At 37.2% G+C, this 115,343-nt stretch carries 84 protein-coding genes, 6 tRNA genes and 1 pseudogene (1 of these 91 cut by a window edge); 29 read left to right on the forward strand and 62 right to left on the reverse strand.

Annotation, left to right across the window (positions count from 1 at the left end; translation table 11 throughout):
- Window positions 1–195: 195 nt before the first annotated feature.
- The 14 genes from xylA to xylB form a co-directional block, all read right to left on the reverse strand.
- The gene (gene xylA, locus MT390_RS03900; protein ID WP_166371251.1) at window positions 196–1,515 is read right to left on the reverse strand and encodes a xylose isomerase; all 1,320 of its coding nucleotides are present in this window, start codon (window positions 1,513–1,515) and stop codon (window positions 196–198) included.
- 596 nt (window positions 1,516–2,111) lie between these two features.
- Window positions 2,112–4,346: an endo-1,4-beta-xylanase gene (locus MT390_RS03905; RefSeq protein WP_499439710.1), complete on the reverse strand. Its 2,235-nt coding sequence runs from the start codon at window positions 4,344–4,346 to the stop codon at window positions 2,112–2,114.
- Window positions 4,347–5,051: 705 nt separating this feature from the next.
- Complete coding sequence (locus tag MT390_RS03910; RefSeq protein ID WP_166371246.1) at window positions 5,052–6,302, reverse strand: carbohydrate porin; 1,251 nt, start codon at window positions 6,300–6,302, stop codon at window positions 5,052–5,054.
- A 395-nt stretch (window positions 6,303–6,697) separates the two neighbouring features.
- Window positions 6,698–7,531, reverse strand: coding sequence for a carbohydrate ABC transporter permease (locus MT390_RS03915; RefSeq protein WP_166371244.1), 834 nt, complete (start codon window positions 7,529–7,531; stop codon window positions 6,698–6,700).
- Window positions 7,528–8,526 carry a carbohydrate ABC transporter permease gene (locus tag MT390_RS03920; RefSeq protein ID WP_166371242.1) on the reverse strand — a complete coding sequence of 333 codons (999 nt, stop codon included), beginning with the start codon at window positions 8,524–8,526 and terminating at the stop codon, window positions 7,528–7,530. Before MT390_RS03920 ends, MT390_RS03915 begins: the two co-directional genes overlap by 4 nt.
- 83 nt (window positions 8,527–8,609) lie before the next feature.
- The gene (locus MT390_RS03925) at window positions 8,610–9,866 is read right to left on the reverse strand and encodes an ABC transporter substrate-binding protein (protein WP_499439711.1); all 1,257 of its coding nucleotides are present in this window, start codon (window positions 9,864–9,866) and stop codon (window positions 8,610–8,612) included.
- Between the two features lie 9 nt (window positions 9,867–9,875).
- Window positions 9,876–10,922, reverse strand: coding sequence for an ABC transporter ATP-binding protein (locus MT390_RS03930; protein WP_166371238.1), 1,047 nt, complete (start codon window positions 10,920–10,922; stop codon window positions 9,876–9,878).
- A 511-nt stretch (window positions 10,923–11,433) separates the two neighbouring features.
- Entirely contained in the window at window positions 11,434–13,800 is a 2,367-nt protein-coding gene (locus tag MT390_RS03935; RefSeq protein WP_499439712.1) for a glycoside hydrolase family 3 N-terminal domain-containing protein, read from the reverse strand.
- A 170-nt stretch (window positions 13,801–13,970) separates the two neighbouring features.
- Window positions 13,971–15,068, reverse strand: coding sequence for a helix-turn-helix domain-containing protein (locus tag MT390_RS03940; protein ID WP_166371234.1), 1,098 nt, complete (start codon window positions 15,066–15,068; stop codon window positions 13,971–13,973).
- A gap of 198 nt (window positions 15,069–15,266) precedes the next feature.
- Window positions 15,267–16,355: an ABC transporter ATP-binding protein gene (locus MT390_RS03945; protein WP_166371232.1), complete on the reverse strand. Its 1,089-nt coding sequence runs from the start codon at window positions 16,353–16,355 to the stop codon at window positions 15,267–15,269.
- A gap of 213 nt (window positions 16,356–16,568) precedes the next feature.
- A complete protein-coding gene (locus MT390_RS03950) occupies window positions 16,569–17,960 on the reverse strand; it encodes a glycoside-pentoside-hexuronide (GPH):cation symporter (RefSeq protein ID WP_166371230.1) in 1,392 nt (463 codons plus the stop codon).
- Between the two features lie 485 nt (window positions 17,961–18,445).
- Window positions 18,446–20,440: a transketolase gene (tkt, locus tag MT390_RS03955; RefSeq protein WP_166371228.1), complete on the reverse strand. Its 1,995-nt coding sequence runs from the start codon at window positions 20,438–20,440 to the stop codon at window positions 18,446–18,448.
- Window positions 20,441–20,508: 68 nt separating this feature from the next.
- A complete protein-coding gene (tal, locus tag MT390_RS03960; RefSeq protein ID WP_166371226.1) occupies window positions 20,509–21,462 on the reverse strand; it encodes a transaldolase in 954 nt (317 codons plus the stop codon).
- Between the two features lie 77 nt (window positions 21,463–21,539).
- The gene (gene xylB / locus MT390_RS03965; protein WP_499439715.1) at window positions 21,540–22,991 is read right to left on the reverse strand and encodes a xylulokinase; all 1,452 of its coding nucleotides are present in this window, start codon (window positions 22,989–22,991) and stop codon (window positions 21,540–21,542) included.
- 557 nt (window positions 22,992–23,548) lie between these two features.
- Here xylB and MT390_RS03970 point away from each other — a divergent pair.
- Window positions 23,549–24,760, forward strand: coding sequence for a DNA-binding transcriptional regulator (locus tag MT390_RS03970; protein WP_166371222.1), 1,212 nt, complete (start codon window positions 23,549–23,551; stop codon window positions 24,758–24,760).
- Between the two features lie 105 nt (window positions 24,761–24,865).
- Here MT390_RS03970 and pyk read toward each other — a convergent pair whose 3' ends face one another.
- The 6 genes from pyk to MT390_RS04000 form a co-directional block, all read right to left on the reverse strand.
- Window positions 24,866–26,296, reverse strand: a complete 1,431-nt coding sequence (gene pyk / locus MT390_RS03975; RefSeq protein WP_499439716.1) for a pyruvate kinase — start codon at window positions 26,294–26,296, stop codon at window positions 24,866–24,868.
- Between the two features lie 335 nt (window positions 26,297–26,631).
- On the reverse strand, window positions 26,632–27,654 hold the full coding sequence (locus tag MT390_RS03980) for an aldose epimerase family protein (protein WP_499439717.1): 1,023 nt from the start codon (window positions 27,652–27,654) through the stop codon (window positions 26,632–26,634).
- Between the two features lie 77 nt (window positions 27,655–27,731).
- Window positions 27,732–29,222, reverse strand: a complete 1,491-nt coding sequence (locus tag MT390_RS03985) for an L-fucose/L-arabinose isomerase family protein (RefSeq protein ID WP_499439719.1) — start codon at window positions 29,220–29,222, stop codon at window positions 27,732–27,734.
- A 392-nt stretch (window positions 29,223–29,614) separates the two neighbouring features.
- Window positions 29,615–30,679 carry a glycoside hydrolase family 43 protein gene (locus MT390_RS03990; protein WP_499439720.1) on the reverse strand — a complete coding sequence of 355 codons (1,065 nt, stop codon included), beginning with the start codon at window positions 30,677–30,679 and terminating at the stop codon, window positions 29,615–29,617.
- A gap of 340 nt (window positions 30,680–31,019) precedes the next feature.
- Entirely contained in the window at window positions 31,020–32,630 is a 1,611-nt protein-coding gene (locus tag MT390_RS03995; RefSeq protein WP_499439721.1) for a glycoside hydrolase family 43 protein, read from the reverse strand.
- A gap of 350 nt (window positions 32,631–32,980) precedes the next feature.
- A complete protein-coding gene (locus tag MT390_RS04000) occupies window positions 32,981–33,160 on the reverse strand; it encodes a hypothetical protein (RefSeq protein WP_166371209.1) in 180 nt (59 codons plus the stop codon).
- Between the two features lie 634 nt (window positions 33,161–33,794).
- Between MT390_RS04000 and MT390_RS04005 the strand changes: the two genes are divergently transcribed.
- The 3 genes from MT390_RS04005 (at window position 33,795) to MT390_RS04015 (ending at window position 39,068) form a co-directional block, all read left to right on the forward strand.
- Complete coding sequence (locus MT390_RS04005; protein ID WP_499439723.1) at window positions 33,795–35,924, forward strand: endo-1,4-beta-xylanase; 2,130 nt, start codon at window positions 33,795–33,797, stop codon at window positions 35,922–35,924.
- Between the two features lie 585 nt (window positions 35,925–36,509).
- Complete coding sequence (locus MT390_RS04010) at window positions 36,510–37,859, forward strand: MATE family efflux transporter (protein WP_166371205.1); 1,350 nt, start codon at window positions 36,510–36,512, stop codon at window positions 37,857–37,859.
- A 312-nt stretch (window positions 37,860–38,171) separates the two neighbouring features.
- A complete protein-coding gene (locus MT390_RS04015) occupies window positions 38,172–39,068 on the forward strand; it encodes an SMP-30/gluconolactonase/LRE family protein (RefSeq protein WP_499439725.1) in 897 nt (298 codons plus the stop codon).
- 785 nt (window positions 39,069–39,853) lie between these two features.
- Here the strand turns inward: MT390_RS04015 and MT390_RS04020 are convergent.
- The 5 genes from MT390_RS04020 to MT390_RS04040 form a co-directional block, all read right to left on the reverse strand.
- A complete protein-coding gene (locus tag MT390_RS04020; RefSeq protein ID WP_166371201.1) occupies window positions 39,854–40,714 on the reverse strand; it encodes an NAD(P)-dependent oxidoreductase in 861 nt (286 codons plus the stop codon).
- 72 nt (window positions 40,715–40,786) lie between these two features.
- Window positions 40,787–42,400, reverse strand: a complete 1,614-nt coding sequence (locus MT390_RS04025) for a glycoside hydrolase family 43 protein (protein ID WP_499439726.1) — start codon at window positions 42,398–42,400, stop codon at window positions 40,787–40,789.
- Window positions 42,401–42,550: 150 nt separating this feature from the next.
- Window positions 42,551–43,213 (reverse strand): hypothetical protein, encoded by a 663-nt coding sequence (locus MT390_RS04030; RefSeq protein ID WP_499439728.1) that lies wholly within the window; start codon window positions 43,211–43,213, stop codon window positions 42,551–42,553.
- A gap of 370 nt (window positions 43,214–43,583) precedes the next feature.
- Window positions 43,584–44,015: an FKBP-type peptidyl-prolyl cis-trans isomerase gene (locus MT390_RS04035; RefSeq protein WP_182689716.1), complete on the reverse strand. Its 432-nt coding sequence runs from the start codon at window positions 44,013–44,015 to the stop codon at window positions 43,584–43,586.
- Between the two features lie 785 nt (window positions 44,016–44,800).
- Complete coding sequence (locus MT390_RS04040; RefSeq protein ID WP_166371193.1) at window positions 44,801–45,712, reverse strand: LysR family transcriptional regulator; 912 nt, start codon at window positions 45,710–45,712, stop codon at window positions 44,801–44,803.
- A 171-nt stretch (window positions 45,713–45,883) separates the two neighbouring features.
- On the opposite strand from MT390_RS04040, the gene MT390_RS04045 reads away from it, so the two are divergent.
- The 3 genes from MT390_RS04045 to MT390_RS04055 all read left to right on the forward strand — a co-directional run bounded on the left by MT390_RS04045 (window position 45,884) and on the right by MT390_RS04055 (window position 48,708).
- The gene (locus MT390_RS04045; protein ID WP_499439731.1) at window positions 45,884–46,864 is read left to right on the forward strand and encodes a Gfo/Idh/MocA family protein; all 981 of its coding nucleotides are present in this window, start codon (window positions 45,884–45,886) and stop codon (window positions 46,862–46,864) included.
- A 90-nt stretch (window positions 46,865–46,954) separates the two neighbouring features.
- The gene (locus MT390_RS04050) at window positions 46,955–47,935 is read left to right on the forward strand and encodes an aldo/keto reductase (RefSeq protein ID WP_499439733.1); all 981 of its coding nucleotides are present in this window, start codon (window positions 46,955–46,957) and stop codon (window positions 47,933–47,935) included.
- A gap of 245 nt (window positions 47,936–48,180) precedes the next feature.
- Window positions 48,181–48,708, forward strand: a complete 528-nt coding sequence (locus MT390_RS04055; protein ID WP_499439734.1) for a glucose PTS transporter subunit EIIB — start codon at window positions 48,181–48,183, stop codon at window positions 48,706–48,708.
- Between the two features lie 720 nt (window positions 48,709–49,428).
- On the opposite strand, the pseudogene tnpA reads toward MT390_RS04055, so the two are convergent.
- From tnpA to MT390_RS04085, 6 genes and pseudogenes are all read right to left on the reverse strand, one after another.
- Window positions 49,429–49,857 (reverse strand): annotated as a pseudogene (gene tnpA / locus MT390_RS04060) (IS200/IS605 family transposase).
- A gap of 413 nt (window positions 49,858–50,270) precedes the next feature.
- Window positions 50,271–50,347 (reverse strand) — tRNA-Pro (locus MT390_RS04065).
- A 157-nt stretch (window positions 50,348–50,504) separates the two neighbouring features.
- Window positions 50,505–50,589: transfer RNA gene (locus tag MT390_RS04070), tRNA-Leu, on the reverse strand.
- Between the two features lie 37 nt (window positions 50,590–50,626).
- Window positions 50,627–50,702 (reverse strand) — tRNA-His (locus MT390_RS04075).
- A gap of 19 nt (window positions 50,703–50,721) precedes the next feature.
- A tRNA-Arg gene (locus tag MT390_RS04080) sits at window positions 50,722–50,798 on the reverse strand.
- A gap of 48 nt (window positions 50,799–50,846) precedes the next feature.
- Window positions 50,847–50,923: transfer RNA gene (locus MT390_RS04085), tRNA-Pro, on the reverse strand.
- Window positions 50,924–51,531: 608 nt separating this feature from the next.
- Here MT390_RS04085 and MT390_RS04090 point away from each other — a divergent pair.
- Entirely contained in the window at window positions 51,532–52,542 is a 1,011-nt protein-coding gene (locus MT390_RS04090; protein WP_499439735.1) for a DUF3014 domain-containing protein, read from the forward strand.
- Window positions 52,543–52,761: 219 nt separating this feature from the next.
- Here the strand turns inward: MT390_RS04090 and MT390_RS04095 are convergent, their stop codons facing one another.
- The 4 genes from MT390_RS04095 to MT390_RS04110 all read right to left on the reverse strand — a co-directional run bounded on the left by MT390_RS04095 (window position 52,762) and on the right by MT390_RS04110 (window position 58,557).
- The gene (locus MT390_RS04095; protein ID WP_499439736.1) at window positions 52,762–54,534 is read right to left on the reverse strand and encodes a sugar phosphorylase; all 1,773 of its coding nucleotides are present in this window, start codon (window positions 54,532–54,534) and stop codon (window positions 52,762–52,764) included.
- 103 nt (window positions 54,535–54,637) lie between these two features.
- The gene (locus MT390_RS04100) at window positions 54,638–55,861 is read right to left on the reverse strand and encodes a glycosyltransferase family protein (RefSeq protein ID WP_499439737.1); all 1,224 of its coding nucleotides are present in this window, start codon (window positions 55,859–55,861) and stop codon (window positions 54,638–54,640) included.
- A 16-nt stretch (window positions 55,862–55,877) separates the two neighbouring features.
- On the reverse strand, window positions 55,878–56,864 hold the full coding sequence (locus tag MT390_RS04105; RefSeq protein ID WP_499439739.1) for an HAD-IIB family hydrolase: 987 nt from the start codon (window positions 56,862–56,864) through the stop codon (window positions 55,878–55,880).
- A 436-nt stretch (window positions 56,865–57,300) separates the two neighbouring features.
- Window positions 57,301–58,557, reverse strand: coding sequence for an OmpA family protein (locus tag MT390_RS04110; RefSeq protein WP_499439740.1), 1,257 nt, complete (start codon window positions 58,555–58,557; stop codon window positions 57,301–57,303).
- A 414-nt stretch (window positions 58,558–58,971) separates the two neighbouring features.
- On the opposite strand from MT390_RS04110, the gene pdsR reads away from it, so the two are divergent.
- The 4 genes from pdsR to pyrC all read left to right on the forward strand — a co-directional run bounded on the left by pdsR (window position 58,972) and on the right by pyrC (window position 64,209).
- Window positions 58,972–59,709, forward strand: a complete 738-nt coding sequence (pdsR, locus tag MT390_RS04115; protein ID WP_499439742.1) for a proteobacterial dedicated sortase system response regulator — start codon at window positions 58,972–58,974, stop codon at window positions 59,707–59,709.
- Window positions 59,700–61,928, forward strand: coding sequence for a proteobacterial dedicated sortase system histidine kinase (gene pdsS, locus MT390_RS04120; RefSeq protein WP_499439743.1), 2,229 nt, complete (start codon window positions 59,700–59,702; stop codon window positions 61,926–61,928). Before pdsR ends, pdsS begins: the two co-directional genes overlap by 10 nt.
- Before the next feature lie 56 nt (window positions 61,929–61,984).
- Complete coding sequence (locus MT390_RS04125; protein ID WP_499439744.1) at window positions 61,985–62,938, forward strand: coproporphyrinogen III oxidase; 954 nt, start codon at window positions 61,985–61,987, stop codon at window positions 62,936–62,938.
- A gap of 239 nt (window positions 62,939–63,177) precedes the next feature.
- Window positions 63,178–64,209: a dihydroorotase gene (gene pyrC / locus MT390_RS04130; protein WP_499439746.1), complete on the forward strand. Its 1,032-nt coding sequence runs from the start codon at window positions 63,178–63,180 to the stop codon at window positions 64,207–64,209.
- A gap of 238 nt (window positions 64,210–64,447) precedes the next feature.
- Here the strand turns inward: pyrC and MT390_RS04135 are convergent, their stop codons facing one another.
- From MT390_RS04135 to MT390_RS04155, 5 genes are all read right to left on the reverse strand, one after another.
- Complete coding sequence (locus MT390_RS04135; protein ID WP_499439747.1) at window positions 64,448–65,467, reverse strand: HlyD family secretion protein; 1,020 nt, start codon at window positions 65,465–65,467, stop codon at window positions 64,448–64,450.
- Complete coding sequence (locus tag MT390_RS04140; RefSeq protein ID WP_499439748.1) at window positions 65,467–65,973, reverse strand: DUF3302 domain-containing protein; 507 nt, start codon at window positions 65,971–65,973, stop codon at window positions 65,467–65,469. Before MT390_RS04140 ends, MT390_RS04135 begins: the two co-directional genes overlap by 1 nt.
- Before the next feature lie 144 nt (window positions 65,974–66,117).
- Window positions 66,118–66,717, reverse strand: coding sequence for a PhnA domain-containing protein (locus tag MT390_RS04145; RefSeq protein ID WP_166372936.1), 600 nt, complete (start codon window positions 66,715–66,717; stop codon window positions 66,118–66,120).
- 109 nt (window positions 66,718–66,826) lie between these two features.
- Window positions 66,827–67,324, reverse strand: coding sequence for a glycoside hydrolase family 18 protein (locus tag MT390_RS04150; protein WP_499439749.1), 498 nt, complete (start codon window positions 67,322–67,324; stop codon window positions 66,827–66,829).
- Between the two features lie 42 nt (window positions 67,325–67,366).
- The gene (locus MT390_RS04155) at window positions 67,367–67,924 is read right to left on the reverse strand and encodes a glycosyl hydrolase family 18 protein (protein ID WP_499439751.1); all 558 of its coding nucleotides are present in this window, start codon (window positions 67,922–67,924) and stop codon (window positions 67,367–67,369) included.
- Window positions 67,925–68,042: 118 nt separating this feature from the next.
- On the opposite strand from MT390_RS04155, the gene MT390_RS04160 reads away from it, so the two are divergent.
- On the forward strand, window positions 68,043–69,191 hold the full coding sequence (locus MT390_RS04160; RefSeq protein ID WP_166372938.1) for a methyltransferase: 1,149 nt from the start codon (window positions 68,043–68,045) through the stop codon (window positions 69,189–69,191).
- A 120-nt stretch (window positions 69,192–69,311) separates the two neighbouring features.
- On the opposite strand, the gene MT390_RS04165 is transcribed toward MT390_RS04160, so the two are convergent.
- From MT390_RS04165 to sdhC, 10 genes are all read right to left on the reverse strand, one after another.
- Window positions 69,312–69,794 carry a hypothetical protein gene (locus MT390_RS04165; RefSeq protein WP_499439753.1) on the reverse strand — a complete coding sequence of 161 codons (483 nt, stop codon included), beginning with the start codon at window positions 69,792–69,794 and terminating at the stop codon, window positions 69,312–69,314.
- 395 nt (window positions 69,795–70,189) lie between these two features.
- The gene (locus MT390_RS04170; RefSeq protein ID WP_166372940.1) at window positions 70,190–70,693 is read right to left on the reverse strand and encodes a PEP-CTERM sorting domain-containing protein; all 504 of its coding nucleotides are present in this window, start codon (window positions 70,691–70,693) and stop codon (window positions 70,190–70,192) included.
- A 1,262-nt stretch (window positions 70,694–71,955) separates the two neighbouring features.
- Entirely contained in the window at window positions 71,956–72,828 is an 873-nt protein-coding gene (sucD, locus tag MT390_RS04175) for a succinate--CoA ligase subunit alpha (RefSeq protein ID WP_166372941.1), read from the reverse strand.
- Window positions 72,828–73,994, reverse strand: coding sequence for an ADP-forming succinate--CoA ligase subunit beta (gene sucC, locus MT390_RS04180; RefSeq protein WP_499439755.1), 1,167 nt, complete (start codon window positions 73,992–73,994; stop codon window positions 72,828–72,830). The genes sucD and sucC overlap by 1 nt, the downstream gene beginning before the upstream one ends.
- Window positions 73,995–74,109: 115 nt before the next feature.
- The gene (gene odhB, locus MT390_RS04185) at window positions 74,110–75,279 is read right to left on the reverse strand and encodes a 2-oxoglutarate dehydrogenase complex dihydrolipoyllysine-residue succinyltransferase (RefSeq protein ID WP_166372966.1); all 1,170 of its coding nucleotides are present in this window, start codon (window positions 75,277–75,279) and stop codon (window positions 74,110–74,112) included.
- A 47-nt stretch (window positions 75,280–75,326) separates the two neighbouring features.
- Window positions 75,327–78,137: a 2-oxoglutarate dehydrogenase E1 component gene (sucA, locus tag MT390_RS04190; protein WP_166372943.1), complete on the reverse strand. Its 2,811-nt coding sequence runs from the start codon at window positions 78,135–78,137 to the stop codon at window positions 75,327–75,329.
- A gap of 51 nt (window positions 78,138–78,188) precedes the next feature.
- On the reverse strand, window positions 78,189–78,902 hold the full coding sequence (locus MT390_RS04195; protein WP_166372944.1) for a succinate dehydrogenase iron-sulfur subunit: 714 nt from the start codon (window positions 78,900–78,902) through the stop codon (window positions 78,189–78,191).
- 14 nt (window positions 78,903–78,916) lie between these two features.
- Window positions 78,917–80,683 carry a succinate dehydrogenase flavoprotein subunit gene (gene sdhA, locus MT390_RS04200; RefSeq protein WP_166372945.1) on the reverse strand — a complete coding sequence of 589 codons (1,767 nt, stop codon included), beginning with the start codon at window positions 80,681–80,683 and terminating at the stop codon, window positions 78,917–78,919.
- Window positions 80,684–81,028, reverse strand: a complete 345-nt coding sequence (gene sdhD, locus MT390_RS04205) for a succinate dehydrogenase, hydrophobic membrane anchor protein (RefSeq protein ID WP_166372946.1) — start codon at window positions 81,026–81,028, stop codon at window positions 80,684–80,686. It lies immediately after the preceding gene.
- Window positions 81,022–81,396 carry a succinate dehydrogenase, cytochrome b556 subunit gene (gene sdhC / locus MT390_RS04210; RefSeq protein WP_499439758.1) on the reverse strand — a complete coding sequence of 125 codons (375 nt, stop codon included), beginning with the start codon at window positions 81,394–81,396 and terminating at the stop codon, window positions 81,022–81,024. Before sdhC ends, sdhD begins: the two co-directional genes overlap by 7 nt.
- Before the next feature lie 398 nt (window positions 81,397–81,794).
- Here sdhC and gltA point away from each other — a divergent pair, with 398 nt between their 5' ends.
- Window positions 81,795–83,072 carry a citrate synthase gene (gltA, locus tag MT390_RS04215; RefSeq protein ID WP_166372947.1) on the forward strand — a complete coding sequence of 426 codons (1,278 nt, stop codon included), beginning with the start codon at window positions 81,795–81,797 and terminating at the stop codon, window positions 83,070–83,072.
- Between the two features lie 139 nt (window positions 83,073–83,211).
- On the opposite strand, the gene MT390_RS04220 is transcribed toward gltA, so the two are convergent.
- On the reverse strand, window positions 83,212–83,814 hold the full coding sequence (locus tag MT390_RS04220) for a hypothetical protein (protein ID WP_166372948.1): 603 nt from the start codon (window positions 83,812–83,814) through the stop codon (window positions 83,212–83,214).
- A gap of 327 nt (window positions 83,815–84,141) precedes the next feature.
- Here MT390_RS04220 and aat point away from each other — a divergent pair, with 327 nt between their 5' ends.
- The gene (gene aat, locus MT390_RS04225) at window positions 84,142–84,852 is read left to right on the forward strand and encodes a leucyl/phenylalanyl-tRNA--protein transferase (RefSeq protein ID WP_166372949.1); all 711 of its coding nucleotides are present in this window, start codon (window positions 84,142–84,144) and stop codon (window positions 84,850–84,852) included.
- A 281-nt stretch (window positions 84,853–85,133) separates the two neighbouring features.
- On the opposite strand, the gene MT390_RS04230 is transcribed toward aat, so the two are convergent.
- Complete coding sequence (locus MT390_RS04230) at window positions 85,134–85,538, reverse strand: CBS domain-containing protein (RefSeq protein WP_166372950.1); 405 nt, start codon at window positions 85,536–85,538, stop codon at window positions 85,134–85,136.
- Between the two features lie 138 nt (window positions 85,539–85,676).
- Between MT390_RS04230 and MT390_RS04235 the strand changes: the two genes are divergently transcribed.
- Together MT390_RS04235 and MT390_RS04240 are read left to right on the forward strand one after the other, a co-directional pair.
- Window positions 85,677–86,222, forward strand: coding sequence for a DUF2058 domain-containing protein (locus tag MT390_RS04235; protein ID WP_499439759.1), 546 nt, complete (start codon window positions 85,677–85,679; stop codon window positions 86,220–86,222).
- A 98-nt stretch (window positions 86,223–86,320) separates the two neighbouring features.
- Window positions 86,321–88,651: a PilZ domain-containing protein gene (locus MT390_RS04240; RefSeq protein WP_499439760.1), complete on the forward strand. Its 2,331-nt coding sequence runs from the start codon at window positions 86,321–86,323 to the stop codon at window positions 88,649–88,651.
- Between the two features lie 213 nt (window positions 88,652–88,864).
- On the opposite strand, the gene serB is transcribed toward MT390_RS04240, so the two are convergent.
- On the reverse strand, window positions 88,865–89,890 hold the full coding sequence (serB, locus tag MT390_RS04245; protein WP_166372968.1) for a phosphoserine phosphatase SerB: 1,026 nt from the start codon (window positions 89,888–89,890) through the stop codon (window positions 88,865–88,867).
- 109 nt (window positions 89,891–89,999) lie between these two features.
- Here serB and MT390_RS04250 point away from each other — a divergent pair, with 109 nt between their 5' ends.
- The 4 genes from MT390_RS04250 (at window position 90,000) to MT390_RS04265 (ending at window position 93,471) form a co-directional block, all read left to right on the forward strand.
- The gene (locus tag MT390_RS04250; protein ID WP_499439762.1) at window positions 90,000–90,629 is read left to right on the forward strand and encodes an AhpA/YtjB family protein; all 630 of its coding nucleotides are present in this window, start codon (window positions 90,000–90,002) and stop codon (window positions 90,627–90,629) included.
- Between the two features lie 138 nt (window positions 90,630–90,767).
- A tRNA-Val gene (locus MT390_RS04255) sits at window positions 90,768–90,843 on the forward strand.
- 195 nt (window positions 90,844–91,038) lie between these two features.
- Window positions 91,039–92,301, forward strand: a complete 1,263-nt coding sequence (locus MT390_RS04260) for an integrase domain-containing protein (RefSeq protein ID WP_499439763.1) — start codon at window positions 91,039–91,041, stop codon at window positions 92,299–92,301.
- A 210-nt stretch (window positions 92,302–92,511) separates the two neighbouring features.
- Complete coding sequence (locus MT390_RS04265) at window positions 92,512–93,471, forward strand: DUF1232 domain-containing protein (protein WP_499439765.1); 960 nt, start codon at window positions 92,512–92,514, stop codon at window positions 93,469–93,471.
- 526 nt (window positions 93,472–93,997) lie between these two features.
- Here MT390_RS04265 and MT390_RS04270 read toward each other — a convergent pair.
- The 5 genes from MT390_RS04270 to MT390_RS04290 all read right to left on the reverse strand — a co-directional run bounded on the left by MT390_RS04270 (window position 93,998) and on the right by MT390_RS04290 (window position 104,347).
- On the reverse strand, window positions 93,998–96,739 hold the full coding sequence (locus tag MT390_RS04270; RefSeq protein ID WP_499439767.1) for a phospholipase D-like domain-containing anti-phage protein: 2,742 nt from the start codon (window positions 96,737–96,739) through the stop codon (window positions 93,998–94,000).
- 43 nt (window positions 96,740–96,782) lie between these two features.
- Window positions 96,783–99,809, reverse strand: a complete 3,027-nt coding sequence (locus tag MT390_RS04275; RefSeq protein WP_499439768.1) for an anti-phage-associated DUF1156 domain-containing protein — start codon at window positions 99,807–99,809, stop codon at window positions 96,783–96,785.
- A 96-nt stretch (window positions 99,810–99,905) separates the two neighbouring features.
- Window positions 99,906–100,988 (reverse strand): anti-phage-associated DUF3780 domain-containing protein, encoded by a 1,083-nt coding sequence (locus MT390_RS04280; RefSeq protein ID WP_499439769.1) that lies wholly within the window; start codon window positions 100,986–100,988, stop codon window positions 99,906–99,908.
- Window positions 100,989–101,027: 39 nt separating this feature from the next.
- The gene (locus tag MT390_RS04285) at window positions 101,028–104,153 is read right to left on the reverse strand and encodes an anti-phage-associated DUF499 domain-containing protein (protein WP_499439774.1); all 3,126 of its coding nucleotides are present in this window, start codon (window positions 104,151–104,153) and stop codon (window positions 101,028–101,030) included.
- A 2-nt stretch (window positions 104,154–104,155) separates the two neighbouring features.
- Window positions 104,156–104,347 (reverse strand): type II toxin-antitoxin system antitoxin, encoded by a 192-nt coding sequence (locus MT390_RS04290; RefSeq protein WP_499439775.1) that lies wholly within the window; start codon window positions 104,345–104,347, stop codon window positions 104,156–104,158.
- Between the two features lie 233 nt (window positions 104,348–104,580).
- Between MT390_RS04290 and MT390_RS04295 the strand changes: the two genes are divergently transcribed.
- Window positions 104,581–105,141, forward strand: coding sequence for a tyrosine-type recombinase/integrase (locus tag MT390_RS04295; protein WP_499439776.1), 561 nt, complete (start codon window positions 104,581–104,583; stop codon window positions 105,139–105,141).
- Window positions 105,142–105,364: 223 nt separating this feature from the next.
- Here the strand turns inward: MT390_RS04295 and MT390_RS04300 are convergent, their stop codons facing one another.
- Window positions 105,365–105,568 (reverse strand): AlpA family phage regulatory protein, encoded by a 204-nt coding sequence (locus tag MT390_RS04300; protein WP_499439778.1) that lies wholly within the window; start codon window positions 105,566–105,568, stop codon window positions 105,365–105,367.
- Window positions 105,569–105,790: 222 nt separating this feature from the next.
- On the opposite strand from MT390_RS04300, the gene radC reads away from it, so the two are divergent.
- Window positions 105,791–106,264: a RadC family protein gene (radC, locus tag MT390_RS04305; protein WP_499439779.1), complete on the forward strand. Its 474-nt coding sequence runs from the start codon at window positions 105,791–105,793 to the stop codon at window positions 106,262–106,264.
- Between the two features lie 407 nt (window positions 106,265–106,671).
- Window positions 106,672–107,571 (forward strand): LPD25 domain-containing protein, encoded by a 900-nt coding sequence (locus MT390_RS04310; RefSeq protein ID WP_499439780.1) that lies wholly within the window; start codon window positions 106,672–106,674, stop codon window positions 107,569–107,571.
- Between the two features lie 78 nt (window positions 107,572–107,649).
- Here the strand turns inward: MT390_RS04310 and MT390_RS04315 are convergent, their stop codons facing one another.
- Window positions 107,650–108,354: an inovirus Gp2 family protein gene (locus MT390_RS04315; RefSeq protein ID WP_499439781.1), complete on the reverse strand. Its 705-nt coding sequence runs from the start codon at window positions 108,352–108,354 to the stop codon at window positions 107,650–107,652.
- 392 nt (window positions 108,355–108,746) lie between these two features.
- Window positions 108,747–108,977: an ATP-binding protein gene (locus MT390_RS04320; RefSeq protein ID WP_499439783.1), complete on the reverse strand. Its 231-nt coding sequence runs from the start codon at window positions 108,975–108,977 to the stop codon at window positions 108,747–108,749.
- A 389-nt stretch (window positions 108,978–109,366) separates the two neighbouring features.
- Between MT390_RS04320 and MT390_RS04325 the strand changes: the two genes are divergently transcribed.
- From MT390_RS04325 to MT390_RS04345, 5 genes are all read left to right on the forward strand, one after another.
- Window positions 109,367–110,293, forward strand: coding sequence for a hypothetical protein (locus tag MT390_RS04325; RefSeq protein ID WP_499439785.1), 927 nt, complete (start codon window positions 109,367–109,369; stop codon window positions 110,291–110,293).
- Window positions 110,294–111,222: 929 nt separating this feature from the next.
- On the forward strand, window positions 111,223–112,239 hold the full coding sequence (gene fepB / locus MT390_RS04330) for a Fe2+-enterobactin ABC transporter substrate-binding protein (RefSeq protein ID WP_499439786.1): 1,017 nt from the start codon (window positions 111,223–111,225) through the stop codon (window positions 112,237–112,239).
- A complete protein-coding gene (locus MT390_RS04335) occupies window positions 112,232–113,272 on the forward strand; it encodes a Fe(3+)-siderophore ABC transporter permease (RefSeq protein WP_499439788.1) in 1,041 nt (346 codons plus the stop codon). The genes fepB and MT390_RS04335 overlap by 8 nt, the downstream gene beginning before the upstream one ends.
- Window positions 113,269–114,303, forward strand: a complete 1,035-nt coding sequence (locus MT390_RS04340) for a FecCD family ABC transporter permease (RefSeq protein WP_499439790.1) — start codon at window positions 113,269–113,271, stop codon at window positions 114,301–114,303. Before MT390_RS04335 ends, MT390_RS04340 begins: the two co-directional genes overlap by 4 nt.
- Window positions 114,303–115,154: an ABC transporter ATP-binding protein gene (locus MT390_RS04345; RefSeq protein WP_499439791.1), complete on the forward strand. Its 852-nt coding sequence runs from the start codon at window positions 114,303–114,305 to the stop codon at window positions 115,152–115,154. The genes MT390_RS04340 and MT390_RS04345 overlap by 1 nt, the downstream gene beginning before the upstream one ends.
- Here MT390_RS04345 and fes read toward each other — a convergent pair.
- Window positions 115,151–115,343 carry the end of an enterochelin esterase gene (fes, locus tag MT390_RS04350; RefSeq protein ID WP_499439793.1) on the reverse strand. 1,124 nt of this gene lie beyond the right edge of the window, so the window shows 193 of its 1,317 coding nt (coding positions 1,125–1,317); its start codon lies off the right edge, out of view; the stop codon is at window positions 115,151–115,153. The two genes, MT390_RS04345 and fes, sit on opposite strands and share 4 nt — an antisense overlap.

Raw genomic sequence — 115,343 nt, forward strand, 5'->3', positions numbered from 1 at the left:
GAACTTAAATATCATGTACGGTGTAGCGCGTGATGTTATTTAAAGGGGACACAATAAGCTGAAAGTACTAGTTTGCTCAGATGCTACGTTATGCACTTATTATTTTAATCTAAGCAATAAAAAACTGATAATTGGAAGATATTACAATCAATCCAACTATCGGTTTTATATTAGTTATGTTTAATGAATATCAAATTACTTAAAAATAAAGCTATTAACAACATTTTCTAAGTATTCTTGACGTCCAGAAGCAGGTACTGGCTGAATATTATTTTCTAGTGCTTGTTTAGCTAGTGATTCAAGAGAAATTTCACCACTTAAAATATTCTTGCCAAGTTTACTATTCCAACCAGCATAACGATCAGAAATATTTTTACCAAGCACATCATTTTCAATCATAGCTGCTGCACGCTCTAGCGACTTAGCCATCACATCCATACCACCGATGTGTCCGTGGAAAAGGTCTGCACCATCGATTGAAGGACGACGAACACGAGAGTCAAAATTAAAACCGCCCGTTGTAAAACCACCCGCTTTAAGAATTTCATACATAACTAATGTATTTTCTTCAACGCTATTTGGGAATTGGTCTGTATCCCATCCCAGTTGTGGGTCACCTCGGTTAGCATCAACTGAACCAAATAAACCTAATGAAGTTGCAGTCGCAATCTCATGTTGGAAACTATGTCCAGCTAACGTTGCATGGTTGGCTTCGATATTCACTTTTATTTCATTTTCTAAACCGTACTGTTTCAAGAATCCATAAACAGTTGCAGTATCGTAATCATATTGGTGCTTGGTAGGTTCTTGAGGTTTTGGCTCTATTAAAATAGCCCCTTTAAAGCCAATTTTGTGTTTATGTTCAACAACCATTTGCATCATACGTCCAAGTTGCTCTCGTTCTTGGCGCAGATCAGTATTAAGTAGTGTTTCATAACCTTCACGACCTCCCCATAATACATAGTTATCGCCACCTAAACGTTTTGTTGCTCCCATGGCATTAAAAATTTGAGTTGCAGCATAAGAAAACACTTCTGGATTAGGGTTAGTTGCGGCACCATTCATATAACGAGGGTTAGAAAATGCATTTGCAGTCCCCCAAAGAAGCTTAAGCCCTGTTTCAGCCTGTTTCGCTTCAAGTACATCAACCATTTCAGCAAAGTTATTTTGATATTCTTTGATTGAATTACCTTCTGGTGCGACATCAGTATCGTGGAAGCAATAATAAGGCACATTCAATTTTTTAAAAAATTCAAATGCAGCATCCGCTTTCATTTTTGCCATGTCCATCGCATTTCCTGGTTTTTGCCAAGGACGGTCGAATGTACCTCCACCAAAGACATCAGATCCCTGCCAACAAAAGTTATGCCAATAACAGGCTGCAAAACGAAGATGATCTTTCATTGATTTACCTAAAATCATGCGATCTGCATCGTAATGATGAAATGCTAAAGGGTTTGTTGATTCAGTGCCTTCAAATTTAATCGGCGCTACATCTTTAAAAAATTCAGTCATAATTAATATCCAATAGTTGTTGGTAAAAGTTTATTTATCAGCCGGCTTACATCATTTTCTTTTTTGACAAAGTATTCAATTACGAAATTTAACAGTGCTATTAATGGATTTAATTAATCCTCTCTAGTTATCATTTTTTAAATTTATATTTAATGTTTTTTCTCATATTTTTACTGAATTGACTCTAAAAGAACAAAAATCAAACCGAATAAAGTTCATTCAAATTTTGATAGTGTAAGAAACTATGCAATACAACGATGGGAAGTTAAATCGAGATACTCAAAACAAATACTCCACTTCATTAACATATAAATTAAGAAATAGTTTTACGCGGTGAAATAGAAGAAGTATAGAAGTAGAAGTACTTTTCACTTAATGGCATTCATACTTTAGTACTGAGGACCTCTGGTATCACTGAATTAGGCAAAAATATTCTTACCTAAGCAATTTCAATGTATAAATTCGATGAGAAAATTATTGTAAAAATCAATAAATATTGTGACTTCATTGTAGGCAACGATGAAGCTTGCGTTTGTAAAATACAATGAACTAACAAAGTAAAAGGTAGCCCTAGAACTACCCTCTTATTATAAAAATTATTCAGCTATTAGCTTAGTTAATTCCTCACCTAAGTAAGAAATATTACTACCCGCTACAGGGTAAAGTTGATACTTTCTCTGTTTACCATCATCATTATCAGCCAGTGCAATATTCCAAGATATGCTTTCTCCAGATTTAATAGAAGAGTCTAATTCGATTGCAAAGAATAATTGTGTGCCTTCTTTATTCCAATGTGCTTCATAACGACCAGAATACCCGGCTTGTTCAAAGTCTTGCCCAACGACACTACGGAACTGATTCATCGGTTTATCTCCCTGCTGAACAAAGACCTCAATATTATCATTTTCATAAGGTGCTTCCCTAGAGGTAACGGTTACATCATCAACTCGATTGACAACGCCGTACAACCAATTATCGTGATAGCCAACCTTCCAGTTTCCTGAGATGTCATCCCCATTTTTGACTGTCATATCATTCTGATTAAGCTGATTAAATGCAAATGGATATTGGTAGCCACCAGTCGTCATTTCTTCAGCAGACTTAATAGCCGTCGGTAATTTGATCGCTTTGAAGGCTGGAGGTATAGAAACAGGCTCTGAAGAAACAACGGCATTTTGACCATTCATAAAGAGTTCACCAAACTCCTCACCTTGCCAACCGATATTATTACCCGTTAAAGGATAAAGTTGCGTGTCACGGCCGGCACCGTCGTTATCAGCCAAAGCAATATTAAAACCAAACGTTTCACCAACTAAGTCTTGGTAATCGTTAAACTCAACGGTGAAATCAAAAGTACTCCCGTCTTTGTTCCACTTACCTGTCGCTTTACCTGGAAAGTCAATAGGTTCAAAATCTTGACCTACAATCGATCTAAATTGCCAAAATTTATCCCCAAGACGAACAAATATTTCAACATTATCGTTTTCATGTGCTTGAGCATTGTTGGTCACCGTTACGTCATCTTTACGTATCACCTGTCCAATCAATTTGTTCTTATGATAGGCGACACCCCATTTACCATCTATTGAGGTGCGTTGTTCTGGCGACAAAGTTTGATTTTTTTGATTTAACTGGTTAAAAGCAAATGGATAATACACAACTTTAGCTGAATCAAATTTGTCTGATGTTAACTCTTTCGCATTGAATGGTTGTATAAACCGTTTAGCGTTACTTAAATCAGTAACCGGTTTATAAGTAGAAGCGCCCTTTACGGCATCAGTTAATACACGTTGTACAGCCTTGTAAGCAGGCTTTTGTTGGTAGTTTTTATCAAACATTAATGCTCTACCATAACCTTCAAACCAACCAGGTATCCAAGAATATTTATCACTTAGCCCCCAAGTAGTAAACAAATCGACTTCAGGATAGTACGCTGCTAATTTTGCTAATGATTCATAACGCTTAGCTTGATTATCTAAGCCTGCAGCTCCATCTTGATCCCGAACTCTCACATCAACTTCTGTAAAATGGATTCTTAAACCCAAATCATCTAGTCGTTCTATATTACGCGCAACCGATGAGTCACTTACCGGGTTTTCAGCTGTTAAATGTAATTGAGTGCCCACACCTTGCACTGGCACTCCTTTTTCAATTAATGTTTTAATGTAGCGGTAAACAGCATTAGATTTTGACGTCATTCCCTCTGTCGAGTAATCGTTATAAAACAGAACAGCATCAGGATCAGCTTCATGCGCCCAGCGGAATGCTAATTCGATATACTCTTCACCTATTGTGCGGTACCAAATTGTATCTCTGAAACCACCATTATCATCAAATGCTTCATTAACGACATCCCAATAAGTGACTTTACCACGGTAATGTGAGACAACTGTTTTTATATGATTTTCAAGAATAGCCATCAACTCAGCTTTAGACCAATTACCATCTTCCAACCACGATGGATTCTGAATATGCCAAACAAGTGCGTGACCTTTTACAACCATATTATTTTCAAGCGCAAAAGCTACCAGTTCATCGCCCTTGCTGAAATCAAACCGATCTTTTTCTGGATGTACGTACTGGAACTTCATTTCATTTTCTGGCGTTATCTGTGAAAATTCACTAATAAGTTTAGCTCTAAACTGTGGGTCCTTTAAATGTCCGGTTTCAACTGCAGCACCAATGCCCAAATTAATTTGAGATGCTAAATATTTTAATGGCATTCCCGCATTTTCTGGACTAATTTCTTGGTTTGATAACTTTGCATTTTGACCATTAGTACAGCCAAGTAATGTAACCGCGAGCAACGTTGGTATTAGTACCTTTTTCATTATTATTCCTTCTTCTCATGAGTAGTGATATAGACAAAGTAGTGTTTACTTCAGTACAAATTATTCTGTTAAGTACACTTATCGATACAATGGGAAATGACAGACGTCAGCAATTTGTGTTGCTAACTACCCTCTTTCACTTTCCTTACCTTGATTAGTAACTGACTATGAAGGAATGCATTATTTTCATCTTTACTATATTTAATAAACTAGGTTATGAATTTAGCCTCATAACGAATAAATGTGATTAATCGCAAATAAAACAGCACCATATTAATAATCTATAACGCTGATTTTTATAGGAAAATAAATTTTTAATAAAAAATTTAAGGTTATTTAATATAAGAAGCAGCTAAATAGAAGAATAAATAATCTAAATAACTATCAATTATTGAAGTTACATTGAAATGTTTATATGAGATGAATAGTCAAAGAGGTAAATGAAATTGATAATATGTCGATTGTTTACACTGTAGTCATCGATATACAGATGCTCTGAATAAAGTGACAAAAACATCTAAGTCAAAATATTCAATCTAACTTGGCATAAAATGTCAGTTAGATTGAATATCAGCATATTTTTATTTAAGTATGTCAATTTTTAACTTAAAGTATAGCTGACTGCTGATGGTTCTGTCGCCAAACGAAACCCATCAGCTTTCTGGTACAAGCCTATTTATGATTAAGATTTATAAATAGGCTTTTTTACCACCAAGCTTCAAACATTGCACCAACCGCAAATACATCAACCTCACCTTGAGTTGGTTGAGTTGCTTTATTATCTGACTGGCCTATATTGGCATAAAAACGTAGCATTGGTCGTCCAAACCCAAATGCATCAATACTTATATTTTGTGATATAGTTGCTTTCCAAGCTGTATTCTTACCACCATTATCATAATCAGCAAGTGAAGTACCAAACTCAAACCATGTTGAATGAATATCATTCCAGCTATACATAGGTCGAATAATTGCACTATATTCACTACGATCTTCACTATCATTCGCTTCAGTATGATCAGCATAAGCAATAGCATACATTAAACCAAAATTCTGAGTCGCATAATAACTTCCCTCTAAACCAGCATAAAGATCCGTCATATCTTCTGTCTTAGTAAATACTGAATTATAAGCATTATCAGAATAACGAATAGCGAGTTGATTTGAGCCTTTTGACCAATTGCTATCAAAGATAGTAGCTATTTGATAAGCTTTGGTTCCATCATTACGCGCTGAACCAGGATCGGTTTTGTCATCAGTACTAAAACCATAGTTTGCAAGAACACTCAGTGAAATAGAGTCACCCAGGGCAATATCATGTAACTTCGAAGTAATTGCATAATTACCGCTGTCATTTGTTGAATTACCATACAGATAGGTGTCATCAGTAGCACCTGTTACGCCATCTGCAACTGCTCCTACTGCACCTAGATCTAATTTAGCCCAACCTAAGTCAAGGTCTTTTACACCAGCACCTTGTCCGTCATGTGTCATAATGAAAAAATCAGCAAGTTGTGTTTGCGGGCGTTGATGGAAATCACGGCCGGCCCATAATGTGGCATTGGGTTGCGATTCAAATACATTTGTTACACTGGCAAATATCTTTTTAAAATGAACGTTATCACTCCAGTGATCGACCATGAAACCAATCTTCCAAACTGTATCATTAGGACCTAGCAAGCCTTTAGTAAATTGAATCTCTCCTCCATTTCCTTCATTGCCTAGACGTCCTGCCGAGTTACCAGTCAGTGCTCTATCTAATTTGATAAGACTATCTGATCCAGTATAATTACCATAATCATGCGTATACGCATCATCAGAAGCATGCAAACCATAGCGAGCATAACCAGAAAACTTAAAGTCTTCGGGCGCATCAACTGCCGCGGCAGTCATCGGTGATAAAATGGCGGCAACCGAAACGGTTAACGGTAGTAGCTTAAATTTCGATAAGTTCATTTTTATTCCTTTATTAAACATGAATTAGAAAGTTGATTAAGTTGCTATTTAAAAATTATTTTGGGTCATAAAACATCTTGTAATAGTTCCCCAAGTGCTGGCCTAAGATGCTCATAAAAACAACAAAAAAGGCCAAATTACGTCAAAACATCGAATTTTGAACGCAAAAATCTACCGCAAAGCTAAATGTTCATATTGCGGTTAAGTAAGGTTATTAACATATCTAAGTAATAGCGCTTTTAAAAAGGGAGATTTTTATAAAAACCTCCTCTTAAAAGTCTTGTTTTTTATTTGAGAACATACGTAGATTTTAAAAGTAAACCTCAAATATCATCCATTTCTAGTTAATATGCCTTTAACGAAAATGATGGCTTAGTAACTATTGATGATTAACACTACCCTTTCACTGCTCCTGCTGTTAAGCCATCGATCAACCGTCTTGAGGCAATGACAAATAAGAATAGAAGCGGTAAAACAGCAATGGCAGCCCCTATTGCAACGGCTCCCCACGGTATTTGTCCTGTCCCCTGTAAGGCTCGCAACGCCAATGGAATAGTGAACATCTTCATATCGTTCATCACAACCAATGGGCCCATGAAATTATTCCATGACCCTATAAAGGTGATTAACCCTAATGTTCCAAAAGCAGGCGTAATAAGCGGTATCACTACACGATAATAGATTTTAAATTCACGGCAGCCATCCATACGAGCAGCTTCAACCAACTCCTTTGGAATAGCACTTGCGATAAACTGACGCATCATGAATATACCCATTGCCCCGCAAGCTGCAGGAATGATCAAAGCCTTAGGATCATTCATCCATCCTATTTGTGACATGATCATTGCCGTTGGGATCATTCCTAAGAAAGGAGGTAACAACATAGTGGCCATGATGCCAACGAATAAAAAGTTTTTAAATTTAAAATCGAACATGGCAAACGCATAACCTGCCAGAGAACAAAATAACAAATTAAGTATTGTTGTTACGACCGCAACGAATAAACTTAAACCAATGTTGTGCCAAAAATAAGGTAGAAAATCGATCAGTGTATTAAAGTTTTCTACAATATAATCACCAAAAAATATTGGCGGGGGAACCGATAATATTCCAGAGTTTGAGTGAGAAGCAAAAACAAACATGAAATAAAATGGCGCGAGCATTATTACCGCCCCTAAAGAAACGACAACATAAGCGATAACTTTGTCTTTTTTGATTAGATTACTCATTCCTCGTTACTCCCACCTAATAGTTTATGATTCATCCAAGTTAGCCCTGCTATCATCATAAATAATATCCAAGATATCGCTGATGCTGTTCCAAAATCACTTTCTACGAAAGCGGTTAAATACATATGCATTGCTGCTGTTTTACCTGCTTGGTCAATACCACCTGTTCCACCGGTTATAATAAAAGGTTCTTCAAATAACTGTAGGTTACCGATAATGGTCAAAGTCACCGCAAAAAATGCCATTGGTTTAAGCAATGGTAAGGTTACATACCAAAACTGTTGATAGCGGTTCGCCCCATCAATAATGGCAGCTTCATATAAATCTTTAGGAATAGTTTGTAAGGCAGATAAATACAGAACAGTATTCCAACCAACATAACGCCAAAATACAACGAATGAAATCATGTCTTTAGTATATTCAGGACGAGCCCAATCCACGTTATTAACGGGGAATATCCAACTAAGTACGTGTATGTCCGCTACGGTGAAGTTACCAAGAGATGTCAATACTTGATTAACCATGCCAAAGTCACGTGAAAAAAGTGTCGTAAATACCAGAGAAATCGCAACGGTAGAAGTAATATAAGGAACGAAATACACACCGATAACAGTATTGCGCCACCTTGTAAAACTAGTATGGATAAAAAAGGCTAACGGAATTGCCACTACATGCTGTGGAATGCCTGACTTTAAAGCGATCACAACCGTGTTGTAGATTGATTTTTGAAACCATTCATCTTGTAACGCAAATACGTAATTTTCTAGCCCGACCCATTCCATAGCACTTAATCCAGCGGCTGGCTCCCAATAATGAAATGAAAGGTACAATGAAAAAAGGAGCGGAAATAACCCAAACACACCAAAAATAATAAAAAATGGACTAATAAAAAAATATGGCGCTATTTTATTACCCTTGCGTAACCATAAACTACCTTTTTTCGGGGGTACCTTATGTAGAGTCGAGGATACTTTATGTGAAGTAGTAGTATTCATAATTTTCGCCTAGTAAAACCCTTTAATAGAGGCAAACGGTGTCCGCCTCTTAACTAAAAATAATCAAATGAGAACGCTGTTAATTAACGACGACGTGCTTTACGTTTGATCTGTTTCACTGCATCCGCTAATACGGTATCAATGTCAGCATCATGCTCTAATACTTTTTCTAATGCATCACTGACAATTTGACGAGCAACTTCGTCATAACGGTCCATCGAAACAGATGGAATTTTCATCGCTGTTTCTTTCCATGCAAGACGTGCTTGTTGATTACCTAAATAAGGTAATTTTTCTTCAAAGAACGGATCGTCTTGTGCTTCAATCAATGCTGGAAATGCATTGATCTCTTTCATTCCTAACAACTGTATTTCTTTAGTAGTCGACATGAATTTAATAAACTCCCAAGCTTCAGGCTTATGTTTAGCTTTAACTGGAATGGCATAAAATGAGCCCCCCCAACTTGCTAACGCACCGTTTGGCAATTGCGTAGAACGCCACAATCCAGTTGCATCAGGTGCAATCCAATCCTGTAAATGACCACCTAACCACGCTCCCATCATCTGCACTGAAATAGTTCCTCGTTTTAAACCTTCAGTCCATTCGTTTGTCCATGGTGCAACCTTTGCATCAATACCAGCCATACGCGCTTTCTTTGATAAACGAAACGCTTCTTTGAATCTTGGGCTATTAACTAAAATATTGTGATCTTTATCGAAGTAAACACCCTCCCCATCTTTTAAGTTAGCACGGATATAAATATCTTTAATATCAACGGCATTTGCTAGTAAATAATCTCCAGTTTTCTCTTTAACTTTAATCCCTGCATCGATAAATGAGTCCCAATTTTTGATCAGTTCTTCTTGAGTAACTCCAGATTTATCTAAGATATCTTTCCGATAAAATAATGAACCAGGACCAATATCTGCGGGCATTGCTCTTAGGTTACCGTCTGAATCAGAACCTTGAGCTAATGTAAATGGCGTGATTTTTTGATAAAATTCGTTAGCGTTATATGGGGCAACATTTAAAGGTTCTAAGCCACCAGACTGAGCCAAGCGACCAATGTAATTGGCTTCAATAGACATCACATCAGGAAGGTTTGCCCCAGTTGCCAATGCGGTAGTCATAGCATTATGGTGATCCATGTAAGCGGTTGAAACGATTTTCACTTTAATCTCTGGATGTATTTTTTCAAACAAAGGAACTGCAGCTTCAGCAACCTGATTAAAGTTTGGAAAACTTGCTACTGTAATTTCTACTTGTTCTGCATTAGCAGCGTTAGATATTAAAGCGGCACATAATGTGGAAAAAACAACCGTTTTTTTAAAAGTAATCATATTTATTCCTTAGCGTGGGATAGTGTTACTATTTTGGTCAAATAGATGGGTTTGTGTTTTGTTAAAGTACAACCGAATATCGCCTTTAATTGATGTATCGATAGTTGCAGTCTCTACAACAAGTTTCTTATCTTGATATTTACACTCAATGTGCAAACTTGATCCAAGTAGTTCAGTACCAGTTACCTCGGCATCAATAAATGATATTTGATCGCCTTTTACTTCTTTTTTATTTAAAAAGAGATTTTGTGGTCTTATACCTATCGACATTCCGCTGTGATTAATATTGGATAGCTCGAAATCGCTAAACATTTGTTCATTAGACAAAGCGAATATATTCATTTCAGGTGCACCGATAAATTTTGCAACAAATACATTTTTGGGCGCATCAAAGATCTCTTTAGGACGGCCTACTTGTTCTATTTTTCCTTGGTTAAGGATCACAATTCTATCGGCTAAAGTCATTGCTTCAACCTGATCATGGGTTACATAAATAACAGTGGTCTGAACTTTTTGATGTAATGCTTTAATTTCTTTACGCATTTGACCACGCAATTTAGCATCGAGATTTGATAACGGCTCATCAAACAAAAAGACTTCAGGAGTACGAACCATCGCTCGGCCCATCGCAACACGCTGTCTTTGACCACCAGAGAGATCTTTCGGTTTTCTGTCTAACAAAGGGGTTAGCTCAAGCACTTCAGCAACATCACGTACCATTGTCTCTCTTAGGCTTTTCTCTACTTTTAAATTTTCAAGACTAAAACCGATATTTTGTGCCACGGTCATATGTGGATATAGTGCATAACTTTGGAATACCATCGCAATATTTCTTTCTATTGGATGAAGGTCATTGACCAATTCATCACCAATATAAATATCTCCTCCAGAAATACTTTCCAAGCCCGCGAGCATTCTTAATGTCGTTGATTTACCGCAACCTGATGGCCCGAGTAAAACAATAAATTCTCCATGTTCAATTTCCAGGTTAATTTTTTTCACTACTGGTGTAGTGCCATAATTTTTTTCTAAATTACTAAATTGTACAGATGCCATACCAATTACCTTTAGTAGTCTTAAGTTGCCCAAAATAAGCATTGGAGGCATTATCTATAGAAAAATGGTAGATAGCTTTGTTATAATTGGTATGTTAATTGTGTAATTTTACTGTCGAATATTGATTTGTGATCTAAGTCTTGAGTCCCCTAAACTGACATGTGATCTACGTCTACCTAGGCTCTGAAACAGTGGTGAGAATTCTCTTAAGGTAAATATGGCTGATTACTTATATTCATAAAATGTTATGTAAGCAAAGCATTAAATAAGTAACTAGTTATGGCTAGAGAAAAATGACGAATCACTCCCCGAAAACTAGTTTTACAGCTAAGTAACGCTCCCTATAATTTTACAAATAGCATAAGCGGTTATTAATTTATAGGTTGATTAACTTAGTATTTAAAAAAACCGAATAAGCCTTTATTCGGTTTTTGTAGGAAGGATTTAATAGAAGATATTGACTAAAATGCTTTTTCTAATGTATTGCCGTCAACATTTTTTAGTTTATGATTTATGAGGGAGTGTTAACTTCAACGTCACACAGCATTGTCCAATATTTGGGTAACACTTTGATATTTCCTGTTACTCTGACGGTTTCATTAAAGATGATGTCAGTTGCAGAACGACCGATCATAATTTCAAATTCACCTGGTTCTACAATGCGACGATGCAGATTGTCAGTAAAATTAAGCATGTCAACTGGTAATGTGATATTAATAAATTTAGATTCACCTGCTTTTATATCTACTCTTTTAAAACCTTTTAATTCACGAATAGGTCTCACCAAAGAGCATTGTTTATCTTTGACGTACAACTGTACTATTTCACAGCCATCTACCAATCCAGTATTTTTTATCAAAGCCGACACGTTGATCGCTCCATCGATATCTACAGAGTGTTTTTTTATAGAGATTTTTTGATAGTCAAATTTTGTATAGGTCAAACCATAACCAAAATTATATTTAGCACCAAAATGGTAGGCTATCGGAGTACCACTACTCTTTAATTTATGGTTGTAATAATAAGGAACTGCGCCTACATTTTTTGGAATAGATAATGTCAAACGACCTGAGGGTGACTGTTTACCTGTCACAATATCAACAATAGCATCAGCACCTTCTTGCCCTGGAGCCCAAGCAAAAATAACAGCTGCTGCTTTCTCTTCTGCCCCATTTAGATTATAGGGACGCCCACCTGTCACTAGAATGATAACCGGTTTTCCTGTCGCAATGGCTGCATCAATTAATGCTTGTTGTACACCAGGCAAGTCAAGACTATCTGTATCAGAACCTTCTCCTACTGTGCCAGTTTGGAATAAACCAGCTAAGTCTCCGACACAAACTAATGCAATATCGGCATCCGCTATAACAGCTGCTGCAGCAGAAATTTGACTAGTATCTTTCGATACTGACGATTCTGATTTTTGCCCCATAGCTAGGTCAACATCACCAGGAAAAACAGGGGCGTTTGCATGACGCTCTGTCAATATGTCACATCCTTTATGATATGAAACGTTTGCAAACTGCTCTTGAATAGCTTCTAGAATTGTTTTTGAGACTTTTGAATCTTCTTCCATATTGCTAATAATAAGATGAATAGGAAAACTATAGCCACCAAGCAACGCAAGTTGATCATCAGCAGTCGGACCCACAACCGCTATTTTTTTATCTGTAGTAAGTGGAAGTGTTCCGTCATTTTCCAATAAAACGAGAGATTGGGAAGCAACTTGGTAAGCAATTTCTTTGGATTTTTGTGTTTTAAGTTGAAATTTTTCTTCTGAACAATAAGGGTTTTCGAATAAACCCAGCTCAAATTTAACCTTTAATATACGTTCAACAATTTCATCAATTTTTTTAACTGAAATAAGTCCTCGCTCAATAGCATCTTGTAGATGACTACCACAAGCATCATCTGGAAGTTCGATATCTAACCCTGCATTAAAAGCGAGTGCTGCTGCTTCCGCTCGATCTGCAGCTACTCCATGGTGAGAAACTAATAGTTCCAGACCACCGTAATCAGCGACAATCAAACCGTCAAAACCCCATTTATCTCGTAAAACAGTAGTCAGTAAATATTCAGATGAGTGGCAAGGTTCATTATCAATATCATGGTATGCCGGCATCACTGAACCTGCGTTACCTAACTTAACCGCCATTTCAAAGGGCAACATAAATGTATCGTTTAGTTCTTTAAAACCGAGGTGAACCGGTGCATGGTTTCGAGCACCTTCACTAAATGAATGCCCCACATAATGTTTTAATGTAGCCAATACATCACGTTTTTCACTCTGTAGCCCTTTGACAAAACTAGTGGCAAGAACCCCCACATGATATGGGTCTTCGCCTAATGTTTCCTCTGTTCTTCCCCAGCGTACATCGCGAGAGACATCCAGCACAGGTGCAAGCCCATGATGAGCCCCCACTTGACGAAGTTCCTGACCAATAACCCCTGCCATTTTTTCAATAAGTTCTGGGTTCCAAGTATGACCATAATTTAGTGAGGAAGGGAATAGCGTTGCCCCTTTTACCATCAATCCCACTAAACATTCTTCATGAGACATTGCTGGAATACCAAGACGTGTTTTTTCTAATAAATATTTCTGAAGTTGATTGAGCGCTTTAATTCCCTTTTCAGCAGAAACAGGGTGAGTACCAAGAGGTCGAGTGATTTGTCCTAAGCCATGCTTTAGTCGCTCATCAATTGATTTACGATTACCAGCTTCTGCCATTTCTAGTTCGCGATCATGATGTTCGCCATTGGGATCTAAGATTAACCACTGTGCACCTAACTGCGCTATCTTTTCTGCTAGAGTCATTTGGCTAATTAAATCATTAACTCTTTCTTGAATCGTACAATTCGGGTTTTTATAAATACTCATATAATGCCTCTTATTAATAAACAGTTACAATAAAAGAGGCTAATATGAATTATTTTAAAAAATTAAATGTAGACCTTCGGCACAATTGCCAAATTAGTAAATACACTAACCAAATATCACAATAATATGGTGGTACTCATCATCGGTTAACTAAAAACCATTCAACTACATTAAATGAGGCCAAAGCTTTTACGATATTCACAAGGCGTGTAGCCAAATTGTTTTTTATAGACTTGATATAGGTAACTTTGGTTAGGGTAACCACATTGCAAAGCAATAGATTCAATTGAATCTTTACTATTTATAAGTAATTTTTTTGACTTTTTGAGGCGTAAACTAGATAGATAGTAATGAACAGTTACCCCTTTACAAGCAATAAATCGATTATCTAATGTCTTTCTAGAAACCCTACAAAAATCAATAACTTGCTGTACCTTTATATTAAGGTGGAAATTATTATATAAGTAGTAAAGAGCCTTATTAACAATGTCATCTTGGTTCTTTTCTACCGCAGTAGACTTTTCATTAATTAAATTTATCGGTTGATACTTTTCATGTACTATCTTATTGAATCGCTTCGCTTTAAGTAGAACCTCAACACAACGTTGACCAAGTTGGTAAGGATCAATATTTACAGAGCTCAAAGGTAAAGGGGAAATAGCTCGCTCTGCATCATCATAGTCTGTACCGATAATTGATACTTGATTGGGCACTGTAATATTTTTTCCCATACAAAAGTTAACTAACTTCCTTGCTGAACGATCAGAAGAGCAATAAACGCCTAACGGAAATTGTTGCAAGGACACAGCTTCTTTTACGTCATTGAAGTAATTTAATTCCAATAACGCTGCATTTTTTTCAAAGCATTGTTGCCTTTCGTTTGCCCAACCTGCATTAACTTCATTAGGGGCCATATAAAATGTGACATTCGAAATATCATTTTGGATAAATTGCCCCAACGCCAAGTTAGCGAACTGTTCATTATCGTTCACTAATGTTGACACTGATTCAGGAGCGAGTGCGATTGAATAACTAGAGTAAATAAGCACATTACTCTTTAAACGAGGAATGACTCGATGAACATCCGGTTTATCGAAATCTGCAATCACATAGTCCCAATGCTGAGAAAGTATATCAGCCACATTATCAATCGACTCTAAATGAATAGATAATTTTAACTGACATTCATCTACTTTAGCTTTAATACCTTTCAATACTTCTCTGTCGTAATAAAACATCGTATCAATTAACAATAACAATTTAGCCATAAAGATCTCATCCATAAGTTTAGAGCGTTTAATAGTAACTAGAAAATGAATTGATATGATATTCAATAATTCAACCAGAATTAATAAAGCAATCTAATAAAACATTACCTTACTTTTCTTTTCTCTATTCATTTAAAATTAAGTGCTTATAACAAGGTTACAACACCACACTTTATCAGAGTGATATAATAATCTTAGTTATGCCACGATTGCATCACCCGATTTTGAGTCGAAAATGTGTATTTTTGACTTATCAATATAAAGGTCAATGACTTGGCCTTCTTCTATTAAATCAGATGATGGTGTTTCTACGGTTAAAGTATATTCACCTAATTTTGTTTCTATATGTATGCTAGATCCCAATAATTCACATGTTTGTACTTTGACTTTAATCGTAAAGGGATACTCAAGTAGTTCAGCGGTTAAATGTATATCACACGGTCTAATGCCGACTAAAACATTTTGATCTTCTAATACTGTAATATCTTTCACTGGTAATGGAAGGCGTTGCCCTTCAAGTTCGATATACCCTTCACCAGATTTTTTGATTTTACCTTGAATCAGATTCATCGTTGGACTGCCAATAAAACCAGCAACAAATTCATTTGCAGGCGTTTGATAAATCTCTTCTGGGGTACCAACTTGCTCAATAAAACCATCGCGTAAAATAACAATTCGATCAGCTAATGTCATCGCCTCAACCTGATCATGCGTAACATAAATGGTGGTCTTTTGTAACTTGTTATGTAGTCGTTTAATTTCACGACGCATTGAATTACGCAATTTTGCATCAAGATTTGAAAGAGGCTCATCAAATAAGAATACTTCCGGAGTACGCACCATCGCTCTTCCCATAGCAACACGCTGTCTCTGTCCACCAGACAATGCGCGTGGTTTACGATCCAATAATGGCGTGAGTTGTAACATATCCGTTATAGGTCTTATCTTATCTCTAATCTGTTGTTTACTTAATCCAGATAATTTTAATGTAAAAGCAATATTTTCATATACAGTCATGTGTGGATATAAAGCATAGCTCTGAAAGACCATCGCAATATTTCTATCCTTAGGCTCAATATTATTAATCACATCATCGCCGATAATAATTTCACCAGCAGAAATTTCCTCTAATCCTGCAAGCATACGTAATGTAGTAGATTTACCACAGCCTGAAGGACCAAGAAATACAATAAATTCACCATCTTCTATTTTTAGATTAAAGTTTTTAACTACTTGCGTATTGCCTGAATAAATTTTGTCTATATTTTTAAATTCTACTGCAGCCATTATTATTTCTACCTTATTTCTATGATTAATACATTGATATTTAATGCTTTAAAAAGCATATTTCTGACCAACTTGTCGTTTAAATATCTGATTAACATCACCAGTATTCGCTCCTCCTGATTTATCGTTTTATCCACTAAATTATATTTTTAGTAAACAAATAACGATAAATCAATTGGATAAATCAGCTCACATTTTGTTTAACTGACAAGCTTAATAACTTTGTCCTCTGACACGGGCACCCTCATATTCATCACTACTTTTTTCTTTAGCCAGCTTTAATAAAGCTTTAATCTGAGCTAACTTTTTATTATCAAGCTTATAAAATGATATAACGACGGCAAGAGACACAAAAATAATCCCAGGAATAATGGTATAGAGTAAATTGATTGCAGTAATTGCAGCTGATGACTGAGTCTCTGCTCCCCCAACGTAACCTGCACCCGCCAAGATCCACCCAACAGATGCACCACCTAGAGCAATACCCAACTTAATGGCGAATAGGTTAGTTGAAAATACCATGCCACTCAAAGACCGGTTACTACGTGTTTTCTCGTAATCTACGATATCTGACATCATGCTCCATAAAATAGGAGTAGTACTCATCTGTACAATGCCTAACACAATGACAAGCATGAATATTATATAAACACTGGTCGGTTCAACGAAGTATAAAGCGGCAGATAATATGCCAGAAATAATTATAAGTACTTTATATACAGCAGCTTTCTCAAAACGTCCCAATAAAGGAGCAGAACCTATAGCACCAATAATATTAGCAATCATCCCAGCAACCATGAATGTAGTTGCAAGATCAGCGCGTCCCATTACAGTGTTGACGTAGTACATAGTTGAGGCGCCTTTTAAGACAACGCCCGCCAACAATAGTACATTCAGGATGAATAATACGCGCCATTGATTATTTTTGAATAACAATTTCAAATCACTAAATACCGATGATTGTTCTTCATTCTCTGCGACAAAACGTTCTTTTACATTAGCGAAACTGTAAAAAAAGAGAGCAATTGCACCAGCGCCCATTATTGCCATTGCACCTAAATAACCTTTCTGAACATCACCTTCTCCAATAAGATCAACCAGAGGAAGTGCTACCATCGCAACCACTAATCCCCCTGCAGTACTCAATGCAAAGCGGTATGATTGTAAGGAAGTACGCTCTTGTGAATCATTGGTTAATGCATTAGCCATTGCACAATAAGGTACATTAATCGCGGTATACATTAGCGTTAAGAATATATAAGAAGCATACGCATAAAAAATCTTTCCTGTTTCTCCGACATCAGGAGTATAAAATGCAAGCATGCAAGCAAAGCCAAATGGGATAGCTATCCATAGTAGATAAGGGCGATAGCGACCGTGTTTTGATTTAGTTCTATCAACGATAGAACCCATAATGGGATCCGTGACCGCATCTATAAAACGAACTAATAGGAACATCGTTCCCATGTGTGCAGGTGATAACCCATATATATCCGTATAAAAGTAGGCTAAAAAAAGCATAACTGTCTGCCAAACAAAGTTACATCCCATATCACCAAGACCATAAGCAATCTTTTCTTTCACTGACAACCGAATTATATTCATTTCATTCTCCAAGATAATTTGACTAATTCTATTTACTGAATCCATTCTGTCTTATTAATTAACATAATAAATTTGCGATAAATAACAATAGCGTTACGATATTTATTATATGAGATCTAAGTACACAAATAACAAGATAATAATTTAAAATCAATAAGTTATATAAGTGTGATGTATTTCAAAGTTATTTAAAAAGGTAGGGGGAACAATAAAAATATAAACATTAATACGATATTTCGTAATAGCAATTCATGAGTTAAATGGAGATATAACTGCGGTTACCATATTTAAAATGATAGAAAATTAGAAAAGAATTATCAGTTTTTTCTTATCAAAAGATAATGAAAGAAAACAAAAAGGCCCCATCGGAGTGAGTTATTCATTGATATGTTTTATTGTGGGTAGTTAAAAAAATACCTTCTGCAAAATAGTTTATTTCACAAAAGGTTATTTATTAGCGATTTTAGCTATCAATATTAACTAATTTAAACTAAAAGCTCTTTTGCGTTGTTTACAACATTTTCAATGGTGAAACCAAACATTTTGAATAGTTCATCTGCAGGTGCAGATTCACCAAATGTTGTCATACCAATGATACGACCATTCAAACCAACATATTTATACCAAAAATCAGCAATACCAGCTTCAATTGCAACACGTGCAGTTACGTCAGCAGGTAAAACAGATTCACGGTATGCAGCATCTTGCTTGTCAAACAGATCTGTTGCAGGCATAGAAACAACACGTACTTTTTTGCCTTCAGCCGTTAATTTTGCAGCAGAAGCAACAGCTAACTCAATTTCAGAACCCGTTGCAATAAAGATAATGTCAGGTTTACCAGCACAATCTAAAAGGATATAACCACCTTTAGCAATGTTTGCTACCTGTGCAGTATCACGTGGCTGCTGTTCAAGGTTTTGACGAGAGAAGATAAGTGATGTAGGACCATCTTTACGTTCAATCGCATATTTCCAAGCAACTGCAGACTCAACTTGGTCACATGGGCGCCATGTGCTCATGTTAGGTGTTAGACGAAGTGATGCAACTTGCTCAACGGGTTGATGCGTTGGACCGTCTTCACCTAAACCGATTGAATCATGTGTATACACTTGAATGTTTTGGATCTTCATTAGTGCGGCCATACGCATTGCGTTACGCGCATATTCCATAAACATTAAGAATGTCGCGCCGTAAGCAACAAAACCACCATGTAACGCGATACCGTTCATAATGGCAGTCATACCAAACTCACGCACACCATAATGGATGTAGTTACCTGAGAAATCTTCTTGCGTTAATGATTTAGAACCAGACCACATAGTTAGATTTGAGGGAGCAAGATCTGCAGACCCACCCATGAATTCTGGTAACATTGCGCCAAATGCTTCAAGTGCATTTTGAGATGCTTTTCGTGAGGCAATATTTGCAGGTTTTGCTTGAAGATCAGCGATAATAGCGCTTGATTTTTCTTCCCATTGAGCAGGAAGTTCACCACTTACGCGACGTTTGAATTCAGCTGCCAGCTCAGGATATTGCGCTTCATAAGCTGCAAATTTCTTATCCCACGCTGCTTCCTTAATTTTGCCTGCTTGTTTCGCATCCCACTGAGCGTAGATTTCCGACGGAATTTCAAAAGGACCATGCTCCCAACCAAGTTTTTCACGAGTTACTGCAATTTCTTCAGCACCAAGAGGTGCGCCGTGACAATCGTGCGTCCCAGCTTTATTTGGAGAACCAAAACCAATAATTGTTTTAGTACAAATAAGTGTTGGTTTACCTGTTTCTGCTTTAGCTGCTTCAATAGCTGCATTAATAGCTTCAGGATCGTGACCATCTACAGCTGGAATAACATGCCAACCGTATGATTCAAAACGTTTAGGTGTATCGTCTGAGAACCAACCTTCAACTTCACCGTCAATTGATATACCGTTGTCATCCCAAAATGCCGTTAGTTTACCAAGACCTAATGTACCGGCTAGTGAACATACTTCATGAGAGATACCTTCCATCATACAACCGTCACCCATAAATGCGTAAGTGTTATGATCTACAATCTCGTGACCTTCTTTATTGAACTGCTCACCAAGTGAACGTTCTGCCATTGCCATACCAACAGCATTAGCAATACCTTGTCCTAGTGGACCCGTTGTTGTTTCAATACCTGGTGCATAACCATATTCAGGATGACCTGGCGTTTTAGAATGTAATTGACGGAAACTTTTCATATCTTCAATAGATAAGTCATAACCACTTAGATGTAATAATGAATAAAGTAGTACAGACCCGTGACCATTAGACAAAACAAATCTATCTCTGTCTAACCAATCTGGATTAGTTGGATTATGGTTTAAGTGATCTCTCCATAAAACTTCTGCAATATCTGCCATGCCCATCGGTGCACCAGGGTGACCTGAATTGGCTTTTTGTACACTGTCCATGCTTAATGCGCGGATGGCATTTGCTAACGGTTTGCGATTCATAATATTCCTATTTTAAAAATTTTAATTATTTATACTATTTATTTTTAATCGTTATATTGCTGTAGTGTCTAGGCGAGATAGCCTAAAATCATATCTTCTAATTTCACTTGGTCGACAGCAAAGCCACGAATACCTTCAGCTAACTTATCAAATGCCATCTGATCTTGTTGATGTTCCCATAGGAACTCTGATTGAGTTATTTTTTGAGGTTGTGCTTTAGTTGCGCCATTATCTAGAAGTTTTGCAACTAGTGGCTCGTTACATTCGCTTAAATCTTGTAATAAAGCAGGGCTAATTGTTAGACGATCACATCCAGCTAGCTCAGTAATTTCACCAAGGTTACGGAAACTTGCTCCCATCACAACGGTTTTATAGCCATGGTCTTTGTAATAGTTGAAAATATTAGTTACAGAAATAACACCTGGATCTTCTACGGCTTCAAAAGTACGACCTTCTTTTGCTTTATACCAATCCATAATTCGACCAACAAAAGGCGAGATAAGGTAAACCCCTGCTTCAGCACATGCACGCGCTTGAGCAAATGAGAATAAAAGTGTTAAATTACAGTTGATACCTTCTTTTTCTAAAATTTCAGCAGCTCGAATACCTTGCCAAGTCGATGCTATTTTAATCAAAATACGATCGTTAGTAACGCCGGCATCATTGTACATTTGTATAAGTTTTCGCGCTTTTAATACTGTTTTTTCTGTATCGTATGAAAGACGAACATCAACTTCAGTTGAAATGCGTCCAGGCACTGCTTTTAGAATTTCTTTACCTATATTAACGGCAAGCATGTCACTAGTATCGATGACTTGTTGAGCTTGATCTTCACTTTGCATTTTTGCATAAGCAACTGAAGACTCAATAAGCGGTGCATAGCTTTTAAGCTGAGCGGCTTTAAGAATTAGAGAAGGATTAGTTGTTGCATCTTCTGGCTGATACTTTCTAATATCTTCAATATCACCAGTATCTGCTACGACTGTGGTTAATTTTTGCAGTTGTTCTAATTGATTACTCATTTTATTCGCTCTCTATAGTTTTTATATTACGAATTTGTCATTACAAAGTAATGCCAAATATTAGTAGGAATATGGATTTAAAAAAGATCTTTTACTTGAACATAAAGTTTTTGGAATGTTTCTCGCTTAACTGAATAGCTAGCATGGCTTTCGCTGTTAGGACTATGCGTTTGAATTAATCCTGGTACTGGACATACTTCTTCAATTTTTGCATTTTCCGTTGCACCTAAATGCGCAAGACGTGCAGCACCTAGTGCAGGACCGACATCCCCACCAGCACGGTAAACAAGTTTTTTATTGAACACGTCTGCGAGCATTTGACGCCAATAAGGGCTACGTGCGCCACCACCAATCAACGAAATCTCATCTGGTTCATTACCCGTTGCATGTAACGCATCTAAACCATCAGCAAAGGCAAATGCAACACCTTCTAATACCGCTTTCGCTAACTCTGGGCGCTTTGTTTCATGTGTCATGCCAAAAAACACGCCTTTAGCGTGCGGGTTATTGTGTGGAGTACGCTCACCCGATAAGTATGGAAGGAAAATAACATCTGAATCTGCAGCAGCTTCGGCTTCAACTTCAGCAAGCATCTCAGGAACACTTGCTGCCCCTGTTAGTTTTGCCACCCAATCTAAACAAGAAGCCGCACTTAAGATTACTGACATAGAGTGCCAAGAAGCTGGTAGTGCATGACAGAAAGTGTGTAATGCTGACTCAGGATTAGCAGCAAAGCCGTCTGTGACTGCAAAATAGACACCCGATGTACCCAATGAAAGCATTGCTTGACCTGGTTGGGTAATACCAACACCAATTGCACCAGCAGCATTATCACCTGCACCTGCAATAACAGGCACACAAGCCATACCCCATGCTTTAGCAATCTCTTTTGATAAAACGCCAGTAACGTCACTACCTTCATACAATTTAGGCATCTGTTCACGAGTTAGTCCTGTAGCAGCTAGTAACTCATCATTCCAATCACGTTTTACTACGTCTAACCACATTGTTCCGGCGGAGTCTGACATATCTGATGCAAAATCACCGGTCATGCGGTAACGTATATAATCTTTTGGTAACAATACCTTAGCTATCTTAGCAAAGCACTCTGGCTCATTTTTTTGCACCCATTTAAGCTTTGGAGCAGTAAATCCCGGCATCATAATATTGCCGGTAATCTCTCTACTATTTGGCACTAACTGTTCAATTTCAAGACATTCGGCAGCACAACGGCCATCATTCCATAAAATAGCGGGACGAAGTACTTCACCGTTATCATTTAATAGCGTAGCACCATGCATTTGCCCCGCCAAACCAATTGCAATTACATGAGATAGGTCGATATCTTTAGCTAACTCTTTAACTGCTTGGTCTGTTGCACTCCACCATTCTTGAGGATCCTGCTCTGACCATAATGCTGCAGGTCGAGAAACAGATAATGGAACAGTTTTTGTTCCTAAAATAAGCCCACTTTTATCAAGTAGAATGGCCTTAACTCCAGAGGTTCCAAGGTCAATACCAATAAACATACAACGTTCCTTTTCTTTAATTAAATGTTTCATAATAGAGAGAGCAAGTCTCCCAATGTGAAATACGCGTTTCTTTAGAAAAGATACTCGTATGCCTTACATATCTACAATTACGTTTTTTGATACCGTCTTTCACTGATTTAATGATTGAGCCCTTGATCACAAAGATAGCAGGGGATAATCAGTTAGGCTTCGTATTGCTATATTAAAAACATTAATATTGCCAACAAGAGGATGGGGGCAGCGATATTACTCAACACCACCCCTTTAGATTTTAAATAAGGGTTAATTTCATATTTTAGTGTAGTAAGATTTTTCGTTCAAACGATGAACTAATCCATTGACTTCATGATCGTTTGTATTTAATCAAATTAATGCCAGCTTCGTTATTAATTTTATTCTTAACTTCCTATTATCTAAATATTTTCACAATACCTAGGCTGACAAAATAAAGGTCACTATATTTTTAGTAAATTAAAGACTAGACCTTTGTATTTTATCCTCCACATGTTTTTTAAATGCTGTGGCTGTAATCAATTTAATTAAGGGTCTTCCTGATGAAAAATAATTACCGTATTACTTTATTGTTTAATGCTAATAAAGCATATGATCGTCAAATAATTAAAGGGATTGGCGAATACTTACAAGCAACTCAATGTGATTGGGATATTTTCTTTGAAGAAGATTTTTGTACTAACCTTGAAAATATTCATGACTGGATTGGGGATGGTATTATTGCAGATTTGGATAACCCAGAAATTGAATCACTATTATCTCATTTATCGATTCCGGTTATTGGGATTGGAGGCTCTTATGAAAATGAAAAAAACTATCCCGACGTGCCTTATATTGCGACAGATAATGTTAATTTGGTTAATACCGCATTTCATCATTTAAAGGACAAAGGATTAGAGCACTTTGCTTTCTACGGACTACCTGAAGATAATAAAACCCGTTGGGCGAGTGAAAGAGAAAAAGCTTTTAACCATATTGTAAATCGTGAAGGGTATTATAGTTCAGTATATCGGGGGCACCGAACTGCACCACAAACATGGCAGTATGATATGAACCGATTAGCCGACTGGTTACAAAGTTTGCCAACACCTATCGGCATTATAGCGGTGACGGATGCGCGAGCTCGCCATTTACTTCAATTGTGTGATCATCTTAACCTGATGGTACCCGATCAAATCGCAATTATTGGTATTGATAATGAGGAGTTAACACGTTATTTGACAAGGGTTTCATTAAGTTCTGTAGGACAAGCCTGTAAGTCAATGGGGTATTCTGCAGCGCAATTATTACATAAACACTTGGTCGAGTTAGAGTCACCTGATGTAAATGAAGCCGGCCAAACAAAAGATGTTAAGTATCCTCGAATTCTGGTTCCTGCAGTGGAGGTATTTGAACGACAAAGCAGTGATTTTCAAGCTATTAAAGACCCTTATGTGATTAAAGCGATGCACTATATTCGTAATAATGCTTATAACGGAATTAAAGTTGATCAAGTTTTAGATTCGTTGAGAATTTCCAGATCTAATCTGGAAATACGTTTTAAAGAAGAAAGAGGACATTCAGTACATCAAGAAATACATAACTCAAAACTAAAACGCGCTTGTGAATTACTAGCTTCTACTGATATTTCGATTGCAGATGTCCCAGTTTTATGTGGCTATCCATCATTACAGTACATGTATACTGTCTTTAAAAAAGATATCGGTATTACGCCAAAGGATTATCGAATTAAGCATGTTAGTTATTCAATCTAACAGTATTGATAATAATGATTAAAATAAGCAGCCAAATTTCCTGAATGATTTTAAAAAATGCTTCTTACTTAGAAGCATTTTTATATTATTAAGGGCAGTTGAAACTTATACTTCAACTATTTTGCAGGTATTGGTTGAGCCTGCATAGTGTTCATTACCATGAGTAATTAATACAAGCTCTCCTTTATTTAAGTATCCCGTTTCTTGTAATATTTCAATTGCATTGCGTGTAAACACATCATTATTAGTGGTCGTCGAATTAAAATTAATCGGTATTACTCCACGGTATAATGCACAATAATTCAACGTTTGAGTATTACTTGAAAGTGCAAAAATAGGCAAACCAGAGCTAAGACGTGACATTAATAAAGGTGTCGTCCCCGAAGCTGTTAAGGAAATAATCGCTTTGATACCCATTGTATGATTAGCTGCAAACATTGTAGTCATCGCCAATGCTTCAGTTGGATCATTAAACATATAATTCATACGGTTCTTTGAAATATTAATACTTGGATGCTTTTCTGCACCGAGGCAAACTTCACTCATCGCTTTAACCGTTTCAACAGGATAATCACCTGCGGCTGTTTCACCTGATAACATTACTGCATCAGTGCCATCTAATACTGCATTTGCGACATCCATTACCTCTGCTCTTGTTGGCATTGGAGCAGAGATCATCGACTCCATCATCTGTGTTGCGGTTATAACGACTCGATTTAACCGACGTGCTGTTCGGATCATATTTTTTTGTACGCCTACCAAACGTGCATCACCAATTTCTACACCCAAATCACCACGAGCGACCATAACAACATCAGAAGCGAGGATAATATCTTCTAACGCTTCCTGAGTTTCTACTGCTTCAGCACGTTCTACTTTAGCGACTATTTTGGCATGGCAGCCAGCCTCTTTTGCAAGCCGGCGTGCATAATGAATATCTTCACCATTACGAGGGAAAGACACGGCAAGGTAATCACAACCAATTTCAGCAGCAGTGATGATGTCTTTTTTATCTTTAGGTGTTAATGCGGCGGCTGATAATCCCCCCCCTTTTTTATTAATACCTTTATTATTAGATAAGAATCCACCAATCGATACCGTCGTGTGGACTTGGTTACCGATAACCTTTTCAACAACTAATTGAACTCGGCCATCATCAAGTAATAAAACATCACCTGAGATCACCTCTTGCGGTAATGTTTTGTAATCAAGACCAACAGCTTGCTGATCACCCTGACCTTTTTGGATGTCACTATCTAGAATAAATTGGTCACCAATAACTAATTGAATTTTTTTATCTTTAAATGTGGATATACGAATTTTAGGGCCTTGTAAATCCCCCATAATAGCCACTTGTTTTCCTAAACGAGCAGCAATTTCTCGTACCTGTTTAGCACGTTTTATATGATCTGCAGGTTCACCATGTGAAAAATTCATGCGAACCATATCTGCTCCCGCAACGATAATTTTTTCAAGGTTATTATCACGGTCTGTAGAAGGTCCTAAAGTCGTAACAATTTTGGTACGTCGTAACATAATATATTCCTGTTAAAGTAATTTTAATTTCTAATCAGACTAAGAAGCTTAATTATTCTGAATTCGAAACTTGACGGTTTAACTATTTTCCAAACTCTCTACATATTATTATTTGAGCCTTTGCATTAAAAATATCAGACTCTGCACATTCCTTTGGGCTAGTGTGTTGAGATAGCAATTGATATGATATTTTTATCTAAACAAGTATCACTCAACGGTTTTTTAGCCGCCTATTTTCATTTTTGATATACCTCCCTACTCTAAGAAATTTAATATCGATATTGTATTTATCTATAACCAAGCGATGAAAAAACCATTGCTCCATTTAGAACCAATTAACTTCGTGTTATTTTAAAAACGGTTTTGTGCGAATAAGGACGATGTGGGGAATAAATACAAGCTTGTGCAATCTCCGGCATATTCACTTGATCAGGGTAGTGTTGTGTTTCAAGGCATAATCCATAATAAGCATCATAAGCTTTACCTTCCCGCCCAATTTCTCCCGATAACCAATTACCGGTATAAAACTGAATGGCATTTTGATCGGTGTAGACCTCCAATTGTAACCCTGTAAATTCACAATTAACTTGAGCAGCTAAAGCAAATTCTTCTTGATTTAAACACCAACAATGATCGTAACCATTCACTAATTTTATTTGTTGCTCATTCGCAGTGATGCCTTCTTGGATGACTTTTTTGGTGCGTAAATCCATTGCCGTTTCGCTAACAGATTCTTTGCTAATTGGAATAGATTGTTCATTAATTTTCAAATAATGATCTGCAACAATCACGACAGAGTGGTCGACAATTTTCCCATGACAACCTGATAAATTAAAATAAGTATGTTGCGTTACATTAATCGGTACACCTTTATCAGTGGTTGCGCCATATTCAACAGAAAGCTCATTGTCATCATTTAATGCATACTTAACGGTAAAGTTGATATTTGCAGGATAACCCGCGTCACCCTCTTTCGTTTTGATTGCTAGGCAAATCTCTTGTTGGTTAAAAGATTCAACTGTCCAACGCTGTTTGTCTAGCTGGATTGAAGCGCTGTGCAGATGATTGTTACCTTCATTTAATTCAAGCTCAATTGTTTTACCATTTAGTGGAAACTTACCGTTAGCAATTCGGTTTGCCCATGGCCCGACAACGCTACCAATATAAGCTTTGGTAGCCAAGTAATCTTGAGGTTGCTTAAACCCCAAAACAATATTCTGTCGCTGGTTGTTTTTATCATTGACAAAAAAATTAACAATGGTGGCACCAAGCTGTGAAATATCAACTTGAGTACCTTGCGTATTTTTTAGGGAGTAGAGATGAAAATCCCCCCATGCTTTTTTAACTGTTTGCGTCATGACTTGATCCTTTTCATAAAAAAGTGCATGAGGTTAATACCATGCACTTTGGTTTATTATTTTTTAGTACTGTGGTCTTAGTTTAAGAACATACAAGGAATTTCATTTGGGTAACGCTCTGTTGCTGGTTGATTGTAATCAATATCTGTTACTCCCAGCAGATTCAGTACTTGGTACATTGTTTTACCAACATTAGCGAAGGCAACGCCGGCATGATGCGGATAACGCTTTTGAATCAATACATGGCGGTAAAAACGCTGCATTTCAGGAATAGCAAAGACTGCGATAGAACCAAATGATTGTGGGTCGATATCCAGAATGTCACCTTGAGCAACATAAGCGCGGAGCTTGGTATCTGCAGTTGACTGCAAACGGAACAATGTTACTTCTCCAGGCTTGATTTGACCTTCAAGTGTCCCACGTGTGATATCTGGTGCTTTACCTAGCTCCATCAGGCTGTGCATGATTTTTTGGAAACGCAATTGAGAATTTTTCATACAGCTAGATGCAGTGTTACCACAATGGAACCCCATGAATAGGTCTTTTGCAGTGTAGTTACCCATCACTTCAGCATTTGCTTCAACCATATCCGTTGGCACTGAGTTGTTGATATCTAGTAACGTTGCTGGCAAATTTGTTGCACAGGTGATCATGTACTCAGAAAGCGCACCATAAATATCCACTTCACAAGCAACAGGAATACCACGTTCAGCTAATCGTGCATTTACAAAGCATGGAACAAAGCCGAAGAATTTTTCAAATGAAGGCCAACACTTATTAGCAAATACACCAAACGTTGAGGCTCCAAGATTCGCTTTATGGAAATCAAGTAATGCGGCTTCATATTGTGCAAGCTTAGGCAGTAGATCAGGATATGGGTTGTTATCACCAAGTTCTGCTTCCATAGAGGCGATAATTGCAGGAATATCTTTATGACCCGCAGCCTCAAGGTATAGGTCGTAAAGGTCAAGTTCACTGTTTTCCATGATTTCAACACCAAGGTCAAATAACGCCTTGATAGGTGCGTTACAAGCAACGAAATCCTGTGGACGAGGACCAAAACTAAAGATCTTCAGACCTTTAAGGCCTAATATAGTACGCACTACAGGTACAAACTCACCAATCATTGTGGCAACTTCTGTTGGTGTACCCACTGGATACTCAGGAATATGTGGGCGAATATTACGCAAACCTGCGCTATATGAGGCATTTAACATACCGCAATACGCATCGCCTCGCTCATCAGCAAGGCATGCAGTTGACTCTTCTGCTGCAGAAACAAACATAACAGGGCCATCAAAACGTTGCGCCATTTGTGTTAAAGGGCCTTCAGGTCCAAAGTTACCAAGATAAATAACTAATGAGTTAATGCCAGCTTCTTTTGCTTCAGCTAATGCTTTTAGCATGTCATTTTCATTTTCGATAATCGTATTTAACTCAATAACGCTAATTTCTTTTTCAGCACATGATTTAACAACTGCTTTACGACGTTGATCAGAAAGAGTGATAGGAAAACAGTCACGGCTTACAGCCACGATACCTAGTTTTACTTGTGGAATATTGATCATAATGTTGCTCCGAATAATTGTGATTAATTAATATAAGGACACTATGACGATTTAAAATAGAAAAAAAATTGTGAAAAATAACAAGTTAATTCTGTTATTTTGTTTTAACAAACAAGATCACAAAAACACTTATTATATAAATAAAATTGCTTTTAAAAATAAAATAAAAAGCGCCAGAAAAAGTAAAAATACTTTACACTTCAACAACTTAAAAGCACACAGGCATCAATAAAGAGTTCACTGCAAACGAACACAAAGATGATATTGATCAGGGTTTTATGGAATAATTAAGTTTTATCTATCGGAAATTAATATTTGAAAAAACAAAAAAATTTATACATCTAATCCAGTTTAAAAACTCAGGTTAAAATGAACCTGAGTTTTTAACAATGCTATATTTGAGCTTCATTATCATATGGTAGAATAGTTTGAATAGAACCATCTTCATTATGTACTAACTCTGTCATTTTTATGTTTCTCAGGTGTGTTTGGCCACCAGATAACGAACAGTCATGGTAGAACAGATACCATTTCCCTTCGAACTGAGCAACCGAGTGGTGGGTTGTCCAACCTAAAACAGGCGCTAAAATGACGCCTTGATAAGTAAATGGACCATATGGTGACTTGCTAGTAGCATAAACAATTTTGTGAGTATCCCCCGTTGAGTAAGAGAAGTAATAGGTATCATTATGTTTATGTAACCAAGGGCCTTCGAAATAGCGACGATCCGTATCACCTGTCAAAATTAACTCGCCATTTTCATCCAAAATCTCGATACTACGAGCAGATTCAGTAAGATCAAGCATATTCTCAGATAATTTAGCAACTTGAGGTAATAGAGCAGGTTCATTATCTGCAGGATATTTTTCTTCACCAAATTCTCCGTCACGCCAGTTTTGTAGTTGACCGCCCCATAGCCCGCCAAAATAAATATAGTATTGTTGGTCATCATCTTGAAATACTGCAGGATCAATACTAAATGTTCCTTCGATATGTGTGTCTTGTGCAACAAAAGGCCCTTCTGGCGCATCACCGACAGCAACACCTACATGAAATACACCATCATAATTTTTAGCCGGAAAGTATAGGTAGTATTTACCATTTTTTTCAGCTGCATCTGGCGCCCACATTTGACGTTCAGCCCATTTCACATCTTTTACGTCAAGTGCATTACCATGATCAGTCGACTTACCAAACGGACGATCGAGTGAAATCACGTGATAATCTTTCATATCGAAATGGTCACCGTTATCATTTAATGGTTTACCTGTTTCAACGTCATGAGATGGATAAATATAAATCTTGCCATTAAATACATGTGCAGAAGGATCCGCGGTGTAAATATGTGTAACAAGTGGCGAGGAGATCGGTTTTAACGAATTTGCACGGTCAAGATCTCGTTTAGTCACGACTTCTGCATCGCTTAGATTTTGTTCTTTAATATCTTGTTTATTCATTGCATTTTACTCATAAAGTTATTGAAATTGATTTATAACGGAGTATATCCAAGGCTAGCTAAGGTTAAATTTCCGATAACTTTCACTTCTTTTATGTTTTTTAGTTTCTGTGACTTATATTTGAATTTATCGACGAAGCTAGCTTGATTGGGTTGAAATTACGGTAAAGAAATAAACCAAAGGGTAAGAAAGATTAAAATTCCTATGATTTTTACTACTATTATATTATTTAGTCTCTTTGATTTAGATTGACTCGTAAAAAAGGGGGGAAAATAAACATTCTTATTATCCCCCCTTATTGAAAAATTTACGCCTCTATTTAAAAATGAGGTTGATGGCGTTAAGACTCTAAGTATTCAAGATAGTCGAAATCAGCAGATGCTTTCAGTCCGGTAATATCTGCAGCAAATAATGCTACAAAACTACCTGTGAAGCGGAAAATATCGGGGCCACCTTCATCAGATAAAGGTGTACTATTTAATGCAGGACCAATGGCGTGCCAAGCTTTTCCATCGAGAGAATAACTGAATTTATACCATTGTTTATCAAGTACTAAGCGCATATATACAACGCTGACATCACCAATGGCGACCTCTTCTGAATATTCCCCGTAGTTTTCATTAATGTTACCCACCACTTGCAGAACACGCTTGCCTTCATCTGTTGCGGTCATCTTGAGAAAATAGTGTCCATTTCTAGCGTAATACGCACATAACCCCGCCATTTGATAAGGTGTATTTGGACTAAACTCCATTTTAGTTTCGGCACTCGCATGATGAGACTGAAAGCGACGTGCAATCATACTTTGCTCGTAACGCGAAGAAAGATAGTGACGCCCTTTTAAGCGTAGGTAACCTGGACGCTCAGTTAATGAAACCCACTCTTCATTTATAGGTTCACGCAGTGTTTGATAATCAAGGCGCAGTATATTGCTGTCAAAATCATCACGTGCAGCGACGGTTGGCCATGGGCATAAAGCTAGATCTGGTGCATCCACCTCAACAACGGGGGTTTTTCCTGAGGTGACATATGGCCAACCGTCTTGCCAATGTGCTTTTTGTAGTGCAGTTTCACGCCCTAAAATGGAAAATACATCGTTATATTTAGGCATAAATTGGTAACCTTCAGGATTACGAATTTGACGACCACACAGGTGACTTAGATACCATTCGCCCTTTTGTGTTTCGACAAGGAAACCGTGACCCGCACGAGAAAGCTCGGCCTCTTCCTGAAAACGACTGGTTAAAATAGGGTTGTCAGGGTGAACTTGATAGGGACCCAAGATATTTTTAGAACGGCAAACAGTAACCGCGTGGTCCTGTGCTGTTCCACCTTCTGCAGTTATCAAGTAGTAAAAACCATCTTTTTTCAGCATTTGTGGCCCTTCGGTGCAGCCTAATACCGTTCCTTCAAAAATATTATGTGCATTACCAACCAGTTTGCCAGCAATGGGGTCAAACTCTTGCAATACGATCCCCCCGAAGAAGTTTCTATTTGCTCTGCCATCCCAGACCATGTTCAACATATATTTTTTGCCATCTTCATCATGGAATAAAGAAGGATCAAACCCATAATTACCAATTGAAACCGGATCACTCCATGGGCCTTCTACATTATCCGCTGTGATGACAAAGCTCGGTGTTGCCATCCAGTTCCCGCCTCTACAAGCATGCACATTAGAAAAGCACAGCCAAAATTTCCCATCAGAGTATGTAAGTGCTGGAGCATAAACGCCTTCAGAATTGTCCATCCCTTTCATATCAAGTTGAGATGTTCTAGTTAAGGCATGACTAATTAGTCGCCAATTAACAAGATCCTTTGAATGATGAATCTGAATACCAGGAAACCACTCAAAAGTTGAAGTTGCAATGTAGTAGTCATCCCCGACACGAATAATAGATGGATCAGGATTGAAGCCTTTTAATATTGGATTTAAAATATTATGCGTCATAATTAGTCTCGATTATACTTATACCAGTATCACTGAACTGGTTGTTTAATAGATAACATGCAAACACAATATTCGCTAACTATCTGATAATAAACGAATACTGGTATTAAATTAAAAAAACGATCAGGTCTCTCATCGAACATACTCAGATTGGAACTAATAGTAACCTAGTCAAGTACCTAATCAATCTTGCTGGTAACATCATTGTTTTCAATCGAAGGCCTTGCTCAGAATGCTTTTGATTGAACAAAATTTGAATGAAAAAGGTTAATAACCACTAGTTTGGAATAATGTTTTAAATAATAATTACTTATCAACACAACATTTTCCTTATTCCCTTAGGAAACTGATTATTTCACTGCTATTGGTTCATCATCAACAATATCTTTGAGTAAATCATCATGACCGCAGTAATCAGCAAGGATCTTCTTGCCAAGGTATTCTGCACTGTGGCGTTCAAATAAAAGAGGACGAATTGAGTCTTTTTCTTCGTCATTGATTCTACCTACTTTTTTAAATAATCCCGTCATGCCTATGATTTTCCAGTTTAATTAATTGTGCATATAGTTCAGGATAATATTTGGCTTTTTAGTAGATTCATTCAATTATGAAATTTGATATGAAAACTCACCTATTTGTTTAACGTGCTCTACATCACAAAAATATTGAAGTTTTATCATCAAGAATAAATAAATAATTATATGTTAGGCAGCCTGTTTATCTAGGGCATGCTACTCGGCAATCATCGGCTTGACACCTAATGGTCTATTCATTATCAGGATCACAGCATACAGAACAAGAAGTATTTGAGTGCATCGGGTTATAGCGTAACAAGTGAAAATTTAAACATTTTTCTTTTGGAACAATAATGACTTAATTACCTGTGTAATAATAACCGCATAAAGAGCATAACCATCATTACTTCCTGGAAGAGGTAAAATAGATATATTAATGACCATATTATTTAATGATAAGATATTTATATATGGGCCAAAAGCAAATACGTGTGTCAATTCACACAATCAAACATTGGGGAAAAAACAACAACAAATTAACCATATTTTATACTGTTTCCGATTAAAAATACCTCGACACTGTTCAGCCATTAATTTGAGAGAAATGAAATCAAGCTCATCTATACTCAATAATTACACGAGGTTAACAATGAATAACGTTAAAAATATAATATTAGTGCTCGGCACAACAATAACATTAACAGGTTGCCTTTCCGGCGAATTAAGTGATGATCAAAAAAATGCTCAAACAGACAATCAAACAGTGATTGAAACCCCAGCGATAAGCAACCTATCTGAAATTGCAAGTAGAATTGGAGACGGTTTTCCAATCGGTGCAGCAGTATCTGAATCCAATATCACAGATACTAATATTAGTGCGATTGTAATACAGCACTTTAATCAGGTCACCGCCGAAAACATCATGAAACCAGAAGGTCTACAGCCTAATGAAGGTGATTTTACTTTTGATAAAGCGGATGCATTGGTAGATTATGCTGATGATAATGGTATGACCGTACATGCGCACACTCTTGTGTGGCATAGCCAATCTCCAGCTTGGATGAAAGATTGTACCGATGTAGCAGATTGTACTGACGTGATGAACACACACATCACCGAGGTTGTGCAGCACTTTGCAGGAAAAAATATTGCTAGTTGGGATGTAGTCAATGAAGCTTTCAATGATAAAGATGGATCATATCGCGGTAGTAACGAGACTTTTGGCGGCATATCTTGGGCTGAGAAAATAGGTGAAGATTACATTAATATTGCCTATACAACTGCACGTGCAGCAGATACATCAGACTCTGCCGCGAAGCTTTACTACAACGATTACAATCTTGAGATGAATGATACGAAGCTTACCGCTGCGCTTACCATGATCGATGGACTACAAGAAGACAATCTCATTGATGGTATTGGCTTCCAAATGCATGTAACAGATACCTTCCCAACCATCGAAAATATTACTGCTGCATTAAAAAAAGCCGCGAATACGGGTCTACAGGTTAAGATCACTGAACTAGACGTTCGTATGAATAAAGATGCGAATGCAACTTCATTAACAGCAGCAATTGCTGAGACGCAAAAACAACGCTACAAATCAATCGTCGCAGCTTATTTAGACGTCGTTCCTGCTGCACAGCGTGGTGGTATTACGGTATGGGGTATATCTGATCCAGACAGTTGGATTATCAGCCTTTACGGCAATATTGACTGGCCATTAATGTTTGATGCTGACCTAAACCAAAAACCTGCGTTAAAAGGTTTTGCTGAAGCATTAAATGCTAAAACCGATACTGATTCTAATACTAATTCTAATTCTAATTCTAAAAATATCTTAACTAATGGTGATTTTGAAGCTGGCATTGAACCATGGGTAGCACGTGGAGATGGAGCTGCAACAGTAACGTTAGAAACAACTGAAGTACATAGTGGTAACAATAGCGCTTTAGTTGAAGGACGTACGGCAACTTGGCAAGGTATCTCAACAGATGTTGTTGGCTTATTCAGAGCGGGTCAAACTTATAACGTTTCTGCATGGGTTAAGCTATCTGATAATGCTAGTACAGTTACACCTAATATGAAGCTATCACTAGAAATAAATACCGGAGAAGGAGAAAATCAATACCTTGAACTAACTCCTTCTACAGCAGTAAGTGCAGGTGCTTGGGTACAGCTACAAGGTACTTACATGCATACGATAGCAACACAAGCAACTTTAGCTAACCTTTATGTTGAAGCAAGTGAGATATCAGTTGACTTTTATGTTGATGATATTTCTATTGTTCCTGAGGTAGTTGTCCCTGAAACGGCATTCTTTAACACAACCTTTGAAACGGGACTTGATTCATGGGTAGCGCGTGGAGATGGAGCTGCAACAGTAACATTAAACACTGCCCAGGCACACACCGGTAACAATAGTGCTTTAGTTACAGGACGCACGGCTACTTGGAATGGTATATCAAAAGATGTTGTAGGCTTATTCACAGCGGATGAAACTTATAACGTTTCTGCATGGGTTAGGTTGTCTGATGATGCTAGTACAGTTACACCTGATATGAAGCTAACTCTAGAAATAAAATACGGTGTAGATACCGTTGATTATCTTGAACTTACTATGGCAGAAACAGTTACCGCGGGTGATTGGGTAGAACTAACAGGTGCTTACACGCATACGATAACAACCGAAGCAAATGAAGCTAACCTGTATGTTGAAGCAAGTGAAACAACAGTTGACTTTTATGTTGATGATATTTCGATAACAGTGGCGGAATAACATATAGATTAACGTTGATTATTCATTAAGGATTTATATCTACTTTAATGTTTAATGACAGTTAAATACTATTAATGAGAAGAGCTAACAGATTTATCTGTTAGCTCTTTTTTTACATCTAACAATACACCATTTTTGACATCCACATCCCTAATAACTATTTCTGACCAATGCCTAATGAAGAATATATTGCTTTGTTGATGAAGTGCTTATTTTGGATAATTTTAAACACAATACAATCAAGGCAAACGACGGGATAGAGACTACCTAATCGCCTAGATTATCATTCAACGACCGCTCAATAACTGAGTCTGTAATGCGAGTAATGAGTGATGCACAGACATCTACACCAAATCAGTCATTAGAAACCTAATACATGCAGTAATTCATAATAAAAAGAAGGGAAAAAACAATAATACATAAACCATATTTTGCATTGTTTTAGGTAGGGTCGCTCATATAGAATTATTACTTTAATTTACTTTTTTAAATAATTAGTGGCTTTAACTTCCAGCAAACGTTTAGACTCCTATGTGTTTGTTGCAAACAATAGTCCCTCCTCCTTCATAATCAATCAAGGTTATTATGCTTAGTTCGTCTTCAACGCTCAATAAACGCATGAATATTGTAGCGTTAACTTGGCCCATTTTTATAGAAGTGTTATTACGCACAGCACTGAATACTACCGATGTTTTCATGCTCAGTGGCTACTCTGATCTTGCTGTTTCAGCAGTTGGCGTTATAGCCCAAATTTCGTTTTTTCTAATCATAATTTCTATGATGGTCAGCAGTGGTACAGGCATTCTTATAGCACAATACAATGGAGCATCACGTACATTAGAATCAGCTCAAGTAGGCGTTGCCAGTATTTTGTTAGCAGTTGTTGTTGGAGGAGCGCTTAGCATTACTGTATTTTTAGGCGCTAAATCGTTTATTTCACTTTTTGGCTTAGAGGATCAAGTAGCTCAATTTGGCTATGATTACCTGATCATTAGTGGTTCATTCACTTTCAACATAACCATTGGTATCGTATTGACAACGATATTGCGAAGTCACGGATATTCTAGATCACCTATGTTTATCAATCTTGTCGCAGGTATTGTTAATATTGTAGGTAATTATATTGCACTATATCAACCTTTTGGATTGCCTGTATATGGCGTAGCCGGTGTAGCCATTGCGACAGTCTCAAGCCAGATTGTCGCAACCCTTCTAATGTGCCAATTAATTCGTTCCAAAGATATTGAGCTACCATTTAAAGACTTTAGAAACATTCCTAATGCAATCTTCCAAAGAATAATAAAGATTGGAGCAATGAATGCTGGTGAGATACTTTCTTACAATATGGCTCAAATGACGATTGTATATTTTGTCGTTCAAATGGGAACATCATCCTTAGCCGCTTTAACTTATATGCAAAACATTACGCGACTATCATTTGCCTTTTCTCTCGCATTAGGACAAGCAGCACAAATACAAACAAGCTATTTTATTGGTAAAGGCTGGCACGATGATATCTTAATACGAGTACAAAAATATTTTTTAGTAGGTTTAATTGTATCTACTTCAGCAATATTATTAATCTTTACTTTTAGATATCCGATTATAGATTTATTTACACAAGACAAAGAAATTGTTGCACTCGTCGCAATACTGATAGCTGCATCAATTTTCATTGAATCAGGTCGTGTATTTAATCTAATCTTCATCTCTGCGCTCAAAGGGGCTGGTGACATTAAGTTTCCAGTTCAAATAGGGATCCTGAGTATGTGGGGTATCGCAGTTCTTTCAAGTTATATGCTCGGTATATATTGGGGATATGGTGTTTTAGGCGCATGTTTAGCTATCGGAATGGATGAATGGATTCGTGGCATTGTGATGTTTAAACGCTGGCGTTCAAAAACGTGGGTACGTTTTTCATTGATACAAAAGTAATGGTATATATCATTACTTTTAAACAAAACTCAATAGGACACTTTAAATACAGACCTAAATATAAATTTAAAACGAGTAGTTGAAAGAGTTTAGCCAAATAGTATAGCAATCACGGCAAGCTTTGAAATAAGTACTGTTAAAAAATCCAATATAAAGAATACTTTTTACACAAACCGACAGCGACTTATATCATTATAAAACAGGTAGCCTTAATAAAGTATTAATAACAGATTGATTATCACCCTGAATAATAAAACTACGTTCCACTATACTAAAAAATATAACGAACATGATTCAAGAGAGCCAATTAATATGTCAACCATAAAAACACTTGCACAATTAGAGATGCAATTAGGGGAATGTCCTCGTTGGAATGAACAAGAGGAATCATGGTATTGGGTCGATATTTTAGGTAAAGCACTTTATCGCTATGACACTTTAAATAAAAAATTATTCTCACGCATATTCGATTTCAACCCTGCTTGTTTTGCTTTTACCAAAACGAATCAGATTATTTTGACTGCATCATCTGGTCTATTTCTTCTTGAAAATTTCTCCTCTGCTGTTCAATTTATAATGGACCCTGAAAATGATCAACCTACGCAAAGGTTTAATGATGGCGTACCGACTCCGGATGGGAATCTACTCGCTGGAACAATTGGAGATGCAACGACTGCGACTGGAAACTTGTATTATTTTGACATTACTAAAAATAGTGTTATCTGCGAAACGATAATGGAAGGCTATACAATTATAAATGGACAAGCATTCTCTCCCGATGGTAAATGGTTATATATTACTGATACGCCGAAACAAAAAATTTTAAAGTACCCTTATAATTCAACAACAAAAAAGCTAGGAAAAGCACAACTTTTTTATAAATTTACCCAAGAAGATGAATACCCTGATGGTGCCGCTGTAGACGCTGAAGGTAACTATTGGATTGCAATGTATGGCACGGGTAAAATTTGTGTTATTTCTCCTGAAGGAGAAAAAATTGATGAAATATATTTACCTATTAGCCAACCGACGATGATTGCATTTGGTGGAATAAACCTTAATCAATTAATTGTCACAAGTGCTGCACAGGGCTTAAATAAAGAAAGTTTAGAAAAAGAACCTCTTGCGGGTAGCGTATTGCTATTAGATATTAGTAAAAAAGGTGCACTTCCTTTTAAGCTAAATACTTACAAACCATCAGCGAACTAAAAGATAAAAATCCCTCAATTCTTTTAAGGTTGAGGGATTTTTTGTGTAAATCTTTATACAAATTAGGGACTGTATTCGTATAAATTATTACTTAGTAATTGATAACGTATTTCATGCGATTGCTCACCGGTTGCCAACAATGATGTTTTTACTTATTATTATTAAAGAGCCTGTTGATGCACCTCGACGTCAAATTAATAACGAAAAAAATCAGTAAACAAAACAATATTTTTATTGAATGTATCAGTTTTTCGTTCTATCAAATACTCAGTTTGCCCCTCCAAATAGGTTCTAATACAATAATAATGGAAGCATTTGCCGTTACGACATATTTAATTTCCAATGGCGGATGGCTTGTATTAGGTAATGTAAACTTGTCGCGATTAATAGACTCATTCCAAGCTATAGCCAAATATCAACACCGACAGTTCGAAGTAAAGCTCCATATAAGCTGAAATAAAAACCTCGATGATCCCGTTACGATTAACTGAATATCAGTTAAAAGAAAACGGCGAAATGCATTGTGCATAAAGACTGTTAAAATTAAAATATACTGCGAGTACAAGAGCGGAGCAAATAAACCAGATTTGACTGCTTGATTATTGGCAGCCATTACTGATAGACAATAACATCAACCCTGCGACTGCAATCGCAACGAAAACAAAAATATGCAAGGTGGTGCTAGCTTAAATAAAGGCCATGCGATTAATGGTACGAATAACATAGCTAAACTCATAATGTTCCAAGACAAGAATATATAATCGATATAATTTAATGATTAAACTTTATTTCACTGTTTTATAAATCGCAGCTATATCTTCTTCTGCATAACCGGCTTTGCGGGCCTGTTTATAAGATTCGTTTGTAATCGCTGCTGTAGGCAACGTTAAATTTAATTTATCACCTAAGTCGACAGCTAACCTCATATCTTTTTGCATATGTTTAAGTGGGAAGCTTGTTGTGTAATTTTCATCTAACAACATGGGTCCTTTCACTTTAAACATAGGGTTTGCCATTGCACCTGCATCAATAATATCTAACAACTGTTGACCATCAAGGTTTGCTTTAAGGCCAAGTGACATTCCTTCACTGAAAATACTTAACATCCCCCCCATAATCATATTAACGACAAGTTTCATTTTAGCACCCTGACCAATCTCACCGAGGTAAGGCGACATTTTCCCCATTATTTCAAAGGCAGGTAAAGCATCATCATAAAGAGACTTGTCACCTGCAGCTAAAATAATTAAGGTGCCATCTTCCGCTGGCTTTTTCGTCCCAGAAACAGGTGCTTCTAAAAAGCGCCCTCCCGCTTTTATGATTGCTGCTGAAATAGTTTGTGAAGTCGCATCGTCAACAGTAGACATATCAATGTAACTGCGACCTTCTCCAATGCCTGCTAATACACCATCAGGTCCATCGCAAATAGCTAACGCAGCGGCAGGGTCAGAAACGATAGTAAAAGTAATATCGCATGTTTCAGCAACTTGCTTTGGTGATTTTCCTTGATGAGCACCAAGTGCAACTAGCTCATCACATTTATCACTATTTCGATTCCAAACCGTTACATCTAATCCTGCTTTAACTAAGTTTAATGCCATTGCATTACCCATAATACCTAAGCCTATAAATCCAAATTTTTTCATCAATACACTTTCCTTAATTTAAATAGGTGAAAACACACTATTTTGATTGGTAACGAGTATAAATCGTTCATCTTATTTGGCTTGATAAGTAAATGATTCAAAGTCAGCAAAACAACCATCACCACTTATGTCCTCACAGTGTAAACCTACAAATGCACCGGTAAAGAAACCACGGCCATTAATATAGTCATCTGATAGCTTCCAAGATTCGAAATTTTTCTCAAACTGTATCCAGTTATCACCATCAAAGGAGTAACTATAGTAATAATCGAGACCTTCAACATCAACTTTCATCCAGACATGTGCAATATTATCAGGCACAATAATTTCATTACCATCATAATGGTGAAAAGTTGCAATCTGTTGGTCAATCTGAATCAGACGCAAGCAACGTTTACCTAACTCTTCATCAAAATCAATAAGGCAGTAAGTCCAATTACTCGTGTTGTAATAACAACAAATTCCTGCTGATTGCTGGAAATTTTCAGGTGAAAATGTCATTTTAGTTTGTGCGCTAAAATGGTGGTGACGCCAGCGTGTAGCAATCGTTGATTGCTCAAAGAGTGAGACTAAACTGTCATTTCCATAAAGCCTTAACACGCCTGATTTTTCAGTTAAACTGCCTAGTTTATCGGTAAAGGGAATACGTAATGTTTGCCAGTTATTATCTAGTTTAGAGTTATCAAAGTTATCAGTAAAATGTTCAGAGATCCCCCAATCACAGGCGGGTAAATTTGCTTCTGGAATTTGCAGTTTAGCATGTGGCCCACCAACGGTGATTGGCCAACCTTGTTGCCATTCGATTCTATCAATTGCAGTTTCACGACCCAAAGGACACATTCCACGACCATGCTTTGCAAGCAGCGGTTTATCAGGAAAGCGCAGTGGACGACTCGCTAAATAGGTAATAAACCATTCACCGTTTTGGGTTTCGACAAGTGCGCCGTGTCCTGCTTTTTGTATCTCGTTGCTAGGTGTATGCCACGTTGTAACTAATGCGCCATGAGGGCTTAGTTCGTAAGGACCGAAGAGATCTTGCGAACGAGCCACCGTTACTGAGTGCTCAAAGCTTGTACCACCTTCAGCAGTTAATAAATAATAATAACCGTCTTTCTTATAAATGTTAGGTGCTTCCGTATATTTGAGGTCAGTCCCTTCAAATATGGTAATTCGTTTTTTATCCAATCTATTTGTTTTAGCATCAAATGCTTGCATCACTATTTTATTGTATGGATCACTATGATTTCTTGGCCCCCAAGGGCGATACACATAATACTTTTGACCATCATCGCTATGAAACAATGACGGATCAAAACCGCCGTTCCCCATCGGGATAGGTTTACTCCATGGCCCTTCGATACTTGATGAAGTGACTAAGAAATTTCGCCCATTTTTCCAAGGGGCATCAATGACTTTCACATCCGTAAATAACAACCAAAATAAACCATCAGAATAGCTCAAAGCAGGCGCCCAAATTCCACCTGAGTCTGGGTTTCCTTTCATATCTAACATATCGACTGAATCTAATGGTGTTGCAGCAAGACGCCAGTTTTTGAGATCTTTGGAATGGAATATTCTGACACCGGGAAACCACTCAAAAGTAGACGTTGCAATATAATAATCTTCACCATTGCGACAAATAGAAGGGTCAGGATGAAAGCCTTTTAATATTGGATTGTTAATCATACTATCCACCGATTAATACAAAATAAGTTATTTTTAGTTTCTATTTTATGTCGCGCTTTGGAGGGCCAAAGAGTGACCGTTTTAATGAATCCGTCATGACAATTCATTAAGGTAAACTTATGGCTAACAAATGCGGGTAACCAAGATTTTTTATGTCTTTTTTTTACTGATACTAGAAAGAAGCAATACAAAGAAACATAACACAAAATTAAACAATGGAATTTGCAAATCAGAAGGCATTGAATAAATAATCAAGACTGACGGAATCCAAATTATCCAGTTGGTAACCAATGTTGTGGGAATTTGCACGAATACAAACGACTTATCAATATTTGCAAATGTTTGACGAAAATTAAGAAGCTTATCTTTCCATAAGTATGCAATCGCCATACTCGGTGCTGCCCATAGAGAGCCATAAACAAATTGGTCAATAATCGTCTTTTTCGCTAGCGTGCCTACATCATTACCAGTGCCAAACCAATTCTCTTGAAGTTGATATAAAAAATCTACTTCAACACCTTTATAAGCCCAAAATAGAACATAAAAAAGACCGACAGCGGCAATTTTTTCATTAATTTGTTTGGTTAAAACGAGGTAAATAAAGGGGATAAACCCACCAAAAAGAGAAGTTGATAACATCGCATATTTCCAACCATATTGACTTTTTAAATCACTCAAATAGGTAAAGACGACAGCCGCTGGCTCATAATAGAAGTAGCACAATGCAGTGAGCACTGCAAACAATTGTAATACTACCCCTGGCACTAAATTTTGTTTCAATGCAGATTTAACATTTTTACTCAGTGTTTGCATGCTTAAAGACCTTGGTAAAAAATTAATTAAGTACGGTTTCAAATTACTTGAACTTTTATTTTCAATAATAACCAGTAATTTGGGGCTTCTTATAAAAAAATGTAGTGTAAGTTACTGTGTAACGCTCCCTAAAATCAGATAAATTTGTTAATTAAAATGACATTACACTTTCCTTGATACTAACGATTAAAAGTCGATACAACTTTTATCGAATACCAATAAAATTAATATAGTGATCTGAGACTGCGCAGAGTAAATTATTTATAACAAGGCATGATTTTCTGAAGAAGGTTTTCTCATGTTCAAACACATCACGAAGTTAGTGATTATCTTAACCAGCAAAACGGTCACTTTTTTAGTACCCTTATCATTAATATATATCTATTAAGCGTACATCAATAACTAGTACTGCATGGGCACCTATTTTACCGCCATTGCCTTTTTTACCCCAAGCTAAATCAGAAGGTATTACAAATTCGTATCTCGATCCCAATGGCATATGTTGTAAACCTTCAGTCAACCCGTCAATGGCTTCTTCAAGGCTAAATTTTTCTGGGCTATTAACTTGGTAAGTATCAGCGATAACTGAACCATCAGTTAATAAAATTCGCTGGTGAATTTCAACACTGTCATCAATGGTTGGATAGCGACCTTCTGATTGTTCAATAACTCGGTACATTAACCCTGAATGAGAAAATATGACGCCATCTTTTTGTTGGTATTTCAGTAAAAAATCTTCACTTTTTTTGCGATTTTGACCAGCAGATCCCTTTCCACTTTGTTTATCTTTTTTACGTGCCATAATCTATATTCCGAAATAATAAATTTGTAATAATTAAATTTATCACGACTTATCTCTCTTCCCATATTAATAGGAAAAGCATTTCAATCAAAAAATTAACATTTTCTTCTTTCTAACTATTGTTAAAACAACTTGTGTAAATTTCGGTCATAAAACTAGATTCAACGCTTTAAATTATAAGTAAAATTTTTTATTTTAAAAATTGTGAATGCTCATACTTTCAGTTTGCCTAAAAGTATCAGTAATAAGAAAAAAAACAATTGTAATATATGGTTTTTGTATTTATATATTACTGATCGTTGCCAATGTGGAAACCGAATACTCTAGCAGTTCTACTACAAGTTTAATTTTATTATTCGCATTACCTGCATCATTAAGTGTAAATATTAGCTTCAAAACCATACCCCAATAACGTACATTGCATTAGCACACAAGTCTCGGAAAATACTTAGCGAAGATGATCATCCATTTCTAAGGTAGGAATTGATCTTCGATATTTTGAGATTCATCTAAACACTCCAAGGCTTGCCGTTTGCTTTTTTATAAATAATCTCAGTTCAATAATCCAATCGATACTGCACAGCCATTTTCGTGTGTTTCTGCGTTAAATTAGCTACCAATAACAAGTTATTGCTACGATGATTTTTCTGGAACTACACAAAACTATCAATACTGTACTGTGATAAATTTTAACCATTTGATTATTAAATAAATTTCGTTTTTATTTACCAGAGTTAAGGTTAAAAAGTTTAATTTCCCAATTAGCTAGATATTACCCTTCATAACTATCTTCCAAAGCTATGTAGCAAAAAATCTATCAGTGCTTGAACGCGGAGAATTTTATAACGCGCCTGTGGGTAAACTAGCGACACTATACTGTCGTTTAATTGCCAATCGTCAAATACCGTTACTAAACGTCCTTGCGCTAGGTCATCTTTAATATGGTAATCGGTTAAACGCGCGATACCTTGATGATTTAATACGGCAAGGCGGCTGACATGTCCATTCGCACAGTGAAATTTTCCTTTTAGGGTTAACTCATAATGGTCACGCTCTTTTTCATTATTCCCTAACAAATTCAGCTTAGTAAATGGCCATTTATGAACTGATCCTAAAATGATGTTATGTTTGAGTAAATCTTTAGGATGACTAATTTTTTTGTGTTTATGCAAATATTCTGGTGAAGCGCAAACATGTGTTTTAAAACTTGTTAGTGGTCGAGCAATCAAATTTGAATCTGGTAAAGGCCCCATACGCACTACAATATCGTAGTGTTGGGCAATTAAATCGACATGCACGCTGCTAAAATCTAAGGTGATAATTACATCAGGATGTTGATCCATAAATAGAAAAAGTAACGGTGTTAAAATTTGCTCACCAAAAATACCACCTACCGCATTGATTCTTATTTCCCCTGCCAATGTTTGTTGATCTTCTTGTGCTTGGTCGATTGCTTGCTCTATATAGGATAAGCCCTGTGTGCATTGACGATAAAACTGTTCTCCAATATCGGTTAGCATAATAGATCGTGTTGAACGATGTAATAACTGCACGCCTAAGTTTTTTTCTAGTTGGGTAATTAGTTGTGACACTCTTGAACGCGAACTGTTTAACATGTTGGCCGCTGCACTAAAACTTCCATCATCAACCACCCTAAGAAATTCAGGTATACCTTGCAGATTTTTTTTATCGATCATCTTTCATATCCTTATAGAGCTAACTTTTGAATAGATTGTTTAACATTATTAAACAATGAGTTTAAAGCATAGGTATATGTAAACAATATTTTATTAGGTAAACTAATATTATTGCTCATGTTTTTATTGATGAATTTGCTAATACTACTATCGACCATAGGGAGAAAAAAGATGGAACACTTTCGATGGGGTCTTATTGGACCTGGGCGCATTGCTGAAAACTTTGCTCAAGCATTAACCGTGATAGATGATGCCGTACTTTATGCGATTGCTAGTCGCAATGAACAAAGAGCCTCAAACTTTGCTAATAAATATAAAATTGAAAATATCTATCTAGATTACAATGAACTAGTGAACGATAGAAAAATTGATGCGGTTTATATTGCCACACCACATCGTTTTCATTATGAACAAATTAAATTATGTTTAGAAGCCGGTAAAGCGGTGCTTTGTGAGAAGCCATTAACAGTGAATGCCGCGCAATCGCAAGAGCTAATGTTACTGGCAAAATCTAAAGGTCTATTTTTAATGGAAGCGGTTTGGACACGTTTTCTGCCTATTTATAAGCAAGTTAGAAATTGGTTAGATGCGGGTGTTATCGGTGAAGTGAAATCGTTACAGTCAAACTTTGGTTTTTGTATACCAAAAGATCTAGACGACCGACTATATAACCATGATTTGGCGGGAGGTACCTTGTTAGACATGGGTATATATAACATAACTGTCTCACAGTGGGTTTACGGGGAAAACCCTGAATCTATTCAAGCGACGTCATTATTAACTGAAACAGAGGTTGATGAGCATACCTCTGTAAATATGCAGTACAGCGATGGTCGATTTTCACAGTTTACTTGTAGTTTTATGGCAAAACACCGTAACGATTTTTGTATTTATGGTACTAAAGGCCAAATCAAAATACATGATATGTTTTGGTGTACAAATAAAGCCACATTAGTGACCGAAAGTGAAACATTAACAATAGATAAACCTTTCCGTTCGACAGGTTTTGAATACGAAATTGAAGAAGCAATGTCCTGCATTCGTGGGGGTCTATTAGAAAGCCCAGGCATCACTCACCAAGATACGCTCGCCACTATGACGGTCATGGATACTATTCGACAACAAGTTGGGCAAAAATACCATTTCGAATAATCAATTTGAGTACGCTGAATAATTAATTTATGTTCGATGAATAATCGTTCAGCAATGATTGGATACCTCCCATTTACAAGGTAAATAATAATGAAAAAAAGAATATTAGGTAGTACGGGCTTTGACGTTTCTGAAATTGGCCTTGGTTGCTGGCAATTGGGAAATGATTTTGGCCCTCTTGAAGACAAACAAGCACAAGAAATATTATCGGTAGCATCAGATGAAGGTATCAATTTATTAGATACCGCTGATGTATATGGTAGCGGAATCAGCGAAGAACGTATCGGGAGATGGTTGAAAAAAAGTAAAGAAAAGCCTTTTGTTATCACTAAGGTGGGCCGAGGGGAAACGTTGTTCCCTGCGAGTTACACAAAAAATAAAGTAAGGGAAAATATACAAGGGTCGATAACGCGCTTAGGCCTTGAGGCTTTAGATTTAGTTCAGTTACATTGTATTCCGCCTGAAGTATTACGAAATGGTGAAATATTTAATTGGTTAGAAGACTTTCAACAACAAGGACTAATTAAAAACTTTGGTGCCAGTGTTGAAATGATTGACGATGCCATATTTTGCTGCCAAGTACCCAAACTTGCCACGGTACAAATTATTTTCAATATTTTCAGACAAAAGGCGATCGAAACATTATTACCAAAGGCGGCGGAAAATAATATCGGCGTTATTGTTCGTTTACCATTAGCGAGTGGGTTGTTGAGCGGGAAAATGGCTAAAGATCAGAAGTTTTCAGAGCAAGACCATCGTAATTATAATAAAGACGGTGCAGCATTTCACGTCGGCGAAACGTTTAATGGATTACCGTTTAATAAAGGGGTTGAATTGGTCGATCAGCTTAAAGCAATGCTGCCTAGCCATTTAAACTTATTAGAGACCTCGTTACGTTGGTTATTAGATCAACCACAGGTCAGCACCATTATTGCTGGAGCAAGTAGCCCGCAACAGGTAATAAAAAATGCACAGGTAAGTAACTTGGCTCCCATTGATGAAGAACTTGATAAAAAATTAAAAATATTTTATCAATCTCAAGTAAAACAACATATTCGTGGTGGTATATAATTTCACGATAAAACCTGTTGCCTATCGAGAATTTATTCAATATAAACAGATATTTATATGAAAATCTATTTTGAATTAACTTGTTTGCCCTATCTAATATTAGGTCAAAAATAGTCAGATTGGTGTAATATAAATTTTAACTTCTTTTAAGTGAATGCTCGTACTTACATCAATCAACACAACTCATTTAATTTAAATGCACAGTTAATAGTCAATACTTTAATTGTGTTTTAGGAGTAGTAAATATGTCAAACACCCCATTAACGAATTATGAAGATACTGCTGAAAGACTTGTTTTAGCCTTTGGCAGAAAAGACAATATCACTGACATTGACGCCTGTTTTACTCGTCTACGTGTAAAAGTAGATAAAGTAAAAATTGTTGACCAAAAAACAATAAAAAAACTTGGCGCTTTAAAAGTAATTATCGTCAAGAATGAAGTACAAGCTATTTTTGGCAATAAAGCAGAGCAACTAAAGACCGACATGCAAGAATGGATTTCTAACAAAGCAGATGCAAAACTCGCTAGTGATCTTGTTATGGCTTTTGGTGGCAAAGACAATATCACTGACATTGACGCCTGTTTTACTCGTCTACGTGTAAAAGTAGATAAAGTAAAAATTGTTGACCAAAAAACAATAGAAAAACTAGGCGCTTTAAAAGTAGTTATCATTAATAATGAAATACAAGCTATTTTTGGCAAAAAATCTGAGCAACTAAAAACCGACATGCAAGAATGGATTTCCAACAAAGCTGATAAAACGAATATCTGATGGTAAAAAGTATAGACGAAGTTGATACTTACATGGCTTGCTTAATTTGTAGAAGACACTCCATAAATCGATTGTGACGATCTAAAATCAACAAAAATAGCAACCTAAGATGTAATGCTGATCAGTTAATAAAAAGTATTTATTTTTAGGTATATGTGATCAAAATCCGATGTTCAAACAACGTCGGTATTTTTGTGACTTTAGATTACGACTTTCACCCTATTGAAGCCTTCACTCCTGAACATTACAATTCATTATCTGAAGTCCTTTCTCCTGTTTGAATTGCCCAATGCCTTAAAGAACAAGATGCTATTACCTTGATAAAGACAAGCTACCACTTGAAATGATGGTGTAGGGCATTGTTGGTAGGTAATACTTAGACACCTTCCAATGAACGATATAATCAACCTGTTGGACACTATATAACTCAGCAAACGTTCCTTTTGTCACAACAAGTGCCTTTGTTTAGTAATTAGAGCGGCATCAAATAAATGGTCAAAACTGTTCAACAGCGGAGAGCTACGATGAGCTGGTTTATAATAGAGTTTGAAGACCGCTTGAAGAATCATCTGGTAAAAATGGTAATTACACAGAATTATTTACAGGGTAGATGGCTAAAAAAAACAGTAATCAATCCGCTTTAACTCAACAACCACCTACTAAAGTAGGTGGGTTAGTTTTACGGACTAAAGTCCGGATACGGGTCAAAGACCCGTTGAATTAACCTTCCGTTCTAAAGTTATCGTCACCTTTAACTTCAAAGTGGTGTTCTAGACATTCTTTAATCATTTCTTCGGTAACATCTCCTGATGTTACACAGAAATATCCTCTGGCCCAGAAATGACGACATCAATATCTCTTTTTAAGATCTGGGAAACTTTCAAATAATTTAGCAGATGAATGCCCTTTAATTCTTCTCATTATTTCACTGGGTGCCATATTCGGTGGTGCTTAAACTAAAAGATGAACATGCTCCTTACTCACAACTCCTTTTAAAATCTCAATTTCAAAGGCATTACATGTTTGCCGAACTAATTCTCTTACTTTCAAACCAACATCACCTTGTAATACTTGGTATCTAAATTTAGTAACAAAAACAAACTGATATTGAATTTTAAAAACTGTATGGCTGCCGTATCTATAATCCATAACTACCTCCTAACACTAATAGAGAGATTATAGCTAAAGCTGACCGGCTAAAGCCGATGGTTTTAACCTTTTTGGTGACTAATAAACTTGGTCACCAAAATGGACACCATTTGGTCACCGAGCTAAATTTTAGTGTTTTTTTAGTTATTCAAAGCGACTAAAAGTAGTGTTAAAAAAGAGGGAAATTTGAATAATACTGGTTTAAAACTGGGTTGATATTGTCAAATTAAAGGCGAAAAAAAACCGCTTTTGCGTTTAAGCATAAAGCGGTTTTCTTAATGTGGTCGGTGATAGATGGAGCGAATAAGCGACAGCTTAGTGCCTGAGCTATCTTTTTGACTAATTTAGATTTTTTAATAGATTAAGACGAAAAAACCCGTATTACTTTTAAAAAGTAATACGGGTTTCAAATGTGGTCGGTGATAGAGGATTCGAACCTCTGACCCTCTGGTCCCAAACCAGATGCGCTACCAAGCTGCGCTAATCACCGAGTATTTTATTTGTATTTTGTAATAAAAGATTAAACCCTCTGGTCCAACTCTTTTCCAAAACACTGGAGATGCGCTACCAAATTGCGCTAATCACCGATATTGTTAATATCTAATTAGTCAGGAATTGTAATTAACTAATTGATATTACTGTTTAAATGGTGCGGAATGAGAGACTTGAACTCTCACATCTTACGATACTAGAACCTAAATCTAGCGCGTCTACCAATTCCGCCAATTCCGCAACGACTTAAACATTTTTAAACTTAAGATTTAAAAAATGGGGCGAATGACGGGGTTTGAACCCGCGACAACCGGAATCACAATCCGGGGCTCTACCAACTGAGCTACATCCGCCACTAAACTTTTTTAAAAATGGTACGCCCTACAGGATTCGAACCTGTGGCCTACGGCTTAGAAGGCCGTTGCTCTATCCGGCTGAGCTAAGGGCGCAAAAGCAGGATTTATATCTTACAACGATTTCTCATTGTTTTCAAAATGTGGTCGGTGATAGAGGATTCGAACCTCTGACCCTCTGGTCCCAAACCAGATGCGCTACCAAGCTGCGCTAATCACCGAGTATTTATTCGTATTTTGTAATATAGGGTCAAACCCTCTGGTCCAACTCTTATTCAAAACACTGGAGATGTGCTAACAAACCACACTTACCACCAAGTATTTATTCGTATTTTGTAATACAGGGTCAAACCCTCTGGTCCAACTCTTTTCCAAAATACCGGAGATATGCTAAAAACCACACTTACCACCGAGTATTTGAGCATTGGATATATTGTAAATAACACTATCCGCTCTGTTCATTATTAATCAATGTATATGTTATCACATGTTATTAACTGAACTGTTGAAGCAACTAATCTTTGTAAGAACTTAATGCCTGTCAACGAGGCGAGATATTACTGAGTTGGGTTGTGATCGTCAAACTTTATTTACATATATTTTTCCGCTTGCCGAATAATTAAACGCATTGTCTACAATTAATTCGTTCTTAGTATCATTTTTAGCATTTAATGGTTTGTAACGTCATTTTTTTAAACTTAATTTAAGCTGATTTGATAAGCTACATAAAATATGTTCATGAATTAAATATCATTTTAATCAAACTTGGTACAATATTGTTCAATTATTATAACTTCAGTCTATCTATCATCAACGGAGCGCACTAAGCATGGCTTACCCCGATACAAAAAAAGAGAAAGCCTATTCATGGCTTAATATTGTGCTTATATTAACTTGCCTCACAATGTTTGGCGCAAGCACCTATTTTTTCGCTTATCCAGATACTGCACCGCAATTGATTCAACGTTTAGGACTGACATCTTATTTCAACGATAAAATGGAGAAATTAGCGGCGTTAAAACAAACTCAGCAACAGGAAGCGATGGCCCAACCAAAACAAGAAACTGTTGTTATTAAAGAAACGCTCGAGGTTGAAGAGGTAGAAGTAGCTCAAAAAGAGGAAGATCTGTTAGTGGCTTCGGCTTTAGGTGAATTACCAAATTCGTCGGCACAATCTACTGAAATTGTTATTGACCCTAATTTACCTTTGATCGACGAGTCTGATCCCGTGGTATTAGAAGCGATTGAAGAGTTTAGTGAACAGACATTAATTGTTGATAATTTATTAGAGCAAGATCTGTTACGCAGCACGGTGGTATTTATCGATAATTTTAGCCGTGGTGAGTTTCTTGCTAGCTTTAGTCCATTGATGGCGACTGACATACCATTTCGTAAAAAAGAGAGTAACGGTAAAACTTATGTATCTGTCCTTAATTATCATCGCTATGATAACTACACAAAATATGTAAACTCAATTGACAGTGAAAAAATTGTGGCAACGTACCATATGTTGAAACCACTCATTGACCAAACTTATGCAGAGATTTCGTTACCAGGCGCAGACTTTGATGACGTGTTAAATGATGCGATTGAAATGGCGTTAAGCGTGCCCGTTATCAATGGCCCCATCTCATTAAAGTCCCCTTCTGTGATGTACTTATATAATAATCCAACATTAGAAGCATTAAATCATGCACAAAAACTATTACTGAGATTAGGTGGAAAAAATCTGACCATCATACAAGCCAAATTAGTCGAGATTCAGGCACAGTTAATGTCACAATCAACTGACCCTGTTGAATTGAATATACTCAATACACCTGCTAATGAAATAGATTAAAGTAAATTACTTTAACTAAACCAACTAAACCAATAAAAGAGCCCCTTTCAAACCAGTTTTGAAAGGGGCTCTTTTTTGATAAGTTGCCTCACATTGTTTAACTCAGCTTGAATTCCGTTATTGAGCTTAATTTTTCATAAAACTACTATTCAAAGCACCACGGTTAATAACCCAAGATTCATAACACGACTATTCTTAGCGGCTATTATTAACGGCTAATTACTTATAATGGATATTAGTTATCCATACTGTTTGATAGGGACTTAACACTATCAACTCTTGTTGCATATCTAGCGGTTCACCAGAAATCAATTCAATCCAGTTATCAGTCATAATCAAATTTAACTCTTGAATTGATAACTCCATGTCGTGGTCAGTAATATTGTTAATACAAAAAATACTCTGTTTTCTGTCTAGGCTTTGTCTCCAAAATCCAAATAATTGCAAACCTAAATGTAGCGTAAACTGAGTTGCATTAGGGTGGAATGCAGGTTGCTTAATACGAATATCAAGTAACTCTTTAAGTGATGCTAATACAATCGCATGATGGTCGCTCTTATCCGCTAGGTTTTCTTCAAGCTCTTGATAGTCCCAACGATGACGATTGATAGAGCGATTTTGCTGAGTATTAGCGACTTTTTCATAATCGTTCTGCGTGCCTAGCAAGCTGTGAATGTATATGCCAGGAATCCCTTCTAAAGCGAACATGACAGCGTGTGCGCAAATAAATCGCTCTAAACCGAAGCTATCAGCTCCTTTTGTTGTGCCTTGCAGTGCATCGAACAATGCGATGTTAATTTCATAGGCTTTTTGCTGCCCTAACGCTGTGCTACGCCATGAGACTTTGCCACCGAATGATTGCATGGTTTCAACTAAGGTAGTGAGCTCATAGTCGTTCAGTAAGCCTTCCGCAGGACGTAAGCCAATACCATCATGAGATGCAATGAAATTAAAATAAGCGGTACCATTTTGAGAAGGAGGCATACTCATCAACCAACGCTTTAGATATAAACAGTTACCGGTGACTAAGCTATTAATTAGTAAAGGCGGTAATGAAAAGTTATAAATAGCGTGTGCTTCATTGGCATTACCAAAATAGGTGAGGTTTTGAGTATTAGGAATATTCGTTTCAGTAATAATAACGGCATCGGCTTCTGCATGCTCTAATAATGTTCTTAATAAACGGATGACCTCATGGGTCTCAGGTAAATTAATTGAGCTGCTGTTCAATTTTTTCCATAAAAATGCGACGGCATCAAACCTAAATATTTTAACGCCTCTATCGAGGTATAAACGGATAATGTCGACAAAACTTTTTAACACTTCAGGATTTCTAAAATCGAAATCTACTTGATCGTGACTAAAGGTACACCATACATGCTGTGTACCTTTACCGGTTTCAGTTTTTCTTAATAAATCAGAAGTGCGTGGCCTCACGACTGCTGATAAATCATCTTCCGCCGATGCCGTATAGAAAAAGTCATGCCCTATCCCCTCCCCTTTGATGAAGTTATCAAACCATGCACTTCGACTGGAACAATGATTAATCACTAGGTCAGACATTAAACGGCGATCTTTTGCTATTGCTTGTATCTCATCCCAGCCGCCTAAGGACTCATTAACGCTGGAGTAATCAATAACTGAAAATCCGTCGTCGGAGCTATAGGGAAAGAATGGCAAAATATGAACGCTATTAACAGTGTCACCTAAATAATTATCCATAAAATGTTTTAATGTCACTAACGGTTTTTCATCTGGTTTTAATAATGAATCTCCATAGGTGATCATCACAACATCTTGTTGTGACCAATGACTTTTGTAAGCAATGGGCGTTGAGCAAGCTTCATCTAAACGCATTAATTTAACCAATTGTTCACTAAGTTCTTCACAACTAATGTTCAGCTCAACTTCTTTATAAATAATGTTAAGTTGTTGCACTAATTTATTTTTTAACATGGTTAGCGGCGCTTCCATGTCGTTTATTTCATCCATTCATTTCTCCTTATGCACGCGACCCAATGTTTATTTTAAAAACAGTATTTATTTTGAAGTACTTCAACCTAAACTAACTCTATCTGTAATAATCCCTATTTATTTATTCACTAAATTCTTGGTGATCTAACTCTACTGCTTCTTTTAATTGTTCTAATACATCGGGCATGGCGCTGATCACTCGACTCCAAGAGGGAATAAAAGGCGTATCCATTGGTTTATCTAAAAATATTTGACCTGCGGTCATGACGTTTTCAGCAAACATTTCAATCGCTTTCTCTTCATTATGAATATCCAAACTTAAACCATTCATCATTGCGTCACCTCGATACATCTCTAAATAATCTAATGCAATACGGTAGTAAGTTGCTTTAAGCGTACGAATACTTTCAGTGCTGAATGTTTCACCCTGTGTCGCTAATTTACGGATGAATGCTTTACTGATATCAATGGACATTTTTGATAAACCACCTTCGACGCTTTCTAAAGAAAGATCTTGATGCTTATGATCATAGGCATCTGAAATATCCACCTGACAAGTACGATTACTTGCGTAGTTACGGTGCATTTCTGATAATACGCCTATCTCTAATCCCCAATCACTTGGAATGCGTAAATCGCTTAATACATCTTTGCGGAAAGAGAATTCACCCGCTAATGGATAAAGAAAGCTATCAATGAACTCTAAGTACTCATTATGACCAATGGTTTTCTTCAAGGCTTTGACCAAAGGCGTAACTAATAAACGTGACACTCGGCCGTTAATTTTACCGTCTGCTACTCGTGAGTAAAAACCTTTGCAGAACTCGTAATTAAAACCAGGATTAGCAACAGGGTAAATTAACCTTGCTAATAATGAACGATCATAGGTGACAATGTCACAGTCATGTAATGCAACTGATTCGGCTTTACCAGAAGCTAAGGTATAACCCATGCAATACCAAACATTACGCCCTTTACCTAACTCCTTAGGTGCGACCCCCAGTGCTTGTAATTTAGCATCTAGTGCTTTTAACCTTGGTCCCTCGTTCCATAATACACGGTGATGTTGAGGCAATTTTTTAAAGAATTTGAGTGCATGACGATATTGCTCTTCACTTGCACGGTCTAAGCCAACAATAATTTCAGATAAGTAAGGCACCTCACAAAGGTGATCCACAATATCAGGGAATGCATCCCCTTCTAATTCAGAGAAAAGTGAAGGTAAGATTAACCCCATCGGGCGTGTTGAAGAAAAGGTTTTTAGCTCAGCTTCAAGATCTTCATTACTACGTTGTCTTAAATTGTGCATTGTAGTAACAATGCCATTTTGATAAAAATCAGCCATTATTCAGTTCCTTAATTTAATAAATTTGTGTCGATGATAAAATTTCATTTAAACATTCAGTCCAACCTGCAGGGCCATATAAATGACTTTGGTAAACATGTTCTGTACGCGATAAGGGTGGGAAATCATGCACTGGTGAGCGTACCTGCACAGCAATAGTTGCTTGCTCTAGCATCGCAATATCATTTTTACCATCGCCCATCGCAATACTGATGACTTGCTTATTCGATTCATTGTTTTGTAATAGAGCCTGTTGTAATGGCAATAAAGAGGATGTATTTGCAAGTGTAGTTGAAGACGTTACTGATTGTGTAGTTGAAGCATTATCTAAAGATGAAGTTGAAGGAGGTGCTGACACTGTTATTTGAGCATCTTGTTCCTGTAAATCTTGTTGTAAATATAGCTCCGTTAACCATTGTTGTGCCAGACCTTTATCGCAATGTCCACTGATATGTAGAAAACGCCCGCCTTCTAATACGTTGGCGCCTAAGTGACGCATAAGGTTGTTAAATTCTGTTTTTTGTAGGTCATCTCCCAACCAATTTAAAGGCTCTCCATATTGACGCTGCTTAGCCATTGCTGCATTTTCAATACTTAGTCCTGTCAATTCAGCAAGCTGTTCATTACTCATTTCAGAGAAACCTTGAAACAGGTGTTGGTATGCACTTGCTTCACTATTCAACAGTTGCAGCCAATATGACTTCTCTTTAGAAAAAGATTTAACCCAGTACTTCCCCTGCTCGAGTGTATCGGCAGGTTGTTGTTTGAAATAATTAATAGGGATAAAAACGGCAGCACCATTTTCAATAATAAAAGGAGAGGATAAATCCAGCTGTTCCCGTATTAAGGAGATTTCAGGTAACGTTTTGCTACTATTAGGAATGATGTCTATCGCGTTTAACTTCAGCGTTGCTATCATTTCTGTCGCATCGTCAGTTTGATAGGTGTAATGATCTAATAATGTTCCATCTAAATCGGTAAAAACCAATATTTTTTTAAGCATTAATTCCCCATTTGTTGAGAAGCACCTGATTGCTAAAACTTACTACTTAATTAACTATAATTATATAGCCTTGGGTAGGGCCAACTAACAAAAAAATCAAATGACCTCTGCTTTTGATGGGGCCAACAGTAAAAATTAAGACACTATTGTTATGATTTATACTCACTATTTCGCCATGCAAGGTGATAATTATAACAACAGGTTATTACAAGCCACTTTCAACCCCCTAATAAATAGCATTCATAAACAATGACTTAAATTGTGATAATTTCTTGTTAAATCTAAGTCATCAAATATACAATCATTTTACATGACAAAATAGATTAAAAAAAACAAACTGGCACTTGAAATAACCGTCGCATTGATCAGTTCATGTTTTTTTAACAATCCGTTGATCGCATTTATTTTCGAATCTGATTGATACATGGTATACCCCTTATAATTGATAGCTCAACATAGTAATTAACGGCTCTTCAATAGCCTTTACTTGTGTATTTTGCTGATCCTTTGTGACATTTTTAATATCCCTTTGTGAAGGTATCATGACGTCATTAAATGAAGCTTGCTGAGATAGTTCACTTTGACTATTAAGTGCTTCATTTTCAGCTGGAATACTGCCTTCTTTATTTTCGTTAACGTTAAGATTTTGCTGCTCGTTATGATCATTGTTAAATGATACAAAATCATTTAATACTAATTCAGTATTTACCTGTACGACTTCGTTATTCTGTTTTACTTTGGAAGGAATGAGCACTTGGGTATGAGCAGTCACTTTAGTGTTAGCATAATTAACAGAAGAAACAGCTGCTTCAGTTTCATGAATAATGGCCTGTTGAGTTTCTCTCGCCTGTGCTTTTTTTATCTTGGCTATTTTTATTAATGCTAAGCGTTGTTCAACTTTATCTGTTTGTCTTTTAACGTTGACTGCTAATTTATCTAGTCCAGGCGCATAGGGGCTGACTTGTACTTTTCTCAAACCTTTATTATAAGTGCTTTCCTTTAACTTCATTGCTTCATACTCACCTAATGTCACCAAAACAAGCTGTTGTTTTTCGACCCCATGCTCAATCAAATAATTAGCCACATTTTCAGCTCTTTTATGTGCAAGGCTTAAATTATAAGATGCCCTTCCAGACTTATCCGTATGACCTATAACCTGCCACTTTTTCAATTTAGGTTGTTGCTTTATCAGGTCCACTGTATCTAATAAGGCTAATTTATACTCAGGCGCAATCTTCGATGATGATAAAGCAAATAAAACGTTAGTGGTTTCTGTCTTTACTGTCGTAGGTTCAATAACCATGGCTGTTGGACTTGGCTCTGATTTAGCTTTAGCTTGAAACTGATCTTTTGATTGATTCTGCGCTTTAAAATTATCTGCAGCATTATGTTGGGCTAGTGTATATGCTTCTTCTAGCAAGTTTTGTTCGGCGATAGCAGCCAGTTCATTGGCATCGGTGGTTAATAAACTATTATCTGTTGCTCGTTTAAAAAAGATCACTTGTTGTGATCCTTGATCGTTATTATGTGCAGGTACTTTATAACTGCTTAAATAAGTAGAATAAGCTGAAGCCTGTTTAGTGCTTCTATATTCTTCTAACAAAACTAGGCCTCCCGTAACAGCCGAAAGTACGGCCACACCTAACAATGATTTTTTAAGGTGTGATAATGACGTTGATGTTTGTTTTGACATGCCAGACTCCTTTAACATTAAATATTGCAACTTAGGTTGCTGTTTAGATGTCAGTATTACAACAAACTTAAATGGCAAGATTAGGGACAAAAAGTGGCAAACTACTGATCAATAATGTTCAAAAAGTGGCAATGCTATATTTAGCCAAACCTACTGATAAGATTTTTGTATACTTAACCTCAATTCTGGTTAATGAAAGCGGAATTGAGGTTAGTTAAAATCATAAGATTATATTTTTTGCCTATACAGTGCCGTTAGTTATGCGTAGTTCAAGGCGAATTATTGAAGCAATAACGGGTTATTGAGAGATAATTTAACGAATAAATCCACGGAAATAACGGTATTGTATCGCTTTGCTTATCCAGAACTGAGGTTACTTAACCTTCCACCAGCAATAAAGGAATAACACTCAATATGAAACGTATTGCAATAATTGAAGATGACCATGCTATTCGTGAAAACTATATGGACCTAATGCAACGCTACGGTTATCAAGTAGAGGGTTATTCAGGTAGAGAGCAAGCGATGCAAGCCTTCAATAGCCGCTTGCCAGACTTAGCAGTGATTGATGTGGGTTTAGGGCACGAATACGATGGTGGTTTTTTGCTATGTCAGCAGTTAAGACAATTATCGGCGAGTTTACCGATTATCTTTTTAACTGCCCGTGATAATGATTTCGATAGCATTTCCGGATTACGCTTAGGGGCCGATGATTATTTAAGTAAAGAAATTGGTTTAGAGCATTTAATGGTACGTATTAGCGCTTTATTCAGACGTATCGGATTAAGTGAGAGCAATGCACAATCACAACATAATATTTTACAGCGCGGTGCATTAACCATCGATAATGACAAAATGCAGATTAGCTGGCAGGGTAATAATTTAGAAGTGACTATCACCGAATTTTGGATTATTCACGCGCTCGCCCACAAATCAGGCGTAGTAAAAAGTCGCCAACAATTAATGACCGATGCCAACATGGTGGTCGATGACAATACTATTACTTCTCATATTAAAAGGATCCGTAAAAAATTCATGCAAATAGACCCATTATTTGACGAGATAACCGCCATTTATGGCATGGGTTATCGTTGGGATGTAAGCTCTGAAACAGGAACACAACATACAGCGCAATCTTCATTATGCAATTAAAGTGGGGGTTACGTGGCAAGGTATTAGCACTCAGTAGTTTATTATTGCTGTTGCCATTATTTGCCTATCAGTTTGTGGTTGAGATGGAGAACTTTTTACGTGAAGGGCAACAACAAACGCTACTCGGTACCAGCAGCGCAATTGCTACTGCTTTACATGAAAGGCCGAGTCTATTTAATGAGCACGCCAGTTTTTTGCCTAATGTCACTAAAGGGCAGGATTTATATGTTCATAATCTTGAGCAAGCCATTCGCTTAGATGCGAATAATGAGGATTGGGGAGTAAATCGAGGGTTTATAAATAGTTATCAAAATGATCAACTTGAAGCACAAAAAGAAAAAACGAATACAAATAATGTACACTTTAATCAATTATTAGGTAAGCGAGACGGTTTCTTATACGCGCATTTTGAAGTCTCTAATCAACATCCAATTACACGAGAAAAAAGTTCAACTCAAGTCACCGACAATGACCATTTAATTATTGCCATGAGTTCGCCCGAAGGCTTGCTGCAACGTTATATTATTTCGGTCGCGAATGACGGCTGGTTTAATGCTTACCGGTATCCGCAACATAGTATTTACGCAACAAACCTAACGCGAGAAAAGTCCATTCAAGGTATCTGGCAATCTACGAAACAGGGTTACAATATTGAGTTACGCATACCACTTACATTATTAGGCGATAAGCTTGGTTTTCAACTCAACACAGCCTCGACATTGAATTCAAAGCAGATAGACAATGCAATCAGCACATCTAATTTATTAGATATCAGTAAACTCGGCAGCGTATTGATCCCTTCTCCAGAGATAGAGCAAATACTCTTAGCAATGCGTCATACACGCGCAAGGCTTTGGGTGGTTGATAGGCATCAACGTGTTATCGCACAAGCTGGAGATATTCATCAAGCAACAGGGATTTGGCCTGCAGAATCAACTAATGTTCAAGAGGCCAGTTTCTGGACCAAGATTGAAGCAAGATTTTTATCTCCACTCTATTCACTGTTATTAGAACAACCAGAAAATCATTTTATAGATAAAAACCAACACACCACACAACTTAATAATAACCTCGTGAAACAAGCATTAGCAGGAAAAGCGGCCACCCAATGGCGTTTAAGTAGTGATAAAAAAGTATCTATTCTCAGTGCAACTCACCCAATATTTGTTCATGATAAAGTAGTCGGTGTAGTGATAGCAGAGGAAACTAATAACGGCATCATTACATTACGTAACCAAGCCTTACAAAAGATGTTCAGCGTATTATTAGCTGTTATTTTTGTCGCAGGTGTTCTGCTATTTTTATTCCTCTCCACTGTTATCAACCGAGTTCGTGCTTTGCGTGACCAAAGTGAACAAATACTAGATAAAAATGGGCGTCTGAAGGGTACATTTGTTGCCAGTAAACACAGCGATGAAATTGGCGACCTATCACGCAGCATGGCAGGTATGGTTGAACGCTTGGGTCAATATCATCAATATGTTGAGCAGCTATCTTCTCGATTATCTCATGAGTTAAGAACGCCTGTCGCGGTAGTGCGCTCTTCATTGGAGAACTTATCTTTATTACCCTGCAACGATCAACAACAAAAATACATCGAACGTTCTCAACAAGGTATTCAACGACTCAGCAAAATACTTACTAGCATGAGTGAAGCCAGTCGCATTGAGCAAAGTTTACAACAAGCGGAAAAACAACAAATAGACCTGCGCTTATTATTAGACAGTTGTTTGCAAGGATATGAAATGGTGTATCCACAATCCACATTTGAAAAACACCTTGGTGAGGCCCCTGCCTTGATTAATGCAGATCCTGATTTTTTAGTGCAGATGTTAGACAAAATCATTAATAATGCGGTTGAATTTTCTATTTCTAAACAAGCGATTGTTATCAGCTTAGAGAAAGTGACGAGTAATTTATCGAACGTTGGCAGTAAAACAGTGAGTAGTAAAACATTAGGTAGCACACAACAAACTGATCACATCAGTCTAAGCATTACTAATCAAGGTGTATTGTTAAGTTCAGACAATAATCAGGATTTATTTCAATCAATGGTATCTGTGCGCCCTGCTTCTCAACAACATGATACTCACCTAGGTTTAGGTCTTTATATTGCCAAAATGATTTGTGAACACCATCAAGCGACTTTAACTATCGAAAACAATAGCGACTTGACGGGCGTCACCGTAACCATTACCTTGCCCCTTATTCACTCTTAATTGTTATTACTCAACAATAATTGAAACTGACCACTTATATTAATACAGGAATCTTTATGCGCGTATTGGCCACTTCAAAGAAAGCTCAGTTTGCTTTAACAGAACTTAATCAAGTTCAACAATATTTTGTACAAAAACTACAGAAGCTTTCTACTGGCACTGAATTTAAAAGTGTTGAATGGTTAAGAGATAATGGCACTCATGGTGGAGGTCAACGTTTCGAAGCAACCACTAATATGGTATTTAATCGCGCTTCTGTTAACGTATCGCAAGTACAATATGAGGATAAGCCTGATAAAGCTTTTTTATCGGCAACCGCTTTGTCTACCATTATTCATCCTCAACATCCGCTTGCTCCTTCAATCCATATTCACGTGAGCTGGACGGAACTTAAGAATGGACAACAGTACTGGCGTTTAATGGCGGATTTGAATCCTGCCATTGCTGATGCTTCGGATAATTTACTCTTTAACAATATGTTACAACAAGCCAGTGGAGAGTATTTTGAAAGTGGTATTGCACAAGGTGAAGCATATTTCTTCATTCCTGCATTAAATAAACACCGTGGAGTGAGTCATTTTTACTTAGAAGGTTTTACCGGTAATGAGCACACACCTGAATATTTTGGAATTGATTTTGCCACCCAGGCTATCGACTGTTATATCGCTATCTTAAACGATAAATTCAGTCGCTTACCGCCACCTTCAGATCAAGAATTGCAGCAACAATTAGATTATCACACGCTCTATTTTTACCAAGTACTGACCTTGGATAAAGGCACAACTGCAGGGCTGTTAATTCATAGCCAAAATGATGTCGGCACATTAGGCTCTTTACCTGCTTATATTAATCGAGATTTGTTAGCGAGCTGGGTAGCTCACTCGCCATCAGAAAAACAGCCTTTAGTACAATCCTTGGTGGACCTGTTACCGCCACAAAAAAGTGTGCACGTTGACGCTAATATTAAAGCGAATATTGCGCAGGCTATACGACAACATTATACAGCTTGATTTTGAACACTAACATTTATAGCTAACAGCTATCTATAAATGTTTTGATAGCGATTGTGTATAGGTTAATTGAGCATCGAGTTTAAGCTTTTATCAAAAAAACTCGATGCTCAGTTTTACTAAAAACATAATACAATCACGTGATTAATGATAACCACTTAACTAGACCTTTACTTCACCTTTTTATACTTCTAAAATCATCCCCACACTTCCTTCCCCCTTATTATGCGGAGCATTTTATGAGCAGCACACTAACCATTACTCGACCAGACGATTGGCATGTACATTTACGTGATGGAGATGTATTAAAAGATACCGTTCGTGATACTAGTCGTTACATGGGTCGCGCGATTGTTATGCCAAATTTAGTGCCTCCCGTGATGACAACCGACAGTGCATTAGCTTATCGTGAGCGGATTTTAGCGGAGCAACCACAAGCCACCTTTACGCCATTAATGGTTATTTATTTAACCGATAACACCAGTGCCGAAGAGATACAAAAAGCCAAAGCATCAGGCCATGTGTATGCAGCTAAGCTTTACCCAGCTGGCGCAACCACAAACTCTGATTCAGGGGTGACGGATGTTAATAATATCAAAGCAGCGCTACAGGCAATGCAAGATGTTAATATGCCATTATTGGTACATGGTGAAGTAACTGCACACGACGTTGATATTTTTGACCGTGAAGAGGTCTTTTTGAAAGAAGTACTTGCTCCTATCGTGGCAAGTTATCCAAACCTTAAAATAGTGCTTGAGCATATTACAACGGCTAATGCCGTAGAGTTTGTTAACCAAGCAAGCGACAATGTGGCAGCGACCATCACTGCGCATCATTTAATGTTTAACCGCAATCATATGTTAGTGGGAGGCATTAGACCGCATTTTTATTGCCTGCCTATCCTAAAACGCAATACACACCAAGCAGCTCTTGTTAAAGCGGCAACTAGTGGTAGCAAGAAATTCTTCTTAGGGACAGATTCTGCACCGCATAGCATTGGCGCTAAAGAATCAGCATGTGGATGTGCTGGTTCTTATACTGCATTTGCTGCTTTAGAGTTATATGCCGAAGTATTTGAAGCTGAAAATGCTCTCGATAAACTAGAGGGTTTTGCGAGTTTTAATGGTCCAGATTTTTATCAACTACCACGTAATACAGATACAGTAACATTAAATAAATTATCGTGGGATGTGCCTGCAACATTGCAATTTGGTAATGATGTGGTTGTGCCTATTAAAGCTAATGAAACAATGACTTGGAAAGTATTATAGTTTTCTATGGTTGGCTGTTAACTATTGACGAGTTAACTATTAGCGAGATATTCGCTGATAGTTAATATAACCCTATTCATTTGATTTAGTTTAATTTGAATGGATAATTATTGGTACAGATAAATTCTGTACCAATAATAAATATTTTATAGCGATAACAGGGTAACCGAATCGATTACTCTACTTTTACAAGCAAGCTTTATCAGCTCGTATTTTACCTATTTACTTTTATCTGTGACTAGTGGATAGGAAAAACATAAGATGCCCATGATGACATGCGTAATAATACTTTGCGGATGATAGTCAGCTCCTCGAATTCTTCTGAATACACTGCACTTTGTCCATATGCACCTAGCGGTAAAAGATCACGGTATTGTTCAAAATTAGGGTCTTTAATCTCAAATACAACAGAAATTTCACCCGCATGAGACGAAGTAAGATCAATTGAAGATCTATTAGATTTAGCTGCCCCTTCTGCAATATTCGAGACCTTAGCAACTTCAGCGGTAAATACTTTTCCAGGCAAGGCATCAAATATTAACTCTGCGTCATAACCCGCTTTGATTTGTAAAATCTTATTTTGAGGATACCAACTAGCATACTGAAATGAGCTATCTTGAATAAAGAGCATCGCAGGATTTGTTGGCATGGAGGCAACATGTAAACCAGGAAATACCGATATTTGAGTGACATAACCATCACTGTGTGCTCGAACAATTGTATTTCTTAAGTTATAAGTGGCCTCGCTTAATTGTGTATTTAAATCATCAATTATTGCAGCAGCTTTAGCGCTATCAATATCTACTCGCTTGTCTGCATTTGCAGTTTGTAACTCTCGCCCATTTAACTCTTGTGTACTTAATGTTTGCTTACTTAGCTCTTCTTTACTCAGATCTAGTGCACTTAAATATTGTTGCTTTGCAGTCACGATTTGCGCCGTTAATTGTGCGACTTTATTTTGATAAGGTAACGGATCAATTCTGAATAAAATATCCCCCTTATTAATACGAGTATTCGCAGTTATATCAACTGAGAGAACAGTACCTTGAACGACAGGGACAATCGGTGTAGTTACAAAATATTGTTTACTCGAGTCTGAATAAGGATGAGTATAGTTAATCAATAAAATTAACGAACTCACTAACACCGCTCCACCTACTATAGCGGTAGGAACTGTCCAGCGATTAAATGGAATACCAAATACTCTGAATATAACCACACAAATTGATAGGTAGCTTAACGTTATCAACCAATCCATTATTTATCTCCTTGCTGTTGTTCAAGGTTTAATTTGTCTATATCTTCGAATAATTGTGAGGTTTGTTTATCAAAATCTTCTACCTCATTATCGACTTTAAAATCAATATCATCTTCAGAAGCGATATTTTTCTCAGCTACTGCTTTAACTTTTTCAGAGGATTTGATTGATAAGGCAGTTTCGATCGTTTCAACTCGATGTTGCAGATTGATAAGGTTTTGTAAGTTAATCAATTGAAGGTTGGTTTCTTTGCTTGTAACTGATTCTATATTGTCAGTCCCACCCCAACTTCTATTTTGACGGTATGACGTTGCCCAGATCCATAAAAATGGCCATAGAATATGGAAAGTTAATAAACTGATCCACCCCGCTACTTGTAACGCATCTTGTTGTGGATGATTACGTTCCTTCGCCATTTTATAGGGAATGTCATGTATAGCGACCATTCCATAAAATAAGGTAACGAATATAAATACTAATATTCCTAAAGCGATATATTCAAGCATATTACGTCCTGTAAATGATATTAATTTGTTATTAGTATCGCAGAAATTAGAAAGCCCATCACGTAATTCCTTTAAATATCATAAAGTAATCACATAACGGGCTTAATATTAAAAATGTTCTCTAATATTTAATAACTTAAATCGTTATTTATCTTCGAATAATGGCATTTTCTTCAAGTAAGTTGTTAACAGTACAATACGAACACCGTTAACACGCCCTTCAATATGTTCTGGGTTATCAGTTAACGAAATATTACGCACTGGCGTTCCACGCTTAGCAGTAAAATTACCGCCTTTTACTTCCAAGTCTTTAATTAACGTTACGTTATCACCCGCTAATAACACAACACCGTTTGAATCACGAGTTGGGGCAACATCTTCAATTTCATCGGCAGCAACACCATAGTCAGCCCAAGCTTTTTGCTCATCTTCCATGTACATCATATCTAATAGATCTTGAGCCCAAACTTCACCCGCTTTACTTAAACGTGTTAATAAACGAAATGCAGTTACTTGCACAGCAGGAACTTGGCTCCACATGCTATCGTTAAGGCAACGCCAATGGTTATTATCCATCTCAACTGTTTTTTCGATTTGAGGTAAACAAGTAGAACACACTAACACTGATTTATCTGAGTTAGGTTCTTTAACAGGTGGCACTTCGAAAATAGACAGTTCATTAGTCGATGAACATAATTCACAACATCCATTACTACGTTCTGTTAAAGCTGCATTGATCGGCATAATATGACCTTATAGTTAGTAGGGTAAATAAAGGGCGCTATTATGCGCCCTTTTAACAATAAAAAAAACCAGAAATAGTCTTCAATACTTAACCATAAAGGAGGAATGTTTAATCACAAATTGCATTTGATTGATATATAGACTGCAAATACATTGTATTCAATAGTGAATAGTCAGTATCTTCAACATAATCTTGGTTAATCGCATTGAGAATAACCCCACCTGCGTTGGTTTGTGCATACTCTGTTTTAGCAATCACTGTTGCTATACCATTGTAATTAATATTGTCGTAGGTATTGTCGTTTGGCCCTTCAACATTAATCGCTTCATCAACACACGCGTTATCAAGGTCATCACTCACAATATCATTAAAATCTAATACGGCATCACCTTGCGAGTAAACAGGAATTGCTAATACTATTTTGTTCTTTACCACACAACGATTAGTCCAATAGGTGATCGCATCTTGTGCATCTTCTAAAGAAGAGTGCAGGTCGTCATTGTCAGTTGTATTAAGCGCCATCACATTCACAAAATCAGGGTAACCTAAAGCATCCTCTTGCACACCTTGATCGGTTGCATCATCATCCTCACCGGAGTCGACCACGTAACTAAACAGCACACCTTGGTCGGTAGCCAGATCAGAAACTTATTTTACTAAATCTTCAAATAGGTCCCCTTCATCATCAGTTGTTGGAAATTGCCAATTAATATCGATGCCGTCTAGGTCATAATCTTTGATCAAATTTTCAACGTTATTGATAAAGTTATTTAAGGCCGTTGTATTTCCTGCGATAGAGTTAAAAGCAGAGTCACTAGCGTTGCCAATAGAGGCCATGGCATAGATACCTGAGTTATGTGCCGTATCAATCAACTCTTCAAATTCATCTAAATCATCCCCAGTGGGTAAAATTAAATCCCCATCAGATTCAACACCAACCTTGTTATAAATAACATGAGTTAGTTTAGTAAAATCGATGTCATCAAGTGTTTCTTCATCACTGATAGACCAGTATGCAATTTGCTTAAAATCAACACTGGTAAAGTCTTCCTCACACACTGCATCCTCATCGCCTTCCCAAATATCATCAAGAAATTCTGACGTCTTATTATCACAAGCAGCTAACGCATAGAGTGGAAGACAGAGCACAAATGCTCTAATGAATTTGTTCGAAAGTAGTTTATGAGACGGTAATGATGTTTTCACAGACGGATTTATCCTTTTTTCATTTGAATACAATTAATAATATCACTTACCTTAATAGAGCAAGCAAGTTAAAATAAGAAAATAAGTATTTTTACACACACCAAATTAGGCAAACGCTATGAATGAAGCATTAATAATTGCAGATCAAACTTTAATATTACATCGCCATCCACGAAGAAAAAACGAAACATTACAAGCTTGGGATTCAGCTGATGAATACTTGATCAACCATTTTAATGAAAATGAATTGAATAAATACATTACTGAAGATGGGCAACTATTAATTATTAACGATGGTTTTGGTGCATTAAGCTGTTACTTTAACGATCTTGAAAGAACTGTAGTTTCAGACTCTTTTATTTCAGTAAGTTCAATAAAACTTAATATGCAACGTAATCAATGTGATCCTGACAATTTATTAATTCAAGATAGTCTGCAAGCATTACCCGATAACGTTAAAGTGGTATTAATAAAAGTACCTAAAACATTGTCTTTTTTAGAGCATCAATTACAGCAATTAAGTACTGTAATTGGTAAAGATACGATTGTAGTCGCAGCCGGTAAAGTCGACACCATTCATAAATCAACACTGGCTTTATTTGAAAAGTATATCGGTACCACTAAAACGTCATTAGCAAAGAAAAAATCGCGTTTGATATTCAGTATCGTTGATCAAACAGACATTCCAGAAGATGATATTGCAATTACTTGGGATATTGAACGTTTTGACTGGAAAATTCATAACCACGCTAACGTTTTCTCACGTAACCATTTAGATATTGGTGGACGTTACCTAATGGATAACTTACCTGAAGGTGATTTTACTAAAGTGGTGGATTTAGGATGTGGTAACGGCGTAGTTGGCATGGCAGCAGCAGTGGCATACCCAGAAGCACAAATCACATTCATTGATGAATCTTATATGGCAGTAGATTCAGCACGTATTAACATGCTGAAAAACTTTGAAGAAGAACGTTCTGACAATACCCGCTTTGTAGTAAACAACGGACTAGTTGGATTTAAAGCACGTAGTTATGATTTAATTTTATGTAACCCTCCTTTCCATCAACAGCATGCCATCACCGACCATATCGCTTGGAGTATGTTTAATGATGCACATTTCTGTTTAGCAGTGAATGGAGAACTAGTGATTGTTGGTAATCGCCATTTAGATTATCAAGATAAATTAGAGCGTATTTTTGGAAACTGTGAATTAATCGCAGAAAACAAAAAGTTCGTTATCCTACGTGCAATTAAAATGGAATAGCAAATATAAACCTCAAGTGTAAATCTTTACACTTGAGGTTACATATCCCCCATTAACTATCAAAATGTCCTATTGATTAATTCAAGCAAGCTAGCGACAAATTAACAACTAATTTGCCCTTTAACCCTTTAACCGGGCACAGGAATACACTTCACCATAAGCTTCAGATTTAACGGTTAATGTTGAAGCTGTTAATGCTAATACCTTACCTGACTCGTTAATACTATCTGGCAAAATATCATTGAAATTAAAAAAATTATCTAATTGTGGGTGACTAACATTAGTAAATTTGATATCACTGGATGACATCACAAGTTGATCACCTTTTAGCTGCCATGACGATTTATCGGTTTCACTAAATGTCAATTCAGGCATGCCTGGAATATTCAGTAATAAAGTACCAGACCCACTCGACTTCCCTTGCTTAGCGTAATTGATATTGTAGTTGACCTTTACCTTCATTTTGGTCTTTGGCTCTTCTGCTTGGTGCTGGCAGCGCCAATTACCGATCATGTTATTTTCATTAATCTGACTGACATCGGCCGCAAAAGTAGGCATTGCAACTGTAAATGTTAATAACGGTAATAATTTTATTAAATTCATTTCTCTATCCCAATTTTTTACAGTGAATATGCAATGCGATGATAGCCTAGAAGCCTATCAGTAGCTACTGTCGCTAATAACGAAAAACTACACTATTAAATCTAAAATTTTACTACTACAAACAAATTATGACAGGAAGTTTATAACGTAAAAGCTGAAGAAATAGTAATACTAACTTTACTTATCTCTATGGGGTTCATCTATTGAAAGGAGTAATGCTAATTCTATTAGATAACGGATCAATCTTGTTAGTAACAATAGCTATTGTTACCAACTAATAGGAAAGATCTATAAGACAAACCTATTCTCTAGAGTTGCATAATAAATTTTGTAACTATCAATAAAAAGCCCCGTAAAACGAGGCTTTCTTAATGTAGAACGAACGACTATAGAATTTATTTTTGTAATTGACGTTGGCGGCGAACAGCTAAACCTGCAATTGCAAGTCCAAATAATAACATAGTCTCAGGCGCAGGCACTTGTACTGTTAAGGTTGACTGACCAATTTTGACACTAGTAAATAAACCTGAATATATAGTTATATCTAATAAACCATCGGCATTAAGCGCAGCCAATGCTTCAACTTCAAGGTTTCCAGCGAACATAGAACCTAAAGTGATTGCCCCCGAATCAAAATCAAATCGTTCGATTTTAAATAAAAGTGTTTCCCAAAAGTCTAGGTTATTAACTTCTATTTCTAAATATGCACTTGTTGCACTACCAAATGTAAATCCATCATCTGTAATATCATGTTGATAACTAACTGAACTGCCAAAACCACTTAAAGATAGATTTGGATCGACAACATCTACAATCGTGCTAGCAAAAGTACTTGCACTAAATAATAGCCCTATCGCTAATCCCATTTTTTTTATGTTTGAAAAATTAAACATGTCCATATTCCACCCCTATTCCATTTAATGTAAGAAAGAAAAAACTTAAGAAAAAAGCATATATATCAGATATATACATAACTGGTATTACACTTGATTTAGCATCAAATATGCCAACTCGAAAATCTATATATTTAACAATGAGATACAGGTTTTCAGGGACCTAATTAATAACAAATGTAAAGAAAATCAACATATTGTTAATTCAGTATCATTAAAGGTGAATAATGAATGAGACAAAACATTCAAAGAAGATAAAATGACATTATAAAATAAAAGACAAAATTTCAAAAAGTCATTTAAATAAACATAAAGGAATACTTTAAAAAACTAACAATTAATTTAGAACATAATATAAAAATATAATGCAAGCTATTGATGTATTTAATAATAATAATTTCTAAAAAAAATAATTACTAACTCATAAGTAATGCAAGATTTTCCGACATATTTTTTGAACTTAATTATTGGATGCAGTGAAATCGATTCAAATTACTCAATTATAAATAGATTAAGCAAAGCATTATTAATATCAAATTGAATCTAAGGTTTTCTTTGTTGTATTTCGTAATAAGTAATTACTTTAAGAAGCGACCGTCTATTTTTGCTCAAACTGTACTCGGTTTTCAATGAGATCGACTGTGGTTTAATGATTAAGATGTCATAATTTTAAAATTACTGTTTATTGAAGAAGGCTGGATTCAGATCATAAGTGCATAACTTAAAATTTTTATAAAAAACAGAGAACCACTGGGGCTTGTATTGTGAATAAATATGATAAGAAACTTTATTAGAAGACTATTATCCTGATGATACGTAAGCTGCTATGAAAAGAGCTATATAAAGAGGCATGTAAAGATATAAATAAAATGCAATGTTAGCAGCCATTTAAGCCAAAAACTACGTCAGTCACTCTGTGTAAGACTTTAAAGATATCGACTAGCCCTTTAATGGTTTACAGAAATATTTTACCAGAGCACCTTCATGAAGCTTAAACGCAAGAAATAGAGTTTGAATTTTAGGGACAAAAAAGCCCCGCTATTGAAGGTCAGTTCAAAGCGAGGCTTGTATTGTGAGTCAACACAGTAAGCAATCTTGTTAAGAGATTACCAACCAGTTACTTCACGTAGTGCTTTACTGAAATAAACAGCTGCTAGAGATTACCAACCAGTTACTTCACGTAGTGCTTTACTGAAATAAACAGCTGCTAGAGATTACCAACCAGTTACTTCACGTAGTTCTTTACTGAAATAAACAGCTGCTAGAGATTACCAACCAGTTACTTCACGTAGTGCTTTACCGATATCAGCAAGTGATTTAGTCGTTTTCACGCCTGCATCTTCTAATGCTTTAAATTTATCTTCTGCAGTACCTTTACCGCCAGCGATAATCGCACCAGCATGTCCCATACGCTTACCAGCAGGTGCAGTAACACCAGCGATGTAAGAAACAACAGGTTTAGTTACGTTTGCTTTAATAAATGCAGCCGCTTCCTCTTCCGCAGTACCACCGATTTCACCAATCATTACGATTGCTTCAGTTTCTGGATCTTCTTGGAATAATTTTAGAATATCGATGAAGCTAGAACCAGGGATAGGATCACCACCAATACCAACACAAGTTGATTGACCAAAACCTTCGTCTGTAGTTTGTTTAACAGCTTCATAAGTTAATGTACCAGAACGCGATACGATACCTACTTTACCTTTTTTATGAATGTGACCAGGCATAATACCGATTTTACATTCATCAGGTGTGATAACACCAGGACAGTTAGGACCGATCATCACAACACCTTCTTGATCTAGTTTAATTTTAACTGCAACTAAATCTAGTGTTGGAATGCCTTCAGTAATAGTAACGATTAATTTAATACCTGCATCAATCGCTTCTAAAATAGCATCTTTACAAAATGGTGCTGGTACGTAGATAACCGATGCTGTAGCACCCGTTTCTTCTACTGCTTCACGTACTGTATTAAATACAGGTAAGCCTAAATGTACTTGACCGCCTTTACCAGGTGAAACACCACCGACCATTTGTGTACCGTATTCAAGCGCTTGCTCTGAGTGGAAAGTACCTTGACCACCAGTGAAACCCTGACAAATTACTTTAGTGTCTTTATTAATTAAAATACTCATTATTTTCCACCTACCGCTTTAACAGACTGCTGAGCAGCATCTGTTAATGATGTTGCTGCAATAATATTAAGACCTGACTCAGCTAAGATCTTACGACCTAATTCTGCATTGTTACCTTCTAAACGAACGATAACAGGAACAGAAACACCTACTTCAGCTACTGCGCCAATAACACCTTCTGCGATTAAATCACAACGTACAATACCGCCAAAGATATTAACTAAAACAGCTTTAACTTTGTCATCAGAAAGGATGATTTTGAATGCTTCTGTAACACGTTCTTTAGTTGCACCGCCGCCAACATCCAAGAAGTTCGCCGGATTGCCGCCGTGTAGGTTAACCATATCCATAGTACCCATAGCAAGGCCAGCACCATTAACCATACAACCGATGTTGCCATCAAGAGCTACATAGTTAAGTTCCCACTGAGCCGCATGCATTTCACGCGCATCATCTTGTGTTGTATCGTTGATAGCATGAAGTGCTTTTTGACGGTACATTGCATTTGAGTCGATAGTAATTTTGCCATCTAAACAGATTAAATCGTCTGAACCTGTTACAACTAATGGGTTAATTTCTAATAACGCTAAATCTTTATCTTCAAAAATAGTTGCAAGCCCTAAGAAAATCTTAGTGAATTGACCAATTTGTTTACCAGATAAACCTAATTTAAATGCTAATTCACGTCCTTGGTACGCTTGTGCTCCAACCAAAGGATCGATCATAACAGTATGGATTAATTCAGGAGTTTCTTCTGCAACTTTCTCAATTTCAACACCACCCTCGGTAGATGCCATGAAAGTAACACGTTGTGAAGCACGGTCGATTACCGCACCTAAATAAAGCTCGTTAGCAATATCACTACAACTTTCTAGTAATAATTTATTAACTGGTTGTCCGTTAGCATCTGTTTGGTAAGTAACAAGATTTTGACCTAACCATTTATGTGCAAACTCACGGATTGCTTCTTTTGAATCAACTAACTGTACGCCACCCGCTTTACCACGACCACCCGCATGTACCTGACACTTAATAACCCATTTATCTCCGCCTAATTTTGACGCAGCATTAACCGCTTCTTCGCCACTATCACAGGCAACACCCTGTGGAACCGGTAAACCGTATTCTTTAAATAGCTGTTTTGCCTGATATTCATGCAAATTCATGTTTGATTTCCATCTGTTTTAGTTAAACTTAATAGCTCGAAAGCCGTGAGTGTAAAAACAATTTTTGTTTCGCTGCTTATAAAAATAAACAGCGAATAAACTTTTTTATTAAAGATTAAACATCTAATAATAAGCGAGTAGGATCTTCAAGAAGCTCTTTGATAGTCACTAAGAAACCTACTGACTCTTTACCATCAATTAAACGATGGTCATAAGACAGTGCAAGGTACATCATCGGTAATATCTCAACTTTCCCGTTAATCGCCATTGGACGATCTTGGATTTTATGCATACCTAAGATAGCCGCTTGTGGAGGATTGATAATTGGCGTTGAAAGTAAAGAACCAAATACACCGCCGTTAGTCACGGTAAAGTTACCACCCATCATTTCGTCAACAGTTAATTTGCCGTCACGACCTTTGATAGCAAGCTCACGAATACCCTTTTCAATGTCAGCAACACTTAATGTATCAGTATCACGTAAAACAGGTGTTACTAGACCACGTGGTGTTGATACAGCAATACTGATATCAAAGAAGTTGTGGTAAACGATATCAGTACCGTCAATTGCAGCATTAACTTCTGGGTAACGTTTAAGTGCTTCAGTTACCGCTTTAATGTAGAAAGACATGAATCCTAAACGGATACCATGTTTTTTCTCAAACACTTCTTGGTATTGCTTACGAAGATCCATGATTGGTTTCATGTTTACTTCATTAAATGTAGTTAACATTGCCGTTGAGTTTTTAGCTTCTAATAAACGTTCTGCAACACGTTTACGTAAACGTGTCATCGGTACGCGCTTGTCGCTACGTGCAGCAACAGCGGCTACGATATCAACCTTAGGCTCTGTTTCTTTTTTGTTTTTAGATGTACGGAAGTTATCTACATCTTCACGCGTAATAACACCGCCTTTACCAGACCCTTTAATATCACGTGCATCGATGCCTTCTTCAAGCATTAAACGACGAACTGATGGGCTTGCATCGGCAGTTGCTGCAGGAGCTTCAGCTGGAGCTGCTTCTTCTTTCGCTGCAGCAGGTGCATCAGCTTCTTCTAACTTAGCTAATAACTGTTTAGAAAGTACGGTTGCGCCTTCATCTTCAATTATTTCTTTTAAAATGCCTGATGCAGTAGCAGGAACTTCTAACACTACTTTATCAGTTTCGATTTCAACTAACACTTCATCACGCTCAACGAAGTCACCAGGTTGTTTATGCCAAGTTGCTACAGTTGCATCTGCAACTGATTCTGGAAGTTCTGGTACTAGTACTTCAATCATAATTAACGCTTCCTACAATAATAATTTTTATTCAATAAATTTAATTTTGATTACTGTTCATCAAAACCAAGTGCTTCGTTCACTAATGCTTTTTGTTGCTTAACATGCAATGACATATAGCCTACTGCTGTTGATGCAGATGCTGCACGACCAGCATACTGCAATGTTGCACCCGTTGGCATAACACCACGGAAGTTATGTTGACTACAGTACCAAGCACCCTGGTTTTGTGGCTCTTCTTGACACCAAATAAAATCAGTTACATGTGCATATTGCTCAAGTAGATCATTGACTTCATCCGTTGGGAATGGGTAAAGCTGCTCTATACGAATAATGGCGACATGATCTAATTTTTCAGCACGGCGTTTTTCTAATAGTTCGTAGTAAACTTTACCGCTACAAAGAATAATACGCGTAACAGCTTCTGGGTCTAGCGCATCAACTTCACCAATTGCATTTAAGAATGTGCCTGATGCTAATTCATCTAAGCTAGAAACCGCTAATGGATGACGTAACAATGATTTAGGTGACATAACAATTAATGGGCGACGCATTGAACGAATGACTTGGCGACGTAACATGTGATAAACCTGAGCAGGTGTTGAAGGAACACATACCTGCATATTATGCTCAGCACATAATTGTAAAAAACGCTCTAAACGAGCTGATGAATGCTCTGGACCTTGACCTTCATAACCATGCGGTAATAAGACAGTTAGACCACACATACGGCCCCACTTCTGTTCACCTGATGATAAGAATTGGTCAAATACAACTTGAGCACCATTTGCAAAGTCACCGAACTGTGCTTCCCAAATACATAAACCTTTAGGTGCACCAGTAGAGTAACCGTATTCAAATGCTAATACCGCTTCTTCAGATAAAACTGAATCATAAACATCAAAATGACCTTGATCATCAGAGATATTTTGAAGAGGTGTATAACGTTTAGCTTCCGATTGTTCATGTAATACAGCATGACGATGGAAGAAGGTACCACGTGCAGAATCTTGACCGACTAAGCGAATATTATATTTAGAATCTAATAATGTTGCATAAGCTAAGTTTTCAGCAAAACCCCAGTCCAATAATTTTTCACCACGCGCCATTGCCTGGCGATCATTGTAGATCTTAGCAATACGTGAATGTTGTTTCTGATCTTCTGGGTAATGACTGATAGATTCAGCTAATTCAACTAAGCGTTGTTTTTGGAAACCCGCTTCGTACGATGCATGCCACTCATGTTTTAGGTAAGGAGACCAATCTATAGAATTGCCTTGCATAGATTGCCACTCTTTAACCACGCACTCACCATTATCTAAAGCATCACGGTAATCAGCAACAAGCTTTTTAGCAAAACCATCTGCAATCACACCTTCACTTTCTAGTTGTTTGCTGTAGATATCACGTGGAGTAGGATGTTTTTTTATTTTTTGGTACATCAATGGCTGTGTTGCACTTGGCTCATCTGCTTCGTTATGGCCATGACGGCGGTAACAAACTAAATCAATAACAACATCACGTTTGAATTTATTACGGAAGTCGATTGCGATATGTGCCGCTTGCATTACTGCTTCAGGATCATCACCATTAACATGGAAAATGGGTGCTTGGACCATTTTAGCAATATCAGTACAGTAACGAGTTGAGCGAGTATCTTCAGGATTTGAAGTAGTGAAACCAACTTGGTTGTTGATAACGATGCGGATAGTACCACTTACTTTAAATGCACGTGCTTGTGACATATTGAATGTCTCTTGCACAACACCTTGACCAGCAATTGCAGAGTCGCCGTGAATAGTGATAGGTAAAACACTTTCACCAATACTATTTAAACGTTCTTGACGAGCACGAACCGAACCTAAGACTACAGGATTAACGATTTCTAAGTGTGAAGGGTTAAAAGCTAACGATAAATGAACATTGCCTTTAGCAGTTTTAAAATCACTACTAAAACCTTGGTGATATTTAACATCACTTGAACCATCTATATTTGCATGTTTACCTGCAAACTCATTGAACAAATCAGCGGGTTTTTTACCTAATACGTTAACTAATACGTTTAAACGACCACGGTGAGCCATTCCGATAACAACTTCATGTGCACCTTGCTCGCCAGAACGTCTAATGACTTCTTTAAGCATAGGAACAAAAGAATCACCACCTTCTAAAGAGAAACGTTTTGCACCAGGGAATTTAGATCCGATGTAACGTTCAAGGCCTTCTGCTGCAGTTAACTCTTCTAAAAATCGATTTTTAGCTTCGTTGCTGAACGAAGGACGACTTTCACAAGACTCAATTCGGTTTTGGATCCAACGCTTTTCATCAGTGTTCGTGATGTGCATGTATTCCACACCTAACGAGCCACAATAAGTTCGTTTGAGTGATGCAATAAGATCCTTTAATACCATGGTTTCATTGCCAGTAGCAAAAGAACCAACATTAAAGTTAGCATCTAAATCAGAACCGGTTAGTTCATGATAAAAAGGGTCTAACTCTTTAACAGATTCTGTTTTAACTAAACCCAGAGGATCTAAATTTGCAATTTCATGTCCTCGGTTGCGATAAGCACCGATCAGTTGTAAAACTTTGACTTGTTTTGCATCGTTGTGAACAGCACCATCAGGCGGTGTAAAACATTTTGGCGCTTTCGCCGCATGCTTCATCTGTTCACGGATAATTGAATGACGCTCCTCAGGAGCGTCAGTCACACTTGGTAACTCATCAAAGACTTCACGCCAATTAGCGTCCACAGCAAGTGGATCCTCTAAATACAATTCGTAAATGTCTTCGATATAAGTAGAATTTGCCCCGGAAAGATGCGATGAGGCTAACCAAGTTTCCATAACATTAGTTGGCATTAAAATTCCTTATTCTTTATTAATGTTTAATTAATAATATTTATTTAGTAATTAAACTGCGCGTTGTAATAACATAGATTTAATTTTACCAATCGCCTTGGTTGGGTTTAATCCTTTCGGACAAACACTCACGCAGTTCATGATACTGTGACAACGAAAAACACTGAAAGCATCATCTAAATTCGACAAGCGTTCTTCTGTTGCACTATCTCGACTATCGATAAGGAAACGGTATGCAGCTAATAAACCAGCTGGACCGATAAACTTATCAGGGTTCCACCAGAATGAAGGACAAGAGGTTGAACAACAAGCACATAAAATACACTCGTATAAACCATCTAATTTTTCACGCTCTTCTGGAGATTGTTTGAACTCTCCAGCAGGCGGTATAGTGCCATCTGTAATTAAAAATGGCTTTACTTTTTCATACTGAGTATAAAATTGTGTCATATCGATCACTAAATCACGTACCACTGGTAAACCAGGTAGTGGACGAAGCACAATTTTTCCAGCAGAAAGTAAATCAGAAAGAGGTGTAATACACGCCAATCCATTTTTACCATTAATATTTAAACCATCACTACCACACACACCTTCACGGCATGAACGACGGAATGACAATGACTTATCTTGCTCTTTTAATGCAATCAAAGCATCAAGCACCATCATGTCAGAACCTTCAGGTATTTCTAATGACATCTCTTTCATTGAAGGTTTGTCATCAACATCAGGGTTGTAGCGATAAACAGAAAATGTAACATTCATATTATAAAACCTTCTTAGTAAACACGTGCTTTAGGTGGGAAAGCTTCACGTAGTACTGGCGCCATATTAACGTCACGTTTACACATACTTTCTGTTTCAGGATTGAAGATACTATGGTGTAGCCAATTTGCATCATCTCGATCAGGGAAGTCAAAACGACTATGGGCACCACGACTTTCAGTACGGAAGTTTGCCGCTAAAGCAGTTGAAAAAGCAGTTTCCATCAAGTTGTCTAATTCTAAACACTCAATACGGTTAGTATTAAACTCGCTACTCTTATCGCCTAACTTAGCATTGTTCAAACGTTCACGTAAAACGCGTAACTCGGCAAGCCCTTCAGCCATTGCATCACCGTCTCTAAATACTGAGAAGTTGTTTTGCATACATTGTTGTAGGTCTTTACGAATTTGATCAGGACACTCTGTACCTGTGCCTTTTTCCCAGCGATTGAAACGTGCTAAAGAAGCTTCAATATTTTCTTCAGTTGGTGGCTTAGCTGTATTTTCTTTGGTTAATACTTTACCAAGATGTTTACCCGCAGCACGACCAAATACGATTAAATCAAGTAATGAGTTACCACCTAATCGGTTTGCACCATGAACCGATACACTTGCAATCTCACCCACCGCAAATAAACCTTTCACTTCAACATCTTTACCATTTTCATCTAGTTTTAACACTTGACCGTTAACGGTAGTTGGTACGCCACCCATCATGTAATGACAAGTAGGGATGATTGGAATCGGTTCATGTACAGGATCAACGTGAGCAAACGTACGTGATAATTCACAGATACCCGGTAAACGCGTTTCTAATACATCTTTACCAAGGTGATCAAGTTTCAATTTAATGTGCGTGCCCCAAGGACCTTCACAACCACGACCTTCACGAATCTCAATCATGATTGAACGAGCAACAACATCACGACCAGCTAAATCTTTAGCATTTGGCGCGTAACGCTCCATGAAACGTTCACCATCTTTATTTAAAAGATAACCACCTTCACCTCGACACCCTTCTGTTACCAGAACACCTGCACCAGCGATACCGGTTGGGTGGAACTGCCACATTTCCATATCTTGTACCGGTACACCAGCACGTAATGCCATACCAACACCGTCACCAGTATTAATGTGAGCATTAGTTGTTGAAGCATAAATACGCCCTGCTCCACCAGTTGCGAGTACCGTTGCTTGAGCTCTAAACACACAAACTTCGCCACTTTCAATATCAATAGCAGTACAACCAACAACATCACCATCATCATTTTTCAATAAATCCAGCGCGTACCATTCAGAGAAAATGGTGGTTTTATTTTTAATATTTTGTTGGTAAAGCGTATGCAACAATGCATGACCTGTACGGTCAGCAGCAGCTGCAGTTCTAGCAGCTTGCTCGCCACCAAACTCTTTAGATTGACCACCAAAAGGACGTTGATATACTGAACCGTCTTCGAAACGAGAAAATGGTAAGCCCATATTTTCAAGTTCACGAACCGCATCGGGTCCTTCATTACACATAAACTCGATAGCATCTTGATCGCCGATAAAGTCAGAACCTTTAACTGTATCGTACATATGCCATTGCCAGTTATCTGCATGTGCATTACCTAGCGCTACTGTAATACCACCTTGAGCAGATACAGTATGAGAACGCGTTGGAAATACTTTAGTAATCAACGCACAACTTTTGCCTTCTTGCGAAATAGATAATGCCGCGCGCATACCTGCACCACCAGCACCAATAACAATCGCATCAAATTCACGAATAGGTAAACTCACTTAAACACCCCACAAAATTACAAAACCAAAAATAACGTAAGCAAATGCAACTGTTGTTAACACAAACTGTAATGTGCCACGTAATAAAGTACATTTAACGTAATCTGTTAAAACTTGCCAAATACCAATCCATGCATGAACTAGCATTGCCACTAATGCCATTAACGTAAATACTTTTGTTAATGTTAGAGAGAAAAAGCCTGTCCAAACTTGATAAGTAATATCAGCAGATGCAACAAAGCCTACAAGATATAAAATGTAGGCTAATAAAATAACAGCACTGGCGCGTAATAATATGTAATCGTGGACGCCGCTCCGTCCGAAAGTACCTGCAACCTTTACCATACTAAAATCCCCGCTAATATTGATAATACAGCAGTAAGGCCAAAGCCTACTTTTGCACTAAGTGATGCACTGTCCAATTCTTCCCAGTACCCTAAATCTTGAATCATATGCCTAACACCAAATACGGCATGGTAAGCAAGACCTGTTAATGATCCCCAGAAAATAAATTCAACGATAAACAAGTCTAAATAACCTTGTACACTTTGAAAATCTTGAGCTGACGATAACGAACAGTTTAGGAAGGTAAGGAATATTGCTAATGCAATAAAAACGATGATCCCAGAAATACGATGCAGTATTGAAGCGGTAGCAGTAATGGGGAATTTAACCGTGGATAGGTCTAAATTTTTAGGTCTCTCTTTGCGCACAATTTATCTCTTTATGATGGCTAAAAGTTAGGGGTTGTTTTACGGGCTCTATTGTTAGCACAATGTTAATGCATTGTAACATCGAAACGCATTTTTTTGTGATCTAAGCACGGTAAAATTTTCAATTGAGCAATAAATAACTCAATTGAAAATTTTACCCACCCAATCCTTAAGATATCAGAGGCTTGAAAGAAATTATAGCACTTTGGATTATTAAAGATTTTATCTAATATTTGTTGCGATCCTAACCCGCAAAGTTGTAATGTTAGATTTGACAAGGTTAAATTTTGACTGTAAAAATGTGGCACCAAAAAAGCGTGTTTATAAAAAGAACAGTACAAGAAGAGTACAAAGAATAATAAAAAATATAAATAATTTTTAAAACAAGGGAGAAAATAATGTCGGACAAAGTCGCAATACTTCACTTACCAGGACAAGATCCTGTTGAACTACCTATCTTTAGTGGTACAGCTGGTAATGATGTCATTGATATTCGTAGCTTAGGAAAAACAGGCTACTTCACTTACGACCCTGGTTTCCTTGCAACAGCCTCTTGTGAGTCTGCAATAACGTTCATTGACGGTGATAAAGGAATTTTATTACACCGAGGTTATGCTATCGATGATTTAGCATACAAATCAGATTATTTAGAAGTTTGTTATTTATTACTAAACGGTCAACTACCTACTGAAAAAGAATTTGCCAAGTTCAAACACACAGTACTTCATCATACAATGTTACATGAACAACTAGTCGCATTTTACCGCGGCTTCCGTCGTGACTCTCATCCAATGGCGATTATGGTTGGTGTAGTAGGTGCTTTATCAGCTTTCTACCATGACTCCTTAGATATTACAAATGAGTCATGTCGTGAAATAGCCGCATTTCGTCTCATTTCAAAAATGCCAACTTTAGCGGCAATGAGTTACAAATATTCTATAGGTCAACCCTTCATGTATCCGGATAACACATTATCTTATTCCGGTAATTTCTTGAAGATGATGTTTGGTATTCCATGTGAAGAATATGTTGTTAATCCAGTACTAGAAAGTGCAATGGACAAAATATTAATTCTTCATGCTGACCATGAACAAAATGCATCAACCTCTACAGTTCGTTTAGCAGGTTCATCTGGTGCGAACCCATTTGCATGTATTGCAGCGGGTATTGCTTCTTTATGGGGCCCAGCACATGGCGGCGCTAACGAAGCATGTTTAGAAATGCTAGAAGAAATTGGCACTGTAGATCGTATTCCTGAGTTCGTTGCAAGAGCGAAGGATAAAGATGACCCTTTCCGTTTAATGGGCTTTGGACACCGTGTTTATAAAAACCATGATCCACGAGCTACGGTAATGCGTAAAACATGTCATGAAGTATTAGATGATCTAAAAATTGATGACCCACTACTAGATGTTGCAATGGAACTAGAGCGTATTGCGCTTGAAGACCCTTACTTCATCGAGAAAAAACTCTACCCTAATGTAGACTTCTACTCAGGTATTGTTTTACGTGCGATGGGTATTCCACGTACTATGTTTACAGTGATATTCGCTGTTGCTCGTACTATTGGTTGGATTTCACATTGGAAAGAAATGTTAGATCAACCTGGACAAAAAATTGGTCGTCCTCGTCAAATGTACACGGGTGAAGTTGATTTACATTACCCTGACAAATAATACGACCAGTTCATTACACTTAATGACATGACTTAGTAGCACCACTACAAGTCATACCCATTGGTAAAGTGAATAATAATGAGGGTATACAGTAGTTAACAGGTTTCATAACCTTTAATTATCTGTATACCCTCTTTTTTTAAAGCTGTTTTGACCATTGAAGTAGCTTTTTCTTTGGATACTTCTTCATTATTTCTCGTTGAATTTGTAAACAACAACCATTACTCGAATTATTCAACTTAAGTAATCTGCGTGCATATAACGCCCTCGCAATGTCGTAACTTTTCACTGTAAAATATTTTAGTACGTAGGCTGCCGCATAAGCTTCAATTTTAATTACATCTATTTGCTTATCGTTTTTATTAAAATTAATACTATTTTCAAAGTCATTTACATGTGCAAGCCCATGAATAAGAAAAGTATATTTATAAGCTTCATTTATATAACGAACATCTAAATCAGTGCTGTAGGGAATGATTTCACTTTGAATGAATATGATAGATTTAACTTCATTATTGAATTTATAGAATGTTGTCACACTGCCTTTAATATCATCACAATTACTAATGCTATTAAATGTAATTTTTGAATGTAAAATACCATCAAATTTAATTCGATGTCTTATCATCAAGTCTGGAGATGGGATACTTAAATCAGGTGTTATAACAATAGTCACTTGCCCTTTTTCTTCTTCTTTTTGCTTTCTAACTTCAAACAAGTTTTCGTAATCGATTACACTCATCAATTTGACCTTAATTTTTTAAAATGTGATAAATTTAAATGCTAATTCAATACACGATAACAAATAAAATAGTTAAATGTCTGAAAACCCGATTTATTGGTATAACGGCAACTAACTCTTAGGCGATTACCTTTTTGATTACCTTAAAAACACAGCCAATAAAAAAGGTAGCCTAAGTACCGTAATGGATCCTTAATCTATTCAAATCATGTAAAATGACAGATTATCTGATGAACATAAAAATATCATTCTTTAAATTCTTGGGAATGTCATTTACTAGCAAATAAGCTAGCTTTAATTACTTTTCCCAAAACATCTAGAGAACTTATGCCAAAACAACTCACCGCATTATCCATTGACTCTATTCAATTCCCCGATCCCAACAATGCGTTAGATGATCCAGAAGGACTACTAGCAATCGGTGGTGACTTATCACCCGAACGACTGCTTAATGCCTATCAACATGCTATTTTCCCTTGGTTTTCCGATGGCGAGCCTATTCTATGGTGGAGTCCTGCTGAAAGAGCCGTGATCCAACCACAGCAAGTACATATAAGTAAAAGCATGGCAAAATTTATTCGCCAAACCTCACTTACGATCACCGTTAACCATCGTTTTAAAGATGTCGTTACAGCCTGTGCACAACCTCGTAAAAAGCAAGCTGAAACGTGGATCAGCCCTGCAATCCAATCGGCCTATTATCAGTTACATTTACGCGGCGTCGCACATTCAGTGGAAGTTTGGGATCAAGGTCAATTAGTGGGTGGATTATATGGGGTCAATGTAGGTGCCATTTTTTGTGGTGAGTCGATGTTCCATCAACAAACAAATGCATCAAAACTTGCTTTTATTGCTTTGAGCCAACATTTTTCACGCTTTCAAGGGCAATTAATAGACTGCCAAATGATGACAGAGCATTTACAAAGTTTAGGGGTAACTGCGAACACTCGGCTAGCGTTCATCAAACAACTCGACCAATATAAAGGAACAACTATTAATTCAACTTGCTGGGATAAACAGACTATTTACCTAAAATAAACGCAATTTATATACGCGTTCAAGTTTTTGTAACTAAAAAATAGAGTTGGACTTAAAACTGACGTTTATGTACAAAGTGTGAAATTAAACTGATGTGAAGTTTAGAGACAAAGGTAATACAAATAAGTTAGATGGTATTATTTAAAAGGTCTTAGGCGCTGCCACACTGTTTGTATTACAGTATCTTTAAGGCTTAATCTAGATTTAAATAAACCTAAAACGTGCCAAATTAGCACGTTTTATATGCACTACAACTGATAAATATTAAATAATCGCTAATATTAGTTTTGTTGTAATTGTGACTTGATTGCACCCAGTACAACTTTTCTAGTGATCAAACCAACATAAATATTATCCTCGTCTAACACAGGATACATTTTCGGTTTTTCGTGGATCATCTTCTGTGCCAAATCTAGAATGCTTAGCGTCGAAGGGATACTCAAAGGTGCATCAGACATAACGTCTTCAACCAATGCAGCATGTTCATGGTAGTAACTCGCTTCAATTAACTTAGCAAGGCAATCCTGCTCAGATAACCAACCTACTACATGTCCCGTCTCATCAATAACAGGCCCGCCGATTAAATTAGATAATAATAATTTATCAACAGCCGCTTCTAAATTCATTCCTTTTGTGAATGCAATGCTTTTACCTGTCATAAACTGCTTAACTTGTAAATTTTTCATTATATTCAGCTCCTTGTATTTGAACATATCCTTTGCCCGACACTTCAATCTAACCCTTTTTTAAAAGAAAGTCGATATTTGAAATAACATTATATGCTAAACTATTTCCTTTATATTTCATTAGCAAAGGGTTTCGATATGGCTTCATTACAAGAGCAATTAATGAATTCAGGTTTAGTTAATAAGCAAAAAGCAAAACAAGCACAAACAGAAAAACGTCGACAAGCAAAACAAAAGAAAAAAAAAGGGACGGTGGTTATTTCAGACGTACAAAAAGCAGTACAAGAAAAAACTGAATTGCAAAGACAAAAAGACCTAGCGGATAACCAAGAAACCCAACAACAATTAGCAATACGCGCTGCACATGGTAAATTAATCCAGATGATTGCTCAGCATTGTGAAAAAGATTACCAAGGTGAACTAGACTACCATTTCACTTATGAAAACAAAGTTAAGCGCATTGCTGTAACACCTTCTATTCAGCAGGGTTTAATCAAAGGCTCTTTTGCCATTTGTGTATTGAATGAAGAATTTTATTTAATCAACAAAGAAGCCGCTGAGAAATTACGCGCTATCGACGAATCAGTACTTGTTGCACTGCATGACCAAACAGATAATTCAACAGAAAATGAAGCAGATGACCCGTATGCTGAATTTGCAATCCCTGATGATTTAATGTGGTAGACAACAAAAATATCCTTAGTAATAAGTGACATATAGAAGGTATCGACCTAGAATAACTTTTCAATAACAAAATTTTTGTAAAAAGAGATACTGCATTTATGGACTTTAAGGCTTATCAATCACAAATCAGAACGTTAATTCCGCTTCGAAATAAAGCGGACTTTAGTACTATGCTGGATAAAGTTTTCTTTGGTGAAAGTACTAGTGATAAATTTCTGATCAAGATGGAATTAAGCCGACTTGCCAAACCCTGTTCTCGGATTATAGACCTGCGTGAAAAGGTAACGGATGAAACGCAACAATTCACGCACCAAGATATTATGCATTACCTCACTCCCTCAGCAGATAAAGAATTAACAGCGGCAATAAAACTATATGGCGAATATACCATTGGGGCTTATGAACAAGTATTGGAGCATGTTCAAAAAGTAAAACAGGAAAAATCAGCAAAACCTGTGGCTAAAATAGCACCTGAAGTAGACCCCAATATTACAGAAAATATTCAATTAGATAATCACAGTAAACAATCTGCTGCACGTATGTTTTTTGTATCAAAGATAACTGTCATACTTGAAGATGGATCTGAGCATCAAGCAAGTACATCAAACATTTCTATTACGGGACTTAAAGTAAAGTTATCAGAAAAGTCGAACTACCTTGATGATCAATTCATTAAGGTTAATTTTACTGCTTTAGGTAATGACTACAAAGATAAAGCGATCACAGGGCAAAAAATAACTTATCGTTTAGTTAAACAACAACAAGAAAAAACGGGTTTTTATCTATATTTAAACCTAGAGGACGATAAACCGGCTTTTGTTAATTTCATAAAATTATTTATTCGCAGTAATCAGCATAAATATAAATTAGATGTGCACTATTATTTCCGCCTAGTGCGAGAAAAACTGATTAGAACCAGTACGTTGATGGGCTTAAGTAGCCTCCCGATTTATCTTAATGCAACCCATAGTTCCGCATTAATATTCTCACTCCGTAATCAAGCAAACAAAGAAATTATAGATGATTGGCGTTGTGATAATAGCAATCAACTGCCTTTTTTATTCTCTGAAAAGCGATTAGCCGCAATGTTAAGTATGGCGAAGCCAACACTAGCAACAACAGTGTATTGCTTTACATATATCAGTGAAGGCGAGGAGTTCTTCTTATCAGCGACCGAAGAAGAATTAAAAAAAGAAAACTTAAAGCATTTATTTATTGAGTATGGTCGTACTAAACCTAATTGGCGTTGCTATCATTTAACACTGCAAAATTATGTTTATAAAGCCAAAAAAACATACGGGTTGACAGATATAAAGCCATCAATATTTGATGATATTACGCATGTTGCAACATTAACTGAAATAGCGACTAATGAAATCATTGAAATAGATCATCGTAGTGATGAAAAAAGAGACCTCAATCTATTAAATATTTTTGTGCACCGAGAAAAACAACCAGGCTTTGTTCCTGTATATGATCTGTTTCCCGATGAATTACGCAAAGAAGAACGTTATAGCTTTAACAGTGCAATTAAATTAACAGCTGGGAAAGATATTTGTTCTGGGAAAATAGTCGATTTTTCAACGTCAGGTTTAAAAATACAACTAGGTGCTAAAGAATCCTTAGCAAGACGTAGTTTAATTAAAATTGATTTTATCGACCTACAAAAGCTATCTAAACAATTTACCCTTTCTAACATTGAATACCGTGTGATTTCTTCTGGTCCAAATAATACCTTTCACTTACAGGTAGCAACTCGTGATAGTTATTTAACTATGCACCAGTTCTTTTCAATATTAATTAAAAATAACCCAACACACTTTCAAGTCATCCCACTTAAGGCCAATAAACAACCAGTAACATCGCGTTTAAGGGAAGCTGCAGAGAGTGCGCTGCATCCAGCCTTCTTCTATGTATCAACTCAAAATTGCAAAGCCAAAGTTTCGCTATCTTCAATTGCCGACACGTCTAAGGCACTCAAGCAATTGTTTAATATTAACAGTAAAGATTCATATGAAAATAATCATCTCGCCTTATCTAATAGAAGATTATTAGAGCGTATTTTACATACGCCATTAAGAACTGTTTCAACACTTGAAAATCCATTAAATTTTGAATGCACTATCTACGTTCAAAAAATATTAGTCGCCAATAATAAGTGGAAGATCAATAGCTACTTAGATGAGGACTTTAAATCTAAAGAGAGCAAAAGAAAGTTTATTTTAGATAATAAAGAGCTGAAACAACTGCAAATATTGCATTACCGATTAACTTCCATCAAAGCCCCTGATTTAGCAGTAGTTAGCTCAGAAGTAAATATTATATCTTGTTATGCAAAACATCTTAGCCAGCGCATTGAAGAAGAAATACTAAAAATTAATGCCATGATACAAGTTATAGACAGGACTAAGCAGATACTGGGCGATTGAAGTTTGTTGTAGATAATTATCTTTTGATATTTACTTATAGATAGCTAATTATAAATAATTACCCATAAAAAGCTGTCAGCTAAAGATGGCTGTTTAAAGAAGTAGATCATAAAGGCAGGCATAAACTCATTTTGTTAACCAAGTTAGGCGGAGTATACAAACAATTTGCTCCGCCTATTTAATCTTACAACTAACTAAAGGTTTATTTATTGCTTACTGAGTTTGTAAAGGTAAAGAAGCAATCAGTAAACACAACGCCCCTTCTAGATCTAAGTGATTTAAGGCAACTGCAGCTTTCTCTTGCACAATAGGCTTGGCATGGATAGCAATCCCCATTGCAGAGGCTGCCATCATAACTAAATCATTAGCACCATCACCAATAGCAACTGTTTGATTCATAGGGATATCGAACGATGTCGCTAACTCTTTTAGTGTACGTGCTTTAACATCAGCATTAACAATTTCACCCGTTACCTGACCCGTTAGCGTATCATCAATAATCTCCAAGGTATTCGCATAAGCAGCATCAAAACCGTGGTCCGCTTTTAATCGATTAGCGAAGTAAGTGAATCCACCAGAAGCAATGGCAACTTTCCACTTAGCCGCTTTTAAACCCGCAATTAAAGCCACTAAACCAGGCATGAGTGGCATATTATCCGCGACTTCTTTAATCACCGACTCAGGTGCTCCTGCTAACTTACCAACACGGGTACGTAAGCTTTCATTAAAATCTAACTCACCTCGCATTGCCGCAGCAGTAACAGCTGAAACTTGGTCACCAACCCCATATAACCGCGCAATTTCATCAATACATTCAATCTGTATCGTAGTTGAATCCATGTCCATCAATACTAGGCCAGGTACCGCAAAATTAGGTAACTGTTCAACTAATGCAACGTCACACTCATGTTCAAGTGCAAACGCACTAACAGCTTCGCTTACAACGCTCGGAAGCGTATTCAGCGTTAGGCGTATAAAATTAACGCCTTCGACTTCACCTAGATTAGATAATACAACCTGCGATACAGCTTCATTAATGAGTATTGTTTTTAAAGCAATTAAAGCGCGAGTGCTGATATTTTTTCCCATTAACACTAATTCTGCCCGAGCATAAAATTCATTTTCTGGCGTATCATTAATTAAAAATAATGGTTGTCTCGCTTCAACTGAAGATTGCAAATCTACTTTCCATTGCAAAAATGAGATAGAGTGAGCAGGTACTTGAAGTGTTTTAATCATTTCCACTGTAATATGCCTATTGTTTAATTGCCGTAAAAATATTGCTCACAAGATAGCGATTGCTAATTTATAATGCAAGCGTAGATACGATAACTAAGGGTTTAAATGTATGGTTAACAAGCTTTTCTGGATAAAACGTACGTTACAAGTAGTGACCATGTTTGCATTATTTGCAGTAATTGCTTATCAATTTATCACCCTGCAAAATGAATCTAATGCTGTCCGTTTCCAGCAAACAGAGAAATTTTCTTATTCATTAACCAACTTAGCCGCCGCTGAAGCATCTCGCTATTTATCTCAAAAAAACCAAGAAAATTTACAACTACTGATTGATGATCTCAGTGAAGATCCAATTGTGAGAGATGCCATTATCTACGATAAACTGGGGCAAATACTTTACCAATCTAAAGCATCGATACCTTTACCCGTATTATTAAAAATTGGTGGCAAACAAAGTGATGAAGCAGAGGGTGTTATCCCCTACATTGCAGAACTTTATGACGATGGCACTAAGATAGGTTATATCCGTATCGCTTTGGAGCAGAAACGAATTTTAAGTTTAATTCAAAATTATCAGCAACGTGGATTATCGATAATGTCGTTATTAATCTTACTGTCTTTTATCGCAGGCACATTATTGACCGCCATTTTCTACAAAAAAGTAACCAGTATTTACAGACAACTTATTTCAGAAATCCCAAAACTGATTGAACGCACTAAAAAAGAGGCCACTAAATAACCTTAATTGCGTTTAAAATAGACGAACAACAAGCGTAGCGCACAAAAAAACATCAAACAAACTAAAGTTGGTAAAGTTTCATTGACAGTAGTGCCAAGATGTCGCAAAATCACTTCGCTTTCAACAGCTTCTATATAAGCTCGCTTAACTCAGTTGGTAGAGTGCCGCCATGACATGGCGTAGGTCACTGGTTCAAGTCCAGTAGCGAGCACCAATCTCTTATTTCATAACGTCCCGTAAAGTCCACAAACACCAATCTAAGCCACTAAAATCAACCATTTCAGTATTTTAGGAATCCCAGAACGTCTATTACCGTCTTGTAAAATCTGCATTTTAATGCAACACTGATTGCAACACGATAGATGTCATTGCAACACGGAACAAAAAATACGACTTAGGGATTATTTAAATGGCTAATAAAACCCAACCTTTAACAGCTACTCAAATTCAAACATCACCTTTAAAAACTAAAGAATATAATCTCTATGATGGTAATGGTTTATCTTTACGCATAAAGCCGACAGGTACTAAACTGTGGCTATTCAATTACCAACGCCCTGTCACAAACAAAAGAGCAAGTATTTCTTTAGGGCGTTACCCTGATTTACCTCTAGCTAAAGCAAGAGCTAAAACTAGAGAGTTTAGGCAGTTGCTCGCTGAAGATATAGACCCTAAAGAGCATAAAGAAGCAATACTAAAGTTAAAAAATCAAGAAATGTCTAATACGCTTAAATTAGTATTTGAAAATTGGTTTGCAGTAAAAAAAACAAGTATTAAAGAGTTAACAGCAAGGAAATTAAAACAACGCCTCGATAAATACTTGTTAGCCGATATGGGTAAATACCCAATTAATGAAATAACTGCTCCACAAACAATAAAAGTACTTCAACCTTTAGCCAATGAAGGAAAACTCGAAACAGTGGGGAGAATATGTCGAAACCTCAATGAGATCATGACATTTGCAGTTAATACTGGGATTATCGAACATAATAGATTAGCTGGTATAGGAAAAGCATTTGCAGCTCCTAAAGTAACTAATCAAGCCTCGTTAAAGCCTGAAGAATTACCTAAACTATTAACAGTTTTGAACTATGCGAGTATTAAGCACATAACACGCTGTTTAATAGAATGGCAGTTACACACAATGACACGTCCTTCTGAAGCGGCAGGTACTCGTTGGGATGAAATTGATTTAGAAAATCAACTTTGGAATATTCCTGAAGAACGAATGAAGAAAGGTAGAGCGCACACAATCCCTCTTACAGATCAAACTTTAGTTTTACTTCAAACAATAAAATCAATCACACCTGAAAGTGAATTTGTATTCCCAGGACATACTAGTCGCAAAAAACATGTCAGTAGCCAAACAGCAAATAAAGCATTAGAAAGAATGGGCTTTAAAGGGCAACAAACTTCACATGGCTTACGCGCACTTGCCAGTACAACTTTAAATGAACAAGGCTTTGATGTAGACGTTATTGAAGCCGCCCTTTCACATGTAGATAAAGATAAAGTAAGAAGCGCTTACAACCGTACTGACTACCTTGAACGCCGCAAAAAAATAATGAGCTGGTGGAGTAACCATATTTCAGAAGCATCTAATGGCTCTAACTCTATAACGAGATTACAAGCATTAAGAGTTGCAGGAGTGACACGAAAAACGACTAAGTGACATCACTTAAGTGCTCGTTATATTCAAATTATAAATACGATTAAATTCATATTTTACTACATTTATAAATGTAGCACCCCTCCACCGATGAAAAGTAGGTATATTAAAAACCTGAACTTACTTTTTATTAAAATGTAATAAAAAGTATATTACAGCCCATGAATGGGTAGAATGAAGATATTATTTATATTATTAAGAAAAGGACAAGTAATGGGATTTATTAGTTTGAAAAATAAAGCAAAAGAATTAGCATCAAAAGTTAAAGAAGCTAAAGAACTTATTCCAGATAACATAAAAGAAAAAGCCACTAATGCTACTTCAACTGTATCAGGAAACCTTAATAAAGTTTTTAATAAAGATAAAGTCCAATCTAATTCTAACGATGAAGCAATGAGAGAATTCGACAAACTCAAAAACAACGCAAATGATAATGATTTAACTCGTGTTAATAAAAGTATAGGAAACATGAATAAAGGGGAGCTTAAAAAAATCTGGGATCAAGTAATCTCTCTTTGGGAAATGACAAAAGATCCAACCGCTCAATGGGAGAGCAAAGCAGTTGCTATTGGTGCCTTGATTTATACAATATCGCCTGTTGATGCAATCCCGGATGTAGTACCAATATTGGGATTAACTGATGATGCAGGTGTCATAGCTGCAGCGGTTGCAATATTAGGTCAAGCTTTAAAAAAATATGCTCAAGAGCAGAACCAAAACTCAATCGACGTAAATGAGGGTCCCTCCTTGAGTAATGACATGGAATCACTTAAAGCAATTATATCTGTTTACTCGCAAGCTGCGTACGCAGATGGTGTACTTACAGATGAAGAAGAAAAACATTGTTTTGAGTTAATTGATAATTATATTTTTTCTGAAAATGGACTCTTTCCACAAGAAAAAATAGATAAAATGGATATAAAAAAGAAAGAAATAAATAAAATCATTGCAGATACTTTTGATAACTCGATGTCTTTAAAAAACATATCTAAATATGCAATTGAAAACGAGCAAGAAGAACTATTTTATTTTTATGCTTACTCAATAATTTCAATTGATGGAAATATCGGAGATTCAGAAGCACAATTTTTAGAGCAGTTTTCAATTATGCTAGAAATTACGAAATTCGATAAAAATAAAATAGAAAGAAATTTCGTAAAGTTAATAGCTTAAAATTTACAAACTGTATCCTCTCTAGTTGCTACATAGCAACTAGAGAGGATTCTCAATATCAATCATTACAAGATTCGTAGCAAGAATTAAAATTTTAGTAAATTCATACGTTCTAATAAATACACTTTATATACCTGGCGATCAAAATAATAAATTAGGTGTTGGATTACTCGATTTAAGTAGTGAATGCCACCAGCAATATGAACTTTTTAATCCACAAAATACTGACTCATCAATAATGAAGCTACTTGACAATATCAACTATAAATACGGAACAGATACTATGTACTATGCAAACAAAAGTTAGCTGAAAAATGGAGTATGTGAAGATAATTTTTAACACCTCAATATACAACGATTTGCAAGATATGCCGAAGATTGTCTGTAGTAAAGTTTCTAACGTATTATTTGATAGAAATAGAAGTTAAAAAGAACACCGAAAAGTTTACTTTCGTTTTGACCTTATGACACTGCTTAACAACTTCCCAATCTGATAAATTGGGAAGTTGTTTAGTGATCAATTATTTTACTCGCCCCACCCTGAAGTCATTAATTCACTGAAGTCTCTTCTGGATAGAACGTTAGAGCAGTCTCGCCAGTCTTTGTCGGACGGTTCCATTGTGGTTGTATAACGAAGATCAAAACCATTAGCTTTCTTTTGAGCGTCTATGTATTCATCCATTTTTTCACCCATCGTTTCAATATCTTCTATCCACTCATCTTTAATAGTATCTGGCAATGAGCCGAATAAGCCGTAACGGTCCAGCATACGTTCAGAAAGCTTTTCATACACCTTTTCATCGACGGTCTGTTCATTAACCAAATTGAGCATATCAACTTGGTCTCGAACTTGTCCAAAGCGTTTGATCCTGCCTATTCTCTGCTCCAGCTTGGTTGGATTCCAAGGAAGATCAACATTTATAAGCGTTCCTAACGTTTGTAGGTTCAAGCCTTCACAGGCTGCATCTGTAGCAACCATGATTTCTAATTGATGTTCTGCGACCATTTTCTTTAAGGTCTCACGCTCAATATTTACACTATCACCTTTTTGGTACAGACGACTTCTCCCTGCACCAGCATATAATCCAACAGCTTGATTTGGGTACCGCTCTGCTAAAGAGTCCGCAATCCATTTTGCTGTATCATAGTATTGACTGAAAATAATAACGCCATGTTTAAGCCAACCTTCCAACTCCAAGTAATGTATTACAGCACGTAGTTTAGGATCTTCATCAATACTTTCTAGTCTAGCGATCATCTGTTCAAGAACAGCTATTTCTTCTGGGCTTTCCGCTTTTAGCTCAATGAATTGCTCATCACTCTCTTCCTGTACGGTGCGCCCTTCTAGTAACATTTTAGCAGTGTTTAAACCGGCAACAATGCTTGAACAAATGCGTTGCTCCATTAGGTTTTTCATAAAACCACTACCTTTGCCGCTTTGCGCAAGCGCTTTACCAAAGTTCCGGGCTTCTGTATAAGCCTGACGAAACTCTTCGCTAGTAATTAACGCCTTACCCGTAAACAAACTGCCAAACTTATGCACTTCTTTGGCTAATTTCCTATCTGGGTGAACGTTTACACCAATACGAGGGAGTAGGTTTGCTTCCTCTAACGTCACACGTTTACGTAAAACAATATGGCGAACGAATGGATTCTCGCGCTGAAAGAAACTAGCTCCTGCAATGTCACGATCTAGCTCGTCTTCTAGATAGTCTCTAGAGTCATCAGATAAATCAGTTAATGGGGTTCTAATATCTGACTTTCGATTATTTAGTAAATCAAGATCTTCTCGAATGGACCTAAATAGTTTCCGCGAATGTTTCTCGTTGCTAGAATCAACCATCGGTAGTGGGGAACGTAATAACTCCCATGCAAAGCTAGGCTCACTAACATGCTGTTCACCAGACAAAATAGGTAATACATCTTTTGGACGATGCCACATGGCTAGATCATTCCCTAGAACAAAATTTCCTTCTCCTTGATGCAATATGCCCATAAGGTCCCAAAGGTCCTCTGAACACGTTTGAATAGGTGTCGCCGTGCCCAAGATCACATGGTCAGAACGCTGAGCCACATTACGCATAAAAGTGAGTAAATTATTTGGGCTCCCAGCTTCCTTTCCAAACCCTTGTCGGCTTCGAGCCTTATGGGCTTCATCAAGAATGGTAAGACCAAATCTCAAACCTAAGAGGTGATCTTTCTCTAAAGACTCTTGCATCATTAGACCTGTTGAGACTATGCCAATACGTAGAGGGCATTTTGCGATAAACTCCCGACCTGAAGGCGATATCACTCGCTCATCCGAATCTACCCAGGCTTTTTTTTGTGTGTGCCATCTAGCACACGGGATACCTAACTTGTCTATCATCTCTGTTTGCCACTGTTCACAAAGTGTCGCAGGTGCAAAGATAATAACGGGTTTACGCTTTTTGTTTTCTTTATCACTAAGAAGGCAAAGACTCAATGCGGCGGTCGCCATTGATAAAGTTTTACCTAGCCCAACCTCATCAGCAATAAGCAAGCGTACGATGCCATGGTTGCGATAATGACGAATACACTCGGTAACAAAACCTTGCTGCCAGGGCCTTAGTGAAAACCCTTGGCGATAGAGCGGTGATTCAATCAATGCAGCTGGTGCTACGTCATCTTCATCATCAATCTCATCAAATACGATTTCACGACGATATCCACGGCGCTTAACCTCGCGTATTACTGCATCGGGTAGCTGACGAGCGGCGTTCCACAAGTATTCGAACTCTTCTTCTATCCATGCTACACCCTCAGGAGAATCATCCTCCCAAAGGATCTCATAGTGCCTTTGCCAGCCACTACTTGTTTCATTCATTGAACCCATGAAGCCCAGTTTTCGGCCATCCTCACACTCGATGACTCCAGCTTTACCATGTAGAAACCCACACACACTGTCAGGTGCAACCCTAATGACTTGCCCGTGTTTAGCTAAAAAGCTATCAAGTCTTCGATAACGGTCACGATTAAGCAGAGCTTCCGTCTCTATGTCTTGCTCATTCCAGCGTCCAATCATCTTAGACTCTCGAAGCTGAGCTACTTTCAAGTCGTCAGGGTGAATATCCACGTTACAGACGATTTTCACCTCAGGAATCGCCTCAATAAGCTCATGAGCCACCTCAAACAAAGAGCTTGTAAAGTAACCCGCTATGCGTTTATAACTGCGGGCACCTTTTAGATGTTCAAGTAAAAAGCTACTATCAAGCCGATGAGTTCGCGAAGAAAAACGTCTGATCGTCATATATTATTTTCCATTACACCATGAGTAATTCATCATTTATCGCTTAGTTTCCTAACGCTCGCATATTGCGTAAACGAGCACCCAGAACTTCCGCGACATCACGGGTAGTTTGCTCTGGCGCTTTGTTTTCAATGAACTTCAGAATATCGAACAAAACTGGTCGAATCTCCATAAAGTCTGGTAGCTCTTCCTGAAGGTGGCTAATCACAGTTTGAGGTTCTGCTTCGGCTAATAGTTGCTGTAAACCTATAATTAACTGCCCTAACCAAGTGGAACCTATCTCATTGGCTTCAGTTAAATCACGAGATACAAACTCTGGGATTCGTTTCAATTGAGCTTTGTTGGCAGCCATACTTCCCATTACACGAGTGTAACCTTCAACACGGAATGCCTTAGCAAAGTTTTGATAGTTATCTAACTTGCCAGATCCTGTGGTTTCAATATCCATCATTCTTAAGTAAAAACGTTGAATACCACTTAGTTTCTGCCAAGTGTCGGCGCTTAACCCTTCTGGTACTAAAAGACTGTTAGCAGCCTCTGCCGCTTGTTGGACGATTTCATCGACTACGGTTACTTCGCCTTTAGTGCGGGGGCGTAGTGCAAACGCTGTCACGTCCTCACCACCAATATGGGTATAAGATGTAAGCACTTTTAATGCCGCTGCATAACCTGCCATCTGTAAGTCAGAATCATTAAAGACTGGTTCGCCCATTTTATCTTTCACTTCATTGTTCAAATGCATCATGGTTTCGATCTGGTTTTTCACTTCAGCTCGAACGGCAGGTAACAACCGCTGCTTGAAACCAGATTTTTCACCTGCTGGACGTTTGCGTAGCATCAAAATCACAGTGCCTTGAACATAACCACCTTTTTTAAGCTCAGAAGTGGTTTCTGTTGCAATATACCACGCACCAATAACCTGTAATCCAGCGGCCCAGAATATGCTGACCATATCAGACCAAACACCAGTATCTTGGTGAGTGAACATTACACATTGCATACCGTTATCAGGCATATATTTAGCCATCGCGCTATATGAGTCAACCATTCCTTTTCGGAAATCATCACCACTTCCTTTTACAGCTAGAGCTCGACGAGAGTCCCAAATCCAATCTGAAAATTCGTCTGGTTGATTTTTCCGTAACCAAGCAATAAAAAATTCTGTAATCTCATGATAATGTACAGCATCTGCGTATGGTGGATCAGTAACCCATAAGTCTGACTCACGACAAATAGAATCAGCCTTTGATGTACGAATATCTACATTAACTCGCGCATTAAAAGCTCTTTCCTTTTCAGGAAAAGTCTTAAAGAATATATTTTCAGTCAATATATAACTTGAATATTGGCCATAATTGTTTTGAGTGTTTAAAGCTTGGTTTGTAAAAACATGTACAGGGCCTCCATCCCACTTTGTACTAGTCCCCCAGCCACAAAGCTTTGAATGAAAATCCAAGCAATTCGCTATTCCTAGTAACGTTTCAGGTTTATTGCTTAACTCAGCCAGCAATGCAAAAAAAAGAATCTGACGAGCATTGAATAGGTGATGCCAATGCGTCCATCCTCGTTCTCGTATAGGTTGATCGGTGTTATAACCTGATTCAATAGCCATATCAGGTACACATCCTTCTTTTTGCCAATGTCCAATATTTTGAGAAACGACCTGATTAACTACCTGCTCTCGCTTTAAGTCAGCCTCAGATACTGATGAAAAAAAAGTTTCTTCTCTTGATTTTCCTATAGTATCATTAGTTATCCACTGAACAGCGTACAATCGTTCTTGGAATATATCATCTTCAGCAGGCATGAAATCTGTTTTATCCCATCTCCTGAGTCTATTGGCATTATTCCCCTTAGAATCTGTATAGTCACCTCTAATCGTTTTGATTGGTGTTCGATAATTTTTGCCATCTAACGTATAAACAAGGTGTCCGTCTTGAATTGTACCTGATTCCGCTTGCTTCATTTCCTCTTTCGACACACCGCTTACTACTTCAATGTCAAAACGTTTGAGTTCATGATTTGGCTTTAACTTTGCTACTATATTTCTCATCTTTGATATTGCCCAGCTTGGTGCCATTGGCACTAGCCAACCGGTTTCAGGGCAACGAGTCTCAATACAATATAAGTATGCTTTTGTACGATTACCTGCCTCGTCATGCTCTATTCCTAGATCAGATATTTTTTGGTCTAGTTTATTCAGAATGACTCTTTGCTCTTCAGCTATTTGTTTTCGTCTATCTTGGCTTTCACCAACAATATTCATTGCCCCCCAAGTCAGCATACATGCTATTGGGTTCAAGTCAGAAGCGTTAACATCACATCCAACTCTAGCTGCTTCAAACGGTATAGAGCCACCACCACTAAACGCATCCCCTACTCGTGGGCGTGCCCCATACCTTAATAATCCCAACTGTTCCGTAAGCTGATCTATAGATTGGGCATTTATTCCTAGGTGAGCATAATGAAAGTTAACGTTTTGCCAAACATGCTCATACAACCAAGCTTGATCAACTTCTTCAGGTCTCTTCGTTTGTAAAGACTTAGCTTCGTAATCATCAAATTTCTCCAAATACTGCTGTATTAAACTTAATTTATCATTCTCAGTAACATCTCTACGCCAGCGTAACTTTATTCCTTCAGAGTCTGAGTTCAATGGGAACTGCATCGATGCAACATCAGAAAAGCGTTCGTCTTCTGGTTTGACATTATGTAGAAAATAGTCCCATGGAGAGCTAAGAGTGATTGATCTAGCAAAATCTTTAGGTTTAATTGAATTCTGAATCAAAGCTCTTTTTGCAAGACTCAATGAATCAAAAGCCATTAACTGTTCAAAAATTTCTAAGTCTTTTTCTTTGTTATCCGTTTGCGGTAAAAGGCTACCCAAAACAATTGCTCTGACTAAGATTAAAGGTTTGCGACCTTTCCAGTATGAACCTATGGATGGTAAAGTTTGAGCTGGTCCAGATTTACGTTCTCGTTGAGCTTCTGCCGATACTTTTTGCGCAGGAAATACTGCTTCAATAAGAGCGGGGGAATCTTTTAATGCAAAAGGCGTTAGTTGTGCCATTTAGTTTAATCTCCAAAAAGAGCGATATGTTCAAAAATCGCTCTATGTTTATTTAGATGCATTTGAGGGCAAAACTTTATCCCGCCCATTGCAAAATCATTTGGTTTTTTTACCGTAACCCAGTTCTTTCAAGCTACGACCTTTTAAATCCCGCCATGCATCCATACCACTGCGAGGATTGCCCGCAATCACACAAGCAGCCAAACTTGGACTTTTGAATGTGTAATCACAAATAAAGGAATAAACCTCTCCGTCCTTCACAAGAACACCTTCGTCTAAAAGTTTCTGACGTAGTTCTCGAATAGTAGGTCTTAACGACTTTGCCACAGCTATGTTTGTAGTCGAACCTTTACCAACAACAAATTCTGGTTTACTCATGTCACCAATCGGGTGTCCACCTGCTTTAGCTTTCTTGGCTTCAAATAGGAATAGCACATCCTCCGCCACTGAACTCTCTTCTTTAGGTTCAGTAACGAGGAATGGTGTTTCCTCACCTTGGACTACTGGATCAGCATTGCTAACTGGCAACTCAGATAAACTTTCAGTACTCTTCTGTGAATTTTCATTAGATGATTGTAGGTTGGCCTCACTATCAACTTGAACTAATGAGTAACTTGGTGAGACTTCACGAACCTGGCTATTTTTTCCCAGCGACTCCGTTTGTACAATGTCACCAAGAGCATGGCGTAGCGCAACACGCCAACCTACATCGCGGTCATCCTTGTGGCCTGTACTCATTGCTGTCATACCAAATAACCACCAGCGCTCTTCAGGACGAAGCGCTAACCAGTTACGAACTGCTACGGAGATATTTTCAACATCCATGCCTTCTATTGCCCAGGCAAGTACACAAAGCTCTTTCCCCAGCAAACGGTCGACAACATTCTCTCCGACTTTCCAAGAGCTTGGCTTTAGATCATAGCTCTTCAATCGAGCATTAAACGCTCGCTGCACTTCTGCACGTATTGCTGTCCAACAAGGACGGTCTAGAACCACACGCTCAATAACCGATAGCTCTTCACTCTGAGCTTGCATGCCCAGATGCTCACTAATTTCAACTTTGCCGCTATTTGCTTTTGGAATGATAACTTTAAAGTGATGAGGATCGCTGGACGCAGGCACCCCAAAACCCAGCGTCGAATATTTTGGCGCATTTTGTTTTGCTATTACCTTTGACATCTATTTCTCCTCATCATAGTTTACTTTATACATACAGGACTATTCTTCCTGTGCCACATCACCAGGGCGAAGCTCAATACCTGCTAAATTAGCAAACTCTTTTGCTTCAAAACCATTTTCAAACTCGATGCCGTCTCTCACGTTAACTGTAACCGCTGCATCCACCTCATTGAGTAGTTCTCTTAGGCTATTCACTGTTTTTTCGATCATGATAGCTGTAATTTGACGTTCACCAAAGCGGATACCAACAGTATTTTCACCTTCGCCAATTTCGATCCTAACTCCTTTGAATTTAGTTGCAGCCTGGTCTTTAAATCGATTGATAACTGAGAAAACCTTATCGGTAGTATCAAGTGAGACACGCTTTGCACTATTGAGTCGTGCGGGTTTGGTGTCGTCAATTTTTACGGTTTTATCGCCAACGTGTGGAATAGAAAACTCTGCAGTCTTAGATGCTTCACCTGATTTGGCGTACACTAATAATAGTGTTGCATCCGAACCGATATCGAATGGTTTGTCATAAGCAGAGCCATCTTTAGGGTTAGCCCCATCTAATGTGTAAAACATGTCAGCATTTGGTGTGCATTGCAGAGTGATTTTTCGTTTATCTGCCAATGCATCAATCTGATGTCTTATCTTAAGGTCTGCAACCCAGCGTGCAGCCATACCTGTTTCATACTTACCACTTGGATCTCTTACTTGAAAATAAAGCGTACTTTCAGTTGTACTAAAGCTTTCGCTATCCTCAACTTGTGCGTCCGTTTCTAAAACCTCAACCTTAGTAGAATAATGAATGGCTGGACTATCACCTGCATTTCTTGGAGTTAAGCTAAGTACTGATTCTCCAGTATCTGAATTCGTACTAAGCAAAGAAACATTAACGCTCGTTTTCTCTTTAGGGAATGGACCTTTCTCGATGTAACCATCTTCACCTTGACGCCAGCGACCTTGCTTAAGCGCTTCTGCTTTCAGTGTATCCATACCATTGTTACCAGGCATCCAAGGCCAACTTGGGTTACACTTCGCTTTACTAACCACATCTTTCCACGGAGTACGTCTATTTCCTGCACCTGAAGGCCAAAGCTCCGATTCTGCCATTGCAAAATACTGGGTAAAGTCATCTTTTAGGTCAGCTGCTAACTTATAGTTGGCGCGAGGATCTGCCATTAATTTGTCAATTTGCACTTCGGCAGACTGATCACCATCGCCGATTTTTAATCCATTATCGATAGTGACCTTTAGCAAGTGCTCAGAACCATCTAGAGGGTCTACTCCAGGAAATAAAATGGTGTTGTATGACGCAGATAGAGCCTTAGAAAAGCGGCCCTCTGCTTCTTCTAGTCGATCCCTAGCTTCTTCAAATAAGGTATCTCCAGACTTAAGCTTTTTGTTAATTAACTCGATCGCATATAGATCACGTAACCTCTCTTCTACAGCGTCAGCCATGATACTGTCTTGCCCAGTTAGTACTAAAAGGTTATTTTTCTCTTGCTGGAATTCAAAGAAGTTCATTAGCTCACTTGGTGGCACTTTACCGTCAGGTTTTATAACGATAAGGGTACGAGGACCACTTAGCTTGAGCTCATCCATTCGAGGTAAAATTTGAACATCTTGATAGGTATTGCGAGTGTTTGGTTGTAAGATCCCTTTCAGGCGGTTAATCAACGCCTGGTCAATTTTAGGCTGTGGAACTTCCTTCGCACTTCGTTCTATCTGACGAGATAAGTTTTCTGTTTCTTTAATAAAGAAACGTTCATCTTCACGGTGCAAGTACCAGGCTTGTTCACGTAGTTTCTGAATAGCATCTAAGAATTCATCTGCTTTTCGGTTTGGTGCAGCTAAAAACTCTATAATTTCGCTTTCAGATAAACCGATGCGACCACCAACTGCGCGAGAGAGAGACGAAGCTAATAAGAGAGTCATTAATTGAGCTGAAGCATCGCTACCTTGCTCTGCATCGATAATCTCTGAAATTGCATCCCCCTTGTCTGCAATATCTCGCGTTACAGCTGGAACAAGCTTTGGAGAGATTCTCTCAATTTCATCTTTAACTTGCTCATCATTTAAATCGAGGTGCTGAGTACCAATAAGGAACACATCATCAGTTTTACGCTGTTCAACACTTTTCAAAAGTCGAGCAGTAAACTGCATCAAACCACGCGTTTGACGGAAGCCTTCATTTTCTTTAAACAAAGCAACTAAGTGTTTAAAAGATGGGTGGAACGGGTAAGTATCTCGAATTTGGTCAGCAATCTGCTCAATGCTTGAAGCGATGATGTAACCACCATTTTCTGCTTTTTTAATTTGTTGCGCGTACTCTTCAGCGATGTCATTGATTACTTGCTCATCAGGCATTTCATCAACAAGACGTTTTTTCAAAATTTCATAAATTTCATTACCCGATAATTGAACTGGGGTAATGGTCATTGATTGGCGGCGAGTTTCTTGTTGCAAGTTAGAAATTGAGTCTGCAAGAGCTTTTGTCTGGGACTCATAGCTGCCCGAAAGGTTCGCCATAACGATACAGCAATTTGGCAGTTCTAAAGCCGCACTCATTAACGTACTTAAGCTATAAACGACCATATCTGCTAACGTGCCTGTACCTAAAGGCTGTGTACTCGCAACATTCAAATAAGGTGGTAACTCATCAATCATTATCAGAGTTGGTGTGTCTCCAATGATGTCTTTCCATTTCTGTTGATCGACAGCTTTGGGACCATTAACCCAATGCTCTTTTATTTGTTCTTCAGCACCAAGCTGTGCACAGATATCACCCCAGATATAGTTACTAGGGTTGTTGCGTCCATTGAAAGCCGCAATACGAGCGTTACCGAAATCTAAGCGACTACTAAGGCTATCAGGTAATACAAGTGGTCTAAGGTGAGCATGTTTAGCAAGCAAGCCTAAAGCGATCATCATGTGGGTTTTACCACCTCCCATCGCTTGAGTTAGCTCGAAAACAGCTTGATCCGACTTTCCTGATAGTCTAAGCATACCTTCTCGGAAAAGTTGCTCCATACCGTGAGTAACAAAGTTACGAGAGAAAAAATCACTTCCATCACCAGCATCAGTGATTAAATCAGCTAGGTTCTCAATCCCTTGACTCATTCTGTAATCCTGAATTACAGGATTAAAACGACACGCCTGTTTAACTGTTTTGATCATTATTAACGCTCCCCACGCTGATCTAATTCTTCGGTGTTATCTATCGCTATACCATTTTTTTCACAATGCTCGCGAATCATCACTTCAATCATATTGGCGATAGATCTATGTTCAGCTTGAGCGACATTGCGCAACGCTTCTTTCAAGCTTGGTTCAACTCGTATGGTCAAAGTTGCTGTTTTGGTAATAGCCATTTTCACGTCCTTAAATGTATGCAAATGTACTGCATTTTATCATACATCTGCATATTCTTTATTGCACGCTTCTAGGTCACTAATTATTAATTATTAATTATTTACAGCCTTTCGATACAACCTTACTAATGATTTCATCACCCTAAAACAGTTTTCTCACACTTATGAATATGTTTCCAAATATTTTCAAACCTATATCACCTCTATGAACTAACTCACAGAGGAATTGAATTATGGCAGAAGTACAAGCAGTAAAAGACTTGGATAAAGTTAAATTGATTAGCTATCTACTTGAAAAACGTTACAGCAAGCAAATGGCTGATATTTGGAATATTGGTTTAAACCTGGCATTGCGCATATCTGATTTACTATCGATTAAGTTTTCTGACATTCACGATGATCGTTTATTAATCCATGAATCTAAAACAGGCAAGCTTGCTAATATCCAATTAAACAATAAAGCATTAACAACGATTAATCAGGTACGTGATGAACACCCTAATCACATTTATCTCTTTCAATCTTACCGCAATCAACAATCTCTCAACAAAGCCCCAAAACCGCTATCTAGGCGTGCTGTTTCAGAAACCTTCGCAATGATAGGTCAAGAGGTTAATATTAATCTAGGTACTCACTCAATGCGTAAGACAAGGGGTTATCATCTATACAAAAGTACCAATGATATTGCTCGTGTTATGAAGATGCTTCGACATTCATCTGAAGGTGTCACGTTACGCTATATAGGTATTACTCAAGAAGATGTTGATAAGGACTTTGTTGAATTAGAAATTTAATACGCCGGTATACTATTACCCCTTACTTATCTTTTATCGATAAGTAAGGGGTAATTTCTTTTTTTTATTTATAATGAATGTTTACCTGATTTGGCAACTTCCCATATTTAGAGAATGAGCAGTTGAGTTCCTTTAAGTAGCAAGGGGTTAGTACTTTAACACCCAGTGAACTTCTCAAATACATTGTTTACAGTATTATAGGAAGCTCATAATATTATTAATTTTAACCATCATCCTTTACTTCTCGTTGGGCAATAATTTCTTCTATCCACTCTTCAATTTCACTTTCTATCCATGCAACAGCCCTATCACCCAGGCTAACAGATTTAGGAAATAAACCTTCTTTCATTTTTTTGTAGATTAATGAGCGACTTAATGCAGTTAAGTTTATTACTTCTTTTAGTTTAATTAGCCTAGTTTGTTTCATGGTGAATTCCTTTATTGTTTCATTCACCTGATTACCAATGTATGTTTTTAATAAAATAAGGCTACGTCCAGCCGTGCATGTAAAACCCTATGGTTACTGGCCTCATGCTCACTTGGGAGAGCATAAACACTAAATTTTATTCTATAAAATCCGTCTTTCAACGACTTCTGATGCCTATATTACCAATGTACTTACAACAGATAGGTATAAGGAAATGCAGAAATGAATAACGTAAATAACAACTATAAAAATCACCCAACTATGTCCGACGATCAAGTACTAGAAATGGCAGCTGAAATAATTGAAACGAAATATCTACGCGGCGACTCTTTTAATAATCCGACGGCAGTTAAGGAATTTTTGCAGTACAAGCTAGCAAACTACGAACGTGAGGTATTTGCAGTATTGTTACTCGATAACCAAAACAGTTTGATTGAATATAAAGAGCTATTTTTCGGAACCATTAACTCCGCTAGTGTCCACCCGAGAGAAGTGCTCAAAATAGCCTTGCAACATAATGCAGCAGCAGTGATGTTTGCACATAACCATCCATCTGGTGATCCAGAACCATCAAATGCAGATAAACAAATCACTCAAAAATTAAAAAGTGTTTTAGAGGTAATCGATATTCGAGTGCTTGACCATATCGTGGTCGGAAAAGACTGCGTGTCATTTGCTGAACGAGGTTTGCTATAAGTCCATCTACTGTTCATCCACTAAACCATTAAATACCAACTAATCAAAAGGACTTTTAGTCATGTTCACTAAATTGCTTTTATCACTACATCCATTTAAATTGATATGGAACCAGTATTCTTCAAGTACTTTGAAACCAATATGGGACAACCATTTTGCAAGCACCTTTAAAAAGACAAAAAAACTTGTTGATTATACCTTTGAGCAACTAGCCAACTTAGTAAAAAAAGTACTGTATCGTGCTTTAAATAAATTACTCAAAATTGCTTTGTTATAACAACTATATTCTCCTGCTATCACACATAAGCATCAAAACACTCTTTTCACTTCTATACCCCACTATAAAGCCAGGACGTTAAACAACGTCCTGGCTTTATACTTTTTCCGGTACTCAATAGGATTTTAATATGACAACACAACTCATCATTCCACCAGCATCGCGCATTATTCCACTTTCAGTATTAGTTCATTGGTCTGAATCTAAGCTATTCAATGACGATACAACCTATGCCTTTGATGACTTTGAAAACATGGCCCTTGAAGCGGCAATGGGTAACTTGGCTGGTGGTTATGATAAAACACGTATTACCGTCTTTTTATCTGATAATAGTGAATACCAATGCAGACTTGATTTAGGTATTGGTAATAACGATTTAGGGTTTTCAGACCGATGCTTACGTATGAAGGCATACCATCAGCAACGTTACATTGAAGGTAATAGAAAGGAATTAGTAATAGACGCAGATTACGTTGCATTGATTCAAACAATATCAAACTACTGTTTAAACGAAATATCTGTAATGCAAACCCGTAAGCAAGTAGCGTACAGTGCAGAACAAATACGCATGGCAAAGGAGCGATCAAACAAAGCGATTAACGACTTTAACGAAGAAGCTAAGCCCGAATATCAAACAAGAACTGAAGCGTTCCAGGCATCCATACAAGTACCTTCCTGGGCCAATGCGGTTATTATCGCGACTTTCACCGAGCATGATGATGAAGGCAGTGATCCTTGTGATGACTACTACCAAAGTAAAACAACCCGTACCATCATATTAGCTTGGTCTAAACATACTAGAATGCTATTTCCTGAGCTGCGTAAAGCATGTTTGAATCATCCAGATACCAGTTACATGAATAATAAGGACCAAAGTAAAGAACACCGACAACACTACAGTATGGGAGCAGGCTATTTTTTAACAGATAACGATTACATTCGTAATGGCTGGCATATCAAGAAACATGTTTTGCCCTCTCATGATAAAGCACAGCAATCCTCACTAGGAGAGTTTGCGGTTAAGCTATAGTAGAGTGTTAGAGCAGATAAGCATCCTATGGTGTTTATCTGCTCATTCAAGGCTTAATGATTTATTTTTTACTCACGTTTAATAGCCCTTTAATAAGAACCATTTATTTTGGCTACAACCAAAGTTTCTGTTTCCATCTACAAAGCACTTAGTTTCTAACTTTGCTATATAACTCATCCAATAGAAAACTGATTCAAAAGAACAAACTGCTTTTCCGATAAATTTATCATACTCACTATCAAAGTTAGCTTCATTTGCGTTAACGTATACAGGAGATGGCGTAGTTAAGTGGACAAGCCCACAATTGCCATTGTTATAGATATTTATAGCCCTGCACCATGCTGCATTCAGCATGTAAAACAACTGCCCTGGCTCGGGGGTAACCAAATTTCCAAATGACCTATATGAATCCCCATTCATTAATATAAATATATGATAGTGATAGTTAGATGAACTATCTTTCTCTCTACACCAGGTATAACCAACTTCTGTTTTATGGACTCGCTTCCCAGACTTTAACCTCCTCGCCTGGTCAGCCTCAACCTGCTCCTTAAATGACGCGATGAACCGACTGATAGATTTTGGATTATATAATTGAGTATCGTAATTCTGAGGTAGGCTTAATACAGCATGAAAAATGATAGTTCGAGGATGAGTAAGTAAAGCTTGATTCAACACACTGTAAGTCTTCTCTAGATAAGACCTAACTAAAGGCCCATTACTAATATTAATTGGAAAACCTTCGAAGTGCGTACCCTGGTGGATTGTTAGATGTTTAAACATAGTTGTTTCCTTGTGGTTTCATTCACAAGGTTTGCTAACTATGTTTTTATTAATAGTTACAGGTCTCTAGTCATCATATGCATATAAAATACTCTATATATCTTACCTGTATAATATCTACTGTACTTATTTAGTATTACTAATAATAAATATTAGATATATCTATTACAGACAATAATTTCTATTTTAGCCCCAGGCACTGCAGTAGCCAACAAAGTAAAATAGAGTAACAAATTACTCTGGAGTTATTCTCAATACATAAAGTTATATATTATGAAAAGACTAACTACAGCCAACTTATTTAATTATTGAACGCAATGTCCTCGCAGGCATGATTTGTATTAGACGCCAACTAACTTGGCCGGCATTTTAATTTAGTTTCATTGTTTTTTTTACGGTATCTTTCGCCTTCTAATTTTATAGATATCACTATGGTGAACTAGTCTATCAATAGCGGCAACTGTCATCATATTACCGCCGAAAACACTTCCCCACTCTCTATAGGCTTGGTTTGAAGTAATAAGCAAACTTGCTCGTTTATAACGATGAGCAATCAATTCAAACAGAGCCTGACTTTCACTATTATTCTTTTTTACGCAGCAAATATCACCTCGTATCAACAATTCATATTTATCAGTTTTTTAAGCGCGTCGCTTAAACCTAGCCTTTCTTTTGCTCTCTTTAACTCTTGAAAAATTGATGTCTGACACTGAATTTTATTCGCACTACTTTTTCAAGTATTGAGTAACCTATTCTTGTTACATTGAACCGGGCACTTTAATTGTGGATAGTAACATTCATCATCAAGAGAGACATGAACACAAAACGTTAACACAAACCTTCTTCAAGGGAGGTTAACGGCCATATTAGCGACGAAATAACCACATTAAATAATGTTAAAATCACAATAAAAATACAATAAAAATACAATAAATCAACACAAAATCACAAAAAAACTTAGTAATAAAATGTTACTCTTAAAATTCGACTTATTATTTATATTGTGATTTTTATGCAACAAACTATAAAAAAAGAAAGTTTTCCTGATTTAACTGATATACGAATATGTCGCTATATTTGGCATAGATACTATCTAGACAATGTATGGGAAACACACAAGGAACCATCAACAGCAAATAAATACTCAATAGAAATATTAAATATATTGGATCATGAAAACATCAGAGATTTAATACTAGACTTTAAAGAATATGCACTAACGACCGATGAATTAACATGTATTGATTCTTCAAATGAACGGTTACTTCGTTTTATTTGGGGCAAGTGTAAAAATTGTAATTTAATCTCAAAAGGTAATCCCTTAGATATAAATATCCAAAACCTTTTAAATGGAAGGATTTGGGTTAGGAATTCGCCTTATGGGGGAGCTTCTGAGTTTGATTATTTAGTTCCAAACAGTAATCCATTATCAAAAAAAATAATATATAGTGAAATAATTCAATTTTTTGATTTATTAGCTATGAGTAGAAATAGCAAAAAAGAGCTATTAAAAACGCTCATAGCTAACTGGGATTCTGTATATAAGCAAGAAAAGTTTTACTGGCTAGATTTTAGAAATAAACTACAACTTGAGTGGATAGAAAAATATTTAGATAAAAATAACATTCCGAAATCAGATCTCACAATAAATAAAAACACTACAAACTCAGACCAATTATATTATTATATTTCTTTAATCGACATGTGGAGAACTTCCACAAAAGATAAATGCGACTTTATACATTGTATGAAAAAAGCATGGCTAATGAAAGAAAGCAGAGATAAGAAAAAACAATTAAATACTAAGTCTTTAACTGGTTCTATTTCTAAAAAAGCTACTAATATGTTAAATGAAATTGCGAAGTCATATGGTGTTTCATCTAAAGAAATGATGGAAGAGTTGATAAAAGAAGGACACAAAAATCTAGTTAAGAATTAAAAAGAAATAATTTACTTATAAATTAAAAACTTTTTAACTTATAAGTGCTATTTCAGAAGCAGCTTGAATCAGATAAAGTATTTTAATAACATTACTTTAAAAGCTTGATTCAAACTACTTCATCCAGCACAACCGATTCAATTGTATAAGTATTATTTCGCGGATATCGATATTAGTAGTAAAAAAGTGATATTGGATTTAAAAAATTCATGACACCCGTACCGATGCTCCTCTACTATCTCATAAAGTGTGTAGGGGTATTATCAATGAAATAAACCGGCCAAAGCCGAATGTTTCAACCTTACTTAAATAGCTAATAAATTTAAAATATATTACGCTTGTAGGGTACAATTTTTATTTTTAGTTAGTGACAAAACTTCAATGCAACACGTCAGGTAACACGCCTAAAACTCAACACAAAAAAATCATTAAAAATCAAAGTAGTAGAGTTAATAGCTGAGTCCAGTAGCGGCACCACTTTTTAGTCTTAATAATCCTCAGTATTTTAATAAATAAATATTATTCGAACTTGTTCTAATCTATTTTTAAAATTATTGTTTTACTCCCTCTACAATTAATAACACCTTAAAATTATTAACACTTTAAATTATTAAACCCAATACCCCAATTGTATCAAATCATATTGCTTTCTTTATCGTTCAGCGATAAACCACACGTCATGTGTTGACTGTAAAAAGCCACATCTAACCTCTTCCTAACGATCTATTCAAAGTTTTATTTAGTCGTTTCTTGATAATAATGCAGAATGCAAGATCTTAGTCTATTTGACAATTTAGACTTACCAATAACTACCCAATAATTTATTTGAATCCAAGTTTTAAAAGATCACAAAAGATAATAATTATCATTTGTATTAAATGAATAAATTTAACGATATAATCATTTTTATTTTATTCAAGGTGTTACACATGATTCGATTACTTGCCCGCCCTTTCTTAATCTTGTTTGCTGGGCTTTTATTAGTAAGTTGTGGTGATGCACAAAAAATCACTTCTGCATTAGCAATCGATCAAGTAGAAAAAGATCCCGCAGGTTGGCCAAGAAGTATCATGACCTCACAGGGCCTATTAACACTTGATAAGCCACCTCGGCGTATTGTATCTACCAGTGTCACCTTATCTGGCACCTTACTCTCGATAGATGCACCTTTAGTCGCTTCTGGAGCAACAATGCCAAACACTAACGTCGCCTCTGAAAAAGGTTTTATGCGTCAATGGGATAGTGTTGCAGAACAACGAGGTGTAGAAGCTCTGTATCAAAGTGAACCTAATGCAGAAGCCATCATTAAAGCCCACCCAGATATTATTATTATTTCAACTACTGGGGCCGATTCGGCAATGCGTTTATATGATCAACTTAAAGATATCGCCCCCACTCTTGTCATTCGCTACGATGATAAAAGTTGGTTGCAACTGGCGCAAATATTTGGTGACCTTTTCGGCTTAGAAGCACAAGCTAAATCAATCATTGATTCATTCCAACAACAAGCATCTGAAACTAAAAAAAGCATTAAACTACCAGCACAACCCACTACTGCTATGGTCTATAACCCAGATGGCAGTGGCGCCAGCATTTGGACAAGCCAGTCAGCACAGGGCCGTTTATTGGAAGAGTTAGGCTTTACCCTTGCCGCCATCCCAGATTCAATTAAAGGCGATATTAGTATGGGCGTTCGCGATGACATTATTATCGCGAAAGGTGAACGTTTTCCAGATGCTGTGACAGGAAAGTCCATTTTATTATTTGCTACTGAACAATCGTCTGAGCAGCTAATACTCGACAATAGTTTTTTGCAAATCAATAAAGCGGTTCAAAACAAACGAGTGTATGCCGTTGGTAACGATACTTTTAGACTCGATTATTACAGCGCAACCAATCTACTCACGCGATTACAATCGCTGTTTGGTGACAGTAGCAATGAATAATGTTCAGACTCTTATTCGTTCAACAAGCCGTTATCAATGCTTAGTATTAAGTCACTTTCAATGGCTAATACTTTGCTTAGTATTATTAGCCTTGATCATAGTCGCTAGCCTATGTATTGGTGCAAAAGCTTTATCCATCAGTGATATTTACCATGTTCTATTTTCTGATCAAGGCGGATTAACACATTCCATCATCTTTGAAGGTCGTTTACCAAGAACATTAAATGGATTATTTGTAGGAATGGCCTTGGGTACTTCAGGTGCTTTAATACAAGCAATCACTCGGAATCCATTAGCAGACCCAGGCATACTCGGCATCAATTTAGGCGCTAGCTTGGCAGTCGCAATTGCTGTGGTGTTTTTAGGCGCGACACAGTTCAGTGATTTTTTCATTTATGCAGCGCTGGGTTCATTAGTGGCTAGTTTATTGATATTTACCATTGGTAGCCTCAGTGCAGGTAAAGTTGACCCGCTTAAATTAACCTTGGCAGGTATCGCCTTAGGGGCAGTGTTCGCAGGTCTTAGCTCAGCATTAATCCTATTTAATCCACTGGCCTTTGACCAAGTACGATTTTGGACAGTTGGCAGTTTAGATATTCGCAGCCTATCGGTCCCTTTGTATATTGCCCCAGTTGTTATTGCCGGATGTCTATTAGCCTTGAGTATAACGCCCGCATTAAACGCATTTGGTTTAGGTGATGCGTTAGCTGCATCGCTGGGAAGTAATCCCATCCGTGTGCAGATAGTTGGTTTAATGACCATTACCTTACTCTGCGGCGCTGCAACTGCTGCCGCAGGCCCAATAGGCTTTGTTAGCTTAATGATGCCTCATATTGCCCGTTGGATGGTCGGCCCAGATCAGCGATGGATAATCCCATTCAGTTTTATCCTCACGCCTAGCTTATTACTTATCGCAGACATTATCGGTCGTTTACTGATAGTCGGGGAACTAAGAGTGTCTATTGTCACCGCTTTTATCGGCGCACCTATTCTTATTTATCTGGTACGTCGAAAAGGAGCAAGTAGTTTATGATCTCCAATTCAATTAATTTTAAGAATATTAATTTACGATCAGTTTTTGCAATACCTTCAGGGATCAGTTTAGCGGTCGCTTTAACAATAACTTTAGGGATAACCTTAATCTTTTTTACCCTGTTCATTGGTGATGATGTTGCCAATAACTTACAAAGTATTTGGCATTTAATCACCGGTGAAGCAGATAAGTATCAATCGATTGTTGTTTGGCAATGGCGAGCTTCAAGATTATTCTCTGCTCTGGTTATTGGCGCTGGACTGGGCATTAGTGGTGCGGTTTTCCAATCATTAGTCAGAAATCCTTTAGGTAGTCCAGATATCACAGGTTTTAATGTCGGCGCGTTCACTGGCGTACTGGTTTCCATCGCCCTATTTGGCAACTTTTACTGGTACAGCGTAATTGGGTCCTTAATCGGTGGCTTAGGTGCTGCGATTTTAGTTTATATTTTTGCTTATAAAGATGGACACTCAGGTTTCAGGCTGATCATTGTAGGTATTGCCATTAGCGCCACCTTGACCGCATTTAATCAATGGTTGTCTCTGACCGTTTCATTAGAAACCGCAATGACCGCAGCTCTATGGAGTGCGGGATCATTAAATGGCATGACCTGGGGACGTATATTACCAGCTAGTCTATTAATTTTGTTGTTAGTCGCCTTAGCATTACTGTTAAACACACGTATGAAGTTATTAGAAATGGGCGATGATATTGCCGCTGCCTTAGGATTATCAGTCAATAAAACACGCTTGCTATTAATGTTGATCGGGGTGTCGTTAACGGCAGTTCCCACGTCCATTACAGGCCCGATCTCTTTTATATCACTTGCCGCTCCGCAAATAGCACGTCGGCTACATTCACAGCAACATATTACTCTTGTCGGCTCTGCGCTAGTGGGGGCATTCCTGTTAATGACTGCAGACTTTATTGGTCAACATAGTTGGCAAAACGCTACCTTACCAGTAGGACTTGTCACCATTAGCTTAGGTGGCCTCTATCTAGTTTATTTGATTATTCGAGAAGGTAAATAATGACACAAGCATCATCTCAAGTAAGCTCTGCAAACACAGCAGAGATACACACCGTACAGGCTGCGCTTGAAATAAAATCAGTAACACTGGCTTACGAGCAAAACGTAATAGCCAAAAACCTATCAGTAGAAATCCCTAACGGTAAATTCACGGTGATTGTCGGGCCAAACGGCTGTGGGAAATCAACCCTATTAAGATCCTTAAGTCGTTTATTACTGCCACAATCGGGGGAAATATTATTAAATGGGGAAAATATACACAGTCAATCTACGCGAGAAGTGGCTAAAAAATTAGGTATGTTACCGCAATCTGCCATTGCACCTAACGGCATTAAGGTAATAGATTTAGTCTCCCGCGGCCGATTCCCACACCAAAAGTGGTTTCAAACTTGGTCTGAAGCGGATCAAAAAGCCGTGGAATTAGCAATGCAAGCCACAGGCGTAATGGATTTTGCGCAGCATAATGTGGATCAGTTATCAGGAGGACAACGCCAACGGGTCTGGGTTGCGATGGCATTAGCACAAGAAACATCGTTATTGTTATTAGACGAGCCCACCACCTATTTGGATATTGCGCATCAAATCGAACTGATGGATCTATTTCAAGATCTTAATCGAATTCAAGGCCATACATTGGTTGCTGTATTGCATGACCTTAATCATGCTTGTCGTTATGCCGACCATTTGATCATGATAAAAGCAGGAGAAGTAATCGCGACAGGCTCACCAAATGAGATTGTCACTGAGGCCCTTATTAAACAAGTATTTGGTTTACCCTGTTTAATCTTGCCGGATCCCATTTCAAATACGCCGCTAATTATCCCTCGCGGCAGAGCAGCAAAAACAAGCTAGATCTTACTGGGCAACAGCGAGACTAAACCATTTATCAAAGATGATCGCCATGATAACCAATCGTGGCCACCATCCACTTCTTGATAGATTATATTCGCGCCATTTTTCTTGAATATTTCATAATGCAACGCGTTATAAACGCTTAATTCTTTTTCTGCGTTGCCTACGGTTTGATAAATATCTAAACCG

The organism is Vibrio sp. 2-Bac 85, from assembly GCF_037546705.1.
GTDB lineage: Bacteria > Pseudomonadota > Gammaproteobacteria > Enterobacterales > Psychromonadaceae > Psychromonas.

Excerpts from the sequence above, each read along its gene's own strand:
- xylA (WP_166371251.1), bottom strand. The coding sequence starts at position 1,515 with ATGACTGAATTTTTTAAAGATGTAGCGCCGATTAAATTTGAAGGCACT.
- MT390_RS03905 (WP_499439710.1), bottom strand. The coding sequence starts at position 4,346 with ATGAAAAAGGTACTAATACCAACGTTGCTCGCGGTTACATTACTTGGC.
- MT390_RS03910 (WP_166371246.1), bottom strand. The coding sequence starts at position 6,302 with ATGAACTTATCGAAATTTAAGCTACTACCGTTAACCGTTTCGGTTGCC.
- MT390_RS03915 (WP_166371244.1), bottom strand. The coding sequence starts at position 7,531 with ATGAGTAATCTAATCAAAAAAGACAAAGTTATCGCTTATGTTGTCGTT.
- MT390_RS03920 (WP_166371242.1), bottom strand. The coding sequence starts at position 8,526 with ATGAATACTACTACTTCACATAAAGTATCCTCGACTCTACATAAGGTA.
- MT390_RS03925 (WP_499439711.1), bottom strand. The coding sequence starts at position 9,866 with ATGATTACTTTTAAAAAAACGGTTGTTTTTTCCACATTATGTGCCGCT.
- MT390_RS03930 (WP_166371238.1), bottom strand. The coding sequence starts at position 10,922 with ATGGCATCTGTACAATTTAGTAATTTAGAAAAAAATTATGGCACTACA.
- MT390_RS03935 (WP_499439712.1), bottom strand. The coding sequence starts at position 13,800 with ATGAGTATTTATAAAAACCCGAATTGTACGATTCAAGAAAGAGTTAAT.
- MT390_RS03940 (WP_166371234.1), bottom strand. The coding sequence starts at position 15,068 with ATGGCTAAATTGTTATTGTTAATTGATACGATGTTTTATTACGACAGA.
- MT390_RS03945 (WP_166371232.1), bottom strand. The coding sequence starts at position 16,355 with ATGGCTGCAGTAGAATTTAAAAATATAGACAAAATTTATTCAGGCAAT.
- MT390_RS03950 (WP_166371230.1), bottom strand. The coding sequence starts at position 17,960 with ATGAATATAATTCGGTTGTCAGTGAAAGAAAAGATTGCTTATGGTCTT.
- tkt (WP_166371228.1), bottom strand. The coding sequence starts at position 20,440 with ATGAATCGCAAACCGTTAGCAAATGCCATCCGCGCATTAAGCATGGAC.
- tal (WP_166371226.1), bottom strand. The coding sequence starts at position 21,462 with ATGAGTAATCAATTAGAACAACTGCAAAAATTAACCACAGTCGTAGCA.
- xylB (WP_499439715.1), bottom strand. The coding sequence starts at position 22,991 with ATGTTTATTGGTATTGACCTTGGAACCTCTGGAGTTAAGGCCATTCTA.
- MT390_RS03970 (WP_166371222.1), top strand. The coding sequence starts at position 23,549 with ATGAAAAATAATTACCGTATTACTTTATTGTTTAATGCTAATAAAGCA.
- pyk (WP_499439716.1), bottom strand. The coding sequence starts at position 26,296 with ATGTTACGACGTACCAAAATTGTTACGACTTTAGGACCTTCTACAGAC.
- MT390_RS03980 (WP_499439717.1), bottom strand. The coding sequence starts at position 27,654 with ATGACGCAAACAGTTAAAAAAGCATGGGGGGATTTTCATCTCTACTCC.
- MT390_RS03985 (WP_499439719.1), bottom strand. The coding sequence starts at position 29,222 with ATGATCAATATTCCACAAGTAAAACTAGGTATCGTGGCTGTAAGCCGT.
- MT390_RS03990 (WP_499439720.1), bottom strand. The coding sequence starts at position 30,679 with ATGAATAAACAAGATATTAAAGAACAAAATCTAAGCGATGCAGAAGTC.
- MT390_RS03995 (WP_499439721.1), bottom strand. The coding sequence starts at position 32,630 with ATGACGCATAATATTTTAAATCCAATATTAAAAGGCTTCAATCCTGAT.
- MT390_RS04000 (WP_166371209.1), bottom strand. The coding sequence starts at position 33,160 with ATGACGGGATTATTTAAAAAAGTAGGTAGAATCAATGACGAAGAAAAA.
- MT390_RS04005 (WP_499439723.1), top strand. The coding sequence starts at position 33,795 with ATGAATAACGTTAAAAATATAATATTAGTGCTCGGCACAACAATAACA.
- MT390_RS04010 (WP_166371205.1), top strand. The coding sequence starts at position 36,510 with ATGCTTAGTTCGTCTTCAACGCTCAATAAACGCATGAATATTGTAGCG.
- MT390_RS04015 (WP_499439725.1), top strand. The coding sequence starts at position 38,172 with ATGTCAACCATAAAAACACTTGCACAATTAGAGATGCAATTAGGGGAA.
- MT390_RS04020 (WP_166371201.1), bottom strand. The coding sequence starts at position 40,714 with ATGAAAAAATTTGGATTTATAGGCTTAGGTATTATGGGTAATGCAATG.
- MT390_RS04025 (WP_499439726.1), bottom strand. The coding sequence starts at position 42,400 with ATGATTAACAATCCAATATTAAAAGGCTTTCATCCTGACCCTTCTATT.
- MT390_RS04030 (WP_499439728.1), bottom strand. The coding sequence starts at position 43,213 with ATGCAAACACTGAGTAAAAATGTTAAATCTGCATTGAAACAAAATTTA.
- MT390_RS04035 (WP_182689716.1), bottom strand. The coding sequence starts at position 44,015 with ATGGCACGTAAAAAAGATAAACAAAGTGGAAAGGGATCTGCTGGTCAA.
- MT390_RS04040 (WP_166371193.1), bottom strand. The coding sequence starts at position 45,712 with ATGATCGATAAAAAAAATCTGCAAGGTATACCTGAATTTCTTAGGGTG.
- MT390_RS04045 (WP_499439731.1), top strand. The coding sequence starts at position 45,884 with ATGGAACACTTTCGATGGGGTCTTATTGGACCTGGGCGCATTGCTGAA.
- MT390_RS04050 (WP_499439733.1), top strand. The coding sequence starts at position 46,955 with ATGAAAAAAAGAATATTAGGTAGTACGGGCTTTGACGTTTCTGAAATT.
- MT390_RS04055 (WP_499439734.1), top strand. The coding sequence starts at position 48,181 with ATGTCAAACACCCCATTAACGAATTATGAAGATACTGCTGAAAGACTT.
- MT390_RS04090 (WP_499439735.1), top strand. The coding sequence starts at position 51,532 with ATGGCTTACCCCGATACAAAAAAAGAGAAAGCCTATTCATGGCTTAAT.
- MT390_RS04095 (WP_499439736.1), bottom strand. The coding sequence starts at position 54,534 with ATGGATGAAATAAACGACATGGAAGCGCCGCTAACCATGTTAAAAAAT.
- MT390_RS04100 (WP_499439737.1), bottom strand. The coding sequence starts at position 55,861 with ATGGCTGATTTTTATCAAAATGGCATTGTTACTACAATGCACAATTTA.
- MT390_RS04105 (WP_499439739.1), bottom strand. The coding sequence starts at position 56,864 with ATGCTTAAAAAAATATTGGTTTTTACCGATTTAGATGGAACATTATTA.
- MT390_RS04110 (WP_499439740.1), bottom strand. The coding sequence starts at position 58,557 with ATGTCAAAACAAACATCAACGTCATTATCACACCTTAAAAAATCATTG.
- pdsR (WP_499439742.1), top strand. The coding sequence starts at position 58,972 with ATGAAACGTATTGCAATAATTGAAGATGACCATGCTATTCGTGAAAAC.
- pdsS (WP_499439743.1), top strand. The coding sequence starts at position 59,700 with ATGCAATTAAAGTGGGGGTTACGTGGCAAGGTATTAGCACTCAGTAGT.
- MT390_RS04125 (WP_499439744.1), top strand. The coding sequence starts at position 61,985 with ATGCGCGTATTGGCCACTTCAAAGAAAGCTCAGTTTGCTTTAACAGAA.
- pyrC (WP_499439746.1), top strand. The coding sequence starts at position 63,178 with ATGAGCAGCACACTAACCATTACTCGACCAGACGATTGGCATGTACAT.
- MT390_RS04135 (WP_499439747.1), bottom strand. The coding sequence starts at position 65,467 with ATGGATTGGTTGATAACGTTAAGCTACCTATCAATTTGTGTGGTTATA.
- MT390_RS04140 (WP_499439748.1), bottom strand. The coding sequence starts at position 65,973 with ATGCTTGAATATATCGCTTTAGGAATATTAGTATTTATATTCGTTACC.
- MT390_RS04145 (WP_166372936.1), bottom strand. The coding sequence starts at position 66,717 with ATGCCGATCAATGCAGCTTTAACAGAACGTAGTAATGGATGTTGTGAA.
- MT390_RS04160 (WP_166372938.1), top strand. The coding sequence starts at position 68,043 with ATGAATGAAGCATTAATAATTGCAGATCAAACTTTAATATTACATCGC.
- MT390_RS04165 (WP_499439753.1), bottom strand. The coding sequence starts at position 69,794 with ATGAATTTAATAAAATTATTACCGTTATTAACATTTACAGTTGCAATG.
- MT390_RS04170 (WP_166372940.1), bottom strand. The coding sequence starts at position 70,693 with ATGGACATGTTTAATTTTTCAAACATAAAAAAAATGGGATTAGCGATA.
- sucD (WP_166372941.1), bottom strand. The coding sequence starts at position 72,828 with ATGAGTATTTTAATTAATAAAGACACTAAAGTAATTTGTCAGGGTTTC.
- sucC (WP_499439755.1), bottom strand. The coding sequence starts at position 73,994 with ATGAATTTGCATGAATATCAGGCAAAACAGCTATTTAAAGAATACGGT.
- sucA (WP_166372943.1), bottom strand. The coding sequence starts at position 78,137 with ATGCCAACTAATGTTATGGAAACTTGGTTAGCCTCATCGCATCTTTCC.
- MT390_RS04195 (WP_166372944.1), bottom strand. The coding sequence starts at position 78,902 with ATGAATGTTACATTTTCTGTTTATCGCTACAACCCTGATGTTGATGAC.
- sdhD (WP_166372946.1), bottom strand. The coding sequence starts at position 81,028 with ATGGTAAAGGTTGCAGGTACTTTCGGACGGAGCGGCGTCCACGATTAC.
- gltA (WP_166372947.1), top strand. The coding sequence starts at position 81,795 with ATGTCGGACAAAGTCGCAATACTTCACTTACCAGGACAAGATCCTGTT.
- MT390_RS04220 (WP_166372948.1), bottom strand. The coding sequence starts at position 83,814 with ATGAGTGTAATCGATTACGAAAACTTGTTTGAAGTTAGAAAGCAAAAA.
- aat (WP_166372949.1), top strand. The coding sequence starts at position 84,142 with ATGCCAAAACAACTCACCGCATTATCCATTGACTCTATTCAATTCCCC.
- MT390_RS04230 (WP_166372950.1), bottom strand. The coding sequence starts at position 85,538 with ATGAAAAATTTACAAGTTAAGCAGTTTATGACAGGTAAAAGCATTGCA.
- MT390_RS04235 (WP_499439759.1), top strand. The coding sequence starts at position 85,677 with ATGGCTTCATTACAAGAGCAATTAATGAATTCAGGTTTAGTTAATAAG.
- MT390_RS04240 (WP_499439760.1), top strand. The coding sequence starts at position 86,321 with ATGGACTTTAAGGCTTATCAATCACAAATCAGAACGTTAATTCCGCTT.
- serB (WP_166372968.1), bottom strand. The coding sequence starts at position 89,890 with ATGATTAAAACACTTCAAGTACCTGCTCACTCTATCTCATTTTTGCAA.
- MT390_RS04250 (WP_499439762.1), top strand. The coding sequence starts at position 90,000 with ATGGTTAACAAGCTTTTCTGGATAAAACGTACGTTACAAGTAGTGACC.
- MT390_RS04260 (WP_499439763.1), top strand. The coding sequence starts at position 91,039 with ATGGCTAATAAAACCCAACCTTTAACAGCTACTCAAATTCAAACATCA.
- MT390_RS04265 (WP_499439765.1), top strand. The coding sequence starts at position 92,512 with ATGGGATTTATTAGTTTGAAAAATAAAGCAAAAGAATTAGCATCAAAA.
- MT390_RS04270 (WP_499439767.1), bottom strand. The coding sequence starts at position 96,739 with ATGACGATCAGACGTTTTTCTTCGCGAACTCATCGGCTTGATAGTAGC.
- MT390_RS04275 (WP_499439768.1), bottom strand. The coding sequence starts at position 99,809 with ATGGCACAACTAACGCCTTTTGCATTAAAAGATTCCCCCGCTCTTATT.
- MT390_RS04280 (WP_499439769.1), bottom strand. The coding sequence starts at position 100,988 with ATGTCAAAGGTAATAGCAAAACAAAATGCGCCAAAATATTCGACGCTG.
- MT390_RS04285 (WP_499439774.1), bottom strand. The coding sequence starts at position 104,153 with ATGATCAAAACAGTTAAACAGGCGTGTCGTTTTAATCCTGTAATTCAG.
- MT390_RS04290 (WP_499439775.1), bottom strand. The coding sequence starts at position 104,347 with ATGGCTATTACCAAAACAGCAACTTTGACCATACGAGTTGAACCAAGC.
- MT390_RS04295 (WP_499439776.1), top strand. The coding sequence starts at position 104,581 with ATGGCAGAAGTACAAGCAGTAAAAGACTTGGATAAAGTTAAATTGATT.
- MT390_RS04300 (WP_499439778.1), bottom strand. The coding sequence starts at position 105,568 with ATGAAACAAACTAGGCTAATTAAACTAAAAGAAGTAATAAACTTAACT.
- radC (WP_499439779.1), top strand. The coding sequence starts at position 105,791 with ATGAATAACGTAAATAACAACTATAAAAATCACCCAACTATGTCCGAC.
- MT390_RS04310 (WP_499439780.1), top strand. The coding sequence starts at position 106,672 with ATGACAACACAACTCATCATTCCACCAGCATCGCGCATTATTCCACTT.
- MT390_RS04315 (WP_499439781.1), bottom strand. The coding sequence starts at position 108,354 with ATGTTTAAACATCTAACAATCCACCAGGGTACGCACTTCGAAGGTTTT.
- MT390_RS04325 (WP_499439785.1), top strand. The coding sequence starts at position 109,367 with ATGCAACAAACTATAAAAAAAGAAAGTTTTCCTGATTTAACTGATATA.
- fepB (WP_499439786.1), top strand. The coding sequence starts at position 111,223 with ATGATTCGATTACTTGCCCGCCCTTTCTTAATCTTGTTTGCTGGGCTT.
- MT390_RS04335 (WP_499439788.1), top strand. The coding sequence starts at position 112,232 with ATGAATAATGTTCAGACTCTTATTCGTTCAACAAGCCGTTATCAATGC.
- MT390_RS04340 (WP_499439790.1), top strand. The coding sequence starts at position 113,269 with ATGATCTCCAATTCAATTAATTTTAAGAATATTAATTTACGATCAGTT.
- MT390_RS04345 (WP_499439791.1), top strand. The coding sequence starts at position 114,303 with ATGACACAAGCATCATCTCAAGTAAGCTCTGCAAACACAGCAGAGATA.